The organism is Seongchinamella sediminis (assembly GCF_003457605.1).
GTDB lineage: Bacteria > Pseudomonadota > Gammaproteobacteria > Pseudomonadales > Halieaceae > Halioglobus > Halioglobus sediminis.
Genome location: NZ_QRAN01000003.1, coordinates 1 through 115,343 on the forward strand (window position 1 = coordinate 1; position 115,343 = coordinate 115,343).

Here is a 115,343-nt window from a genome sequence, read left to right on the forward strand (position 1 = left end):
TCGAACGAATTCTGGTAGCATTTTGTCACGGCGGAATTTCTTGTTGGTATGGCTTCGACACCCTTATTTTCAAGATCTTTCCGTCGTTTTACTATCCCCTTCGTGAATTTTTCAGGCTAGTCCGGTTTTCTCCAGAAGGCTTTCGCTGGACTGCGATAAAACACTCAGACCAGGCTCAGGCCGTGACTGGCAGCTCGCTGCTGCCGCGGCGGCTGCGAGCGCCTCGACCCACTGGCAAGTCCCGCGCCACCTGGCGCAGCAGTCGCTTGCGGTAGCCGGTGGCCTGGCGATAGCCCTCCAGGGAGGGGAAGCGGCACATGACAATCATCAGGTCCTGCACCAGCGCCAGCCGGGAGACCCCGCTGTAAATGCCCAGGTAGGAGCCGAGCATGGCGGCTATGCTGCGGCTCAGGTGCATGTAGTCGCTGTTGATGACGATGCCCTGGCGGCTCATGATGGCGCCGAGGCCCATGGCCAGTTCCAGGCGCCGTTTCAGCCCGTCCACGCCTTCCTGGTACAGCACCAGGGCAAAGTCCATGCCCAGCGGCGGCAGGCGGGCATCCTCAAGCGCCTCTTCCACCAGGGCGAGCATGGTGGCGCGACTGGCCTGTAACTCCTCAGGACGGGTGCCAAGGCCGATCATGGCGTCGGTAATGGCCGCGGCGTCGGCGGCGAAGATGGCCTGCAGGTAGCGCAGCGCCGGGCGCCAGATCGGGGCGAGGTCGACGCTGTTGCCCCAGTCGATAAAATACAGCCGCTGGTCAGCGTCCACCAGCAGGTTGCCCGGGTGCAGGTCGCCGTGGAACTCCTGGTAAATAAACATGTGCGACATCACGGTATGGAGGAAGGCCCGCCCTACCCGGCGCCGGCTGCGCAGGCTCTTGCGTTTGCCCATGCCCTTGAATGCCGTTCCCAGCCCCTGGGCGGCATCGACGTATTCCATTTCGATAATGCGCCGGGTGGTCTGGTACACCCGGGGCACGTGCCAGCCGCCGGTGTACTCGGCGCGTTCAGCAAAGCGCGCCTGCACTGCGGCCTCGGCCTCGAAGTCGAGCTCGGCGCGGAAGCCCTCGACAAAAACATCCACCTGGTCCAGCCAGGAAGAAAGAAAGGGCGACAGCTTGGAATGCGGCGCCCAGTACTGGCTGCTGAGGATCGCCAGCTTGATCACGGTCTTGCCGATCAGGAACTCGCGTTCCAGATTGTGACGGCCCACCTTGACCACCACCGTCTGCAGCTCCTGGCGACCGCGCCGGTTCAGGACCGGTTTCTCGGCCACGTATACGGACGCAATGGAGCCGGATTTCAGCGGCTTTGAGGCATCGAAATCGTAATAGCGCTTGCCCGGCAGCACCCCGAAACTCTCCAGGAAGGCCTGCTCCACCTCCGCCGGGGTCATGGGTTCGACGTCCTCCTGGAAAACTGCCAGCGCCTCGCTGATCTGGTCGGGGAGGAAATCGGAACCGGAGGCAGCCACCTGCGCCATCTTGATAAAGAAGGGACCGAATTCGCGCACCATTTGCGCCACGATCTCGGCCTGGGTCTTGAAGTCCTCGGGATCAGTGTCGAAAAACTGGCGGATATAGGCCAGCGCGCCGATCTGCCGGCGGAAGATATCCAGGTCAGAACGGAGCACAGCGGTCTGGCCGACAATTTCCCTGAGGTGACGATTATTACTGTCGCGCATGTGCTTGAGCTGGTTGATCACATCGACCAGCAGGGGCTCGTAGGCATTGACCACGATACGCGCCACATCCAGGCTGATCTCGCCGAGGCCCTTCAGTTCCGGTTCGCTCATCAGGTCGTTGAAGAACGACCAGAACTCCTCGGTGACCTGCTCGGGTATGGGAATCACCGAACGCGCGGTGACCTGGTCCATCAGGAAGCGCAGCAGGTTTTCGGTGCTCTCCTCATTGGGCAGGATATTGTCGTCCCGCAGCCGCCGGGTCAGCTGGGTTAACTGGGAGGTCAGGGGGTGATCCTGCAGGGAACTGAACAGGGCATCCAGGGCGCTGTGTAATTCCGGCTCGGTGATGTCGGCGCGCCGGTTGATAAGGCTGGCCAGCGGGCGCATGGCGACGTAAATCCGCGCCATGCCGGAAGCGTATTCGCCGGTGGAGCGCAATATCCGGGTTGTCTGCTGCCGAAGCGCGGGAAGCAGCTCCTCGAGATTTATCGTATTTTCAGCATCCCCGGCGGGATCGGATTGTGACAAAACTGCTTCCCCGCCGCGTTAGCGGCGACAATGACATCGTTTTCGTAGCGGGACGCGCACGGCGGGCAGTGTCGCTGCATGCCGGGTGAGCCTGGCTGACATTGTCCCCGAACGACCGCCCGCTAACAAGAGCTCAGCAGCGACATTCAGGCAATCAGGGAAGCACTTTTTTATAGGGTTTCACCTTGAGCTTCTCGGTCACCCCGCCCACGGTGTAGGGGTCGGCCTCGGCCCAGGCCTGGGCGGCTTCCAGGGAGTCAAAATCGGCGACGATCAGGCTGCCGGTAAAGCCCGCCTCGCCCGGGTCTTCGGCATCAACCGCCGGGTGTGGGCCGGCGATCAGCAGCCGCCCCTGGTCCACCAGTTCCTGCAGGCGCTCGAGATGCGCGGGGCGGTGGGCCTTGCGGCCCTCAAGGCTGTCTTTTACATCCTGGGTAATGATGGCGTACCACATGCGTCGTCCTCGTTGCGGCTGGAACTGGTTCCGGAGCCGCTATTATGGCCTGCTGCGGCTGACATTCAACAGACCGTGCTCAAACTGCCGGGTTAACAGCTCGCGCATCCACGCGTTCGCCGGGTCCTGGTCGGCGCTGCGATGCCAGTAGAGATTGAGCGCCAGCGGCTCGACCTCAAACGGCAACGCGCAAACCACCAGCCCCGGATAATCCAGCGCCGACGCCGGCGCCGTCCACAAAAGTTGACTGCCGGCGGTAATGGCCGCCGCCACCGCATAGTGCTGTACCCGCATTTTCACCGAGCGGCGCTGGCCGCGATTATGCAGCGCCAGATCGACCTGCCCCCTGCCCCGGGCCCGGCTCGACACATGCACGTGCTCGGCGCCGAGATAGTCACTCATGTCCGGGGCTTTTCCGGCCAGCGGATGCGTGGCGGACAGCGCCAGACGATAGGGGATACTGCCGAGCTGGACCTGCTCCAGCTCGCGGGCATTGAGCTGGGGCACATCGATCAGCAGGTCCAGGTCGCCGGCTTTCAACTGTTCGACCGAGAGGTCACGGCCCTGGTAGAACGCGTGGACGCTGACGCCAGGTGCCCGGTCGGCAAGCGTCCGCTGCAGACCCGGCAGCACCAGGCCCTGGGCCAGGTCATTCATGCCCACCCGGTACACCTTGGCCGACTCGGCCGGGTCAAAGCGGTGCTGGCCACCCACGCTTTTCTGCAACAGCGCCAGGGCTCGCTGGATATCGGCGCTTACCGCGTCCGCCACCGGCGTCGGCTGCATCCCCCGGGGGCCGCGCACGAACAGGGGGTCGTCAAAGGTCTGGCGCAGGCGATTGAGGGCATTGGATACCGCCGGCTGGGTGAGGTGCAGGCGCTGGGCGACCCGGGTTACCGACCGCTCCCGGTAGAGTGTGTCGAAGACCACGAACAGGTTCAGGTCGACCTTGTCCAGGCGCATGATCAGCAGGCCTCAATATAAACCACATGAATGATAGCTCATTATAGAAATAAATTTGAGTGATTTATTGGCTGGCCTTACCATCGCCGCTTTAACCCCGGAGGATTTTATGTACCAGTTCAGTCAGCAATCAGTCGAGTTACAGCAACGCCTGCAGGCCTTCATGGATGAGCATATCTATCCCAACGAGGCGGCCTACGCCGGGTATCTGCACGCCGCGGATAATCGCTGGGCGCCAGTACCACTGATGGATGAATTGAAGCAGAAAGCGCGGGATGCCGGCCTGTGGAACCTGTTTATTCCGCCGTCACTGGCCAGTTTTGCCGACCATGACGGGCTCTCAAACTTCGATTACGCCCCCCTCGCCGAGCTAATGGGCCGGGTGCTGTGGTCGCCGGAAGTGTTCAACTGTAACGCCCCGGATACCGGCAACATGGAAGTGCTGATGAAGTACGGCAATGAGGCCCAGCAGCAGGCCTGGCTGGCACCGCTGCTGGCCGGTGAAATCCGCTCTTCCTACGCCATGACCGAACCCCAGGTGGCCAGCTCCGATGCCACCAATGTGGAATTGCGCATCGAGCGCGACGGCGACGAGTGGGTGTTGAACGGCCGCAAGTGGTTCATTACCAATGCCATGTACGAACGCACCCGCATCCTCATCGTGATGGGCAAGTCCGACCCGGACAACCCCAACCGGCACCAGCAGCAAAGCCAGGTGCTGGTGCCCAAAGACACGCCCGGACTGGAACTGGTGCGGCCCCTGACCACCCTGGGTTATGACGATGCGCCGCTGGGCCACGCGGAACTGCGTTTCGACAATGTACGGGTACCGGCAGAGAATATCCTGCTGGGTGAGGGTCGCGGCTTTGAAATCGCCCAGGGACGGCTTGGCCCGGGCCGCATACACCACTGCATGCGACTGATCGGCATCGCCCAGCGCTCGCTGGAGCTGGCCTGTGCCCGCGCCGAGCAGCGCGAAACCTTCGGTCGCAAGCTGTCCCAGCACCAGTCGGTGCGCGAGGACATCTCGCGCTGTTACTCGGAAATCGAGATGGCCCGGCTGCTGGTCCTCAAGACCTGTGCCAGGATGGACGAGGTCGGCGCCAAGGGCGCCATGGACCTGATCGCGGCATCGAAGACCAGCGTGCCGCTGATGATGCAGCAGGTCATCGATCGCTGCATGCAAATGCATGGGGCCGGCGGCCTCACCGAGGACTACTGCATGGCTGAAGGGTTCAACTATGCCCGCTGGTGCCGCCAGGCGGACGGCCCGGACCAGGTGCACCAGATGGCACTGGGCAAAATGATCATCAAGCGCTTTACCGAGGAGTGATACCCAGCATGAACCCAAGCATCGAACAACGTTTCAACCTGCAGGGCAAGGTGGCCCTGGTGACCGGCGCTTCCAGCGGCCTTGGCGCCCATTTTGCCCGCACCCTGGCCGGCGCAGGTGCCACCGTGGTCGCCGCGGCCCGGCGCCGGGAAAAGCTACAGGGCCTGGTGCAGCAGATCAAGGATGCCGGCGGCAATGCCCTCGCGGTCGCCATGGACGTCACCGACGCTGCCAGCGTCACCCGGGCACTGGATGCGGCCGAGCAGGACGCCGGGGCTATCGATATCCTGGTCAATAACGCCGGGGTGGCGGGTTCCCGGACCTGCCTCAAGGAGGACGAAGCCAACTGGGATGCCGTCATGGAGACCAACTTGAAAGGCGCCTGGCGGGTTGCCCACGGGGTTGCCAGCCGCAACGTCGCCGCCGACCACCCCTGCAGTATCGTCAATATTGCCTCCATTCTCGGCATACGGGTTGGTTTTGGCGAAAGCACCTATGCCATTTCCAAGGCTGCGGTGGTGCAGATGACCAAAGCCATGGCCCTGGAACTGGCGCGGAAACAGATTCGCGTCAACGCGCTCTGTCCCGGCTACTTTGCCACCGAGATGAACGCCGGCTACCTGGAGTCCGAGCGCGGGCAGGACTACCTCAAAACCACCACCGCCGGGCGCATGGGTGAGCTGGACGAACTCAGTGGCCCGCTGCTGCTACTGGCTTCGGAAGCCGGCAGCTTCATCAACGGTGCCACTATTCCGGTGGACGGGGGCCACCTGGTAGGCTCCCTGTAAGCCGATGTAATTGAGGGCCGGGCCTCGACTCGGCGATACTTTGTGCCTGTCACAGGATTTTTCCATGGATTGACAGCACATAAGGAGCCCCCTTGATTATCAGCCTCAACATCAGCAACGCCGAACACGTCCAACACCTGTTCCGGCGTTATCCCCGGGCCGTCTACGGCCTCGCCCTGCCCTACAGCAAGGACTGCAGCTATACCGGTGTCCTCTCCCAGGGGGAGGATCTGTTCATCTCGGGACACGGATCAGCGGTGAGCATAGGCCACCAGGAAGGTGAGCCCCGCTTTACCCCGGCGCAAATGGCTGACTGGCTGGAGCAATGGGTGTTGCCCTGCAACTACTGGGGCAACATCTATATTGCCGCGCCGGGTGCGCGGGCCGATTATCTCGATAGCCTCCTCAAGGTGCTTGGTCCGGCCTTTGCCGGCCGCCTACGCGGCCAGTTCGACCTCGCCTACAGCCAGCTCAATCCACCCGAGGAGGACACCTGGATCAGGGTCGCCTGAGCCGCCGGCCTCAACTTTGCCCGAGACCGGGCGGCCTGTTCAGCAGGCATAAAAAAACCCGGCATAAGCCGGGTTTTCTGGATATGGCATCCCGTAGGGGGTTCGAACCCCTGTTACCGCCGTGAAAGGGCGGGGTCCTGGACCACTAGACGAACGGGACGCAACACTCTGGCCGTGCCAGAAGACGCGCATTATAAGGAACAAAACGGGCAATGCAACCGTTACCGCTATATTTCCGTGGCATTATTTTGCCGCCTGCGGTGTTCCTCTCTCACGCTCTCCAGCCAGGGCCGTTTTCGCTCTGAACAGGCCCTAGTACTTGAACTTGGTATCCAGCTGGATGCGATCGTAGCTGAGGGCCCCGCCGCGGTCCGCCAGGTTCTTCTCTCCCGCCTCGTTGTCCAGGAACCAGGTCAGCCCCAGGGACCACTGTTTGTTGATGCCGTAGGCGCCGCTCAGAATGTGCCCCTTGCCGTCGGTACCGCCGCCGGAGAAATCGGAGTCGCTGAGCAGGCCCAGTACCGCGTCCGCCTCCAGGTCCCGGTACTGGTAGCCTATTGCCCAGCTGCCCTTGCCGCTGGCCTTGCCGAGGCTGATACCCACAAGCCAGCCGGTGTCGTAATCGTCCGCGTCCTGGTTGTTAACCCAGTTGGCGTACACCGCCAGGGGCATATCAAACACATTCATGGCCAGGTCACCACCCACCTCGATCATCTGGTAGTCATAGCGGTAGACCTCGCCCACTGAACTGTTGCCGAAGAACTCGGGCTCGTCATCGTCACCGTAAAACGGACTGCGCCCCGCCGTCGGGAAATCGTGATAGGCAATACCCGCAGTCAGGGTCGCCTCGCCGAGGGTGAGACGGGTGCCACCCTGGAGGCTCCAGCTGAAGGTATCGTTGCCGCCGCCGCTGTCGCTTTCCAGCCAGTTGCCCATGAAGCTGGCGAACAAACGGTCCGCTGAGTAGCCGGCGCTGATGCCTTCCGGCCGCCAGTCGCTGTCCCACAACAGGCCGCTCTTCTGGGGTCGGTACAGGGGGTTGGAAAACTTGCCTGCCTGCAGGTACAGCTGTTCGCTGGCGTTCCAGCGGAAGTAGGCCTTGTCCAGGCGCACGTCCTTGGTGCTGCCGCCGCCGCCAAGGCTCTGGTTGGTCGATACCGGATCATCACCACCAGTCGCCACCCCCAGACCCACCTCGGTATTGTTGGGCAGGGCCGCCGCCAGCGCCAGGCGGGCGCGGATACGGTTGCGTTCCCGGCGGTCCCTGTTCTCCACATCGATGGACTCGTAGCGGTAGCGGAAGTCGCCTTTGAGCGCGATATTCTCCGCCCAGGAGGCCGATTCGCTGCGCGCCTGGAGGGTGCTGACATCGGCCTGCAGCTGCGACAGGTCCTCCTCCACCACACGGGAATCCCTGAGGCGGGCGTTTTCCGCCTCCAGCGCCTGCACCCGGGCGGCCATGTCAGCAAACTCGGCCTTGAACTGTTGCCACTCCGCATCGGAAACCGCTGCCTGGGCGCCCGCACTGGCGCCGGCCACCGCTGTGGCCAGTATCGCTGCGTTTATTGCTTTCATGGTGATCCCCCTGATGACATTTATATGACGCTACTGTGACGAGATGCGCGCAGAATAAGGCACTCATATGTCATTTTTATGACAGCGGTGCCACTTCTGGCAAAGAATACTGCGGAAGCAGTACCGAATACAGCCGCGATGACCGGGCCGGCTTTCCGCGTGGCGGTCTGCCCCTAACCAAAGCGGCCGGTAATGTAATTCTCGGTCAGCTCATGGGCGGGCATGGTAAAGATTTGCTTGGTGTCCCCCACCTCGATCAGCCTGCCCAGGTGGAAGTAGGCGGTGCGCTGTGACACTCGCGCCGCCTGCTGCATGGAGTGGGTGACGATGGCGATGGTGAAACGCTCCTTGAGTTCGTCGATCAGTTCCTCGATGCGGGCAGTGGCAATCGGGTCCAGGGCGGAACAGGGTTCGTCCATAAGAATCACTTCCGGGCTGACTGCGATGGCCCTGGCGATGCACAGCCGCTGCTGCTGTCCGCCGGAGAGACCGGTACCCGGCTTGTCGAGCAGGTCCTTGACCTCGTCCCACAGGCTGGCCCGACGCAGGCTCTGTTCGACGATCTCGTCCAGCTCCGCCTTGTTATGGGCCAGGCCGTGAATCCTGGGGCCATAGGCGACGTTTTCGTAGATGGACTTCGGAAAGGGGTTGGGTTTCTGGAATACCATCCCTACCCGCGCCCGCAGCAGGACGGTGTCCTGGCCGGCAGCGTAAATGTGCTCGCCATCGAGTTTGATGTCGCCCTCGACCCGGCAGATCGGGATGATGTCGTTCATCCGGTTCAGCGAGCGCAAAAAGGTGGATTTGCCGCAACCGGACGGCCCGATCATCGCGATCACCTCGTTCTCGCCGATATCCAGCGACACATCCATAATGGCGTGCTTGTCGCCGTAATAGACATTGACATTGCGGGCCGACATTTTCGGCTTGTCGATCAGGGGGGTACCCGTGGTCCGGTAGTCGCTGACATCGGTGTGCTCGTGTATATCAAGCCCCGCTGCTTCAGCGGGCACAGTGCCGTAGGTCGTTGCTTCCGATGCCTTCATTTTTAAAGAGCCCTGCATGTTTAAACCTGTATCCTATTTTAATTCAAAGCGCTTGCGCAGGTAGATGGCCAGCGCATTCATCAGAATAAGGAAACCCATCAACACCATAATGGCGGCTGAGGTCTTTTCCGTGAAACCCCGCTCCGGGCTGTCGGCCCAGAGGTAGATTTGCACCGGCAATACCGTGGAGGGGTCGGTGACGCCCGCGGGCACGTCCATGATGAAAGCCACCATGCCAATCATCAGCAATGGCGCCGATTCACCGAGAGCCTGGGCCATGCCAATAATGGAGCCGGTGAGAATACCGGGCATGGCGACCGGCAACACATGGTGAAACACCGTTTGCAGCCTGGACGCCCCTACCCCCAGCGCAGCCTGGCGAATCGAGGGTGACACGGACTGGATCGCAGCCCGCGAGGTAATGATGATGGTCGGCAGGGTCATCAGAGACAGCACGATACCGCCGACCAGTGGCGCCGAGCGCGGCAGCTCGAAAAAGTTGATGAATACTGCCAGCCCGAGCAGGCCAAACACTATCGACGGCACCGCCGCCAGATTGTTGATGTTGATTTCAATCAGGTCGGTCAGGCGGTTGCGCGGCGCAAACTCCTCGAGATAAACCGCGGCACAGACCCCGATCGGGAAGGCCAGCAGGAAGGTCACCAGCAGGGTAAAAAACGTGCCCTGCAGGGCGGCGCGAATACCCGCCAGCTCCGGCTCCCTGGAGTCACCGTACTTGAAAAACTGGGTATTGAAGGAGCCGCGGCTGCGGTCGTTCTCGCGCAGGGTATCCAGCCAGTCCATTTGCACATTCTTCAGCTTGCGCTCCACTTCCGGGATATCGCGACTGACCTGCCCTTTCAGGTAGGCCGCCGCTTCCGAGTGGGCCAGCAGCCAGATATCGCGGGTCTGCCCGATCAGGGAGGGGTCGGCCAGAACCCTGTCGCGCAACTCGAATTCGGCGCCGATACTCACTATCCGATACAGCTGGCGCTTGTCGCGACGGCTCGTCACCTCCGGGAACATCTCCCGCAGGGAGTGTTTGACGATAGCGGCAAAGTTGGCCCGGGAGATATCCTCCGCGGAGGGCGAATCACCCAGGCCCAGTGTGTCGGCATCAAACTGCACGGCGATGTTCAGGTGCTGCTGGGTAAAGGCCGGCGTCCCCTTGCTGACAATGTCGAACAGGAGGATGAACAGGAAGACAAAGCCGGCCAGGACCGCCAGCTGCCCGTACAGCTGAAACCGTCGCTCACGGGCATAACGCTTTTTCAGCGAGGCCTGGATCAGCTCGGTGTTTTTGCAGGTTTCCTTACTCATATTGCTCCCGGTACCTGCGCACTACATACAGGGCGACGACATTCAACAGCAGGGTCACAAAGAACAGCACCAGGCCGAGGGCAAAGGCCGCCAGGGTCTTGGGACTGTCAAATTCCTGGTCACCCACCAGCAGGGTAACGATTTGCACGGTAATGGTGGTCACCGCTTCCAGCGGATTGATGGTCAGTTTTGCCGATAGCCCCGCTGCCATCACTACAATCATGGTTTCGCCAATGGCCCGCGACACCGCCAGCAAAATCCCGCCGACGATGCCCGGCAGGGCTGCGGGCATCAGCACCTTGCGAATGGTTTCGCTCATGGTGGCGCCCATGCCCAATGAGGCCTCGCGCATGGAATCCGGAACGGCACTGATAATGTCGTCGGAAAGCGACATGACGAAGGGAATGATCATAATGCCCATGACCAGTCCCGCCGCCAGAGCGCTCTCGGAAGCCACCGACAGGCCCAGGCTCTCGCCCAGGTCGCGCAGGAAGGGAGCCACGGTCAGGGCCGCGAAGAAGCCGTATACCACGGTCGGTACGCCGGCGAGAATTTCCAGCACCGGTTTGGTCACGGCCCGGAATCGGCGGCTGGCGTACTCAGACAGGTAAATCGCCGACATCAGGCCGACAGGCACCGCTATCAGCATGGCCACGAAGGAAATCAACAGCGTGCCGACCAGCAGGGGCACGAAGCCGAAGGAGCCGGAGGCGCCAACCTGGTCGGCGCGAATTGCCATTTGCGGGCTCCACTGCAGGCCGAACAGGAAATGGCTGATGTCGATGACCTGGAAAAAGCGAACAGCCTCGAACAGCACCGACAGGACAATACCCAGGGTGGTCAGTACCGCAATGAAAGAGCAAATGAACAGCATCCAGGTGAAGATGCTCTCAACGTGATTGCGGGCGCGAAAGTCGGGTCGGACCCGCAGTACCGCGAGCGCACCGCCCAGTATCGCCACCACTGTGACCAGCAGCATCTTGAGCATCCTGCTGGTCGCGACAAGTTCATTGTAATAGGCAGCGCCCTGCAACTGGGCCCCGGTAAGCACACTGGCGTCGACGCTCCCCAGGGCATGCGCCACCAGCTGGTTGTAGTACAGACCCTGTTCACTGGCGGGCATGGCCTGGACTTCCGCGGGCAGGGTCGCCACCACCAGGTTCCGGAGCACGGTGGATTCCAGCACCAGCCAGGCCACGAACAGGACCAGGGCTGGCAGGCCCGCCCACAGCGCGGCCATATAGCCGTAGTGTTTGGGCAGCGAATTCAGCGTGGTGAGACCACCACCGGCCATGCCCACCAGGCGGGAACGATGGCGACCGACATAGAAGCTGACAGCGCAGAGGGCCAGCAAGGTGAGAAACACAGTTGATGTCTGCATGGTGGATTCTTCAACAAAATGTGCGCCGCCGGGAACGACGCACGGTTTAGAGCATGAAAGTCCCTGGCCGAACGGGTGCCTTACAGTGCCAGTCGTTGCAACGCAGCCACGTCGGCCTGTACCTGCGCCAGTTCCTCATCATCCAGGGGGATCAGCCCCTTCTCCGGGAGGTAACCGTCCTCACCCATGGCGCGGTCGGAGGCAAATTCAGCGGCGTACTCCTGGATACCCGGGATGCGGCCCACATGGGCGATTTTCACGTAAAAATACAGCGGACGGGACACAGGATAGTCACCATCGGCGATCGTGTCGAAGTCAGGTTCCACGCCATCGATCAGCGAGCCCTGTACCTTGTCGCCATTCTCGTCCAGGAAACTGTAACCGAATATGCCCAGGGCATCGGGATTGGCTTCCAGCTTCTGTACAATCAGATTGTCGTTCTCACCCGCTTCAATATAGGCGCCATCCTCACGCACCGAATAGGCGATGGTCTTGAAGACATCCTTGCCAGAGGGCGCCTTGCCCTTGCGCTCAGCGAGGGCGTCATACATGCCCGCAGGCAGCCCCAGCGCGGCGATTGCGGCCCTCAGCTCGGCGACCTGGCCGCTACCCAGGTCATACAGCGCCCTGAGTGCCGGGATCTGTTTGGCACCGCCCCCCAGGGCCAGTTCGGCGAAGGCGTCGCGGGTGCCGGACGTGGGCGGCGGGCCCAGAACCTCAATCGCCGTTGCCGGCAGTGCCGGGTTGATGTCCTGCCACGATTTGTAGGGGTTGGGAATCAACTTGCCATCCGCGCCGGGCAGGTCCTTCGCCAGTGCCAGGTAAATCTCTTTGAGTGAGAGCGCCATCTGTGGCGCATTGCGCGAGTTGGCGATGGCAATACCGTCGTAGCCCACCAGCACCTCGAGGATATCGGTGACCCCGTTTTGCTGACAATCATCGTACTCGCTCTGCTTGATGCGGCGGGATGAATTGGTGATATCCGGCGTATTGGCGCCGAGTCCCTTGCAGAACAGTTTGAGTCCGCCACCGGAGCCGGTTGACTCGATCTTGGGCGCCTTGAAGTCGGTGGCGCGGCCGAAGCGCTCGGCGACCACGGTTGCGAAGGGGTAGACAGTGGAAGAACCGACAATACTGACGTTGTCGCGGCCCTGTGCCTGGACATGGGTGATACTGCTGCATCCAACGGCCAGTGCGACCGCACCGAGAATCTGCTTTTTCACGTAGAAACACTCCCTGAGACTGGTTTCGGCAAGTTTTGCCCCTGCATTTGCCCGCCAGTTTATTGCGGTAATGTTACGGGAATATGACAGTCGCAAGCGTTTGTTTATACTGGGATTTACTCCTTTTCAGGAGCCAGGCCGCTCAATGATCTCCTCGATCGAATCCTGGTGGCGAATGTCCAGCCCCCGGACCAGATATACCACGTGCTCGGCAATATTGGCGGCGTGATCGCCAATGCGCTCGAGACTGCGCAGGGCCCACATTTCATTGAGAATCGCGCCGATATTGCGCTGGTCCTCCATCATGAAGGTGACCAGGGAGCGCATGGCACTGCCGTATTCCTTGTCGACATCGTCATCTTCCCTGATCACCGCGATCGCCAGGTCTATATCCAGCCGGGCAAAGGCGTCCAGGGCCTTATGCAGCATGGAAGCCACGTGGGCACCGATATGGCGGATCTCGATGTAATTGGTCGGCGACACACTCTCTTCCGCCAGGCGAATACCCTGGCGGGCGATTTTTGCCGCTTCATCGCCGATCCGCTCGATGTCGGTAATCACTTTAATAGCGGTGACCACCAGCCGCAGGTCGCTGGCGGCCGGCTGGCGGCGGGCAAGGATGGTGGCACACTCGTCGTCGATGCGCATTTCCATCTCGTTGACCTCGTGGTCGCGGTTGATAATCTCCTCCGCTTCCCCGGTATCCCTGGCAATCAGCGCGGCAAGTGCTTCAGTCAGTTGTTTTTCCACTTTGCCACCCATTTCCAGCAGGTGGTTTTTAATCTGCTCCAGCTCGTTATTGTAGTTCTCCGAGATGTGCTGCTTGTAATCTTCTTGCTTCAGCATGGTCGCGTCCTCTATTTGGCTATTCAGCTCTGTGCGGGAAAGACAAGGGAGAATGTACTGCCCTCACCGAGGCGGCTCTCAACCTTTAATTCCGCCCGGTGGCTGGCGGCCACATGTTTGACGATTGCCAGCCCCAGACCGGTGCCCCCGGTAGCAGAGGCCCGGCTGTCCTCGACCCGGTAAAACCGCTCCGTCAAGCGCGGGAAATGGGCGGGGTCGATGCCGATTCCCCGGTCGCGGACATCCAGACGGTAATCCTCCCCTTCCTTGCGCCAGGAAGCAAATACCTCTCCACCCCGGGGGCTGTATTTGAAGGCGTTGAGGACCAGGTTGGAGACTGCACTGTACAGCTCGCGGTAGTCGCCCTTTACCCGTTGCGTGCACTGGACGTCCAGCCTGAAAGGCCTGTCCGGATAGATAGTGCTGACCTCCTGCTGCAACTCTTCCAGCAGGGCAGCCATATCCACCCACTCGTTCTTCTCCCGGCGTTCCGCGGTTTCAATTCGCGACAGCCAGAGCAGGTCCTTGAGCAGTGACTCCATGCGATGGGACTGCACGGCCATCTGCTGCAGCGCGTTGCTGTAAGGGGCCGGCAGCGCACTGCTGTCGCCGAGAATGGTGTCCAGGTAACCGCTGATCACCGTGAGCGGGGTGCGTAACTCGTGGGACACATTGCTGACAAAGTCCCTGCGCATTTGTTCGGTGCGAACCCGGTCGCTGACATCGCGTATAAACAGCAGGGTGTCACCACCGGCAAAGCGGGTAACGATCAATTGCAGGAAAGACTTCGTCGACCCGCCGGCTTCAAACACCAGCGGCTCGGCGTATTCCCTGGCGTCCAGGTAGCGGATAAACGCCGGTTCGCGCACCAGGTTGGTGATGGCCTGGCCAACATCATCCGGGTAGCGCAGGCCGAGCAGCAGCTGCCCGGCCTCGTTACACCAGCGTATCGCCCCGCCACTCTCCACGATTACCACCCCGTCACGCATGGCGGCAAAGGAATCCAGCAGGTAGTCGACGGTGGATTGCAGCCGCTCCTGGGCGGCGTTGGCCTCCCGCCGCTGTTTGTGTACATGACTGACGATGGCGCCCCAGATACCGTGGAGGTCCGGTGGCGGGCGGGAGGTGTCACGCAGCCAGCGCTCGAGCAGCCAGATCTGCCGCGACCAGAACAGCAACACGGCGCCTGCGGCGACGCTGGCGCCGGCCAGCGTATTGCCGTAATACCAGCCGACGCCAGCGCCGGCCATCACTACCAGCAAAATCCGCGATATCGGCGTGAACCAGTGCATGACCGCTGTTTAACTCCTGCTAGAGTCCGCGGGAGGAGAAGCGGTAGCCGGTTCCACGCACAGTCTGTATCAGGCTGGAGTAGTCGGCGTCGGCGGTCTGCAGGGCCTTGCGCAGGCGGCGGATATGCACATCAACGGTGCGCTCCTCCACATACACGTTGGCGCCCCAGACCTGGTCCAGCAACTGGCCGCGGGTATAGGCGCGTTCGGGGTGAGACATGAAGAACTGCAGCAGGTTGAACTCGGTAGGCCCCATATCGATGGCGTTCTCCCCGGCAAAAATGCGCCGGCTCTCACCGTCGAGGACCAGTCCGTTAACTTCCATCCGGCCCTGGGCGAGACCGCTGCTGCTGCGGCGCAACAACGCGCGAATGCGGGCAATCAGTTCCCGCGGGGCAAAGGGCTTGGTGAGGTAATCATCCGCGCCCACGTCCAGGCCCTGGATGACGTTGTCTTCGGTGGTTTTGGCGGTCAGCATAATGACCGGGACTTCCCCGGTATTCCCGTCCCGCTTCAGTCGGCGCAGCAGCTCGAGGCCGCTGCCGCCGGGCAACATCCAGTCCAGCAGGATGATATCGGGGCGCTCGTCGACGATCAGCGTGTAGGCGTCCCGGATATTATCGGCCTCGATACAGCGGTACTCGGCAATTTCCAGGGCCATACGCAGCATCTCGCGAATGGCGCATTCATCATCGACAATCAGTACTGTGCTTTCAGACATGACTGCTTGGCTTCCTCATTCTGGCGAATGCAGGTATTAGATGATGAAATTGTGACAATTAGATGACAAATTGCCAGCTAATGCCCCGGCGCGTCAGCTATTTTCACGGAAATGAGCGCCAATCCACCCTCCCGAACAGAAATCCGGGAGAGTGCCGGATTCTTAACGGAGACTGGCGTTGATGTTTTTCAACATCTGGTTACCGGGGCAAAGGTCGTCTTCCGTCAGGGTATTCAAGGGCCGGCGGGTTGTTTCCATCACCTCGTGCAAATCCCTGGAGTCCTTGTTCAGGTAGATCAGACCGGTAAGGATGTCGCCCGCGGTGCGGTGTTTTTCCATGTTGATCAGCGCCGAGGTGCGGTCGAAGGGGTCCAGGTCCTCATCCATCTTGTAGAGGTGGATACTGGAGCCGTCGTGCAGGGTGACCTCGTGACTGGAACCCGCCTCGTAAGCGGTGGTAATTTCCTTCTGCATGGGAACGAAATCCACTGTCCCGGTAGCCTCCGCGTGGTCGCGCACAAACTCGTAGCTCTTGGTGGAGCCCGGGTTATTGTTGAAGGTCACGCAGGGTGACACCACGTCAATCAGGGCAAAGCCCCGGTGGGAAATGGCGGCCTTGATCAGCGGCACCAGTTGCTCCTTGTCACCGGAAAAACTGCGGGCGACAAAGGTGGCGCCCATTTGCAGGGCAGTGGCGCACAGGTCGATGGCGCTGTACATGTTGGCGTCGCCTTTCTTGCTGACCGAGCCTTCATCGGCGGTGGCGGAATCCTGCCCCTTGGTCAGCCCGTAACAGCCATTGTTCATGACGATATAGACCATGTTCAGGTTGCGGCGCGCAACGTGGGCGAACTGGCCCATGCCGATTGAGGCGGTGTCGCCGTCACCGGACACCCCGAGATAAATCAGGTCGCGGTTGGCCATTGCCGCGCCGGTGACTACCGAGGGCATGCGCCCGTGCACAGAATTAAAGCCGTGGGACTTGCCGAGGAAGTAGGTCGGGGCCTTGGATGAGCAGCCGATACCGGACAGCTTGGCGATTTTGTGCGGCTCTATGGAGAGCTCGTGACAGGCGCGCACAATCGACCCGGAGATCGAATCGTGGCCACAGCCGGCGCAGAGGGTGGAAATGGAGCCCTCGTAATCAGCCTTGGTGTAGCCCAGGTCGTTGACCGGCAGCTGGGGGTGGCGAAACTTGGGTATCTGGTAACTCATGCTGACTCTCCCGCCGAGCTGGCTATCTTGGTAAGGTGCAGGGGTTTGGGATCCCCCTCCTCCAGGTACTGCTTGATCTGCTTGCGGATATTACGCGCGCTGATCGGCGTGCCGTCGAAACAGAGCACTGACTTGAGCTTGTCCGGGCCAAACTCGAACTCCGCCATCAGCAGGGTGCGCAGCTGGGCGTCGCGGTTCTGCTCGATCACATATACCTGGCGGTGATCCTCGATAAACTGCTTCACCTCGTCGTTGAAGGGAAATGCTCGGACCCGCATGGCGTCCAGGTGCACACCGTCCTTCTCGGCGAGCTTGTCCAGGGCTTCCCGGGAGGATTCCTCACTGGTGCCGAAGTACAGCACCGCCTCGTCGGTCTCTTCCCTGGCTTTGACGACCTCGGGCTCGGGCACGTACTCCTTGATGGTGTCCCACTTGCGCATCAGCCGCAGCATATTGTTTTCGTACTCCTCGCCTTTCTCGGTATATACCGCCTGTTCGTCACGGGAGGTACCGCGGGTGAAGAAAGCACCGCGCTCCGGGTGGGTGCCCGGATAGGTCCGGTAGGTGATGGCATCGCCGTCAACATCGAGGTAGCGGCCAAACTCCACGCCCGCTTCCAGCTGTTCCGTGGTCATTACCTTGCCCCGGTCGTAACGGCGGCCCTCATCCCAGGCCAGGGGTTCGGACATGTTGTCATTCATGCCCAGGTCCAGGTCGGTCATCAGGATGATCGGGGTTTGCAGGCGTTCGGCCAGGTCAAACGACAGGGCGCCGAAGTCAAAGCACTCCTTGGGGGTCGACGGAAACAACAGCACCTGCTTGGTATCGCCGTGGGACGCATAGGCGGTGGACAGGATGTCCGACTGCTGGGTGCGCGTCGGCATGCCGGTGGAGGGCCCCGCGCGCTGGACGTCAAACAGGACGGTCGGGATCTCGGCGAAATAGGCCAGGCCCAGGAATTCACTCATCAGGGAGATTCCGGGACCGCTGGTGGCGGTAAACGCCCGGGCGCCGTTCCAGCTGGCGCCAATGACCATGCCTATGGCCGACAACTCATCCTCGGCCTGGACAATGGCGTAATTGCGGCTGCCGGTGCCCGGGTCGATGCGCACCCGGCGGGCGTACTTCTCGAAAGCGTCGACGACCGAGGTCGACGGTGTGATCGGGTACCAGGCGGCAACGGTAGCACCACCGTAGATGGCTCCCAGCCCGAGCGCGGTATTGCCGTCCAGCAGGATTTTGTCACCGACCGCGTCGGCCTTCCTGACCTGGATGCCAATGGGGCAATCGAGGTTGTTCCTGGCCCACTGGTGGCCCAGTTCCAGGGCGTGGATGTTGGGCAGGACCAGTTTCTCCTTGCCCTTGAACTGGTCTGCTACCAGGTCGGTGAGCACCTTGAAGTCCATGTCCAGCAGGGCCGCCAGTGCGCCCACGTAGATCACGTTCTTGAACAGCTGGCGCTGGCGGTGATCCTGGTACTCGTCGTTACAGATGCGGGTCAGTGGAATGCCGATGATATTGACGTCGTTGCGCACCAGCCGCAGATCCAGGGGCTTGGTGTTGTCGTAGATGAAGTAACCACCGGGCTCCACCTCCTGGATGTCCTGGGCCATGCTCTGGGGGTTGACCGACAGGGCGATGTCTATCCCGCCGCGGCGCCCCAGGTAGCCCTTCTCGCTGACCCTGACCTCATACCAGGTGGGCAGGCCCTGGATATTGGAGGGGAAGATGTTCTTCGGGCTGACCGGCAGGCCCATGCGGAACAGGGCCTTGGCGAACATATTGTTGGCGCTGGCCGAACCGGTACCATTGACGTTGGCAAACTTGATGACGAAGTCGTTGACGGACGTGATCTGTTTCATGGTTACTGGCCCGCCTTGGTGACGTTGTAAAGGAATTTCTGCATGTCCCAGGCCGAGGTCGGGCAACGCTCGGCACAGAGCCCGCAGTGCAGGCAGACATTCTCGTCCTTGACCATCACCCGCGCAGTGGGCAGGTCCTGGGACACGTACAGGTCCTGGGCAATGTTACCCGCCGGCGCCGACAGGCTGGCACGCAACTGCTCCTCTTCGGCGTTGGCGGTGAAGGTAATACAGTCAGTCGGGCAGATATCCACGCAGGCATCGCACTCGATGCAGCGCGCTTCCTCGAACACGGTCTGCACATCGCAATTGAGGCAGCGTTCCGCCTCCTTGTAGGCAGTGGCATGGTCAAAGCCCAGTTCCACTTCCATCTTGCGATCCGCCAGGGTTTTCTCCAGCGGCGCCAGCGGCACGATGTAACGCTGGTCCGCTGCCACGGCGTTGTCGTAGCTCCACTCGTGAACCCCCATCTTCTGGCTGGCCAGGGTGACACCCGGCGCGGGCCGCTCGGCAACGGACTCGCCGCGGCACAGCAGGTCTATGCTGATCGCGGCCTGGTGGCCATGAGCCACCGCGGTAATGACGTTTTCCGGGCCGAAAGCAGCGTCGCCGCCGAAGAACACTTTCTCATTGGTCGACTGGAAGGTGGTCTCGTCCACCACCGGCATGTCCCACTTGTCGAACTCTATGCCCAGGTCGCGCTCAATCCACGGGAAGGCATTCTCCTGGCCAATCGCCATCAGCACCACGTCAGCTTCCATGAACACCAGCGGTTCGCCGGTGGGCACCAGGGAACGCTTGCCGTCCGCGTCGTACCGGGCCTCCACTTTCTCGAAGTGCATACCCTTGAGTTCGCCGTCCTCGACCACAAACTCCTTGGGTACGTGGTTGTTGTAAATGGGGATACCCTCGTGCATGGCATCCTCCTTCTCCCAGGGCGAGGCTTTCATGTCCTCAAACGGGCTGCGGACCACAACCCGGACATCCTCGCCACCGAGACGTCTGGAGGTGCGGCAGCAATCCATGGCAGTGTTGCCGCCACCGAGCACCAGCACCTTTTTCTCGATCTTGTCGGTGTGTTCAAAGGCCACACTCGCCAGCCAGTCGATACCCAGGTGGACCTGGTCGGCGACGTCCTCGAGGCCCGGCAGGTTCAGGCCCTTACCGCGCGGGGCTCCAGTGCCGACAAATACCGCATCATAGCCCTTGTCGAGAATTTCCTGCAGGCTCTCGACCTCGATGTCGAAGGTGGTATTGATGCCCATATCCAGGATGTAGTTCACTTCCTCGTCAAGCACCTCGAGGGGCAGGCGGAAAGACGGAATCTGGCTGCGCATCATGCCACCGCCAGCGAACTGGTTGTCGTATACATCGATGATGTATCCCAGGGGCGCCAGGTCACGCGCCACCGTCAGCGAGGCGGGGCCGGCGCCGATCAGGGCGATGCGCTTGCCGTTTTTCTGCTTCGGGATGGCCGGCAGCTGGTCGCTGATATCCTGCTTGTTGTCCGCGGCGACCCGCTTGAGCCGGCAGATGGCTACCGGTTCCTCGTCGTCACCCTCTAGCCTGCCCCGGCGGCAGGCCGGTTCGCAGGGGCGGTCACAGGTGCGGCCCAGTATTCCCGGGAACACATTGGACTGCCAATTGATCATGTAGGCCTCGGTGTAGCGCTCTGCCGCGATCAGGCGTATGTATTCGGGAACGGGCGTGTGCGCGGGACAGGCGTACTGGCAGTCGACTACCTTGTGGAAGTACTCGGGATCTTTAATATCGGTCGGTTTCACATCAGGACTCGTTATTCAAGTTTCGGGCAGCGCCCTTGAGCGTGGGCGCAAACAGCAGAATTGTGGCACATGTGGGCGGCCAATGCATTACGGGTCCGGTACAAAAACCGTTACCTTCCCGATGCTTATGCCACTTTTATGCAGCAAGTTAGCAATGACTCGCGAACCGGACGGTCCCCGAAGTGCTCACCAGCCGAAAAACCAGCCGCCCTTGTCCAGGTCTTGTTCGCAGCTGTTCAACTGTTGCCGGTAACTGCCAGCCCGGCGCTCGACCTTGCGGGCAACGTCAGTCAGCCACTTCTTGGATTTGTAAGTGCCGCGTTGATAGCCGCCCTGACCCTCGTGATAGGCGAGATAAAGGCGATAGGTGTCACCCTTGGCAATACCGTTGCGCCGGTTGGACTGGTGGTTATACCAGCCGATGAAATCGATGGCATCGCCAAAGTCGTCGCGGTCGGCGCCATAATTGCCGGCGCTGCGCTTGTATTCCTTCCACGTGGATTTCTTGGCCTGGCTGTAACCGTAGGCGTCAGAGGGCCGGGGCCCGGGAATAAAACCGAAGATCTTCTTCCGTGGCGGTTTGGCCCTGGCCTGGTAGCGTGATTCCTGGTGCATGATGGCCATCATTACCGGAATGGGGCTGCCCCAGGTACTGCGGGCATCATCGGCGTCGCCGTACCAGCGCCTCTTCTCTTTGAAAATGTCACAGAGGTCATTGACGTTCGACGGGGGCGAGGTGGTACAGCCGACAAGGCCCGGCAAGAGTATCGCCAGCGCGAGCGGCTTCCAGCGGTTCACGCATCCACCCCGTGACTCTCCAGCAGGGCCACAAAGGTGGCTTCATCGATGACCTCGATACCCAGTTCCGTGGCCCTGGCCAGCTTGGACCCTGCCCCGGGCCCGGCAACCACACAGCTGGTTTTGGCGGACACGCTGCCGGCCACCTTTGCCCCCAGCATCTGCAGCGCCGCCTTGGCCTCGTTACGGCCCATGACTTCCAGCTTGCCGGTAACAACCCAGGTCTGGCCAGCCAACGGCAGCTCTTCCTGCTCCACCACCTCGATATCCGGCCAGGACACCCCCTGGTCCCGCAGGGACTGGGCGATAGACATGCCCGCCTCGGAATCAAAAAACTGACGCAGGTGATCCGCCACCACCGGACCCACGTCATCGACTTCCAGCAGCTTTTCTTCACTGGCCGCCACCAGCGCTTCCCAGCTGCCAAAGTGCCGGGCGAGATTCAGTGCCGTGGCCTCTCCCACCTCGCGGATACCCAGGGCGAAAATAAACCGCGGCAGGGTCGTGCTCTTGCTGTTCTCTATGGACTGTAACAGCTTACTCACTGACTTCTCGCCCATGCGCTCCAGCCCGAGCAGCTGCTCTCTCTCCAGCCGGTATAGCCCGGCGACATTCTCTACCAGTGCCCGATCCACCAGTTGCTCCACCAGCTTGTCGCCGAGGCCGTCGATATCCATGGCCCGGCGGGAGACAAAATGCTTGATCGCCGCCTTTTGCTGCGCCGCGCACACCAGTCCGCCCATGCAGCGCAGCACCGCCTCGTCGGCGGCGCGCTCGGTAACGGAACCGCACACCGGGCACCTGCCGGGAAATACCACCGGCTTCGCGTCCGGCGGTCGCCGGTCGCTAACCACCGACACCACCTGGGGGATTACATCGCCGGCCCGGCGCACGATGACCGTGTCGCCAATCATCACACCCAGGCGCTCGACCTCGTCGCTGTTGTGCAGGGTGGCGTTGCTCACTGTGACCCCACCGACAAACACCGGCTCCAGCCGCGCCACCGGCGTGATCGCCCCGGTGCGGCCGACCTGGAATTCGACGCCGACCACACGGGTCATTTCTTCCTGGGCCGGGAACTTGCGGGCGATCGCCCAGCGCGGCGCACGGGACACAAAACCGAGTTTGCGCTGCAGGTCCAGGCGATTCACCTTGTAGACGATGCCATCGATATCGTAGGGCAGTGTATCGCGGCGTCCGGCGATATCACTGTAATACGCCTCACAGGCAGCTATGCCGGTGACCACCCTGGACTCGCTGTTAATCCGCAGGCCCCAATCGTGCAGGCGGTCGAGCACCGCAAATTGCTCGCCCGGCAGCTCGCCATCCGCCACCAAACCGACGCTGTAACAGCACATCTGCAGCGGGCGCCGGGCGGTAATGCGGGCGTCGAGCTGGCGCAAACTGCCGGCGGCGGCGTTACGGGGGTTTACAAACGGCTTGCTGCCCTCTTCCCGCGCCCGCAGGTTGAGTTCCTCGAAGCCAGCGCGGGGCATGTAAATCTCGCCCCTGACCTCGAGCACCGCCGGGTAGCCCTCGCCGCGCAGCTGCAGGGGAATGGAGGGAACGGTGCGCACGTTGTGGGTAATGTCCTCGCCGGTAGTGCCATCTCCGCGGGTGGCGCCCCGCTCCAGCGCGCCATGGCGATACAGCAGGCTGACCGCGATGCCGTCGAGCTTGGGTTCACAGCAGTACTCTATCGGGGTATCGACGGCCTTGAGCCGCTCCCGCACGCGGCGGTCGAAACTTTCCAGCTCGCCGGCATCAAAGGCGTTATCCAGGGACAGCATCGGGACTTCGTGCGCCACCTGGCGGAATTGTTCCAGGGGTTGTGCGCCGATCCGCTGGGTGGGTGAATCCGCGCTTACCAGTTCCGGGTGACGGGCTTCGATCTCCTGCAACTGGCGCAGGCAGCGGTCATACTCTGCATCGGGAACGCTGGGGTCGTCCAGCACGTAGTAGCGGTAATTCCACTCCCGCAGTTGCTCGCGCAACCGCAGGACTTCGGCCTGGAGAGCAGCATCGGACATGGCTGTAGCTGGGCTTAGCGGGTTTGCGCCAGCAGGCGGCGCTCCAGGTCACGGATTTGCTGGCGGCAGTGCTCGAGGGTTTGCCTGGTCAGCACGCTGCGGGATTCGTCGAGCACGTCGCCGCCCAGGTTACGAGCCACCGCCTGGGCTGTTTCCAGCATGTAATCAAAGGCTTTCATCATGTCTTCGGGCCCGGGCAGGGTCAGGAAAAACACCAGCCCAGGGGTGTTGAAGTCGGCCATATTATCGATATCGAACACGCCAGGCTGCATCATATTGGCCACGCTGAACTGAATCGCGCCCTTGCCCGCCTCGAACTCATGGCGATGGAAAAAGTTCATATCGCCAAAGCGCAGGTCGCAGGCCAGCAGGATGTGGAGGATGTCCTCGCCCTTGAAACCCCGGGCATCCCGGGCGACCACGTTGAACATGAACACTTCCGGGTCGATATCACGGGGCAGGCGTCCGGGCGCTGCAGGATCGGGCCGGGGCTCTGTATCGCGATCGGCGCCCATGCCGTCCAGCCAGTCGAGGTTTTCCGGGCTGTCGCCCGCGGCGGACATACCGGCGGTTACCGTATCCGGGGCCACTTCGGCCTGATCGCTGTCGTCGGGGCTATCGTCTGCCAGCTCCGGGGCCGCATCGGCGGCCGCGGTCTGCTCCTTGTGACCGGCCGCGCGCAGCAGGTCGCCGCGCTTCACGGTGCGGGCGCCGCCATTGGGCAGCTCCTTGAGCCACTGCAGGTCCTCGTCGCCCTCACTGACATTGCGCTCCCCGGAGGTGGACAGTTTTACCTTGACCCGGGAGTACTTGTCACTGCGCACCCGTCGCCAGGCATCAAGCAGCACCGCCATGATCAGCAGTACCCCGATTATGACCATCCAGTCGCGTATGGTTAACTCTGCCATTGCCAGGACCTATCAGCTCGCCGCCAGTTCTGCCGCTTCTTCGACATCTACAGTTACCAGGCGCGACACGCCCGGCTCATGCATGGTTACGCCCATTAACTGATCCGCCTGTTCCATGGTGATCTTGTTGTGGGTAATGAAAATAAACTGCACCTTCTCGGACATTTCCTTCACCATCCGCGCATAGCGGCCGGTGTTGGCGTCGTCCAGCGGCGCGTCCACCTCGTCCAGCATACAGAACGGCGCCGGGTTGAGCTGGAAGATGGAGAATACCAGGGCAATCGCCGTCAAGGCCTTCTCGCCACCGGACAACAGGTGAATGGTACTGTTTTTCTTGCCCGGAGGTCGAGCCATGATGGCGATACCGGTGTCGAGCAAATCGTCGCCCGTCATTTCCAGGTAGGCGCTACCACCGCCGAACACCCGCGGAAACAGTTCCTGCAGGCCGTTATTCACCTTGTCGAAGGTTTCCTGGAAGCGGTTGCGGGTTTCCTTGTCGATCTTGCGGATGGCGCTCTCCAGGGTGTTGAGCGCCGTTTCCAGATCCTCGTTCTGGGAATCGAGGTAGTTTTTTCGTTCCGACTGGAGGTTGTATTCGTCGATGGCCGCGAGGTTGATCGGCCCCAGCCGGGCAATACGGCTGGCAATCTTTTCCAGCTGCCGTTGCCACTCGTGTTCGGAGGCTTCCTCAGGCATGGTGCCCAATACCGCCTCCAGGTCCTGCTCGCCTTCCTGCAACTGCCGCTGGACGTTCTCGCGCTGCACCTGCAGGGTCTGGTTGCTGATCCGCTGTTGTTCCAGCTCGCTGCGCACAGATTCGGCGCGGTGCTCGATGCCCGCCCGCTGCTGCTCGCATTGACGCAGCTGGTGCTCGACCTCGGCTACCGCCTGGCGGGCCTCGCTGAGTTCGCCCTCGGCCACCAGGCGCAATTCCAGCTGCTGCTCCAGTTCCTGTTGCAGGTGATCCAGCGGGTTGTCGTTATCGGCCATGCTGCGCTGCAGGTTCTCCCGGCGCTCGCGCATCTGCGCTACCTGGCTGTTGGTGCGCTCGATGGACTGGCGGATGGAGCCCAGCTGGGTTTGTAGCGACTGGTAGCGCATGGCCGCCTGGTGGGAGGCGTCCTTGTCGTGACGGGCTTTCTGCCGGCAGCTGTCCAGGGTGCCGCGGGTTTCGTCGCGCACCGACAGCAGGTCCTCGCGGCGCTGGGAGTCGGACTCCATGCCCTCGATGGCTTCGGACAGCAACTGCCTGGCCTCGGCGATGGATTCCTGTTCCTGCTGGAATTGCTCCCGGGCTTCCGCGATATCGCTGCCGAGGCGTTCACGGCGAGCGGCGATCTGCTCTACCTTGGCCTGCAGTGCCGACAGCTGGGCACTGGCGTCGGCATGCTGGCGGGTAGCGGCCTGCAGTTCGCGCTGGGCCACCTGGCGCTGTTCCTCCAGCTGGCTCAAGCGCTCCTGGCTTGCCGCCAGCTCCTCTTCCAGCTGTTGTTCCCGCTCAACACTGGACGCCAGCGCCTGCTCCAGCTGCTCCAGCTCCTGCTGGCGCTTGATCACACCGCCCTGCTGGTCCGCCAGGCGGGTAACCCGCAACCAGTTGCGCCCCAGCCAGACCCCCTCACGGGTGATAATGGATTCGCCGTCCGCCAGCGAGCTGCGCCGGGTCATGGCCTGGGTCAGGTCGTCAGCTACCCGGACGCCGTTCAACAGCACCGCGGCATGGCCCTGGCTGCGCACTTTGGCCGCCAGGAAGTCGTCCGCCAGCGGGGCTTCCGCACCGCCCTCAACCAGCGCCAGCTGGCCCTGCTCGAGGCTGCCCAGCATTTCGCCCAGCGGGCCGAGGTCATCCACACAGACCGCCTGCAGGTAGTCCCCGAGCACGGTTTCCACCGCCAGCTGCCAGCCGTCGTCGACCTGCAGCTGCTCCAGCAGGCGCGGTTTATCGGCGACCTGCTGCGCCTGCAGCCAGTCCCCCACCCCGGCGCTGCCATCGTCCATCGCGGCCTGTTGCAGGGCTTCCAGGGAGGCCTGGCGGCCACGCAGTTGCTGCAGGGTGGAGCGCACGTCATTGAGTGCCGTGGACAGCTGGCTATTGCGTTCGCGGGTGGCGGACACCTCGTCGACCAGGGATTCGGCACTGGACTCGTGCTCCGCCATGAGCAGCTCGATCTCGGCCAGTTGCTCACCCAGGGTTTCCATTTCGCCGTCATCAGGGCCTGGCGCAAGTGCCGCCTGCTCTTCCTCGAGCTGGCGGATGCGGCCCTGGCTGCGCTGCAGCACCTGCTCCAGGTGCTGGATACGGGACTGCTGTACCTCGGCCTGCTGCCGCGGCTGGGCAGCATGGTGGTTAAACTCATCCCACCGGTTCTGCCAGTCGTGCATGGCCTCCTCGGCCTGCACCAGGGCCTCGGCGGAAGCCTCTTCCACCTCCTGCAGCATCTCCAGCTCCGGGGCCAGGGTTTCCACCTCCTGCTCCCAGCTCACCAGCTTGTCCCGGTCATCGCCCAGATGGCTTTCGGCCTGCTCCAGCGATGCGAGGGTTTGCGCCAGGTCCTCGGACAGCTGCCTGCTGCGTTCCTGCTGGTGCTTGATGGTCTGCTCGATGCGGGCCACTTCCGACCCCAGGGAGTAATAGGTCGCCTGTACCTTGTTGAAACTGTCGTTGCGGTCGCTGTGCTCCACCCGGTGCTGCTCGATCGCGGTGTCCACCTGCTGGTGTTCCGCGTGCACCGACTCCAGCTTGACTTCCAGCTCGGCGATGGCCTGGCTGGCGGCCCTGACCTGCTGGTCCAGCTCGCGCCACTGCAGTGCCTGCAGCTGACCCTTGTAGCGGCGCTCTTCTGCCTTGTACTCTCTGTACTTCTCCGCAGCCTGCGCCTGACGCTGCAAATGCTGCAGCTGCCGGTCCAGCTCTTCGCGCAGGTCGGTGAGCCGCTCCAGGTTATCCAGGGTGCGGCGCATCCGGCTCTCGGTTTCCTTGCGCCGCTCCTTGTACTTGGAAATACCGGCGGCTTCCTCGATGAACACGCGCAGCTCCTCGGGCTTGGACTCGATCAGCCGGGAGATCATGCCCTGCTCGATAATGGCGTAGCTGCGGGGGCCGAGACCGGTACCGAGGAAGATATCGGTGATATCCCGGCGCCGGCACCTGGTGCCGTTGAGGAAATATTCGGATTGCCCCTCGCGGGACACCTGGCGCTTGATGGAAATTTCCGCGTAGCTGGCGTATTCACCGCCAACACCGCCATCGTGGTTATCGAATACCAGCTCGATGGCGGCCTGGCCAACAGGCTGGCGGTTCACCGAGCCGTTGAAGATCACGTCGGTCATGGACTCGCCGCGCAGGTTTTTGGCGGAACTCTCGCCCATGACCCAGCGCACGGCGTCGATGACATTGGATTTTCCGCAGCCGTTGGGGCCGACTACAGCGCACATATTGCTGGGGAAGTTGACTGTCGTCGGGTCGACGAAAGACTTGAAACCCGCCAGCTTGATTGACTTTAGTCTCATTGAACTTTAATTGCCCGCTTTATCTTGCTGTTTTTTATAGGAATTACCGGGTAAAACCCAGAAATCACCCCAACCCGGAAACACAAGATATAGTGTATAGACTTTGATCGGGTGACACTACGCCCTGAGCCAAAAAAGCGCCAACTTTAGCGCCGGGAGCCTAGCTTCCAGCGGTGGGGCTGAGGACGATCTGCACCGGCTCGACCGAGTCGCCGGGGGCCAGCGGGCCCGCCTGTCCCAGCCAGCTGCTATTGGCCTCCCCGGGCTGGCCGCCGGGCGAGACCTGCACCACGACCATGACCGAGGCTGTCTCCGACAGTTTTTGCCCGGCCATGGACTTGCTATCATCGAGGCGCAGGGTGGCCGGCAGGTCGGCACCGCGCAGACGCTGCACGGCAATTGGCATGCGGCTGTCGCTGGCGGCATTCCGCGCCAGCACGAACACCGTGTCACCGGGCGCCACCTGGCCGCCCTCGGGCAGCGCCACCGACACGGTAACCCCGGCTCCGGCCTCGTCGGCAGCCGGCCCGGCTGCGGGCTCGCTATCGCCGGCGGCCATTGCCGGCGCCTCCCCCAGCCGTTCCAGGGCGGTGGCAATAATGCCGGATATCATTTGCCGGGTTTCGGATCCCGGCGGTTCCATCGCCACCAGGCGCTGCCAGTACTCGACCGCGGCCCGGTACTGACCCTGCTCGAAGGACGCCATGCCCAGCAGGCCCAGGGCCGTGCGCTGGTGCGGGTCGATGGCCAGGGCCTGCTCCGCCCGCATGCGGGCGCTGTCATTCAGTTGTCTGCCAGCGGCGAGATACCGGGCCTGGGCGGCATAGGCCAGTGCCGCCGCATCCTCGGGCGCAGCGCTGATCAGCTCGTCGTAGGCCTCGGCGGCGCGGGCGTAATCCTGCAGGCCCATATAGTAACGCCCCAGCATGGCCACGTAGTGCAGATTGTCCGGACGTTGCCCGGCGCGTTCCTCGATCGCCAGCATCAGCGCATCCATCTCCTGGGGCGTGCTGCTATCGTCCAGGGACTGCAACTGGCGGGCAATCAACACATCCGGGGCGGCACCCAGGCGATAGTAGAGGACGATGGCGAACAGGCTGATAAGCGGGACCAGGATCCAGGCGGGGAAGCCGCTGCGGCTGGCGCCTGGCGTGTGAGCCGGCGGCACCACGCCCTCCTCGTCCTCCAGCAGGCGCAGGCGCGCATCCTCGGCCAGCGCCTCATCGCCCTCGTTGTCGAGTTCCTGCTGCCGCTGGCGATACCACTGCAGGTTGGCTTCGGCGAGGTCCTGTTCGCTGACACCGTCGTGGCGGGACAGGGGCCGGATATAAAACAGTGCACTGAACAGCAACAGCGCTGCACAGGCGATAATAAGTAGGGTCACTGGTCTTGTTTCGCCTTTTCCATCAGTGCCTGCAGGCGCTGCTGCTCCTCATCGCTCAGGGCGACTCCGGCGCTGTCTTTCCTGCGCCCACGCAGGGTCATTACCACAATGGCGAGGCCGAGGGCGAGCAACAGCAAGGGGGCCAGCCAGAGCATGGCGGTGGCGCCGGAGAACCGGGGCCGGTAGCTGACAAACTCGCCATAGCGATCGACCATATACTGGCGGATTTCATCGTCGGTAGCGCCCGCTTCCAGCTGCTCGTACAGCAGGCGCCGGAGATCCTGGGAAATAGGCGCGTTGGAGTCGGCAATGTTCTGGTTCTGGCACTTGGGGCAGCGCAACTCCTCGCTCAGCGCCTGGTAGCGCTGCTGCAGCGCCGGGTCACTGAACTGGTAGGTCTCGATCACCGCCAGCGCCGGCAGCGCCAGCAGCAACAACAGTGGCAACAAGCGTCTCATCAGTTGGCCTCTCCCTGCTGCAATTGCTGGTACAGGGGCTGCAGGATGGTGGTCCAGACCCGCTCGTCGACCACGCCCACGTGGCGGTAGCGCACCAGACCGCTGGCATCCACCAGGTAGGTCTCAGGGGCACCGTAGACCCCCAGGTCCAGCCCCAGCGTACCCTGACGGTCGGCGATACTGGCCACATAGGGGTCACCGAGGTCCCGCAACCAGCCGAGGGCAGCCGCATCGTCGTCCTTGTAATTGATACCGTAAATGGCCACGCCCTGCTCCGCCAGTTCGGTCAGGTAGGGGTGCTCTACCCGGCAGGATACGCACCAGGTCGCCCAGACATTGAACAGCGCCACCTCACCGGTTACCGCGTCCTTGTCCAGCACTTCCTCACGGCCCAGGGCCGGCAGCGTGAATGCGGGAAAGGGCCTGTCGATCAGTGCCGAGGGTAGCTCTTTCGGGTCCAGCGACAGGCCGCGCATCAGGAACAGGGCCAGGACGACGAACAGGATCAGCGGCAGGAACAGCTTCAGCCTAGCTGGCATACTGCGCACCCTTTGCCGGTACCGCCGCGCGGCGGGACTGGCTGCGATAGCGTTTGTCCATTACCGTGACAAACCCGGCCAGCCCCATGAATATCGCCCCCAGCCACATCCAGCGCACCATGGGCTTGTAATGCAGGCGGATTGCCCAGGCACCCTGCTCACCGATGGGCTCGCCCATGGCGATGTACAGGTCGCGGAACAGCCCCGGATCGATGGCGGCCTCGGTCATTATTGAACCGCCGGCGAGGTAGCGGCGCTTCTGCGGTGCCAGCTCGGCGATCTTCCGGCCCTCCCGGTACACCTCGAAGCGCGCCTCGTCGGCGACAAAATTAGGACCGCGAACCTGGGCCACTTCGATAAAGCGGTATTCGTAACCCGCCAGGGTTTCCCGGTCACCGGGGCTCATTTTCAGGTCGTGCTCTATGCTGTACTGGCTGGTGGCGACCACCCCGACCACGCAGGCGGCAAAGCCGAGGTGCCCCAGTACCATGCCCCAGTAGCTGGGGGTCAGCCGTTTGAGGCCACCACCAGCACCGCTGCGACCGCCAATCCTGAACCAGGCATCCCGGGCCATGCCCAGCACCACCCAGGCGGCCAGCAACACCGCCAGCGCCACCCACAGGTTGTACTCCGCACCGAACAGCGGCAGGGTCAGCGCGCACACCAGCGCGACGATGCCCGGCACCAGCAACTCAGCCTTCCAGCGCTGGCCGCTGTCCCGTTTCCAGCGGGAGATTGGCGCGATTCCCATGAAGGGCGCCAGCAGTGCCATCAGCGGCACAAACACGGCATTGAAGTACGGCGGTCCCACCGAGTACTTGCCCTGGCCCAGGGCATCCATGATCAGCGGGAACAGGGTGCCGAACAGCACCGTCAGGGTCGCGACCAGGAACACCACGTTATTGAGCAGCAGCAGCGATTCACGCGACAGCCAGGAGAAACTCACCCGACTGCTCACCGCCGGTGCGCGCAGGGCATACAGCGTGAGGGAGCCCCCGACCACAATGGCCAGGAAAATCAGGATGAACATACCCCGCGCCGGGTCGGTGGCGAAGGCATGCACCGACGTCAGCACGCCGGAGCGAACCATAAAGGTGCCCAGCAGGCTGAGGGAAAAGGCAAAAATCGCCAGCAGCACGGTCCAGCTCTTGAACAGGCCGCGCTTTTCGGTCACCGCCAGCGAATGCAGCAGCGCCGTGCCCGCCAGCCAGGGCATGAACGAGGCGTTCTCAACCGGGTCCCAGAACCACCAGCCGCCCCAGCCCAGTTCATAGTAGGCCCACCAGCTGCCCAGCATGATGCCGAGGCTGAGAAAGGCCCAGGCCACGTTGGTCCAGGGCCGCGACCAGCGCGCCCAGGAGGCGTCGAGCCTGCCGCCCAGCAGGGCGGCAATGGCAAAGGCGAAGGCCACGGAAAAGCCGACATAGCCCATATACAGCAGGGGGGGATGAATGATCAGCCCGGGGTCCTGCAGCAGCGGATTGAGGTCGTTGCCGTCAACCGGGACGCTCGGTAGCAGGCGGGCAAAGGGGTTGGAGGTCAACAGCGAAAACGACAGGAAACCGACGGATATGGCCCCCATCACCGACAGTACCCGGGCCAGCACCAGCAGCGGCAGCTGGGAGCTGAACAGCGCCACCGCGGCGGTCCACAGGCACAGGATCAGGCCCCACAACAGCAGGGAGCCCTCGTGGTTGCCCCACACGGCGGAAAACTTGTAAATCGGCGGCAGCAGGGAATTGCTGTTATTGGCGACCACGGTCACCGAAAAATCGTCCTGCAGGAACGCCGTACAGAGGCAGACAAAGCTGATGAATACCATCCCCAGCATGCCCAGGGAGAGGCCGGGGGCCAGGGACATGGCCGATACGTTGCGCTGCCAGGCGCCCCAGGCTGGCACGATGGTCAATACCAGGGCCAGGGCCAGGCCGAGAATGAGGGCAAAGTGACCTATCTCCGGGATCACTGTTTCACACCCTTGTGGTCATAGCCGGACTTCTCCAGGGCGTCCGCCACTTCTGGCGGCATGTAGTTCTCGTCGTGTTTGGCCAGCACTTCGGTCGCCTGCAGGATGCCATCCTCCCCCAGCTTGCCCGAGGCAACCGCACCCTGGCCCTCGTCAAACAGGTCGGGAAGAATGCCCTCGTAGACCACCGCCACGGTGGCTTCATAATCGGTGAGCTCAAAACGCACGGCCAGGCTGTTGTCGGAGCGCTCGACGCTGCCGTCGACCACCATGCCGCCAACCCGAATCGGCTGCCCCACCGGCGCCTCGCCCGCAGCCACCTCCGCGGGTGGGAAGAACAGGTTGATATTACCGCGCAGGCCATAGGTCACCAGGCCGACCGCGGCGCTGGAAAAAACAACGATGAACAGGACCAGGTAAAGCCGCTGTTTACGAACTGGATGCATTGGATTCCCCCTCGACATTTAGAGCACCGGCAGTCCGGCGAAGTTCCCCTCGCGCCTGGTTAATAAAGCGCGTCCGGCGACGTAACGGCGCCAGCAGGACCAGCAGGATCACCAGCACGGTGATCAGGTAGGCGGCCCAGACGTAGGGGCCGTGGCCGTCCATGTACAGCAGCGCCTGCAGGCTGTCGAAATACATCAGCCCCGCTCCCCCAGAACCAGTTTGCGTACCCACTTGGTGCGCCGCTCGCGCTCCAGCAGTTCGGCACGCATGTTCATCAGCAGCGCGCAGGTGAACATCAGGTAAAAGGCGGCAATCATCAACAGCAGCGGATACAGCATGCTGGGGTCGATGGTCGATTCGCCGGTAAACTTGATCGATGCCGGCTGGTGCAGGCTGTACCACCAGTCCACCGACTTGTAGATGATGGGGATATTGACCGTACCCACCAGGCTGAGCACGGCGCAGGCTTTCGCCGCCGCCTCCTTGTTGTCATAGGCCTCGTAGAGGGCGACCACACCCAGGTAGAGAAATAGCAGGATCAGCATCGAGGTGATACGGGCATCCCACACCCACCAGGTGCCCCAGGTGGGCTTGCCCCAGATGGCGCCGGTGACCAGGGCGACGAAGGTCAGCGCCGCGCCGATCGGGGCACAGGATTTCATCGCCACATCCGCCATTTTCATTTTCCAGATCAGGCTGACGGCCCCGGCAATCGCCATCACGTAATAGCCGGCCAGAGCGACCACCGCTGCCGGCACGTGGATATAAATGATGCGATAGCTGTTGCCCTGGCGGAAATCGGGGGCGGTGAACAGCACGCCCCAGACCATACCCGCCAACAAGGCCAGCAGGGTCAGCGGCAACAGGTAGCGAAGAATGGTTCCGGAGATCCCGTAAAGCCAGGGCGGGGAACCGAGTTTATGGAAGAAGGTCCACATAGCGGCGGCAATTATACAGGCGCCCGGGGGACGAACAAGCGCTTGTCCCAATCTCGCCTGACCCAGGTCAAGTTATTCTCAGGCATCAACGCTAATCCGCAGGCCGGCGGCGGTTGCCACCGGCGCCAGGGCGATCGCCAGGGACAGCATGGCGCCGAGAATCGCCAGGTAGGGCCCCGCCGACGCACCGATAACCGCCGCCTTGACCGCAGCGCTGCCAAAAATCAGTACCGGCATATAAAGCGGCAGGATCAGCAGTGAGATCAGCATGCCGCCGCGCTTGAGGCCCACGGTCAGGGCAGCGCCGATGGCGCCCACCAGGCTGAGCACCGCTGTGCCCAGCAGCAGGCTGGCCAACAGCGCACCAATACCGGCCGCCGGCAGGTTGAGCATGACGGCGAACAGCGGCGAGACCAGCGCCAGCAACACCCCGGTCACCAGCCAGTGAGCGACAACATAGGACAGCACCGACAGGTACAGCGGCTGGGGCGCCAGCAACAGCTGTTCGAGACTGCCATCATCGAAATCACTGCGAAACACCCCGTCAGAGGTCAGCAGGTTGGACAGCAGAGCAATAATCCACAGGATACCCGGGGCGAAATCGGCCAGCTTGTCGGGTTCCGGACCCAGCCCCAGGGGAAACAGGGCCACCACCATGGCAAAGAACAGCAGCGGGTTGCCGATCTCTACCGGCCGGCGGATGGCCAGCACCAGCTGGCGCCGCAGCAGGCGCAGGCAGAACTCCCCGGTCGACGGCGCGTTCACCCGACGATTCCCGTGCCAAGGTTGAGCCGGGAGATCGGGTAATCCACCGCCAGCGCCTGGTGCGAGGTGAGCAGCACCGCCCCGCCCCCGCCGGCATGGGCGGCGAACAGGGACTCCAGTTCACGCACGCCTTTCACATCGATCGCGGTGAAGGGCTCGTCCAGTAACCACAGCGGTGACTGCGACAGGTAGAGCCGGGCCAGGTTGACCCGGCGATGCTGGCCGGCGGACAGGGCGTGACTGGGCACGTCCTCGTAACCGTAAAGCCCTACCCTGGCCAGCGCCTCCTCGATCTGGCTATTGTCGAACAGCCCCTCCCCCGACACATGCCAGGCGAGGTTCTCCCGCGGGGTCAGCATGGCTTTAACCGCGCTGTGGTGCCCCAGGTAGAGCATGGCGGCGGCGCGGACAACACGGCCCTCAAAGCCATAGCGCGAGAGTCCGGCGAGAATCCGGATCAGGCTGGTTTTGCCGGCGCCGTTGGCGCCCTCGACCTGCACCAGCTGCCCGCCAAAGACCTCGAACGACAGCCCCTGGAACAGCTGCCGCCCCCCGCGCTCCAGCGAGAGGTTGTCGGCTGCCAGCAGGGGCGCGCTCTGGGATCGGTTGGTCAGAGGTTCACCACGTTGACCACGGGGATATGAAGGTCGGTATCGACCTGCTCCGCCCGCAGGCTGGTGAAATCGAACAGCTCACCATCGGCCAGTTGCGAGGGAGCCACATTGCGGATGCTGCGGAAAATAGTCTCGGTGCGACCGGGGTACTCCCGCTCCCACTGGGCCAGCATCTTTTTCACCTGCACCCGCTGCAGATTCTCCTGGGAGCCGCACAGGTTGCAGGGGATGATCGGGAAGGCCTTGTAATCCGCATAGGCCGCCAGGTCCTTTTCCTTGCAGTAAGCCAGCGGCCGGATGACCACATTCTTCCTGTCATCGGACAGCAACTTGGGCGGCATGGCCTTGAGGCTGCCATTGAAGAACATATTGAGGAACAGGGTTTCGACGATATCGTCCCGGTGGTGACCCAGGGCGATCTTGCTCGCCCCGATGTCCCGGGCGAAGCCATACAGGCTGCCGCGGCGCAGGCGCGAGCACAGGCCGCAGGTGGTCTTGCCCTCGGGCACCACTTCCTTGACGATGCTGTAAGTGTCCTTTTCCAGGATGTAATAGGGCACCGCCAGGGCGTCCAGGTAGTCCGGCAACACGTGCTCGGGAAAGCCGGGCTGCTTCTGGTCCAGGTTCACCGCCACCAGCTCGAAGTTCACCGGCGCCGAGTGCTGCAGGTTGAGCAGCACGTCCAGCATGGCGTAGGAGTCCTTGCCCCCGGACAGGCACACCATGACCTTGTCGCCTTCCTCGATCATGTTGTAATCGACGATGGCGTTACCCACGTTGCGCCGCAGCCGCTTCTGCAACTTGTTGAACTCGGTTTTTTCCTTGCGTGATAACTCGCGCACAATAATGGCCGTTAGTGCTTGATTTGGCGCGCATTTTACTCGCAGGCAGGGCTGCCCGTCCACCGCTTCCTGAGCTAATTCACTTCCTGCCCACCCGGCCCGGCCAACGAAAAAACATAGCGTCCATTCGCCAAACCCATCCCGACCATAGTCGAAGGTGCCTTGTATTTTGTGGCCAATAGAACCAAAATACGCGCCCCTGAACACCCCATCCCAACATCTGCGAGGACAGCATCCCGATGAAAACACCTGTACGCGTGACCGTGACCGGCGCCGCGGGCCAGATTGGCTACGCGCTGCTTTTCCGCATCGCCTCCGGCTCCATGCTGGGCGACGACCAGCCCGTTATTCTGCAACTGCTGGATATCACTCCTGCCATGGAAGCGCTGCAGGGCGTTAAAATGGAACTGGAAGACTGCGCCTTCCCGCTGTTGAACGACATTGTCTGCACCGATGACCCCAATGTGGGCTTCAAGGACGCCGACTACGCGCTGCTGGTTGGGGCCCGCCCCCGTGGCCCCGGCATGGAGCGCAAGGACCTGCTGGAGGCCAACGCCGCCATCTTCTCGGTCCAGGGCAAGGCCATTAATGACAACGCCAGCCGCGACATCAAGGTGCTGGTGGTGGGCAACCCGGCCAACACCAACGCGCTGATCACCCAGCGCAACGCGCCGGACATCGATCCCCGCAACTTCACTGCGATGACCCGCCTGGATCACAATCGCGCCATGACCCAGATCGCCCAGAAAACCGGCAAGACAGTCAACGATGTCAGCAACATGACCATCTGGGGCAACCACTCCGCCACCCAGTACCCCGACCTGTTCAATACCAAAGTGGCCGGCGATTCCGCCATTAGCCTGGTGGACCAGGAGTGGTACGAGGACGAGTTCATCCCCGTGGTCCAGCAGCGCGGCGCCGCTATCATCAAGGCACGCGGCGCCTCCTCCGCTGCCTCCGCAGCCAACGCCGCCATCGACCACATGCGCTCCTGGGCGCTGGGCACCGAGGGTGACGACTGGGTATCCATGGGCGTGTACTCCGACGGCTCCTACGGCATTACCGAGGGCCTGATCTACTCATTCCCCTGCCGCTGTGACAACGGCGACTGGAGCATTGTCCAGGGTGTCGAAGTTGGCGAGTTCAGCCAGGCCAAGATGAGCGCGACCGAGCAGGAGCTGGTAGAGGAGCGCGACGCGGTGCAGCACCTGCTGCCATAAACGCCACCCAGCTACAGAAAGCGCCCCGGATTCACCGCGGCGCTTTTTTTTCGCCCGGTTGGACCCGGGCGGAGATTCCTGCTGTAATGCCAAACCATGACTGATAATGCTGGCAATAAGACCTACCACCACGGCAACCTGCGTGCAGAACTGCTGGATACAGCGATTGCCGAACTGCGCGAGACCGGTGCCGAGGACCTCAGCCTGCGAGCGCTGGCCCGCGCCATCGGCGTTTCCCAGACCGCACCCTATCGCCACTTCGCCGACAAGGGCGAATTGCTGGCGGCGATGGCCACCCGCGGCTACCGGGAGCTCTACCAGGCGCTGAAGCTTGCCGGTGACAACGCCGGTGACTGCCCCACCGACCAGCTGCTGGCCTTTGCCCATGCCTACGTGGACTATGCGGCCAATAACCCGGCCATGTTCAAGCTGATGTTCGGGCCCGCGGTGCAACCGGCGGCCCGCTACCCGGAATTGCGCGAGGCCAGCCGGGAGACGCTGAGCCTGGTCCAGCAGATCCTGCAGCGGGGAATCGACCAGGGGCTGTACACTGACCAGGAAAATACCACCTACCTCACCAACGCCGGCTGGTCGGGCATCTACGGTCTGGCGACCTTGCGGGTCGATGCGCCCGAGCTGTTCGTGCGCCATATCGACCTCAAGACGCAGGTTGAACTCGGGGTGCGGACCTTCATCGCCGGTATCAGCAGCGATAACTACCGGCCGCGGCCGACCGTCAGCGTCGACGGCTAGATTTCCCGCAGCAACACCACCGGCGGGCTGGATACCACCCGCCGGCAGCTGTAAACCCCGAGACCGGCGATGAGCACGGTGCCCACCAGCAGGCCCAGGGGCCACAGCCAGGGCGACAAACTGTAATTCATATCCAGCACGAACAGCTGCAGGATGGCAACGGAGAGTTCCGCCGCCACGGTGGCCAGCACTCCGGCGAACAGTCCCAGGGTGGCAAACTCTATCAGCAGGCCACCTAAAATCAGTTGCCGGCGGGCACCCAGCGCCCGCAGGATGGAACTCTCGTGCATGCGGGCGTCGACGCTGGCCTGCACGCCCGCCACCAGCACCAGGGCGCCGGTGGCGAGGATGATTGCCAACACCAGTTCCACCGCCGCTGACACCTGGTTGACGATACTGCGAATCTGGTCGATCACCAGGTCCATTTCAATCACCGTCACGGTCGGAAAACTGCGGATGAAGCGGTTGAGGAAGACCTTGTTGTCCGCCGCCAGGTGAAAACTGGTCATGAAGGTCGCGGGATAGTCAGCCAGCAACTGCGGTGGAAACACCAGGAAGAAGTTGGGTCGCATGGATTGCCAGTCCAGCTCCCTGATACTGGCCACCGTCGCCTCCAGCGGCTGCGCCCCCACCAGGAAAGACACCCTGTCACCCACATCCAGTTCCATCCGCTCGGCGAATTCGCGCTCTACCGAAACCAGCGCCTCAGTAGTGCCCTCCGGCCACCACTGGCCCGCCACCAGTTTATTGCCCGTGGGCAGCCGGCTGGACCAGGTGAAATTGGTCTCCCGCTGCCGTGGCCCGTCTTCCACCACCTCGCGAGTGGGCAGCGGCTGGTCGTTAACGGCCATGATCCGGCCACGAATCATCGGGTACAGGGCCTCGCTGGGGACGCCCTCTTCCCGCAGCATCTGCTCTACCGACTGCAGTTCCCCGGGGCCGATGTTAATCATGAAGTGGTTGGGGGCATCCGCCGGCAGCTGGGTCTGCCACTCGTCTATCAGCGAGGTGCGCACCAGCACCAGTACCAGCAGCAGCATGATGGCCATGGCGAAAATAACCACCTGCAGGGCGTTGGCGGCCCCCCGGCGCTGCAAACCGGCCAGGGCCAGCCGCCAGATGCTGCCCGCGCTCATGCCCACCATGCGCCCGCCCTTGAGGAGGGTCAGCGCCAGCACCATGCCCAGGCCGACCGTGATAGCCAGGCCCGCGAGCACGGCAGCGGTCAACTTCCAGTCACCGGAATACCACAGCATCAGGGCGCTCACCGCCAGCAACCCCACCAGGTAGTCGCCGATGGAGCGGCGGGTTTCCAGGGGCAGATCCCGGCGCAATACCCGCAGCGGGCTGGCCAGGCTGAGCCGGCGCAGCGGCGGCCAGGCAAAACACACCAGGCAGGTCAGTGCGGTGGCGCTGCCGATCAGGTAGGGCCTGGCGCCCGCGGCGCCTGGCTGTACCGGCAACTGGTCGGCAAACACGCTGAAAAACAGCGCCTGGATGGCCCAGCCGAGCAGGCAACCGAGCACCGTGGCCACTACTCCCAGCAACAGCAGGCTGCGCCCGTAGAGCAAATTGATGGTGGCGGCGGTGGCGCCCAGGCTCTTCATGATCGCCACGTAATCATTGTGGCGTTCGCTGAAGCGGCCCGCCGCAAGGGCGATGGCCACCCCGGCGAGAACCACCCCGAGACTGCCCGCCAGCAGCAGGAAACTCTCCGCCCGCTGCAGGGCCCTGCCGATACCCGGCTGGCCCTGGTCAATATCCAGCAGCCGCTGTCCCGGCTGCAGCTGTGCTTCCAGGCGCGCCCGGTGCTGTAGCAGCACGGTCTCCTCACCCGCGTAAAGCTGTCGGAATTCGACCCTGCTTCCGGGCTGGACCACCCCGGTCGCGGTAATGTCAGCATAATTCATCAGCAGGCGCGGGCCGTAGCCGTACATGCCGGCAGCCTGGTCGGGCTCGGCGCGCACTGCGCCGCTGACCCGGAAACGGGCGTCGCCGACGGTCACCGTACTGTCCACGGCCACGTCCAGCAGCGGGAACAACCTTGAATCCAGCCAGACCTCCCCCGGACCGGGGCCGGCCGGCACCTTGCGGGGCTCGGCGAATGGCTCTCTGCTGAAGCTGAGTTCACCGCGCAGCGGATAGGCGGGCGAGACGGCCTTCACCGAAACCAGCTGCATGCTGTCTCCGGCGGCATAGACCATAGACGGAAACGCCAGGGTGGTGGCGGTGGCCAGGCCGGCGTCCTGCGCCTCCTGCAGCCACTCGGCGGGCATTTCATGACTGCTGCGCACCACCAGGTCAGCGGCGAGAAAGCGGTGGCTCTCCTGTTCCAGGGCGCTCTGCAGCCTGGTGGTGAAGGCGCTGATTCCCGAGACCACCCCCACGGCAAGCACCAGCGCCATCACCAGTATGCCCAGTTCGCCGCCGCGCCAGTCACGGGCCAGCATGCGCGTTGCAGTTACCGACACCGGTCAGCCCTCTACCAGTTCGCCGGCTTCCAGCACCAGCCGGCGCTGGCAGCGCTCTGCCAGGTTGAGGTCGTGGGTGACCAGCACCAGGGTGGTCCCCTCCTCGCGGTTGAGGCCAAACAAGAGGTCAATGATGTGGGCACCGGTGCGGGTATCGAGGTTACCGGTGGGTTCGTCGGCGAACAGGATGGCCGGACGGGCGGCAAACGCCCGGGCAATGGCCACCCGCTGCTGCTCGCCACCGGACATCTGCCGCGGGTAGTGCTGCAGGCGCTGCGCCAGTTCCACCCGCTGCAGGTACCGCTCCGCCTCCTGGCGAGGATTGTCCCGGCCCATCAGTTCCAGCGGCAGCATCACGTTCTCCAGCGCAGTCAGCGCCGGCAACAGCTGGAAAGACTGGAACACGAAACCGATCTCCCGGCCGCGGAACAATGCCCTGCCATCCTCATCCAGCTGGCCCAGGTCGGTGTCACCGATAACGACCCGGCCAGCGCTGGCCTCGTCCAGCCCCGCCAGCAGGCCCAGCAGGGTCGACTTGCCGGATCCCGAGGCGCCGACGATCGCCACCGTCTGCCCCGACTTGATTTCCAGCGTAATCCCTTTCAGTATCTCCAGCTCACTGCCGCCCATGGGCACCCGTTTCTGGAGATTTTCGGCTTTTATCATGCAGTTTTCCCTTTACCGCCTGTTACGTGCATTCACGCCGCTTGGATTGCTGTTGCTGGTCCTGGTCACCAGCAATCCGGCACGGGCGAATACGCTCCTCGTCGTCGGGGATAGTATCAGCGCGGCCTATGGTATGTCGCTGGACAAAGGCTGGGTGGCCCTGCTGGCGGGTCGAATGGCCGGGTCTTACCCCGACTACAGTGTGGTCAACGCCAGCATTTCCGGGGAAACCACTGATGGCGCCCTGCGCCGGATCGACAAGTTGCTGCAGCAATACCAGCCATCGGTCGTGCTGATCGAGCTCGGAGGCAATGACGGCCTGCGCGGTTTCCCGATCAAGCGCTTTCGCGATAACCTGCAGCAACTGGCGCAGCGCAGCCAGGTGGCGGGCGCCAGGGTGATTATCGCCGCGATGCGGATTCCCCCCAACTACGGCAGTCGCTACGCCGATAGTTTTTACGCCAGCTTTGGCCTGGTGGCGCAGGCTACCGAGAGTATTCTCGCCCCGTTCATCCTGGAAAACATTGCCACCGAGCCGGGCTTGATGCAGGCTGACGGTATCCACCCCACGCTGGAAGCCCAGCCCATACTCCTCGACAACCTTTACCCCTATATCGAAAAGGCCTTGCAATGACCACCGCTAACACGCTCTGGCAGGAACTGCAGCAAGGTGACCGCGACCACGTCTGGCACCCCTACGCCGCGTCGCCGCCCACCGGCGATGTTTACCCGGTCACCAGCGCCCGGGGCGTCAGGCTGACCCTGGCCGACGGCCGCGAGTTGATCGACGGCATGGCCTCCTGGTGGTGCGCTATTCACGGCTACAACCACCCCCTGCTCAACCGCGCCGTGCAGGAACAGCTGGGCAAGATGTCCCACGTCATGTTCGGCGGGCTGACGCATCCGGCGGCGGTAAAACTCGCCCAATCACTGGTTAGGCTGACCCCGGAACCCCTGTCACGGGTGTTCTTCAGCGACTCCGGGTCGGTCGCCGTGGAGGTCGCCCTGAAGATGGCCATCCAGTACTGGCAGGCCTGCGGCAAGTCCGAAAAACAGAAAATAGTTGCCCTGCGCAGCGGCTATCACGGTGATACCTTCGGTGCCATGTCGGTCTGCGACCCGGTGACCGGCATGCACCACCTGTTTGGCGATGTGCTCAGCAAGCAGCACTTTGTCAGTGCCCCGGATTGCTCCTTCGACGGCCCCTGCCCGGAAAGCGCGATGACCGAAATGGCCGACCTGCTGAGCCGGCGTCACCGCGAGATTGCCGCGGTCATTGTCGAACCGGTGGTCCAGGGCGCCGGCGGCATGCGCTTCTATTCACCCGACTACCTGCGCAAGTTGCGCGCCCTGTGCGATGCATTCGATGTACTGCTGATATTCGATGAAATCGCCACCGGCTTTGGCCGCACCGGCAAGCTGTTCGCCCTCGAGCATGCGAAGGTCACGCCCGACATACTCTGCCTCGGCAAGGCCCTCACCGGCGGTTACATGACCCTGGCCGCCACCCTGTGTACTACGGATATTGCTAAAATAATCAACCACAGTGAAGCCCGCGCCTTCATGCACGGCCCCACCTTCATGGCCAACCCCCTGGCCTGCGCCACCGCAAACGCCAGCATCGAGTTGCTGCTGTCGCAGCCCTGGACGCGCACCGTGCAGCGGCTGAACCTGCAACTGGAGGAGGGCCTCAGTCCGGCACGCAAACTTCCCGGGGTCAGGGATGTGCGCACCCTGGGCGCAATCGGGGTGATCGAACTCGATGCAGCGGTGGATATGGCAAAGGTGCAACCGATGTTCGTCGAGCGCGGCGTCTGGGTCCGCCCTTTCGGCAAACTGGTCTACACCATGCCGCCCTACATCATGGGCCAGCAGGATGTGGCGACCCTGACCGGTGCCATGGTTGAGGTGGTCGCGGCACTTTAGGGCCCGACTCGATGCCGCACTCAAGGTTGTACATGGCGGTTCGACCTAATATATAGTGGCCTAGCCAGATAGCGACAGGAATAATAACGCCGGGCATGTCCATCAGAGAACAAACCCCGCTGCAGCTTGCGTTCTACCGGGTCATATTCGGTACCGAAACCCCCGCCGGCAAGTGGTTCGACATCTGCCTGATCATGGTCATTCTGGCCAGCGTGCTGGTGGTAATGCTCGATTCCATTCCCCGCTACAACGAAAGCTACGCGCTGCTGTTCCTGCAGATCGAATGGGGCTTTACCCTGCTGTTTACCGCCGAATACCTGGTGCGACTGTGGTGTGCGCCAAACCGCAAAGGCTACGCCCTGAGCGTTTACGGGGTGGTGGACCTGCTGGCGCTGCTGCCCACCTATATTTCCCTGTTCGTCCCGCAAGCCGCCTCCCTGCTGATCATCAGGCTGTTGCGCATCCTGCGTATCTTCCGGGTGTTGCGCCTGCTGACCCTGCTGGACGAGGCCAACGACCTGGCCCGTGCGCTGCACAACTCGACTCGCAAGATCTTTGTTTTCTTCTCGCTGATGATGATACTCACCACCATTTTCGGCTGCCTGATTTATGTCATCGAGGGCCCGGAGCACGGCTTCAACAGCATTCCCCACAGTATCTACTGGGCTATCGTCACCATCACCACAGTAGGCTATGGTGACGTGACCCCCATGACTCCCCTGGGCCAGGCACTGGCCTCGGCCGGCATGCTGATCGGCTACGCGGTGATCGCCGTTCCCACCGGTATCGTTACCGCGGAACTGACCCTGTCACAGCGCCTGAAAAAAGAACGCCTGATTCGCTCGTCCCGCAACTGCACGACCTGTGCCCATGTGGAAACAGACCCGGGCGCGCACTACTGCCGGCACTGCGGCAGCCAGCTGCCGGCGCCCGGACACCAACCAGAAACTGAACACAAGGAAACCAGTTGATGAAAGCAAGCAACCGCAGCGCCCTTGCCGGCGCACTAGCCGCTGTTCTCGGACTGGCCGCCCCGGGCGCGCTGGCGCAGGGAGCGCTTGAAGAAGTGGTGGTCACCGCGCAGAAACGGGAGCAGAACCTGCAGGACGTCCCGGTGGCGGTGTCCGCTTTCAACGCCGCGACGCTGGAACAGTCCGGGGTCAAGGACATGTTCGACCTGCAGAACAACGCCCCCAGCCTGATCGTGTCCCAGAGCCAGACCTCGACCACCACCAGCTTCTCCATCCGCGGGATTTTCACCAGTTCCCAGAACTTCGGCCTGGAGCCCTCGGTCGGCCTGTACGTGGACGGTGTTTACCGTGCCCGTCAGGGGTCGATGATCAACAACATGGTGGACATTGCCAGTGTGGAAGTCCTGCGCGGTCCCCAGGGCACCCTGTTCGGCAGGAACACCCCCGCCGGCGCGATCACCATGAATACGGCGGCTCCCGACTTCGAGGGCTCCGGATTCCTCCAGGGCACCGCGGGTAATTACAACCTGGTCGACGTTAACGGCGCCAAATCCTTTACCCTGATCGAGGACACCCTGGCCATGCGCGCCACCGGTTTCTACATGGAGCGGGACGGCTATGTGGACATAGTCGGCGGCGGGGACGACGTTATCAACGACCGTGACCGCTGGGGCGCGCGGCTCTCCGCGCTGTACCAGCCTACTGACCAGTTGACGGTAAAAGTCATCGCCGACTATTCGGAAGTAGCGGAAATCTGCTGCGCCGCCGGCTCCTGGAAAAACAACTTTTTCGCCCAGGACCTCCCCCCCGGTTCCGCACCCAAGCCCGGAACCGACAGCAACACCGTAGCCGCGGGCGGCACGGTCGTCGACCAGCGGGACTTCTATGACTACGCGGTAAGCGTTGCCTACCCGCCGCGCTCGGAGAATGAGGACCGCGGTGTCTCGATGCAGATCGACTGGGCCACCGATACCTTCCTGGTCACCAGTATCACCGCCTATCGCGCCCACGACTCCTACGATAACAGTGACATCGCCTTCAACGACCTCGGCGGGGCCTTCCGCATCAATGACGCCAGCCAGGACCAGTTCACCCAGGAACTGCGCATCAGCGACAGCACTGAACGCCTCAATTATGTAGCGGGACTCTACTACTACGAGCAGTCGCTGGATAACGACCGGCAAACCAATGTCGGTGGCGGGCTCAGCAGTATTGTCGGCCTTCCGGCGAACGCCTTCATCGAGGGCACCGGGGCCACCGACCGCAACGAGCAGGATCACACCAGCTATGCGGTATTCGGCCAGGTGGACTACAACCTGGGCGACAGCCTGGTGTTAACCGGCGGCCTGCGCTGGACCTATGAGGACAAGGACCTGCGCAATACCTACACCCAGGACGCGCCGGAGGCACTCAATCCACTGCTGCCCAACTGGGGCTTCTACCTGTTCCCGCCGCTGTCACCCCAGCCCGATGTAAGCGAACAGTTTGACGACGACCGGGTCACCGGCACCCTCAAGCTGAGCTGGTTCATGAATGACCGCACCATGTTCTATGCTTCCTACGGCACCGGCTACAAATCGGGTGGCATTAACGGGGACCGGATCGAATCGCAATTCGAGGTGGTATTCGACGCCGAGAACTCCGAGTCCTATGAGCTGGGGATGAAAGCCGAGTTCCCGGACCAGGCCCTGCGCCTGAACGTGGCCCTGCACCTGACCGATACCGAGGACCTGCAGACCAACTCCTTCCAGGGCGGTGGCTTCACCCTGGCCAACGCCGGTACCGCGGAAACCTATGGCGCTGAGGTAGACCTGTACTGGCTGCCCACCGACAGCACCGAGCTTACCCTTGCCTATGCCTACAACCACGGTGAATACGCCGACTTCGAGGGCGGTCCCTGCTGGACCGGCACCCCCTGGCACAGCAACGCGCCCGACCCGGGCCAGTTGCCGGACGGCAGCTGTGACCGCAGCGGCGGCGACATATCCGGTAACCCGGAAAACGTGCTGGTGCTCACCGCCAACCAGGATTTCCCGCTGTCTGATGCGATTACCGCTTTCCTGTACGGCGAATATGTGTACACCGACGAGCGCATGACCGACGTCAACAACGACCCGGTGAAGTACGATGAGGCCTTCAATATTGTCAACCTGCGCGCGGGGCTGATTTTCGAGCGCTACAGCACCCAGTTGACCCTGTGGGGCCGCAATGTCACCGACGAGGACTCCACCGACACCATTTCAGACACCCCCGGACAAACCGGTCGTTTCATCGCCTACTACAAGGAACCGGCCACCTGGGGCCTGACCCTGAGAAAAGATTTTTGATGTAACTCCGGGCGCCCGCCAGGGTGCCCGAATCACCCCCTCTCCAGCGCCGGTCATACCTGCTATAATGCCCGGCCAGATTTTCCGTGTAACAGACCATGCCGACCCCTATCCATTCCTACCGCAAATACTGGGCTGAATGCTTCGGCCCGGCGCCGGAACTGCCCACCTCCAGGGCGGAGATGGATGCGCTTGGCTGGGACAGCTGCGACATTATCATCGTCACCGGCGATGCCTACGTGGACCACCCCAGCTTCGGCATGGCGGTCATCGGCCGCCTGCTGGAGGCCCAGGGTTTCCGGGTCGGGATTATCGCCCAGCCCGACTGGACCAGCGCGGAGCCGTTCAAGGTGCTCGGCAAACCCAATCTGTTCTTTGGCGTTTCGGCCGGCAACATGGACTCCATGATCAATCGCTATACGGCGGACCGCAAGCGCCGCAACGACGACGCCTACACCCCCAACAATGAGGGTGGCAAACGCCCGGATCGGGCGGTGATCGTGTACAGCCAGCGGGTGCGCGAGGCCTACCGCGATGTGCCGCTGGTCATCGGCAGCATCGAGGCCAGCCTGCGCCGTATCGCCCACTACGACTACTGGAGCGACAAGGTCCGCCGCTCGGTGCTGCTGGACAGCCGCGCCGACCTGCTGCTCTACGGCAATGCCGAGCGCGCCATTGTCGATGTCTCCCACCGCCTGGCTGCCGGCGAGTCCATCCACGACATTCGCGACCTGCGCGGCACCGCTTTCGTGCGCAAGCGCATTCCCGACGGCTGGCGGGTGATCGACTCCACCTCCATCGATCCCGTTGGGCGCATAGACAGGATCGCCAGCCCCTACCAGGACGTGCGCACCGCCGAGTGCGCCAGCGACGAGGTGGCGGTGCAACAGGGCGAGGACGTCGTGCGCATCCTCGACCGGGTGGACGACAAGCGCCCGGCCGTCATAAGGATCCCGTCCTACGAACAGGTAAAAGACGATCCGGCCCTCTACGCCCATGCCTCGCGCATCCTGCACAAGGAAACCAATCCGCACAATGCGCGACCCCTGATCCAGGCCCACGGCGACCGTGAGGTCTGGCTGAACTCGCCGCCGATTCCGCTGGAGACGGACGAACTGGACTGGCTGTTCGAGTTGCCCTACACCCGCCTGCCCCACTCCAGCTACGGCGATGCCCGGCTGCCCGCCTATGAAATGATCCGCCACTCGGTCAATATCATGCGCGGCTGCTTTGGCGGCTGTACATTCTGCTCCATTACCGAGCACGAGGGGCGCATCATCCAGAACCGCTCGGAAGAATCGATCCTGCGTGAGGTGGAAAAGATTCGCGACACCTCACCGGCATTTACCGGGGTGATCTCCGACCTCGGCGGCCCCACCGCCAACATGTGGCGGCTCGCCTGCAAGAGCAGGGATATCGAGGCCAAGTGCCGCAAGCTCAGCTGCGTATTCCCGGGCATCTGCAAAAACCTGAATACCGACCAGACACCGCTGGTAGAGCTGTACCGCAAGGCCCGGGCGCTGGAGGGGGTGAAAAAAGTGTTGATCGCCTCCGGGCTGCGCTACGACATAGCGGTGGAAACCCCCGAGTACGTCGAGGAACTGGTCAGCCATCACGTGGGCGGTTACCTTAAAATCGCCCCGGAACACACCGAGGATGGCCCGCTGGACAAGATGATGAAGCCGGGCATAGGGACCTACGATCGCTTCAAGGCCATGTTCGAGAAATACTCGAAAGCGGCAGGAAAGGAGCAGTACCTGATTCCCTATTTTATCGCTGCCCATCCGGGCACCTCGGACAGGGACATGATGAACCTCGCCCTGTGGCTCAAGCGCAACAGGTTCCGCGCCGACCAGGTCCAGACCTTCTACCCCTCGCCCATGGCCAGCGCCACGGCGATGTACCACAGCGGCAAGAATCCCCTCAAGCGCATTACCCGCGACAGCGATACCATGCCCACGGTGAAAGGCCTGTCACAGCGCCGCCTGCACAAGGCCTTCCTGCGCTATCACGACCCGAACAACTGGCCGACACTGCGCAAAGCGCTGAAAAAGCTGGGCCGCAGTGACCTGATTGGCAACGGTAAAATGCACCTGGTGCCGCCGCGGCAGCCGGGCAAGCGCCATGCAGTAGTCGAACCGGGCAGGCCCTTCGCCACCCAGCACAACGGCCTGCCACGCACACCAGGTCCACGCCGCAAGCTGAACAAGCGCCGCTAAGCGGCGGCACAGCGTCGGCCTAAAGCCAGCGCTTGCAGCGAAACACCAGCGCCAGGGCAGCGGTCAGGCCCAGGCACACGGCCACGACTATCCAGAACGCACTGCTATTTTCCACCCCCGGCATGCCGGCGACATTGATTCCCATCAGGCCGGTGAAGAATCCCAGCGGCAGGAAAATAGTCGCCACCACGGTAAAAATATAGGAGCGTTCGTTCATCTGTTCCGATACCCGGGTGAACAGCTCCTCCTGCGCCAGGGCGGCTCGGTCCCTGATCTCGTCCACGTCTTCTATGTAGCGCATCTGGCGGTCATTGGTTTCCCGCAGGCGCAGGCGGTTGATCTCGTCCAGCCAGCTCAGGTTTTCGCTGGCCAGGCGGTTCATGGCCTCCCGCTGGGGTGCCAGGTAACGCCGCAGGGAAATGGTTTTCTTGCGCAGCTGGGCGATCTGCACCCGCAGGCCGGAGGTTTCACCGCCGAGCACGCGCTCTTCCAGCGCCAGCACCTCGTCCTCGAGCTGTTCGATGGTGTCGTTCATGCGCAGCACCACCCGGTCAATCCAGGTCACCAGTAATTCGGCTGCATTGCGCGGGCCATTGCCGGCTTCCAGTTCCTCGATCACATCCTGGGTCGAAACCAGCTGTCGGCGCCGGGTACTGATCAGGCGCTGGCCGTCAGTCCACAGGCGCAGTGACACCATGTCCTCGGGGTCGTCGCCGGGGGACAGGTTTACGCCGCGCAGGGCCAGCAGTAAATTGTCTCCGCGATTCAGGGTGCGCGGCCGGGTCTCATCGGTAATCAGGGCAGCTACCGCAATGTCATTCAGGCCGCTTTCGTGCTCCAGCCAGTCCCGGGTCTCGGTCTCCTCGAAATGGAAGTGCAGCCACAGGTAGCCCTGCTCCGCTTGCCAGTTGCCCACATCCTGCCAGGGCAGGCGCAGGCAGCCGCCACTGCCATCGAGCAGGATGGCATGAAGTAGTCCTTGGGGTGCTGCGGTTTCTGTCATGAACACCTTCCTGTTGTGATAATCGGGGACGCAGATACGGCCGGCTCAGGCCTGCTCCAGACGCTTTTTGGTGTGCCGGGTCGCCACCGCCTGCAGGGGGTCGTCCGGCCACGGGTGTTTGGGGTAGCGCCCTTTCATTTCCTTTTTCACGTCCTGGTAGCTGCTGCGCCAGAAGCCGGCGAGGTCCTGGGTCACCTGCAGCGGCCGCTGGGCCGGCGACAGCAGGTGGACCTGCAGCGCCACCCTGCCGCCGGCGATCGTGGGCGTGTCCTCGCAACCGAACATTTCCTGCAGCTTGACCGCCAGCACCGGCGGCCGCTGGCTGTAATCGACGGCAACACTGGATCCGGAGGGCACACTGATGCGTTCCGGGGCCAGGCGCTCCAGCTCCAGCGGCAAGGGCCACGGCAGCAGGGCGTGGAGAATCGCTTTCAGATCCAGCTTCTGGAAGTCCTCCAGCCGGTTGACGGGGCCCAGGTAAGGCAGCAGCCACTGCTCCATGCTATCCAGCAGGGCCGCCTCGGCAAGATCGGGCCAGGGGTTTTGCGGATCGCTGCTGCAGGCCTCGTGCAGCAGCCGCACGCGGTCACGCCACTGTTGCAGGGACCTGGTCCAGGGCAGTATGGCCAGTCCGCGACGGCGTACCACACCGAGCAGTGCCTGGCTGCGGGACTCCTCGGGGACCTCCGACAGCGGCTCCACAGCAACCTGCAACTGCCCGCACAGGGTGCGGCGCTGGGCAACAAAACGTTCCAGACGGTTATCCCAGTCCACCATGTCTTCCTCGCGGACCAGCGGCGACAGGATATCGCTGAAGCGTTGCGGATTGAGGCGAACCGCACTGAAGATCCGGTCCGTGCTCTGTCCCGCCTGGCTGCCGATGTCCGCTACCGCCAGCCAGGGCTCGCGCGCCAGGGCATCCTCTGCCGGCAGATGCGCACTGCGGCCGTTACCCAACTGGTAGCCTTCGCCGCTGTCGCGGCGGCGGGCAATGCGGTCGGGATAAGCGCTGGCCAGCAGGACCCCCAAGACATCGGCGGAATCCACCGCTATGGCGAAGCGCCGCGGCTTGTGAATATCACTGGCGATGCGGGCAAAACGCCTGGCCTGCTGCCAGATGCGCCGGAACCAGCCCTGGGCCTCCTGGGGACAGCGCTGCTCCCCCAGCAGCACCGCCAGGGTGCCGGCCAGGTCAGCGCCAGTGCCGGCCAACGGATTGCGCTCGGAGAGTACCGCGGCCACCAGGCAGGCGGTTTCCGTGGCGTGGATATCGCAGCCCACCAGCAGCATATGGGCCAGCCTGGGATGCAGGGGCATTTGTGCCAGCCTGACGCCGTGGGGGGTGAGCTGGACCGTCTGCGTCTGGTTGTAGAACAGGGCGCCACAGCGCTCGAGGATGTCCAGGGCCTGCTGCCAGGGGACCGCAGGGGGCGCATCCAGCCAGGCCAGTTCGCCCGGGTCGCTGACGCCCCAGGCCAGCAACTGCAGCGCCAGCGGCGCCAGGTCTGCCTGCAGGATCTCGGGGCTGGACTGGGCCACCAGCCGGCCGTGCTGTTCCGCGGACCAGAGCCGGTAGCAGTGACCGGGACCAAGCCGGCCCGCCCTGCCCTGGCGCTGTTCCGCGGAGGCCCGGGATATGCGCCGGGTGGTCAGGCGCGTCATGCCCGTGGCCGGGTCAAACAGGGCCTCGCGAACCAGCCCGGTGTCGACCACAGCAGTGATGCCCTCGATGGTCAGGCTGGTTTCGGCGACATTGGTGGCCAGCACCACCTTGCGCTGTCCCGCCGGCGCCGGGGCGATGGCGCGCTGCTGTTTCTCCAGGCTCAGGCTGCCGTGCAGTGGCGTCAGCACCACGTCCTCGACATCGCCAGTGGCCAGGTGCTTGGCCAGTTCCCGGCCGGTGGCATTGATCTCCCGCTGGCCCGGCAGAAAGACCAGCACGCTGCCCGACTGCTCCCGCAGCGCCCGGCGTACCGCTGCTGCCGCCGCCGGGCCGATAGGGTCCTGCAGGCGATGGGTGGCGCCGAAGTGCGTCGCCACCGGGAACTGGCGACCGGTCGAGGTGATAATCGGCGCGTTATCCAGCAGTCTCGCCACCGCCTCGCCATCCAGCGTTGCCGACATGACCAGCAGGCGCAGCGGACTGGACTCGCGAAACAGCTGGCGCCCCTGCAGGCACAGGGCCAGACAGAGATCGGAGTCGAGGCTACGCTCATGGAATTCGTCGAAAATGACCAGGCCCACGTCCTCCAGCCCGGGGTCGTTTTGCAGGCGCCGGGTGAGGATGCCCTCGGTGATGACCTCGATACGGGTCCTGTCGCTGGTGCGGCTCTCCAGGCGGATGCTGTAACCGACGGTCTCCCCGACCGCCTCGCCCAACAGTTCCGCCATCCGCGCTGCGGATGCCCGGGCAGCCATACGCCGGGGCTCCAGCATCACAATCCTGCGCCCTTCCAGCCAGGGCTCACGCAACAGCGCCAGCGGCACGGCGGTGGTCTTGCCGGCGCCGGGGGGCGCCTGCAATACTGCCTGGCCCTGGGCGGCCAGTGCCGCACGCAGTTCGGGCAGGGTTTCCAGTACCGGGAGTTCATGGGATTCGCTGATCGTCATGGCCCCATCTTAGCGAAGGGCGCTGCCCCAGGCCACGAAAAACGGAGATCGCTACGCACCATAATCGCGCCCTGCGCACCACAAGGGAACAACGATCATCAAACCGACACCTGCCTGCAGCCCCCGTGTCACAGAAGCAGGCCAGAATGGGGCCGGTGGCAGGAATCTTGCTGTGTGTTTTAAGCATTTACTGACGCCAGCGCAAACACCGGAGTGAAGCACAATGACCAGCCTGGAAAGCCATCTGCAAACCGTTGCCAACAGCCCCCGGCACGGCAGCGGTCGCATCGCCTTTTTTGACCTCGACCGCACCCTGATTGCCGGCTACTCGATCCTGGCCCTGGCGGTGGAGACCGCCCGCCACGGCGCGGCCCGGGGCAAACTGCGCGAGGCTGCCGGCCTGTTGCGGGACGTGGCCCGGCAAAAAGGGGCCGGCAAGGGGCCCCAGTACCATCAACTGGTCAAGCGGGTGGCGGGCGCGCTGGCCGGGCTGCCGGAATCGACGCTGCAGGAACTCGGTGAACGGGCCTGGAATAACAGCGTGGCCCGCAGCCTCTACCGGGAGGCGATTTCCCTGGTAGAAGCGCACCGCGCGGCCGGAGATCAGCTTGTCATCGTCTCCGCGGCCAGCCGCTACCAGGTTGAGCCCGTTGCCAGGGCCCTGGGGATCAGCGAGATTTGCTGCACCCGGCTGGAAGTGCAGGACGGCCGGTTCACCGGCCAGGTTATCGCCCCGCTGTGCTATGGCGAGGGTAAAACCATGGCCGCCCGGCGCATGGCGCGCAAGTACCGCTGCGCCCTGGCCGACAGCTGGTTTTATGGCGATTCCAGCGCCGACCTGCCCCTGTTGCAAAAAGTGGGCAGGCCGGTTGCTGTCAATCCGTCGGAAAAGCTGGCGCTGCACGCGCGCAACAGGCAATGGCCGCAACTGCAGTTCGACAGCCGCGGCATGCCGCAGCTGGAGAACATCGCCCGCACCCTGCTGGTGGCAGAATCGATGATTGCCACCACTGCATTCGGCGCCGTCAGCCGTCGTATCGGGGTGAACGCCAAATGCAACGCCAATCGCATCACCCGCCTGCTCGGTGATATCGGCAGCGGCTTTGCCGGCCTGGACGTCGAGATCGAGGGGCACGACAACCTGCGCCGTGATCGACCCTGTATCTACGTATTCAACCACCAGAGTCTGCTGGACTCGCTGGTGCTGGCCCACCTGCTGCGCGAGGACGTGGTGGCCCTGTGTAAAAAGGAAATGGCCGACAAACCCGTACTGGGCCAGATGCTGCGCCTGGTGGACACCATTTTCGTCGACCGGCGGGAAACCGACCAGGCCGAGGTGCTCAGGCAATGCCTGCAGACTCTCGCCAGCGGCCGTTCACTGGTGATAGCGCCCGAGGGCACCCGCAGTACCCTGGGTGACATACAGCCCTTCAAGCACGGCGCTTTCCTGCTCGCCAAACGCGCCGGCGTGCCGATTGTTCCCATTGTGCTGCACAATGTGAAGGACGCCCTGCCCAAGGGCGGGCTGATGCTGCGGCCGACCACCATCCGGGTGACGGTGATGGCACCGATTGCCGCCGGGGAAATCGGCAGTATCAGGGCCTGCTGCCGCGAACTGGAAGAGCGCTACTGCCAGTTGCTCGGCGCTTCGGACCAGGCCGCCCTGCCCTACATCGCGACCGCCTGACTACCACTGCACACCGGCCGGCGGCTGGTAGCTGTCCAGCACGCTGACATAGTTGGCACGCAGGAAGGCCGCGGAGTCGGTGGCGTTGGCCTGGCTGACGCTGCCTTTCATCTGGCTGACGGACTCGTATTCTTTTTCTTCCAGCCAGTGGCCGAGGGCCTTGATTACGGCGGCGATATGACCGGGCCCGCGGCGCAGCAGGGCACTGCACATGTGGGTGACATCGGCACCGGCCAGCAGCGACTTGAGCACATCGCGCAGGTTGTGCACGCCACCGGTGATCGCCAGCGAACAGCGGGTCCGGCCGTGGAGTATCGCCAGCCAGCGGATGCGAAGCAGTGATTCTTCCGACGTCGACAGCTCCAGCTTCGGCGTCACTTCCAGGGTATCGAGATCGATATCGGGCTGGTAGAAGCGGTTGAATACCACCAGGCCGTTGGCGCCCGCCTCCTCCAGTCGCAGGGCGAAGTTGAACGGCGAGGAAAACTGTGGTGACAGCTTCATGGTAATGGGGATACTCACCCGCTCCCTGACCGCGGTCAGCACTTCCACATAGCGGTTCTCCACCGCGCAGCAGTCCTCCCGGGGGCCGGCGGGAATATAGTACACGTTGAGCTCCAGTGCATCTGCGCCCGCCGCCTGCAGCGCCTCGGCGTAGCTGACCCAGCCGCCAGGCGTGGTGCCGTTGAGGCTGGCTATGACCGGTATTTCCAGCGTGGCTTTCAGCGCCTCCAGCTGCGCCAGGTACTGCTCCTCGTAGCTGGTGTAGCTGTCGGGGATGGGATGGAAGCTGTCCGCCTCGCCATGACCCAGTGCCTGCTGGTGAAAAAAGCGGTCCAGGCGCGCGTCCTCCTCCTCGATCTTCTCTTCAAACAGCGAATGCATGACCAGTGCCGCGGCGCCCGCATCCTCCAGTCGGCGAGCCGAATCCAGGTGCTTGCTCAAGGGGGAGGCAGAGGGTACCAGCGGGTTCTTGAGGTCAAGGCCGAGGTACTGTGTTGTGAGATCGACCATCTTACTGGCCTCCTTGCGTGGTGGTATCGCCTTTGACATTGGCTTTGGTTGCCTTCGCTTCTGCCAGGGCCTCGCCATCGGACCAGTCAAGCTCGGACAGCTGATGGTAGAAGTGATAGCGGTGATTGACGAACTTCTGCTCCTGGGCCAGCAAGGCCTCCGCCACCTCCGGGTGGCTGTGCCAGAGCATGTTGAAACGGGTCTCGGTCTGGACGTAGTCGCGGTAGGGAATGCTCGGCGCTTTCGAGTCCATCTTCATCGGTGGCCTGCCGGCGGCGATATGTTCCGGGTTGAAGCGGAACAGTGGCCAGTGCCCGCTCTTCACCGCCAGATCCTGCTGCTGGTGGTTGCGGGACATGTCCACGCCGTGGGCGATACAGGGCGACAGGGCCAGGATCAGGCTGGGGCCGTCGTGGGCCTCCGCTTCCAGGAACGCGTTGAGTGTCTGGGTATCCTTGGCGCCATAAGCGACGCGTGCAACGTAGACATTCTCATACTCCATGGCCAGCAGGGCGAGGTCTTTCTTGCTGGTGGCCTTGCCGCCGGAGGAGAATTTTGCCACCGCGCCTCGCGGGGTCGCCTTGGAAGTCTGGCCGCCAGTGTTGGAGTACACCTCGGTGTCCAGCACCAGCACATTGACGTTCTCGCCGGAGGCCAGCACATGATCCAGGCCGCCATAACCGATGTCGTAGGCCCAGCCGTCGCCGCCGATTATCCACACACTCTTGCGGCACAGGTTCTCGCTGAGGGTCAGCAGGCGCCGGGCCTTGTCATCGTCCACTTGCGCCAGCGCCTGATCGAGGGTGGCGACCCGCTGCCGCTGCTCGTAGATCTCGGCTTCATTGCTCTCGCTGGCCTCGAGGATCTCGGTGACCAGTTGCCCGTCCAGCTGATCGCGCAATTCGGAAAGCAACTGCCGGGCCATGTCCCTGTGCTGATCCACGGCCAGGCGCATACCCAGGCCGAACTCGGCGTTGTCCTCGAACAGCGAGTTGTTCCAGGCGGGTCCCCGGCCATCCGGTGTGGTGGTCCAGGGTGTGGTTGGCAGGTTGCCACCGTAGATAGACGAGCAGCCAGTGGCGTTTGCCACCAGCATGCGGTCGCCGAACAACTGCGATGCCAGTTTGACGTAGGGTGTCTCGCCACAGCCGACGCAGGCGCCGGAGAACTCGAACAGGGGTTGCAGCACCATGGAGCCGGCGATGGTGTTGGTCTTCAGTTCGCTGCGGTCGAACTCCGGCAGGGAGACAAAGAATTCCCAGTTTTCGCGCTCGGTCGCCCGACGCTCGGGCTGGGCGGCCATATTCAGGGCCTTGCGGCTGACATTGGATTTATCCCGGATGGGGCAGATATCCACGCACAGGGTGCAGCCGGTGCAGTCCTCGGGGGCCACCTGGTAGCTGATGTGATAACCCTCGGGATAGCCCTTGGCCTTGACCGGCGCCGACTTGAATCCCGCTGGCGCGGATGCCAGTTCGGACTCGTGAAACACCTTCGAGCGGATGGCGGTGTGCGGGCATACAAACGGGCACTTGCCACACTGGGTGCAGAGTTCGGTCTCCCAGACCGGTATCTCCAGGGCCAGGTTGCGCTTTTCGTAAGCGGCGGTGCCCAGCGGGAAACTGCCGTCGCCGGGCATCTGGCTTACCGGAATAAGGTCGCCGCGACCGGCGATGATTTCGGCGGTGACTTTGCGGACAAAGTCGGGCACCGCTGCGACGGCCTGCTCGACCTTCATCTCCTCGCCTACTGCCCCCGGGGTGATCGGGTGCAGGCTGGCCAGGGTCTCGTCGATCGCCCTGAAGTTGAGCTCGATAATGCGCTTGCCCTTGCGCCCGTAAGTCTTCTCCACCGCCTGCTTGATCGAGGCGATGGCCTCCTCTGCCGGAAGAATCCCGGAAATGGCAAAAAAGCAGGTCTGCATAATGGTATTGATGCGCTTGCCCATGCCGTTGCTGGCAGCGACGCCATAGGCGTCGATACAGTAGAAGCTGATTTCCCGCTCGACAATCTGGCGCTGGTAGGATGTCGGCAGCGACTGCCAGGCCTGGTCCGCCGGCTGTGGCGTGTTGAGCAGGAACACCGCCCCGGGGCGGGCGTAGGCAAGTACGTCGTATTTTTCCAGGAAGGCCGGCTGGTGGCAGGCCACGAACTGGGCGTCGCCATGGCCCACCAGGTAACTGGAGCGGATCCGGTCGGGGCCGAAGCGCAGGTGAGAAATGGTCACCGCCCCGGACTTCTTGGAGTCGTAGACAAAATAACCCTGGGCGTGCAGGTCGGTATTCTCGCCGATAATCTTGATGCTGTTCTTGTTGGCGGAGACCGTGCCATCGCTGCCCAGGCCGTAAAACACCGCCTGGAAGGTGGCATCGTTGGCCGAGGTGCGGAAGCTGTCATCCCAGTCCAGGCTGGTATGGCTGAGATCGTCGTGAATGCCGATGGTGAAGTGGTTTTTCGGCTGCGCCCGGGTCAACTCCTCGTACACCGCCTTGATCATCCCCGGGGTAAATTCCTTGGACGACAGGCCATAGCGGCCGCCGATCACGCGCGGCATGGCAGCAAGGCGCCCCTGGCCGGAGCCACTGTCCTGGGCCAGGGCGGTGACCACGTCCTTGTACAGTGGTTCGCCGTCGGCGCCCGGTTCTTTGGTCCGGTCCAGCACTGCCACCGCCTTCACGCTGTCCGGTAGCGCGGCAATCAGCGCCTCGGCCCTGAATGGCCGGTACAGGCGGACCTTGATAGCGCCGACCTTTTCGCCCCCGGCGACCAGGTAATCCACGGTTTCCTCGACCGCCTCGGCGCCGGAGCCCATGATGATCACCACCCGCTCGGCCTGCGGGTGGCCAAGGTACTCAAACAGCCGGTACTGGCGCCCGGTAAGAGCGGCAAACTGGTCCATCACTTCCTGAACGATCCCGGGTAGCGCCTGGTAGTAGGGATTGACCGTCTCCCGCGCCTGGAAATACACGTCCGGGTTCTGTGAGCTGCCACGCAGCACCGGATGCGCCGGTGACATGGCCCGGGCACGGTGAGCCTGTACCGCCGTCTCGTCAATCATCTCGCGCACTACGGCCGCATCCACGAGTTGCAACTTGGCGACCTCGTGCGAGGTGCGGAAACCATCGAAAAAGTGCAGGAAGGGAATCCGCGACTTGAGGCTGGCGGACTGGGCCACCAGGGCCAGGTCCATGACCTCCTGCGGGCAGTTGGAGGACAGCATGGCAAAACCGGTCTGGCGGGTGGCCATGACATCGGAGTGGTCACCGAATATGGACAGTCCCTGGCAGGCCAGGGAACGGGCGGCAATATGAAATACAGTGGGCGTCAGTTCGCCGGCAATCTTGTACATATTGGGGATCATCAACAGCAATCCCTGTGACGCCGTGAACGTGGTCGCCAGTGCCCCGGCCTGCAGGGCGCCGTGAATCGCCCCCGCAGCCCCGCCCTCGCTCTGCATCTCTACCACCCGGGGTATATTTCCCCACAGGTTGGTACGGCCGTTGGCGGACCAGTCGTCAGCAAACTCCCCCATGTTCGAGGAGGGGGTTATCGGGTAGATGGCGATGACTTCACTGGTCAGGTGGGCGATTGTCGCCGCCGCCTGGTTGCCGTCGATGGTTACGGTGTTGGCTGAACTCATGACCCTGTCCCGAAAACTTTACGAACAGCAAGCATAGGCCCGATCCGGGCGTTGGGTATTGATCCGCATCAGTAAGCCGGGATTGAACGCCAGGTGGGAGCCAGCGACAGCGCCCCGGATCAGCCCGGGTCGGGGAGAGGAGGATTAGCGGAGGGTTGTGGCCCCTGCTCCGGCTGCCGCCTATAATACCCGGCTGGCCCACCTTGTACCGAGCACTACATGTCCGTTTTTGACAAAGACAACCAGCCCCTGAGTGAGAAAGCCGCTCTCGAACGCCACATCGAGATGGCCCTGGCAACCCCGCAGCCCGCCGGACTGCAACTGGAACTGGTCTACCGCGCGATCAAGAGCCTGTTCAATCCGGTGGTGATGGGCGAGGAAAACCTGCCGGACAAGCCCTGCCTGTTTGTCGGCAACCATTCGCTGTTCGCCCTCGATGGCTGGGTACTTGGCCCCGTATTCCTGCACGATCTCGGTCGTTTCCCCCGGGGCCTGGGTGACAAGTTCCTGTTTGCCAACGAAAAAATCGGCAACGCCGTTCTCCGCACCGGCGGCGTGATGGGCCATCCGCAGGTTTGCTCCGCGCTGATGAAAGCCGGCAAGGACCTGCTGGTCTTCCCCGGCGGCGCCCATGAAGCGGTGAAACCGGCCCGGGATATTTACGAATTGCAGTGGAAGGAGCGCTACGGTTTCGTCAAACTGGCGGCGAAACACGGCTACACCATCATGCCCTTCGGCATCGTGGGGCCCGACGAATTTTACGGCCACCTGATGGAGGGCGAGGACCTGCCGGACACGGCACTGGGGCAGTTACTCAGGCGCCTGGGGATGATTGACGAAAACACCCGGTCGGACATGCTGCCGCCCATACCGGTCGGCGCCCTGGGAACCCTGTTCCCCAAGCCCCAGCGCTGTTATATCGGCCTGGGCGAACCCATCGACCTGGCGCAGATGAAAGGCAAGACCCCGACCAAACGCCAGCAGGAAACAATACGCGCCCAGGTCGCGGAGCAGATCGAGATCCAACTGGCGGAGTTGCTGTTCGCCCGCGCCCAGAACCGGGGCAAGGAAGGCCTGCTGCGGCGGCTGCTGACAATTTGACGGCCCGCGCCAGCCGGCCTTATTCCTGCATCACCCGGGCGAGCCGCTCGGGTTGGCGCCAGCGGCCGCGGTACAGCCGTACCGCATAGCAGACAGCGATGCTCTGCAGCATCACCACGAATACCCACCAGGACACCAGCGGGTCCAACTGCCAGACGACGATCACGAAATACTGCGCCAGCAGCATCAGCCAGTGCAGTGAAGTCGAGGTCCACATCACCCAGCGGGTATCGCCGGCACCGCGCAGGGCACCGCCGGCGATAAGAAGCACAGCATCCGCCAGCATATAGGTGGTAAGGCCTATCATCATGGCCGAGGCCAGTTCCCTGATCTCGTTGAAATGCTGGTCCCCGGTGGCAAACACGTCCACCAGTTCCACCCGGAACATCAGGTACAGCACGGCCAGCAGGCCCGAGTAGCCCAGGGCCAGGATCAGCCCGGAAGAAATCACCTGGTTGGTCCGGGTCATGTCGCCAGCACCGACGAAGCGGCCGATAAGGCTCATCACCCCGATATTGAGCCCCATCATCGGTACGAAAGAGACCATGTCCCAGTTGAATACAATAGCCATGGAGGCGCCCTGCACCACGCCGTAACCCTGGAACAGCAACAGGAACACATTGAAGGTGCCGGTATTCATAAAGCTCTCCAGCGCCGAGGGCACACCCAGCCGCAGATAGCGGCGCATTACGCCGCGGTCGAAGGCCAGCGACTCGCCCACGGAAAACTGTTGACGATGCGCGCGACTGAGGTAAAAGCAGAGGAATAGCAGTATGGTGGCGAACTGGGCGAACACGGTACCGGCGGCAGCGCCCACAATGCCCAGTTCGGGCAGGCCGAACTGGCCGAAAATCAGCATCCAGCTGAGCGGTATGTTGATGCAGATGCCGATAACGTCCACTGCCATCACCACCCGGGTCCGGCCTATGCCGACAAAGTAAGAAGCCAGGCAAGCCTTCACCAGGTGGAAGAACCCGCCGCCCATCAGGGTGTAAAAGTACATCCGCTCCAGCGGCACCTGGCGGGGGTCATGACCCATGTGGTCAAACGCCAGGCCCATGCCGACACCCACGATTGCCAGCAGTGGCAGGGATACCACGGCGATTATGACCCCCTGGCTGACCACCCGCGGACAGCGCGGAAACATGCCGGCCCCATAATACTGGGCCACCAGGGCGTTGCCGTAGCTGATCAGGCCGATAAACAGCGACAGGCAGAAGAACGAGGCCACGCCGCCGCCCATGGCGGCGGCAATGTGCACCGAATCGATTTGCGACATGAACCAGCGGTCGGTGAATACCATGACCGCAAACGCTCCCTGGGAAATCACCATGGGCAGCGAAAGGCGGAACAGTTCCCGCAGCGTTGTCAGCGAAAGGTAGGGCACGATTACCGGAGCGGTCTGGGAGTAAACAGGAGCGGCATTATACGCCTGAACCGTGGCAAGTCAGGCGCGATGGGGCAAGCGCGGCAGGTACTATTTCACAAGGCTGTGGCGGCGCTCGCCCGCCTCAGCGATAGTCAGCGTCTGAATTCGCTGCCAGGTAAATGAACGAGGCCCAGGCCGCCACATTGTGGGCGATATCGGCGGGATCGATTTTGTCCAGGGTGTCGTTGGGCGTGTGGTGCAGGTCAAAATAGTCCCAGCCGTTCTGCTTGAGCCCGACCACCGGCACCCCGGCCTCGCGGAGGTACTTCATGTCCGGGCCACCGCTGGCGTTGTTACCGCCGGGGGCCGCCCCGAGGCTGCGGACGACACTGCCCAGGGCCTGGGCGGCCTCTATCTTGTCCTCGGCGACGTTGGTTTCAAAACGCCAGATGCGCCCCGCGCCAAAATCCGACTCCGAGGCAACTATGTGCTGGTCCAGGTCGTCGGCATGGGCCACGGCATAGGCCTGGGCGCCCACCAGCCCCACTTCCTCTGCGCCGAACAGTACCACCCGCACCGTGCGCCGGGGCCCCTCGGGCTGGGCGTCCATCACCCGCTTGGCGGCGGCCACCACGATGCCCACGCCGGCCCCGTCGTCGACGGCGCCGGTGCCCAGGTCCCAGGAATCCAGGTGGGCCCCGACCAGGACAATTTCATCGGCCGCTTCAGTGCCCGGGATTTCGGCGATGACATTGCCGGACATACCCGCCGGGCGCTGTTGCGGGGTCAATACCAGACGCAGGGTGACGCTCTCCCCCGCGGCGAGGATGCGCTGCAGCTGGTCGGCGTCCGGCGCTGACAGGGCCGCTGCCGGCACCCCGCGGTCGGCGCCGCCCTCGGTCAGGCGGCGCATCTGCCCGGTGTGGGCAAAGCGGTGTTTACTGGTGCCCACGGAACGGATCAGCACGGCTGCCGCACCCTTTTCCTCAGCGATGTAGGCCGCAGCACGGCGCTTGCCGGCGGCCACGCCATAACCGGAGCCGTCCTGGCTGCGGGTCATGACTTCATCGACGAATACTATCTTGCCCTTCAGGTTTTCCGCCGGCGCCGCGCGCAACTGCGCCAGTGAGGCAAAGGAGGCCACTTCCCCTTCGACACCGTCCGGGCCGGTCGCGGTGCTTCCCCCCAGTGCGCTGATCACCAGCGGCTGGGGATAGGGGGCAGTGATTTGCGCCCACTCTACGCCGCGCTCCCACACCGGCAGTTCAAAGGGTTCCACCCGGACCTTGCTGAACCCCAGTGCCCTGAGTTTTTCCACCGCCCATTGCCTGGCCCGCTCCTCGGCCTCGGTGCCGGCGAGGCGGGGGCCGACTTCGGTGGTCAGCGACGCTACCAGCGAGTAGCCCAGGGTGTCCTCCAGCGCGGCACTGGCCAGCGCTGCCGCGCGCTGTTCCAGGCGGGGATTGATTGACTGGGCCAGGACGAAACTGGCACTGAAGAGGAAAGTGAGGGCGAGCGGCAGACGGATGGACAAGGCGGTGATCTCCAGGGGGAAAACCGCGAGTGTACCGGGAAGTCGTGAGCAGCGACATGTACAGTTTGCAGACACTGGGCGTATACTGCCTGCAGACTGACACCGGGACACACCATGAGCGAACTCGCCCCTGCCAAATGGCCCTTCCGCTGGGATCTCCTGTTGCGCTACCGCTACATCGAGACTATCGCCCTGTGGGAAGGCCGCTTAACCACCCGCCATCTCTGCGACACCTTTGGCATCGGCCGCCAGCAGGCGAGCAAGGACATCAACACCTACCTGCGCGAGGTGGGGGTTGGCAACCTGGAGTACGACAAGTATCTCAAGGGCTACAAGCCCAGCGCCGATTTCCAGCCCCGGGTAACCCGGGGACTGGCGGACGAGTACCTGCACCTGATGGCGCGCAACAACGAACTGATGACCATGTTCGAGTCCCTGGCCCTCAATGTCAGCAACGTGGAAGTCCTGAGTCATCCGGTGCGCGATGTCCACCCCGAGGTGCTGCGCCCGATCATGCAGGCGGCCCGGCAGCAGAAGCGCCTCGACTGTGACTACGTGTCCCTCAACCACCCCGACCGGGAAGGCCGGATCATCGTCCCTCACACGCTGGTCTACACCGGCCTGCGCTGGCATGTTCGCGCCTGGTGCGAGAAAAACCGGGAATACCGCGACTTTGTCCTCAGCCGCTTCCGCGACACGCCGGAGATCATGGACGAGTCGGAGCACGGTATCGACGGCGACCGCGAATGGAACACCGAGGCGACCATTGTCATCACCCCGGACCCGAGACTCGCGCCCGAGCAGCAGGAGGTCATCGAGATCGATTACGGTATGAGCGCCGGCGCCCTGCGTATCACGACCCGCGGCAAACTGGTGCCCTATGCCCTGCGCCTGTTGCACATCAACCCGCGGGAATCCCTGGAGGATCCGATGGCCCAGCAAATCGTGGTGGCCAACCGGGACGACCTGGAACCCTGGCTGTTTGGATAAGGATATGACTGACAACAACGAGTACCAAAACGCGTTCAGTGAGCAGGGCTTCCGGGACAAGCTGAAGCGCTATGCCCGCACGGCCGGCCGCGAGGTGGTGGAAAAGGCCCTGCTGCTCTATTACGCGATGCAGGAGGAAAAGGCGCCGGCCTGGGCCAAGGCGACCATTGCCGGAGCCCTCGGATATTTCATTGTGCCGCTGGATGCCATTGCCGACCTGACCCCCGCCGTGGGTTACGCCGATGACCTCGGCGTGCTGGCCCTGGCGATTGCCGCCGTTGCCACCTACATCAACGACGATGTGCGGGCCAAAACCGCCGCCCGGCTCGACCAGTGGTTCGGCCCCCGCAGCGACAACGGGACAGGGGATGACTGAACTTGACATGCTTATGGACCTGCATCGGCGGCAGGCGCGCCAGGGTCCCGGTAGCGACTACCACAGCCTGCTCGCCCTGCAGTTGAGCGGCTTGACGCCCTCCGCCGACCTGCGGGTGGCCGATATCGGCTGCGGCACCGGCGCCAGTACCCTGGCCCTGGCCGGCGCCCTGCCCGCTAGCATCACCGCGGTGGATTTTCTTCCGGGCTTTATCGACGAGTTGCGGCTTCGGGCCGACGCCGCGGGGCTGGATCAGCGCATCCGGCCCGGCATCGCGGATATGAACGCCCTGCCTTTCGCCGATGGAAAGTTCGACCTGCTCTGGTCGGAAGGCGCCATTTACAGTATGGGGTTCAGCAGGGGCCTGGCCAGATGGCGCCGCTTCCTCAGGCCCGGGGGACTGCTGGCGGTCAGTGAAATTACCTGGCTGACGGCGCAGCGGCCAGCGGAGATCGAGGCCTTCTGGACCGCTAACTACCCGGAAATCGATACCGCCGCCGGCAAGTTCCGGGTGCTGGAACAGCAGGGCTACAGCGCGCTGGGCTACTTCACCCTGCCGCCCAGTTGCTGGCTGGAGAACTACTATCACCCCTTGGCGGCGGATTTCGAGCACTTTCTTGATCGCCACGACCACAGTGCCGCGGCCCACGACCTGGTGGCCGAACACCGGCAGGAACAGGCCCTGTACGAAAAGTACAGCGAGCACTACAGTTACGGGTTCTATATCGCCCGCCGGAGCGACTAAAGGCCCCGGTAGGCGCGGTAAGCCGCGGCGTAGTCGATGGCATCCTTGTTGTCGATAAGCGTGCCGGTGGGCAGTTCGCTGGTGCGGGCGCTGATCTCCAGCATGGCCCGACCCAGGTCGATCCCGCGGATCACCAGGTATCCCGGTTTGAGTAGCAACTCGCCGAGAACCATGCCGGCGTTGGCATTTTCTGCAGTCGGCATGATCCAGGCCGAGCGGTGAGCAAAGCTGCGCATACCGGTACCCTTCGACATTTCCGCGATCCTGCGCTCGGCTCTGCCCTTGTCCTTCGCCCACTGGGCGCTTTCATCCTCGCCGGTACCCATCCCGGTAACGTAATGAAAAGCCATCGGCCCCTCCTGACGGGCTGACAGCCACTGCCTGACAAAGGCAAGCGGGAAATCCACGTGGATGTGGCGGTAGAGTTTGGGGTCCATGCCAATGGAGGTGGTGCCCAGGCCCCACAGCACCGTATTAACCTCTGCCAGTTCGTCGGCGATGCCGCTGTAGTCGCTAAAGTCCTGGTGCAGAATAACCTCCACCCGGCCTTCCTTTTGCCCGGCTTCCAGCCGCGCCGACATTCGCCGGGCAGGGGCATAAATCTTTTTCACTTCCGGGTCGGCCATCGCCGCTTTCAGCAGCCCGTCCCCCACCGAGCCGGTGGCGCCGAACACCATCACCACCCGGTTGGCCCCAGGGTCGCGGGCCGCCGCAGGGTCCGGCCTGTGGGAGCCCAGGGTAAGCGTGCCCCAGATATTCAGGCCCAGTAGCAGCACCACAGGTGCTGCGATGAAAGTCAGCAGGAGCTTCTTCAGCATAATCGCTGACGCTCCAGCAGCGCATCGATTTTGCCAGCCAGGGCGAAGTCCTTGTCAGAGAGGCCGCCGGCGTCATGTGTGGTCAGGAAAATTTCCACGGTGTTATACACATTACTCCACTCGGGGTGATGATTCATCGCCTCCGCCACTAATGCTACCTGGCTCATGAATCCAAAGGCTGCAACGAAGTCAGGAAACTCACACTTCGAATAGAGCTTATCGTCCACCAGGCGCCACCGCGGCATCGACAGTAAGTTCTGCCTGGCCTGCTTCGGGTCAATTGTGTTCATTTCGCTTTAATCCGCTATGTTAGCCACGTCGTATTGTAGCGCAGACTTGCCGTGTACCTGAGCGGACAGTGGGGTGAGTTTGGCGCAAGGCCCCGGGTCGAAGCCTTATTGCCATTCTGTTTGAGCAACTACAGCGATTACCCGAAAATTCAAGCACCTGGGAACGAGGCGGCGCAATGAAGTCTCGTAAACGATTTAAAAGAGGCAGATTAATTTGTCCTGCTCTTGATATAGTTAGTGCCCCGACCGATTAACGCAAGGGAAAAGGGCCAGATGCATGACTGACGACACTACCGCTCCGGGCGAGCCTAACTCGGCCGCGGCTCACTCCCTGTTACGCACCGAACGCCACCTGGTCCGCCTGACATTCTGGCAGACTATCCTGTCGGTGGTCGGTATCGTGATTGCCATACTCGCACTCTATGCGGCACTGACAGAATCTGCTGCGGTTCGCCAGCAGACCGCAGCAGCCGTCTGGCCTTTTGTGCAACTGATGGTCGAAGACTACGATACCGGTGATGCAGCAGGGTTCTCTTTAGCATTTACCAATGCCGGTGTTGGTCCGGCAAAGATGCAGGATGTACGCGTTAGTATTGATGGCAAAGTCACGCGAAACTGGTCCGAGGTGGTTGCCAGTGTGGATGGAGACGCGAACGCTGCGGTCAAGCGAAACTTTATTAGCAATCGCGTCCTTCGAGCCGATGAAACCGTGGTCATGTTCAGTACCAACGATGCAGATTTGGCGCGAAAGCTCGTTGCCGCCGTCAGCAAGCCGAGAGGCGTGCTCACTTTTTGCTACTGTTCGATATTCAATGAGTGCTGGCTTGCGGATAGCCGCAAGGAACTGCAGGCAGCGGAATTGGTCGAGGTCTGCCCGGACTTCGGCGACGATACCTATCTCAACTAGCTGCAGAAAACGAAGGTGACGAGCTAAGGGTCAGTGGCAAACACTCCTGATAAAACCCGTGCTCGACTCAGACTGAGAAACAGCGCAGTCGATATTCCGGCAGACGCGAAGATCATGCACATCACCATGATCTGGTAACGGGAGGCCACCAGCGGCGACACGCCCGACAGGATCTGGCCGGTCATCATGCCCGGCAGGGACACCAGGCCCACCGCCAGCAGCGCGTTGATCACCGGGATCATCGCCGCCTGGTAGGCCTTGATGCGGGCCTCCTGCCAGGCCATGCCATGCTTCAATTCACTGTAAATGCGTTCGGCCGCCAGGCTGACCGCCGTCATCGCATTGGCGAAAACCATGCCGGCGAGGGGTATCATGTAACGCGGCAGGTACCAGGGATCGACCTGCAGCACAGCCTGGGTGATCAGCAGCAGCGTCAGCCCACCGCCCAGCAAGATCGCGATAAAAGCGGACAGCAGCAGTTGCCGGCGGTGCTCGGGCGCAGTTCCCAGGGCGATCCAGGCGGAGGCTGCCACCATAATGGCGAGTACGGCGATGATGGCCAGCCCGCTATCGGCGTTGAATATCCACACCAGGACATAGCCAACCGCCAGCAGTTGTATCACCATGCGGGCCAGGGCATAGGCCGCGTTGCCGGTGCCGTAGGACCAGCGAAACAGAATGACCAGGGTGATGGCGACGGGCAGGAAGGCCAGCGCCAGCTGCGCCAGCGACAGGGTGATTACCGGGTTGTCCATGTGTTCTTGCGCCGCGTCGCTGCAGGGAGCGATCATGCTACACCTTCGGCCAGCAACTGCCCACAGGCATCCGCACTAAAGCTATTACTAACTTTAATTATAGAATTTATCTGATTGTTTTTACTGCGCTAAATGTAGATGTGTTTGTCGAAAAACTGGCGTAAAAAGGATCCAATCGTGAGCTGCAAAACCCCTACCTGCTGAGCCGCTAGCGGGTTCCCAGGCTCCAGACCATGCTGGCGGCAAGACCCGCGGCCACCAGCTCCGGCATGTAACTGCCGAATAACAACAGGCCGCTGGCAGTTGCGGTGACCGCGATCAACTGCTCAACCAGCCGCCGGCGCCCTGTCCGGCGCCGCTGCGGTGCATGCCCGGCCAGGTGACGGTTGATTCGATACTCTATCGCGCGGCTCGAAGTCATCAGCGCTCTCCCTCATATGCTGTGAGGGCCATTGTGAACAGGTGTCGCTCGCGGGGCCATCTGTCGCCTTGCGGACCTGGTTGAAAAAGTGACAGGTCGAGGATTTACAACGGGCGGGCGGCGAAGGTATCACAATCGGCGAGACTGCCGCCCTCGAAGCCAACCCGGAACCAGCGTACCCGCTGAGCGGAACTGCCGTGGGTGAAGCTGTCCGGGACCACCTGGCGTCCGGCCTCGCGCTGCAGGCGATCATCGCCGATGGCGCTGGCCGCGGTGAGCGCCTCCTCGAGGTCACCCGGGTCAAGCAGCTTGCGATCGACATTGGCAGCATGCCCCCAGAGCCCGGCAAAGCAGTCGGCCTGCAGTTCCTGGCGCACCGACAGCGCATTGACCTCCGCCTGGCTCCGGCCAGCGCCAGCACGGCGCACCTGCCGGCTGATGCCCAGCAGGGTCTGCACATGGTGCCCCACCTCGTGGGCCACCACATAGGCCTGGGCAAAATCCCCGGGGGCACCGTGCCGCTGGCCCAGGTCGCGAAAGAAGGCCAGGTCAATATAGAGCTGCTGGTCGGCGGGACAGTAAAAGGGCCCCACGGCGGACGAGGCCATGCCGCAGGCGGAGTTGACCCTGCCGCTGAATAGCACCAGGGTGGGCTCACGATAGACTTGGCCCTGCTGCCTGAAGATCGCATGCCAGGTATCCTCGGTATCGGCCAGCACCACCGAGACAAAGCCCGCCAGGCGCTGCTCCTCTGCGCTGAAGCTCGCTGGCTGTGGCTCGCCGCCCCCGGGGGCCCCCAGGAACAGGCCCAGCACATCGACGCCAAGCAGTTTGCCGCCAAAGATCAGTAACACGCCGCCAAGCAGGAGCAGCCGCCCGATGTTGCTGCGCAGGAGCATGGGCAGGAAGCGCAGCAGTGCCGGTGCCGCCCCGGCGGCAGCGTAGGCGGGACTCTGGCCCCTGCGGTCCTCTACGTTGTCGCTTCGCCTGCCTTTTTCCCAGCGCATACACTTCTCTCCATTGGCTCAATTCAATCTAGCAGGGCTGCCAAAACTGGCAACCATGATATTCTGCAAACAAGCTTTGGGTACACAGACAGTCACGGGGACTCACCATGGGCATACTGCTAGGCGGCAATGAGGCCGGCCAGGTATTTCTCGATCCAAAATACGCCAATCGCCACGGGCTGGTCGCCGGGGCCACCGGCACCGGCAAAACCGTCACCCTCCAGTGCCTGGCCGAGGGCTTTTCCGACCTCGGGGTGCCGGTGTTCATGGCCGACGTCAAAGGCGACCTGTCCGGCATGAGCCAGCCGGGCAACGCCCACCCCAAAATTGATGAGCGGGTCCAGGCCGTCGGCATCGACAACTACCGCCCCGAAGCCTACCCGGTCGCCTTCTGGGACCTGTTCGGCAAGAAAGGCGTGCCGGTGCGGTCCACCGTCTCGGAGATGGGGCCGCAGCTGCTGTCCCGCCTGCTGGACCTGAATGAAACCCAGGAGAGCGTTGTTACCCTGGTATTCGAGTTCGCCGACGCCGAGGGTGTGCTGCTGCTGGACCTCGCGGACCTGCGTACCACCCTGGAATACCTGGCCGAGAACAGCGCCAGCCTCGGCACCGGTTACCGGGTGGCCAGGTCCTCGGTCAACGCCATCCTGCGTCGCCTGCTGATGCTGGAGCGCGAGGGCGGCAAGAAGTTCTTCGGTGAACCCGCCCTGGAACTGGAAGACTTCATGCAGACCACCCGCGACGGCCGCGGCCTGATCAACATCCTGGCGGCCGACAAGCTGGTATTGAGCCCCCGGGTCTACTCCACCTTCCTGCTGTGGCTGCTGTCGGAGCTGTTCGAGTCACTGCCCGAGCTGGGCGATCCGGACAAGCCGGTGCTGGTGTTCTTCTTCGACGAGGCCCACCTGCTGTTCAAGGATGCTCCCAAACACCTGCTGGAGAAAATCGAACAGGTGGTCAGACTGATCCGGTCCAAGGGCGTGGGGGTCTACTTCATCAGCCAGAGCCCCGGTGATATACCCGACAGCGTGCTGGCGCAACTGGGCAACCGCATCCAGCATGCGCTGCGGGCCTATACCCCCAAGGAACAGAAAGCAGTGCGCGTCGCTGCCCAGTCATTCCGCGCCAACCCGGCGGTGGACACGGTGACGGCGATAACCGAGCTGGGGGTCGGCGAGGCCCTGGTTTCCACCCTGCAGGACAAGGGTATTCCCAGCCCGGTCGAGCGCATTCTGGTACGACCACCGCAATCGCGCATAGGCAAAGCCACCGCCGCCGAACGCCAGGCCCTGCTCGACCGGGAACCCAACATGCGGCGCTATGGCGAGGGCGTTGACCGGCGCTCGGCCCACGAGGTGCTGTCAGAACGGACCCAGGCCCGCCTCAAGCAACAGGAGGAGGCGGAACTGGCAAAGCGCGCTGCTAAAGAACAGGGCAGCAAACCGCGGACCAGTTCCCGCCAGGGCGTCGGCGAGGCCTTCATGAAAAGCGTGGCCCGCAGCCTGGGTTCCGCCGCCGGTCGCCAGCTGTTTCGCGGCATACTGGGATCGCTGTTGAAGTAGCACAGCGTTGCCGCTCGGGGCTTCCCGGGATTGGAAATTTACCCTCGGCCCGTGTATAGTCCGGACCGCTGACAGCCAGTGACCCTGGCTTTACCCACGGAGACAGCCCGTCACCTGCGCCCTACCCGGGACCCGTGACGCCCTGGCTCCCACAACGACGGTAATGACATGTTTAAAGCTATCCTCGGAGCAGCCTGCGCTGCCCTGATCAGCACACCTGTGCTCGCGGTCAGCCAGAAGGCTGACCCCACCCCCCCGGCGAAGGCCACGCTGCAGACCGAAACCCAGCGCGCCAACGCCCTGTTTGATGATATTTTCGACCGCCAGGTCGCCCGCGACCCGGTGCGCCAGACCTACCTCGGCATCAAGGATGACTACGACCAGTGGAACGACCTGTCCGAGCAGGCCCAGGCCCGCGAGCTGGCCCACGACCAGGCCGATCTCGCCCTGCTGGAAGCCATCGACAGCAACAAGCTCGATGCCAGCACCCTGGTCAGCTACCAGCTGCTGGAGCAGCAGCTGCGCAACGACATCGCCGACTACCAGTGGCGGCACCACAACTACCCGGTCAACCAGATGTTTGGCGAGCACGCCGGCATCCCCGCGTTCCTCATCAACCAGCACAGCATCGCCGATCGGGAGGAAGCCGAGGCCTATATCGCCCGTCTCAACGGGGTTGAGGACCGGCTCGAGCAGGTGATTGAACAGCTCAGGATTCGCGAGAAAAAGGGCATCATCGCCCCCGACTTTGTCTTCCCTCACGTGCTCCGTGACTCCCGCAACATCCTCCAGGGTGCGCCCTTTGACGGCGGTGAGCCCAGCACCCTGATGGCGGATTTCAGCGCCAAGGTCGCCAGGCTGGAGATCAGCGATGCCGACCGGGCCACGCTGTTGCGCGAGGCCGAGCTGGCCATGCTGCACAGTGTGCAGCCGGCTTACCAGAAGCTCATCGCCTGCCTCGAGGACCTGCAGGCCAAAGCCTCTGCCGATGCCGGCGCCTGGAAACTGCCGGCGGGCGACGCTTACTATCGCAACCGTCTGCAGCGTATTACCACCACCGACCTCAGCGCCGAACAGATTCACCAGATCGGCCTCGAGGAAGTGGCGCGCATTCACGACGAGATGCGCAAAATCCAGGCGCAGGTCGGCTTCGAGGGCAGTCTGCAGGACTTCATGGCCTTCATGCGCACTGACGAGCAGTTCTACTACCCCAACACCGACGCGGGACGGCAACAGTACCTGCAGAGAGCAGACGCAGTGCTGGCGGATATGGAGGCGCGGCTGGATGAGTTGTTCCTGGTGCAGCCGAAGGCCGAGCTGGACGTGAAAGCGGTGGAGGAATTCCGCGAAAAGTCGGCCGGCAAGGCATTTTACCAGCAACCGGCCGCCGATGGTTCCCGTCCCGGGCGCTATTACGCCAACCTCTACGACATGAGCATGATGCCCACCTACCAGCTGGAGGCGCTTGCCTACCACGAGGGCCTGCCCGGTCACCACATGCAGATCGCGATCAAGCAGGAACTGGAGGACTTGCCCAAGTTCCGCCGTTTTGGCGGGGTAACCGCCTACAGCGAGGGCTGGGGCCTCTACTCCGAACTACTGCCCAAGGAGATCGGCCTCTACGAAGATCCCTACGCGGACTTCGGCCGGCTGGCGATGGAGCTGTGGCGCGCGGTTCGCCTGGTGGTCGACACCGGCATGCACGCCAAAGGCTGGACCCGGGAAGCGTCCATCGACTTCTATGTCGACAACACGCCCAATGCCCGCATCGACGCGGCGAAGATGGTGGAACGCCACGCGGTCATGCCCGGCCAGGCCACCGCCTACAAGATTGGCATGCTGAAAATCCTGGAAACCCGCAGCAAGGCGCAGCTGGCGCTGGGCAGCGACTTCGACATCCGGGAGTTCCACAACGCCGTCCTCAAGAACGGCGCGGTGCCGATGAACCTGCTGGAAGCGCAGGTGGATGACTACATCGCCCGCAAGCAGGCGCTGGCGCTGGGCGAGTCCAGCGAGGATGACGCCGGCTGATCCGGCTACCGGTTGCGGGCCTGTCAGGCCCGCAACTTCCGTATTCCCTCTACAACGGCGACCACCACCCCGCCCGCCAGCAATCCCAACAACATCCCCACCAGGGTGGGGACCATGCTCGCCATTAGCGGCTGCAGCCCGGCTGCAAATTGCCCCACTGCCTCGTGCAGGAAATGTATGTTGTGCAGCAGGATGCCGCCGCCGACCATGAACATGGCCACAGTACCGATGATGCCCAGCGCCTTCATCAGCCAGGGCGCAAAATCGATCAGCCGCAGGCCCAGCCAGCGCTGGCAGCGAACCCACATCCCCTCGCCCTTTTTCTCGTAGAGGTAGAGTCCGGCATCGTCCAGTTTGACGATCCCGGCGACCAGCCCGTACACACCTACCGTCATAATGATGGCAATACCCGCGAGCACGCCAACCCGGGTGACAAACGCTGACCCGGCCACCACCCCGAGGGTCAGCACGATGATTTCCGCCGACAGGATGAAGTCGGTGCGCACCGCGCCCTTGATCTTCTTTTTCTCCAGCGCCACCAGGTCCACCGCGGGATCTGCCAGCTTGCTCACCAGTTCCTGGTGCTCCCGGGCGTCTTCACTGCGGTGGAGGAAGCGATGGGCAATCTTTTCGAAGCCTTCAAAACAGAGATACAGGCCACCGGCCAGCAGGGCCGGGGTAATAAGCCAGGGGGCAAACAGCGAGGCCAGCAGGGCCAGCGGCACCAGGATGAGCTTGTTGATGAAGGAGCCGCGGGCCACGGCCCACACCACCGGCAGTTCGCGTTCCGCCCGCACCCCGGTGACCTTCTCGGCATTCACCGCCAGGTCATCCCCCAACACGCCGGCGGTCTTCTTCGCGGCGACCTTGGTCATCAGCGAGACATCGTCAAGCACCGTGGCGATGTCATCGATCAATAACAGCAGGCTAGTGCCAGCCATGGCCTTCTCCCCCGGAAACAGTCAGCCGAAGTTTGCCCACTTCCGCGGCAAAACACTAGCAATCCGGGCTCAACCCTTGCCGGGCTGCACCACGGGCTTGCTGCGCCGGCGGCGCGCCGGCACGTTCATCCGCGACTTGGGATAACGTGGTAACTTGCCGGTCTGCAGGTAACGATGGATGGATTCCTGGGAGCGAATACGCGCCGCCTTTTTCTTGCTGGGCACGTAGTCGTTATCCTGGTCCTGGTCCAGCACCCTCGCCTTCACGTTATCGTGCCACTGCTGGTCGAGAATGTCCTGGATGATCCGCTGGGCATCCTGGTCGAAAATGGGCACCAGTACCTCTACCCGGAAATCCAGGTTGCGGGTCATCAGGTCGGCGGAGCCGATCAGGTAGCGGGGGTTGCCCCGGTTATAAAACACATAGGCCCGGGGATGTTCCAGGTAGCGATCGACAATACTGATAGCCTCGATGTTTTCCGACAGGCCCTTGACCCCGGACAGCACCGAGCACATGCCACGCACAATCAGGTTGACCTTGACCCCCGCCTCGCTGGCCTCGTACAGCTTCTTGACCAGGTCCCGGTCGACCAGGTTATTGCACTTGAGTGTCATTTCCGCCCGATAGCCGGCGCGGGCATTGGCGATCTCCGTGTCCATGAGCTGGGTCAGCCCCGGACGGCTGCTGTGCGGCGACACCAGCAGCAGCCGGTACTCGGGGCGGCGATAGGTGTATTGCAGGAAATCGAATACGTTGAACACGTCCTTGCCGACGTTCTGGTCGTAGGTAACCAGGGTAAAATCGGTGTAGACCCGCGCGGTCTTCTCGTTGAAGTTGCCGGTACCGATATGACTGTAAAAGCGTTTGCCGCCCTTTTCCTTGCGCTCGATCAGCACCAGCTTGGAATGCACTTTCAGCCCCGGGATACCGAAGATCACGTTGATGCCGCTCTCGGTCAAGCGCTCCGCCCAGCTGATGTTGGCCGCCTCGTCGAAGCGCGCCGCCAGTTCTACCACGGCCAGCACCCGCTTGCCATTGTCTACCGCATTCACCAGGGCGTCGATCACCCGTGAGTTTTTCGCCACACGATACAGGCAGATCTTGATGTCGGTGACATCGGGATCCAGCGCCGCCGTTTTCAGCAGGTCTATCACATAGTCAAAAGGATGATAGGGATAATAGAGAAAGACATCCTTGTCGCGGACGGCATCGAATATGCTCCCGGGATTGTCCAGCCGCTCCAGGCGAACCGGTGGCAGTGGCTTGAACTCCAGGTACTTGGGCCCGACATTGGGAAAGCCCATGAAGTCCTTGGAATTGTGGTAGCGCCCTCCGGCTATCAGGCTGTCGTACTTGCCGAAACCGAAGCGGGAGCAGAGGTAGCCCAGCAGCCGCTGGGGCATCGTCGCATCGTATACCATGCGCACCGCATCTGCCTTGCGCCGCTGCTTGAGGCTCATGGCCATTTTATCAATCAGGCTTTCGGAAATGCCGGTGTCGATTTCCAGTTCCGCGTCGCGGGAAAACTTGAAGCAATAGGCCTGCGCCTCATCGATCTGCAGCACACCGCGGAACATCTGCTGTAAACAGGCCCTGATGATATTGTCCAGCACGATAAACACCTTGCCGCTCCTGCCCCTGCGCCGCGGGATTTCCACAAAGCGATCCAGCCGGTCGGTCGGTACTTCCACTACTGCGTAGTGATAGCTCTCGCCTGCCCGTATGTCCACCGCCAGGTACAGGGACTCATCATTGAGCGCGGGAATGGGCCTGCCCTCCACCACCAGGATGGGTTCCAGTTCCGGCAACACCCGCTGGGTGAAATACTTCTGCACAAAAGCCATCTGGCCCTCATCCAGTTGCTGCTCATTAATGAGATAGATCTTGCGCGCGGCGAGCTCTTCCATAATCTGGCTGTATATCCGGTCGAACTCCTTCTGCAACTGCACCACGCCCTCGAGAATAGCTGCCAGCAAGTCCTTGAAGTGTTGCCGGTTGGCGCCGCCTGACACCGATATTAAGCGCCGGACTTCCGCCACCCGTACCCGGAAAAACTCATCGGAATTATTGGAAAAAATCCCCAGGTAGCGCAGTCGCTCAATCAGGGGGACCGTCTGGTCTGCCGCCTCCTGCAATACCCGGGCATTGAATGACAGCCAGCTCAGTTCTCGCGGATAAAACAGCTCGTGCTCGCGCAAATCCGCTGCACGGGTCTTGATAGGGTTTGCCATGGTCGTCCCGCTTTGTTTGGAGCCTGGCGAGGCAGGCCCGGAATGTTTGCCAGCGTTGAACAATACTACAGGAATGTGATGAAAGGAGTCGTGAGTGAAGACAAAAAAACCCGGCCAGTGGCCGGGTAAAGCAGGGATTACCTACAGGGGGTTGGGTTCGCGACCGCGCAGTGAGGGGCTGCCAGCCACTGGCATCTAAAAAGAGCCCGGTTGGTCTCCGGTACCGCTGGAGCCGGGCCAAGGTAGGGATTCTGCCCCCCAGGCTTCAGGCAGCTGCCTGTTGGATCTCCGCGTCATAGGCGCTGGCGACGGCATCAAAGCTGTAGTCTTCCATGCCCAGTTCCTGCAGCACGGGCAGGATCTGGTCACCGCTGCGGGACTCTATGCGCTTCTGGATGGCGGCAAGCAGGCCGTAGCGGTTAACCATTTGCCAGGTACCGGTCGCCCTGGTGCGCTTACCTTTGCTGTAGCCCAGTGCTTCCTCGTAGGCGTAAATAGCCCTGGCTGCGGCGAACTCGGCGTCGGTCGCCGTTTCGTGCTGCTCTGCCCGCAGGTCCACGGCACGGCGATAGGCTTGCAGCGCCAGTTCCGGGTGCCCGCGCTTGTTGGCATTGCGAGCGAACACATAACACAGTTCGGGTTCCTTGATTCGTTGTACTAATTCGTGCATTTCATTCTCCCTGTTCAACTTGCGCTGTTGTGCAGTCGCGCTCGGTATGGGAGGCATAGTAGGCTGGTACCAGCAATTTCCACATGGCCCGGTGCGTCAAGCGCATGGCCGTGGGCGTCAGCATGCACTTAATCCTGGTTGTAGCTTCAGGTTTGGGGCATAAGCCACTGATTAAGAGCGCTTTTTCGAGAAGCAATGCGATAATTTAAGGCGCAAAAAAGCCCGCATCACAGGGTGAAGCGGGCTAACAGCCGTATGTTTCGGGGCAGAAACATCGGCCAGGGGACGTGTTAGCACGTGCAGGGAGCAACGTGCTTCTTGAAACATAGACCGCCGTGGCCAAAATGCAAACTTTTCACACAAAACAGCCCCCGGATGCAACCACCGGGGTCGTCGGGAAGGGTGCTGTCTCTAGGGCTTCAGGGCAAGAACGTCGGTTTTCAGGTGCTCCAGGACCCGCTCGGCGGTGTTGCCGAGCAATTTGGCTTTAATTCCCTTGCGCCCCACGGTGCCCATCACCACGATCTGCGCCCGCCGCTTTGCCGCCTCGCTGGCAATGACTTTTTCCACCGGGCCGCGCTTGACCACAAACGCATTCACCGGAAGCTTGAACTGCCGCGCCAGGGCCTTGATGTGGGGCTCCATCTCCGCCTTTGCCTTGCGGACATAGCTGCGGGTGTCAATGAGGTCCAGGTCGTCAAGCAGGGTCGGGATCTCCACCGCACTGATGATGTGAAGCTCTTCATCCATGGCCTCCGCGAGGGCCGCGGCGTGGGCGAGAATAGTCGCATTGAGCTTTTTCTTGGAGGCGATGCGGCTGGACAGGTCCAGCGCCGCCAGCACCGGCTGGGTGCGCCGCCATTTCTTCTCGGCGACAACCAGTATGGGCGTATTGCATTCGCGCAACAGTTGCCAGTCTGTAGACGCCCTGGCCAGGGTCTCGGAGCGATGGCCCGTCTTTACCACCATTTCATAGTCGGTTTTGCGGCAGTGGTCGGCGATCCAGTTGGCCACATCCTTTTGCCACAATACTTTCAGCCTGACCTTCTGGCCATCGCGGGCAAGCTTGTCAATCCGCGCCTGCACCTCTGCCTTGCGATCTTGCAGCAAACGCCGCTTGAGCGCGGTCCGTTCCGGGGCAGGCATCTCCAACTGGCCCAGGGGCACGTAGGTGAAAGCGTACACATCCACCGAATGGCCCAGCCTGGCAGCCAGTTCCAAACCGCGACCGGTGGCAATGGCGCTGTCCTTCTGGTCAGCGATAACCAGGATTTTACCCATTTGGCATCATTCCCTGTGATTTGAAATATTGATTATAGGGACTTGCGGAAGGGAAAAAAGTAGCCGAGGTCAATAAGCGGTAAAAAACCGGTGGGGCAACGACGACATGGCCGTCCGCGTCAGCCAGGCAAGCGCAGGCGCCGGCCTCAGCCATCCGCAGCTGATTCCCGAAAGTCAGCCGGGGCCATGCCGGTCCAGCGCTTGAACGCCCTGGAGAAGGTGCTGGGTTCGGAAAAACCGAGCAGATAGGCGGTTTCTACGACCGAGCGATTAGGGTGACGGAGATACTTGCGCGCCATTTGCAGGCGCGTGTCCTGCAGCAGGTCCATGAAGCTGGTGCCCTCTTCCTTGAGTTTGCGCTGCAGGGTGCGGTTACTGACGTGCAGGGCCTCGGCAATCTGCTGCTGGCTGGGGGGGCCATCCGGCAGGTGCTCGACAATCTTGTCCACTACCTGCCTGGCGATGGAATGCACCAGGAAGCCATCCAGGTAGGCCTGGGTCTGTTCATCGTTGGCCCGGGCCAGCGCCGGGTCGCCGGTGACCAGCGGTTCGAGAATGTCGGACCGGTACCAGGCCATGCGGGTTCGCTGGCAATCGAAGCTGACCCGGGACGCCAGCCTCGACTCCCAGCGCTCGGGGGCTTGCGGCCGGGGCCGCTCCAGTTCCACCGTCACCGGCGCCAGGAAATCCCCCAGAGCCAGCGCACACATGCGCGAGACCATGCCGATGGCGTAATCCCTGCCGGCGAAATGAAAGGCCCCGGTAACGGGGACCGCACCGAGATCGAGCAGCACCAGGTCGCCCTCTTCGACCAGCCGCATGTTGGCAGCGGTATTAACCAGTTTGCTGAACCGGGCCAGGCGCTTGAGCCCATCGTAGACTGTATCACTGGCCAGCCAGGCAAAGCCCAGGCCGCGCAGCGCCTGCGGCTGCACCTGTTCCGCCGCCAGCAGGCCAAAGGCTTCGTCGCCGGTAGCCGCAACACAGTGCGCCATCAGCGCGCTGAACTGGCGCTGGGGCAGGCGCCAGTCGGGATTGGCGATACTGGCGCCGTCTATACCCACCGCTTCCATGGTTTCCAGCGGATCCAGGCCGCGCAGGCGCAGGGCCTGGGCAATTGGTAGCAGGAAGCTACCCAGCACCGAGTGCTCAGTGGAGGGGTTGTCGCTCATACTGACTCCGGGATTACCCCGGCCAATATACCACTGCCCCCGGCCATGTCTGTAGCGGTGCTGGCTACAGCTGGGAAAACTCCTTGTTGAGGTTGTAGCGGCGCGAGGTGACGTAAGACTCCATGTCCTCCACCCGGCGCAGGGCCGCGTCGAGACGCTCCTGCGCCCGTTCCAGGCGCACACTGCCGGACTCGCTGTAGCGAAACACCTTGCGCGGCCGGTAATCGTGGTAGCGCTCGTCGTATTCCATCTCCACCTCGACATCGTCAAATTCCGGCTCATCGTAGTAGCCGCCATCGCTGCTGCGCCGCGTCGGCCGCGGCGCCAGCAGGATCCAGGCGCCGAGGTAAACCCACAGTGCCAGGGTGCCGGTAAACAGGAAACCGCCGATCCAGATCAGGCGCATCACCCAGTGGGCAATGTCCCAGTGATCGGCCAGACCGGCACAGACACCGGCAATCTTGCCCTCGCGGGTATTGCGGTACAGGCCCATGCCCCAGCCGCCGCGCTTGTTGTTGCGAAAGCGCCGGCTTTCACGGCGGTAGGTAGCGCGGTAATCCTGATGCTCCTTGTGGCGTCTTCTACTCATCATTTACTCCTCGTTCCTGCGGCTGCGGCCGGACTGGGCACGCCAGTCAGAGTGGTCTGCATCCAGCAGCGACTCCAGTGCCTCAATACGGTCGGTCAGCTTGTCCACGGTCTCCAGCATCTGCTCTACCGTCTCCCGGTCTTCCTGTGACAGGCTGCGGGAGGAGCGATGCAGGCTGCGGTAGTGCATCGTGATCCACATGGGCGCCACAATCACCATGAACAGAATGGTGGGGACGAACATGAATTTCCAGAATTCCATTAACTCTTTCCTTGGGCGGCCGGGTCAGTCGCAACCATGCTGCCATTGATCAATCCAATTACCAAACCGTTCAGGACGGGTCGGGCTTGCCCTGCATTTCAGACTTGAGCCGCTCCAGGTCGTCGCTGATGCGCTCATTCTCTGCCAGCGCATCGATTTCCGCTGCCAGGTCCGGAGGCACGTCACGACCAACGTCCATGGATTCCAGCTGGCTTTCCAGCGTATCCATACGCCGCTCGAACTGATCGAAGCGCTGGAAGGCACCATCCAGAGCCTCGCGATGCATTTGCCGCTTGACCTTGATCCGCGATTCCACGGTTTTGCTGCGCATCATCAGCGCCTTCTGCTTGGCCTTGGCATCGGACAGTTTCTGCTGCAGCTTGGCCACTTCCTCGTTGAGCTGGCCGATGTGATCGTCGGTGGCCTTGAGCTCGGCGGCTACCAGCGCCACCTCGTCCTCGATGGCGTGCTTCTCCTGCAGCGCCGCCCGGGCCAGGTCCTCGCGGCCCTTGCTGATGGCGAGCTTCGCCTTCTGCTCCCAGCTGTCGGCTTCCGCCTGCACCTGCTCGAGGCGCCTGGCCGCGGCCTTGCGATCCGCCAGCACCCGGGCGGACGATGAACGCACCTCCACCAGGGTGTCCTCCATCTCCTGAACAATCAGGCGGATCATCTTTTCCGGGTCTTCGGCCTGGTCCAACAGGGAGTTGATGTTGGAGTTGATGATATCTGTCATGCGGGAAAATATACCCATTACCGTTCTCCTGTCTGCTTACCAGCCCCGGGTTCGGGGCTTTTTATCGGGATTGGCCAACCAGAAAATAAACTCGGTCACTGCCACCACCTGGAGAAAACTCCACAGACCGGCAGCGGTGCCCACCACCGCCGCAGTCAGCGCGCAGAGCGCTGCCAGCGCGGTGTAAATCAGGCTTCGTGTCCCCAGTTTGTTCATGGTTCTGCTTCCCTACCTTGCGAAAAAACTGTTTTGCGTCCTACACGCCGGTCAATACAGAATCTGTGCCAACAACTCCAAGCTATTGTTTCCAATGATGTTATCGCAGGAGCCAGGGGCAAAAACCCGCTGCCGCCAGAATTTTGAGGCACATTTGACGCGATATGGGTAACAATCACCGGTTTTTAAGGTATATTTAACCTATGAAACGGCCCAGCGAAAGCATTATCGGTAACTCCGCCGCCCTGGCCCTGGCCCTGGACCGGATTTCCCAGCTGGCGCCGATAAACCGGCCGGTACTGGTGCTGGGGGAACGGGGCACGGGCAAGGAACTGGCCGCCGACCGCCTTCACTACCTCTCCGGGCGCTGGGACGCGCCGCTGCTGAAAACCAACTGCGCGGCCCTCGCGGAAACCCTGCTCGAATCGGAGCTGTTCGGTCATGAACAGGGGGCGTTTACCGGGGCCACCCGCGGCCACCGCGGCCGTTTCGAGCGGGCCGATGGCGGCACCCTGTTCCTGGACGAACTGGCAACGATGTCGCTGCGCCTGCAGGAGAAACTGCTGCGCCTGATCGAATACGGGGAGTTTGAGCGCCTCGGTGGCCAGCAGACCCTGCAGGTGGATGTGCGGGTAGTGGCGGCGACCAACGCCGACCTCCCCGCACTCGCCCGCGAGGGCAAATTCCGCGCCGACCTGCTGGACCGGCTGAGCTTTGACGTGGTCCACCTCCCCGCCCTGCGCCACCGCCAGGAGGACATACCCGAGCTGGCCCAGCACTTTGCCGTCCAGATGAGCGCCGAACTGGGCTGGGAGCTATTCCAGGGCTTTACCGATGAGGCCATGGCAGCCCTGTGCCAGCACCCCTGGCCGGGCAATATCCGGGAACTGAAAAACTCCGTGGAACGCTCCCTGTATCGCTGGGCGGACAGTGAATCCCCGGTGGGAGACGTGGTGCTGGATCCCTTCGCCAGCCCCTACATCACGGCGCCCGAGGCGACGCCTGCCGGGGCCCCGGCCAGCACGGAAGCGGCAGCGGAAATCACTGACTTCACAGCCCACATGGACTGCCTGGAAAAGCGGCTGCTGCAGGAGTCGCTGGCTCGCCACGGCCATCACCAGCGGCACACCGCCGAGGCCCTGGGACTGAGCTATGACCAGATGCGCGGCCTGGTGCGTAAACACGGCCTGTCGCGACGGCAGCGCCGCGGCGGAGACTGATGTTCGCTCTAGCTGTAAAGTGACTCCGCCCGCGCCTTCAGCTTGCGGGCGCAAAGATTGAAGCCCTGGCGCACCCGTTCCACTGCGGATAACTGGCAAAATCGACGATCACCTGCCACACCAGTTCTGCCGGCGCATCGATTTCCACCGTATCGGAACTGATCCTGATGGTTTCGCTCATGCTTGCCTCCTAGGTGCTGATCGGCCAGCGTTTATCGCCGGTGTAGAACGCGAACCGCCGGTCGATCAGTTCGCGGGTGAGGCCGTACTCCTCGAGCCGGTACTCGTGGCGGCCGTGCTTGCCCTTGGGATTGGCGTCGATATGAGCCCTGAACGCCGCCCGGGCATCGTCGTCCAGCGGCATGCTGAACTGCCGGTACACCCGCTCCACGACCGCCATGGGATCATCCACCAGTTGCTGTTGTGAGCAATCCACGAACAGCGCCGGGTCCAGCCGCTCCCGGGCCGCCAGCCCGCGTTCCAGACTCAGGGCATCCCATTCCATCAGCGCCCTGCCGATCTCGCCGGCATCGAGGTGGCTGCAGTCACCGGCGTACATGCCCATGACCACCTTGTTCATACTGTTGATGGAGGGCACCACCGCTTGCGGGTCCCGGTGGCACCAGACGAAACGGGCGTCGGGGAACACGGCCAATATCGCGTCGATAGCCAGCATGTGGGCCGGGGCCTTGAGCATCCATTGCTTACCGGGCATGCGCCAGTTGAGCAGTTGCATGATCTTTTTCTGGTAGCGGTAAAGCGGCCCTCCAGGTCCCGCAGGTGCCGGTCATAGGTTGCCAGCAGCATGTCCAGCCCCTGGCGATAGGGCAGCTCACCGAAATCGCTGAACCCGGTCTGTTCGATCGCCTCCCTGATCAGTTCCTCGGCGATAAACGTGACCTGCCCCTCGCTCATTTCAGGTCCGCCAGCTTCATAACCCGGGTCTTCAGCAGCGGGTGCCGCTCAGCGCCGATCCAGCGCCAGCACATGGTGCCCATATTATGGCCCGCGGTTTCGATCCAGTTGGGCACACCGGGATCGGTGTGGGACACCACCACCCGGACGCTGCCGTCCGCTTCGTAGTGCGCGCTGTGCTTGTTGACGTGAATCTGGTGATGGCGATAGTCCAGCGATTCCATCCACCAGTTGTCGAGCTGGAAGTTCCAGGTCTGGCACTCGGGTATCTCCGGCGCCTCGATCACCAGCACCTCGTCGTCCGCCAGTTGCCAGGCACTGTGAAAGTAAAAAATATTGGGGTCACCACCGATCGACTGGCAGTAGTCCTGGTCCGCCGGGGGCAGTTCATTCAGCGTCGGCAAAAAGCTCTCGGACCAGTTCTCGAACAGGGTGGCGGAGCCCAGCAAGAACATGGCGGCGCCCTGCAGCCCGCGCTGCAGGTTTTCCGGGGTCAGCGGTTGCGGTCGGTCGTCGCTGGCGCCGACACGCTCGATCCTGAGCTCGGCGGCTTTTTCGTTAACCCGATCCTGGAAGGTCTGGCGCACGGTGATGGAATTGCTCTCCTCCCCTATGGGCAGCCAGTTACCGGGCTGTTTGTTGCGGCTGATGATGATGTCGATCTCACCGTTGGGGCCCAGGGTCATCTCCCGGTGGTCTATATGCCCGGTGACTTCCATGGTGCCGCCGGAGGCGTACTTGTTGATTACCGTGCTGATGCCCAGGTAGTCGACGGTGCCGCGGGTGCCGTAAATCCGATAGTCGTGGGCCGGGTTGATGCTGGCGCTTTCGTAGCGGTTGTCCGGGTTGTCGGCACCGAGCTTGATGGTCTCGTGGGCACCGCAGCGCAACTGCGGAAACAGCGGGTCGCGGAACTCCAGGAAACTTTCCAGGCCGCCGCGCAACAGGCGTGACAGGTAACGGTAGCCCTCCGCCTGGTTGAAGGCGTCGCCCGGGGCTTGCTCGCTGCGAATGATTTTGCCAGCCTCCTTGAGGGCATCACAGAATTCATCCCAGACCCGGCCATCGAGTACTTTTTGTTCAGCTTCGGTTGTCATTATTGTCTCCCGCTCTGCTGTCAATGCTATCATCCAGCACTTGTTATAGCGGCTCCCGCGGCACAATTCAGCTAAAAACCCGCCCGGGGGACGGCCGGCCGCCGGGCACTCCAGCAGGGTCCGATCTAGTGAACCGATGGCCCGGCTCTGGTCCCGAAAACTCAGAAATTTCAGAGGGATACCCACAATAATTTCGAGCCTTTAAACCCTTTAAATTTGAACTTTGCACCCTTATCATCTGTCCTAACGATACCCGCACATCCCGTGCGACGCTTTACGGAGTAAACGATGCAAGACAAGACTTTGTACAATATGAACACCGCCGGCATGGACAGTGTCATCAGTACCAACAAGGTGCTGAAAAACACCTACATGCTACTGGGAATGACCCTGGCGTTCAGTGCAGTGTGCGCCGGGATCTCCATGGCTATGGGCCTGCCCCATGGCGCGGCCCTTATACTGAGCCTGGTCGGTTTCGGCCTGCTGTTCGTCGTGCACAAGATGGCTGACACCAGCAAGGGCCTGCTGGCCATCTTCGCCTTCACCGGTGTGATGGGCGCCTCCATCGGCCCGATGCTCAACTACTACCTGTCCATGCCCGGCGGCCCGGCCCTGGTCATGCAGGCGCTGGGCGGCACGGCGCTGGTGTTTTTCGGCCTGTCCGCCTACGCGCTGACCACCCGCAAGGATTTTTCCTATATGGGCGGTTTCCTGATGGTGGGCCTGCTGGTCGCCGTGGTGGCAATGATCGCCAATATCTTCCTGGCGATTCCGGCACTGTCCCTGACCATTTCCGCGGCCGTTGTTATGATCATGTCCGGTCTCATCCTGTTTGACACCAGTCGCATCATCAACGGCGGCGAGACCAACTACATCCGCGCCACCGTGTCGCTGTACCTGAGCATCTACAACCTGTTCATTCACATGCTGTCCCTGCTCACTGCCCTGGGCGGTGATGACTGACCGACAGCGCGACTGCAGCAGACCCCGGCATATCGCCGGGGTTTTTTGTTTCTGCCGCGGTTAACATGAACTACGCCCTGCTGGTCATGTCCTCCCCCGCCTCCGGTCACGGCGCGCGCACGGCCGCCCGGTTCGCCGCTGGCGCCATCGCCCGTGGCCACACCATCGAGCGGGTGTTCTTCCTCGATGAGGGGGTCGGCACCGGCTCGGGGGTCGCGGTTTTTCCCCAGGACGAGGACGACCGCCTGGCACCGTGGATCGAACTGGCTGAACAGCACGAGGTTGAGCTGGTCCTGTGCATCTCCTCGGCCCTGAAGCGCGGCATGCTGGACGCAGCGGAGGCCCGGCGCCACGGCAGGGCCGGCCCCACGGCCCACCCCGCCTTCGTCGTATCCGGCCTCGGGCAGCTGATTGATGCGGCAGCGAGCGCTGACCGCCTGCTGACCTTTGGCGGCTGAATGAGCACAGTGGAGAAAAAACGCAGCCTGCTGGTCATGCGCCACTCCCCCTATGGCAGCAGCCTGGCCCGGGCCACGATTGACCTGGCGCTGGCCATGGGAGCCTTCGACCAGGACTTCGACCTGCTGTTCATGGGCCCGGGAGTGTTACAGCTGGTGAAGGACCAGCACAGCGAACAGCTAGGCCTGAAGAACGCGGGCAAGATCCTCAGCTCCCTGCCCCTGTATGACATGGAAGCGGTATACGTTGATGCCACCTCGCTGCAGCGCTACGGTCTGGCGGAGCAGGACCTGGTACTGCCGGTTAACGTGCTCGATTCAACCCGCTTGCCGCTGTTCCTGAACGACTGCAACCACGTGCTGAGCTGCTGATATGTTGCTCCATACACTCAACTGCGCGGCCGACAGCGAGGCCTTCCATGACTGCCTGCGAACGGCCGGCCCGGAGGATACCATTGTCCTGCTCGGTGAAGGCGTGTACCGGGCCCTGCCGGGGACAGCCTCGCGCCGCGACCTGGACGCCAGCCCGGCCCGTGTCGTGGTCCTGGACACCGATGCCGACGCGGCGGGTGTGACCCCGCGCCTGGGAGGACTGGCGCTGGTCGACATGGATGCGCTGGTGGCACTGAGCGAAACCTACCCCCGGCAGATTGCCTGGTACTGAGCCATGCTGGAACCCGGAGCTTTTGACAAGGAGGGATTTTTACTCAACCTGGAGGCCTGGAGCCCCGAGGTCGCACAACAGATCGCCTCCGCGGAAGGCATCGAGTTAAGCCCAGAACACTGGGAAATACTCGAACTCCTGCGCAGCTACTACCGGGAGTTTGACGCCTCCCCCGCCATGCGCCCGCTGGTAAAATACTGTTCACTGAAACTGGGCGCGGACAAGGGCAGGAGTATTTACCTGCTGCGCCTGTTCCCCGGCTCACCGGCCAAGATCGGCAGCAAGATCGCCGGCCTGCCGAAACCAGACAACTGCCTGTAAGCGAGACTCCGTGAACCAGACCCCCTTCCAGGCTCCCGCCGATGAGCACCCCTTCGCCCCCTATGTACGCATCCTCGGCAAGGGCAGGACCGGCAGCCGCTCGCTGGATCGCGAGGAGGCCGCCGCTGCGCTGGCAATGATACTGCGGGATGAAGTCCAGCCCCTGCAGCTGGGCGCCTTCCTCATGCTGCTGCGGGTCAAGGAGGAAACCGGTGAGGAACTGGCGGGCTTCGTCGACGCCTGCCGGCAGGAAATGCTGGCGCCGCCAGATGGTCTGGCGGCCGCCCTGGACTGGTCCAGTTACGCCGGCAAGAAACACCAGCATCCCTGGTACCTGCTGAGCATGCTGCTGCTCGCCGGCGCCGGTTACCGCGTGTTTGTGCACGGCGGCGACGGTCACACCGCGGGCCGGCTGTATACCGAACAGGCCATGCGGGAACTGGGATTGCCGGTTGCCGACAGCTGGGAGAGCGTGTCCCGGCAGCTGGATGAGCAGCAGCTGAGCTATCTCCCGCTGCGGCACTTCTGCCCCCGGCTGCACGACATCATGCAACTGCGCCCGCTACTGGGCCTGCGTTCGCCGGTCAATACCCTGGTGCGCATGCTCAACCCGCTGCGCGCGGCGGCCAGTATCCAGAGTGTTTTTCACCCGGCCTACGGCGGCCTCCACCGGCAGGCGGACCGCCTGTTGCAGCAGCCCCGCTCGCTGGTATTCAAGGGTGACAGTGGCGAGGTTGAGGTCAAACCGCAGGCCGATACCCGGCTGCTGTTGCTGGACAATGGCAGCGAACGGGAACTGCCCCTGCCGCGAACCCTGCCGACCAGAGTGGCGCCGGTGGCGCAGCCCGCGACCGCCCCGCTGCGCGCCCTGTGGGCAGACAGTGCCGCGGACCGCTACGGCAGCGACAGCGTGATCGCCACCACCGCTGCCGCCCTGCTGGTGCTGGAGCCCGATTGGGACCTGGATCACTGCCGGCAGCGGGCTGACCAGCTGTGGCACAAGCGCGACCGGGGGCGCCTCGCCTGATGCCCCTGTCCGCCGTAAAACCTGAGCAGTACGAGGAACTGCTGGCCGCCAAGGTGACCAGGGTGAGTAAACTGCTGGCGCCCTTCGATGCCCCGCCGGCGGCGGTGTACCCCTCTCCGGTCACCGGCTTTCGCATGCGCGCCGAGTTTCGCCTGTGGCACGACGGTGACAACCTGGATTACGTCATGTTCCGCCGCGAGGACCCGAAAACCCCGGTACCCATTCGCGACTTTCCCATCGCCTGCGAGACCATTCAGCGGCTGATGCCGGCCCTGCTCGATGCAGTAAAACCGAACCAGCAGCTGCGCCGCAAGCTGTTCCAGGTGGAGTTTCTTGCCACCCTGGCCGGGGAATCGCTGCTGACCCTGGTCTATCACCGCAAGCTCGACGAGGACTGGGACGCGGCGGCGGAACAGCTGCGCTGCGCGCTTGCGCCACTGTGCAGCGGAGTCTCCATCATTGGCCGCAGCCGCAGGCAGAAGCGCATCCTGGGCAGGGACTGGGTGTGGGAGGAACTGGACATCGATGGCCGCTCGTACCGCTACCAGCAGTATGAGCAGGCCTTCACCCAGCCCAACGCCAGGGTCAACATCGACATGATCCGCTGGGCCTGCAGGCAGGCTGCGGCACTGGATGGTGACCTGCTGGAACTCTACTGCGGCAACGGCAATTTCACCCTGCCCCTGGCGGCTGAATTCACCCGGGTGGTAGCCACCGAGCTGGCCAAGGTATCGGTGCGGGCGGCACGGGAAAATATGCGCGAGAACGGTGTCGACAACATCCAGATCATTCGCCTGGCGGCAGAGGAAGTGACCCAGGCAATGAACCGCGAGCGGGAGTTCCGGCGCCTGGCGGACCTGCCCAAACCGCTGCACGAGTACGACCTCAGGACCGTGTTCGTCGACCCGCCCCGGGCCGGCCTCGATGCGCACACCGTGCAGATGGTCAAGCGCTTCGACAGCATCATTTACATCTCATGCAATCCAGACACCCTGGCGGAAAACCTGGCGGTGCTTGACGCCACCCACCGGGTCGAGCAGTTTGCCCTGTTTGACCAGTTCCCCTATACCGATCATATGGAGTGCGGCGTGCTGCTGCGCCGCCGCACGGGTTAGCAACGGATGCCCAGGGCGAGCAGGCCCCTGCCCAGCACCTCGTCCAGCCGGTCGGCGTCGCCGGCGTTGACTTCCAGCGCGTTGAGGCCCAGCTCGCGGTAAACCTCGCGCTTGTTGAGCCGCTCCCGCAGGTCGCTCGCCGAGTCGTCCTCCTCCCAGCAGTCAATGTAGACATTGCCCGCGGGCAGGTAGAAATCCGCGTGTAAAGACGCCTCCACCGGCAGCGCCCGGCGATAGGCGTGGGCCAGCTGGGCGAGGTACAGCCAGTTGCACACCCGCATCTGCAGCGGGGTCTTGAGCACGTGGCCGTCTATGCCCTCGCAGCTGAGGCTCTGCTCCGCATTGGCAAAGAGGTCGGGCTCGGCGCCGGAGTCATCCGGTTCAGCAGTGGGGATCTGGTCCGACTGGCGACGCAGCTCTCGGTGGACAACCGGGTGATCGATGACCTCGTGGGGCCAGGTGACGTAAAACGCGCCGGAAGACTCGCTTTCCTCCTGCTGCCCGCCCATCGAGCGGCCCAGGTCAGTGAGCTCCCAGCCGAGAATACTGTGATGCTGCAGGCCCATTTCCGCCAGCGCCCGGTTGATTTGCCGGGCGTGCAGCCGCGGGTAGTAACGGCGCATGGATGCGGCGGTAATGCGCTTGTTGGACTCGATGGCCGCCAGCAGCGGATGATGGTCCAGGGCTTGCGGCCAGACGATGTAACGGCCGAAGCGACGGCTGTTCTGGTAACTGCCGCCCTCGTACTCACCTTTGGGTAACAGGACCCAGCTGTCGCCGGAACGGCGGATCCAGCCATAGTCCCGCAGGGTCGCAAACAGCTGTTGCACCGGGATATCCAGCTTCTTCGCCAGCGCGGTGGTGGATAGTTTGCCGTCTTCCTGGGACACCCGGGGCCTCGTGGCGCTTCAGTCGAGTACGGTTTCGCGATAGCGCTTTTCCAGCGCCGCGTAGACGTGCTCGGCAAACTGGGGGTCGCTGGATTCCAGCGGCGCCAGTAACTCGACCAGGTGCTCGTTGTCTTCCCTGCCGTCCCAGTTCTTGACGTAGCTGCCTGCCTTGTAGCCGTGGTCCTGGCGAAAAAAGTTGAGCACATTCTTGCCCACGTAGGCGCGGTACAGGCCGTCAAAATCCAGCCCCGAGGCGAGCATCAGGTCCCGGAACAGGGCGGGCGAGAAACTATGGGTCTGCAGACAGTGCAGGGCCAGGGCCTCGGTGGCCCCGCGCACGTCCAGTCCCGAGGGCTGGTGATCTGCAAGCTCCGCGGCAATGTCGGCGGCAATGTCCTCAATGGCCTTGCCGGGCTGAAACAGCGCCGACATGCCAAAGTGCCAGATATCGATGGCCTCCATTCGCACCTGGTCCAGGTCCGGGTGCTGCTTTTTCCACCACTTGAAACCGTAGTGGTCGATCAGTTCACCGCACTCGATCCAGGCCGCGCGGTACCATTCAAAATTCTGCTCCACCCAGTTTTCATGCACCCGGGTGTTCATTTTGTCCTGCATGGTCAGCATGTTGATCAGGGCCTGTTCCAAGGTAAACCTCGCGATTTTCGTGATTGAAAAAGTGGCACAGAGCATAGCAGCGCCGGGGGATGAAGGCCATGGCAGGCCGGTTCAGGGCAACAGCACCGCAGCACCCGTGAAACGCCCGGCGCGCAGGTCATCCAGGGCCTCGTTGGCCCGCTCCAGGGGATACTCGTGAACCGTGGTGTGCACCGGGATCTCCGCCGCCAGCGGCAGGAATTCTTCCCCGTCGCGGCGGGTCAGGTTGGCCACCGAGACAATCTCGCGCTCTCCCCACAGGATTTCGTAGGGGAAGGAGGGGATGTCGGACATGTGTATACCGGCGCAGACCACCCTGCCGCCGCGCCGCACGGCGCGCAGAGCCTGCGGCACGAGCTCTCCCGCCGGGGCGAAAATGATCGCGCCCTCCAGGGGCTGCGGGGTATCCAGGGTCGAGTCCCCGGCCCACTCGGCACCCAGTTCAAGCGCGAACTGCTGCGCTTGCGTATCCCCCTCGCGAGTAAAAGCCAAGATACGCTGCCCGCGGTGCCGGGCGACCTGGATAATAATGTGGGCAGCGGCACCAAAACCATAGAGGCCGATGGTTTCGCAATCCTCCACCAGTCGGTAGGAGCGATAGCCGATGAGCCCCGCGCACAGCAGCGGCGCCGCCTGGGTATCACTGTAATTGCCGGGTATGGGAAAGCAGTAACGGGCCCTGGCAACGGTGTATTCGGCAAAGCCGCCGTTGATCTGGTAGCCGGTATAGCGGGCCTCGTCACACAGGTTTTCCCTGCCCCGCCGGCAGTACCAGCAGTGACTGCAGCTGCCACCCAGCCAGGGCACGCCAACGCGCTGGCCCACGCTGAAGTCTGTTACGCCCTCACCCAGGGCCGTGACCCGGCCGACAATCTGGTGGCCGGGCACCAGGGGCAGCTTCGGCTCGGTAAGATCTCCGTCCACCACGTGCAGGTCAGTGCGGCAGATACCGCAGGCGGTGATCTCGATCTGCAACTCCCCCGCAATGGGCTGTGGTACTGGAATATCGCGCAATTCCAGCGGCATGCCTGTTTGCTCAAACACCATGGCGCGCATGGCCGGGCCCTCCGTACTCACCCGCCCAGGGAGCGGGCGGCGGTCTCCACCTCAAGTGTACCCGGCTGGTAACTGCAGTGCAGCACGGTTCGGTACTCGGTGCGCGACCGGCTCACCTTCCACTGCCCCGCCTCGCGGCGGTACTCGTCGTGATAGAGCGCAGACATCAGGGTGAGGGTCTGGTCCCGGGTATTGATATTGCGATAGTTCAGCGACCACACGCCGCGGGCGCTATCCTCGCTGAGAATGTCGATCTCCGGGTTGGCGCAGTGATGCATATCCAGCACGTAATCGTGGCAGCCCCGCGGCACAAAAATGCCATCGACAAACTCGTCGCGATTGCTGCACTGACCGAAATAGGCCATATCAATAATGACTTCACCGGCGACAAAACAGTCGCGCACCGCTTCCGGGTCCTGGCGGTCGCAGGCGTTGAGGTAACGGGCCTTCAGCTGGCGAATAGCCTCGATATCACTCAGTCGCTGCAGTTCCGCCTCCAGGCGTTGTAGTCGTTGTTCTACAGACATGGCTCTCCGTTCATTGCTCTTGTCAGGGTTAATTGAAGGTAGAGTGATCGCCCGCCAGATACGTTACAAGGCGCAAGCGGGCCGAGATCATTCTGCGAACCTTCGCATTGGGATGGCTGGATTCGGCTTCCAGCAGGATACTTCTGGCCTTGTCGCTACCCAGTCCGAGCAGGGCAGATACGGCGGCGTAGTTCAGGCGCTGGCCAGGCGCGTCGAGCAGCGCTGCCAGCGCATCTTCTGCACCGGCGTAAACCGGATGGCCAAGGGCCCGGGCAGCGGCTTCCGCGGTGATGGCCGAAGGATTCTTCAGCAGGGCTATGAGGTAGGGCATGAAAGCGGGACTCTCATAACCCTCGGTAGACCTGATAACCAGCGGGAGATTATCGGCGCTTTCATGCTGCAACAGGTAGACCCAGGCTTTATCGTCGGCCAGTTGCTTGCGGTCCATGGTGCGCAGAATGGCAAGTCGCAGGTTGATCGGCCGGGCGGGGTCGCGGATGAGCGCCAGCAGGTCCGCACGCTCATCCCGGGTCAGCTGCATCGTGGCGCCCGCATGCTCCCAGTCCAGTAAGCCTGATTCCACCAGCTCCGCGGAATTTGAGCCCAGCATACGCAGGAGAATCGCCTTGAGCTGGCCAGTGCGCTGCTCGTCCGTGATGGCGGTCGAATTACCAAAGCCGGCATAGGCCGCGAGTATCCACTGGTAGTCGGGCAAGGCATCGGCTTCAATGCGGTGTTCGGTATTCCTGACCTGGCTGGAGACAAATGCAACTCCGGCGGCGGGCCCCAGTTCGGCGAATTCGGCCCTGTTACTGACCGCGTCGAGGAACAGCAGCGCGGTATCACCGGGTACATAGTGCGCATGGCCATGGCCGTCCTGGAAAAAATCTACCTCTGCCGGCGCGCTGCCCTTGTAGCTTTGCTGCACCTGAGCCCGCACCACCTGGCTGGATGTGGCCTGCTCGTCGAGCAGGAAGCGCCGCTCGCTTATCCCGTCGATCAACGCTATCGCCACCACATCGGCATTGAGAAACAATTGCGACAGGGAAACCCGCTGCGCATCCAGATGTGCAAAAGCGCTGCCGGCGGACAGCAGCGCTAACAGCACCCCGATAATTGCCCGGAGGCAGGCCTTACCACCCATGCAATCAGGGTCTGGTCTGGTTTATCTGCTCGATAAGAGGCATCAGCGCGCCGCTGATCGCCGGATCGAGTCCGGGCCCAACGTTATTCTGGAACACGGTGCTGCAGTCAATATCCGGGTATAGCGGACAGAACTGGGGCACCCCACCGAGAACAAAGGGTGCACATATGCTGCAACTCTGGTCAAACTTGCTTTCCAGTACCTGGTAGCCGATGTGGTCGTTGCCGAGCCCCACGATCAGCTTGTCGCGGACTCCCGTCATGGCGGCGCGGTACTTCATGCCAATCTGCGGGTCGAGTTCGGTGGGTACCACAATCAGGCCGGCATCACCGATACGGGCGGCGCCAACCTCGGTTTGCAGATCCTCGCCCAGTGCCTGCGGGATCACGTCAAAGGGCGCGGGGAAAGGAAAACCGACCGAGGTATCCTGGGCGCCATTGGTATACAGGGTCCTGCCATTGCCGAGCACGCCGATGGCGAAAAAGAAGCGGAAGAAACTGTTGTCCAGTTTGACCGGCACCGGGTTTTCGCGGGCAAAGGCCACCACCGGTGCGGGATGTCCCGGCTTGTTGTCCAGCGCGGAAATGGCCCGTTCTGCCAACTGTTTCCCGTGTACCTCTGCGAACTGGAATGACCTGCGGGGCAACACCGGGTTTACGCCGTCTTCGGTGATGTCGATTCTATCCGGCCCCTGCAGTACTCCCAGGGCGCCACTGACCCATATCGCCGTGCCTCCGTATTCCTGTTCCAGGCGTTCCCGCACGTAGTGGGGAAAATCAGATGTCAGGACTGTATTCTGCGACCACAGCACTTCCGGGTGGCTGCCGAAGTTGACGATGGTGGCCAGCACCTCCCTGTCCCGTTTGCGTTCGGTGAACTGCAGCACCACCAGGTTGGGATCAACGATTCTGCCGTTGGTCTCCGGCGACAGGATGTCGTCGCCCTCCAGAACTGTCTGGTCAGCCACGCCATAGCCGTCGTCATTCGCGCGCATACCGGTACTCAGCCCGGCGCTGCTGGTCGTTACCGACTTGACCCGCGCGGGGCGCATGTTAGCGCTGGCATCCGCGACACAGTCGGCAATCGCGTCATTGACGAAATCGAGATAGCCCGCGTCCACGCCGGTGGTCAACTGGTCCGGCCCCCATATACCCAGAGTGTCGGGGCCCTCGTGGGAGTGGGAGCTCTGGACGATGAGGTAATCCACATCATCGCCAACCATCTCCCGGGCAATCTCGATCTGGTTATTGAAGTAACCGATCAGGTCCAGGGCCACCAGGGCGATACGACCACCCCGGCCGTCGATGACGACACCGCGGGCCCACAGGCGATCGTTGTAACCGGTGGCCTGGCGCCCGTTACCAAAACCCGCCATGTAAATGGGATCGGAATGGTTGACGGGCATGGCCTCGCCGAAGCGGTCCCGGTAAGCCTGGGCCAGGGACGCGCTGACCGGAGTAATTTCCTGCTTGCAGACCCCCACACTCAGGTCGCCGGGTGCAGCGCTGGCCGTATTGAACCAGCCACAGGCCAGCAGCAGAAGCAGCATGCGCCGCAGTGCCAGAGAGTCGCTAATTGATCGGATTATTAGCATGTCTTTTCCCTCGAGAGTGCTCGATGACAGAGGTAAACGTAGTCCAAGGACCTGCGGCTCGCAAGAAATCGGTCGAGCAATAGCTAATGCTGGTTTGCAGAAGTCGCCCGTAGCAGCGGTAGCTGGCCTGCCCGGCGTTTACCGTAAACACCGTTTCCTGCTAGTGTTCGCAGCTGACTCAACAAACCCGATAAGGATTTCCCCATGCGATTGATGGTGCTGGCGACCGGCCTGCTGTTTATTTCCCAGACTGCCTTTGCCCACGAGGCCAGCGGCCTGGCTGGCGGGTTTGCCAGCGGCCTCATGCATCCCGTTCTCGGCTGGGACCACGTGGCGGCGATGGTTGCCGTCGGGCTGTGGGGAGCGGTTCTGGGGCAACCGGCAATATGGGTGCTGCCAGTGACATTCCCCCTGGTCATGGCCATTGGTGGAGCGCTGGGCGTCGCCGGCGTGGCGCTGCCCGGGGTGGAAATCGGCATTGCGGCCTCGGCCCTGGTGCTGGGTGTGATGGTGCTGGCGGCGGCGCGGCCGCCCCTGTGGCTGGCGGCCCTGATCGTCGCTGCTTTCGCCGTGTTTCACGGCCACGCCCACGGTACGGAGTTGCCCGGCGCGGCCAGCCCCCTCGCCTACAGCCTGGGTTTTGTACTGTCGACCGGTTTACTGCACATGCTGGGCATCGCCTTCGGCCTGTTGACACGCTGGCGCTCGGGGGTTGTGCTGGTCCGCGCCGGCGGTGCGGTGATAGCCATGGCTGGAGCCCTGTTTCTTAGCCGGGCGATCTGAGTGCGCCAGCGTTTCCTGGCGCCGCTGTTGCTGCTGGCGCCGGGCACGGTGCTCGCCCACAGCCCCATGCCGGGCATTGGCCAGTTTTACGGCGGCTTGTTGCATCCGCTGCTGGTCCCCGCGCACTTGCTGCCCCTGGTTGCCCTGGGCCTGCTGGTCGGCCAGCGCGGCCTGGCCGCCATGCGGGTTGCCTACAGCGGGTTCGCCCTGGCCCTGCTGGTCGGCCTGATCATCGCAGGATTGAAACCCACAGCACCCGCGGGAGCTGAAACCGCCCTACTGCTGCTGGCGGCCTGCTGCGGACTGGCGACGGCACTGCGCATACCGCTCCCGCGTATCCTGCTCGCCGCAGTCGCCGCACTGACCGCCCTGGTCATCGGCGCCGACTCCGGGGTGGCAGACCTCAACCGGCAGCAAACCTTTTTCGCCATGTTCGGCGCCGGCATCGGCGCCTGCCTGCTGCTCCTGGTAGTCGCCGGGCTTGCCGAACTGCCGCGCCGCCACTGGCAGCAAATTCTGGTCCGCGTCCTGGGTTCCTGGTGCGCCGCAAGCGCAGTGATCGTGCTGGCACTGGCATTGCGTTAAATGTGGCCAATGGAGTTGTGGTGCCCGGAGCGAGAATCGAACTCGCACGCCTGCAATAGGCGGGAGATTTTAAGTCTCCTGTGTCTACCAATTTCACCATCCGGGCGGTGACGCGAGCGCAAAAAGCGCTGGTGGAAGGCGGCGGCATCATAGCATACTGGCCGCGGCCGGGGGCAAGGACTGGACAGCTTTTCGTGGCGGTCCGCCATGCTACACTCTTACGCTCTCCCTACCCGGAATTCGCAGTGGATGCGTAAGGTAATCATTCTGCTGATCCTGCTCGCGGTACTGCTGCTGTCACCGCTGCTGCTAATGCGCTCCGAACGCGCTCTGCTGTATATCGCCCACTGGGCCGTCGATACCTTCACTGACCTGCGGCTGGAGCTGCAGCAACCGCTGCTGCGCCCCCTCAAGGGCCGGGTTGCGGCCAGCGAAATCCACCTCTACCCCAAGGCCGACGACGGCCCTCCCTTTGTCAGCGTACTGGGCTTCGAGGGTGACCTAAGCGCCGGTGATATCTACCGCGGCGACCTGGCCGGGAGTCGGCTCGCAGCCCGCCAGGTTACCATCTATGTCTCATCCCGGGATGCCACCGCCGATCCGGCGCCGCTGGACTGGCTGCAGTACCTGCGCTGGCTGCCCGATGCGCTGTCGGTACAGCAACTGCACGTGGTCACTGCCAGCGAGGACACGCTGGTCGTTCCCCTGGAGGACCTGCAGGGCAGCCGAACCGGCAATAAACGCTTTGTCGCCAGCGCCAGTGCCCGCTACGAGGGAGAGCCCCTGCAGGTTGGCCTGGATCTGCAGGCGCTGTTTGAGCACGAGCAGGCCACTGGCATAGCAGTTGCGGCCAGTTTCACCGCCCCTGAAAGCGGTAGCCGGATCAATCTCGACGGTGAGCTGCGCGGCACGCCGGAAGACTTCAACTACGACTTCAAGCTGGTTGCAGACTACCGCGAGGTGGCCAGGCTACTGACGGGGCTGGACTCCCACCATGCCCTCGCGGGCGAGCTCACGGTAAAGGCACTCATGACTGGCAATACCGACGGCTTCAGCCTCTCCAATGCCCTGTTCATTCTCGACAACATGCCCGACTACGGCATCGAGGCCCATGGCAAAATGGACTACCGATTCAGCGGCGAAAACCAGCTGTTGCTCACCATTGCCGGGGAAATGACCACCATGGAGGCGGTATTGCAGTGGCTGGACGTGGACCTGCGCCCTCTGGGCCGGGCCCAGGGCAGCGCCACGGTCAGCGGCAGCCTGTCCCACCCGGTAGTCGAGGACTTTATTCTGCGCAGCGAAAACGCTAATGGACTCACGGTCAACCTGCAGGGAAGAATAGACCCGCAGCGGGGTGACAGTGAGGAAAACCAGGTGCGGCTTGATATCAGCGCGCCCTCACTTGCAACCCTGGAACACTGGATCGGCGCCCTGCCCCATGAGCCTGGCGAATTCAGCGCCAGTGGCCTTATCGTCGCCGGCAGTACCGGCCTGCGTCTGGAGGACTTTATTGCCGAGACCGGTTCCAGGGAGACTGTCTTGCTGCGGGCGGAGGGTGCGGCACAAACCGGCGACCTGAGCCACCAGCAGGGCCTGGCGGCCATCGAGTCGCTGGCGCTCAAGCTGTCAGTGTTCGCCCCGGACTCAGAGCAACTCGGCCCCTACCTGCCGGCCGGCGTACCCGCAGGCTTTGCAGTCAATGGCTCGGTATCCCTGGCCGGAAATGGCGAGGAAATTTTTGTCAAGGAGGGGCAGATAACAGCCGAATCCAGCGATATCGTGGCGACACTGCTAACCCGCAGCGGCAGCCTGCGCCCACTCAACGAGCAGTTGCTGAACGATTTTGCGGGCGATCTCACTGTGCACCTCAGCGATACCAGCGCCCTGTCCCAGTTTGTCAGCAAGCCGGTGCCCGTGCTCGGTGAGGTCCGCGGCAGCGGCCGGCTGATACAGCAGCAGGACCGATTCAGCCTGGAGAACCTCTGGCTGCGCCTGGACAATGAGGAAGCAAAGTTGAATGCGACAGGACGGCTGGCTGATGTCGCCCGGCTGCAGGGCTTCAGTCTGCGTGGCCAGTTCAGCGGGGTAAAAAGTCGCAACCTGCTGAACACCACGTTCCAGGATTTCCATTACGCCGGTGAACTGGCGGAACTGGGCGGCAGCTTCGGGCTCGAGCGCAGCGGCAACGACTGGTCGCTAACGGAATTTACGGTGGCCTCCGCCGGCCGCCAGTCGCCCTTGCAGCTCGATGCGCGGGGCAAGTTGCTCAACTTTACCGGCACGCCCCAGGGGGAACTGGCCCTTGACTTCCAGCTCCGCGACCCGGCCCTGATCGAGGCAGCGAGCGGCCTGCGCACCCGACCAAGCCGCGGCAGCTTGCGCCTGTCTGCCGGCGCGGGCACCACCGATGCCAGCGGGCACCTAAGCTTCGACCAGTCGGATTTCAGGTTCAAGGCACAGGTCAGGCACGACAAGGGCAAGATCGACGCCCTGCAGCTGGTTGTGGATAGTCCCAGCATGCGCCTGGAAGACGTCGGTCTGCAGGCCCAGAAACAGACCGAAGGCAGTTACAACCCGGCCGAGCAGCTGGACGACATCAAGCCGGGCGAGCGTTTCCAGAAAGCGCTGCAACAGGCGCCAAAATTCAACACCGATATCGCCATCAGGCTCAACGAGGTCAGCGGGGACAACACCAGCATAGACGGTTTCAACCTGCATTTCACCGGCGCCGAGCAGCGCTACACCCTGCGTGATTTCACCCTCGGCTATGACCAGTCACTGACCGAGATTCGCGGCATCATAGATCTCAACGCCTCCCCTCCCTTCGTCAGCCTGGCGGTGGATGCGGTGGCGGTACCGCTCCACACTCTCACCAGGGACCTGGGTATCGACTTCAATATCACCGGCATAGGCAACCTGCGCGGCGGCCTGGCCGGCGAGGGAATCACGCCCGAACAACTGGTCGCAAGCCTCGACGGCAACCTGGGTGTTGCCTTGCAGGACGCCGTTATCGACGGCGCCGCCTACGATGTGCTGGCTACCGACCTGCTGTCATGGTTTTACTCCGGCGCCGCGCTGGAGGAGTCCACCGAGGTGGACTGCACCATGGCCCAGTTCGTGCTCGATGATGGGGTAGCGTTCAGCGATAGTCTGTATATCGAGACACGCAGAATGGTCGCCACCGGTTCCGCCAGGCTGGACCTGGGCCGGCACACCATGGACGTCAAGTTCACGCCACGCTCGCGCAGTCGCAAATTGCAGGTACCCTCGTCTATCCGCATCAGGGGCCAGTTCGATGACCCCAGGGTCACCCTTTCCCCGGTCGCCGCCGCCTTTGACGCCTATGCCGAAGTACTGTCACTGGTGCCGCAAATCGCGCGGCGCATATTCGGCGGTGACCGGCGCCGCCGGACCCGGAGCCCCTGCGAACCCGGCGCTGTCTGAGGCGCTTCTGCTGACGGCCGGGCGTGCTACAATTCGCCGCCTATAACAATGATCTGGGTGAAACATGGCATCTGCTCGGGGTGAATTCTCCTCCCGTTTCGGGTTCGTAATGGCTGCGGCCGGCTCCGCGGTTGGGCTGGGTAATATCTGGGGGTTTCCCACCCAGGCTGCCAGTAACGGCGGCGCGGCCTTTTTACTGGTGTACCTGGTACTGGCCTTCACCCTCGCTTACCCGGCGCTGATGGCGGAGCTGATCATCGGCCGTCACGCCCACGCCAATGCCGTCAGCGCGCTGCGGCTGATATCCCCTAATGCGCTGCTGCGCAGGGTCGGCGCGACCACCGGCGTTGTCGGTTTTATCGTCGCCAGCCTGATCCTCAGCTTTTACGCTATCGTCGCTGGCTGGATGATCGCATTTTGCCTGGCCTCGCTGGCAAGCCTGGTGGGTATGACTGAGCTTGCCGAGTGGCTCACGTCCTTCGGCCTGGGTCGTAACCTGCTATTCATGCTGCTGTTCATGGGCCTTACCACCAGTATTATCTCGGCGGGCGTTCGCTCCGGCATCGAACGCTGGTCGGAGCGCCTGATGCCCGCCATGCTGCTTACCCTGCTGGTGCTGGTAGCTTACGTACTCACGCTCGACGGGGCCATGGAAGGCCTCAAGGTATACCTGCTGCCCGATTTCGAGCGGGCGCTGACGCCGAGCCTCATCATCGCCGCCCTCGGGGCCGCCTTCTTCTCCCTCTCCCTGGGCGTCGGCACCATGCTGATTTACGGCTCCTACATCTCCGACCGGGAAAACCTGCCGCTGCTCGGCGGCATGGTTACCATGGTCGACATCGCTATCGCCGTGTTGGCCGGCTTCCTGGTGCTGCCGGCCATGTACGTGGCCCTGCATAATGGCGTGGAGATCTACAGCGCCACCGGGGCACTGCTGTCCGAGGACACGCTGATATTCACCGTCCTGCCAGAGCTGTTCCGCAGCATGGGGCTCACCGGCATCGTGGTCAGTATCACCTTCTTCTTCCTGATGAGCATTGCCGCCCTCACCTCCTCCATATCCATGCTGGAGGTACCCGTGGCCTATACCATCGAGGAACACGGGGTCGACCGGCACAAGGCGGTGTGGATACTGGGCGGCGCCATCGCCATCATCAGCACCATTATCCTGCTCAACTTTGGCAACCTGTTTGGTTTCGTGGTTACCCTCACAACCCGCTACAGCCAGCCGCTGCTGGGTTTCATGCTGTGCGTGTTTGCCGGCTGGGTCATGCACCGGCATACGCTGCTGGAAGAATTGCGCAAGGGCAGCCCGAATGTGGCCCAGGGATGGTTCTGGAAGATCTGGCCGTGGTATGTGAAGCTGGTGTGCCCGCTTATCATCCTGGCGATTTTCGCCCAGTCACTGCTGGGCTGAACACTACTTGAGGGTGAAGCTGCCGGTTTCCTCTACCCGTTGGGTAGGCACAAAACCCTTGAAGTCGATTTTTGCCTTGAACCGGTAGTCCAGACTGTCGGAGGGCGCCATGCCCAGGCTGCTCAACAGGCGCAACAGCTGTAACAGCTGCAGCCCTGCTTCCAGGGTCACCACTTCTTCTGAATACGGCGCCAGCACGGGCACATCACTGGTAAGCCCGCTGATCAGTTCCTCGCCCTGTATCTCCACCCCGTAGCTGATACCGGCGACATCAAAGGACTGCTTGTTGGGGTTGGCAATACGCAGCCTGATCTCGAAACGGGGCGCCCCGCCCGTACCCGGCAGGGGCCTGAAGCTTTCCAGGGTGACTTTCGGCGGATCGATGTCCGGTCGCAGGGACGCGCAACCGGCAATGAGGAGCAACAGCGATAAATACAGACTGAGGCTGAGCAGCTGCTTCATCACGATATATCCTGGTTGAAGAAGAACAGCGCGTAGGCGAGACTGCCGATGGCAAAGACCGCGGCCACCCAGTCGCCGGTCTGCAGGTACATCCAGGTGCTGAAGGCAAACATGGCGGCAGTCGCCACCAGGCCCACGGTTTTACCGGTTCGGGTCACAGCCAATTCTCCACAAACAACCCGCGAGCCGGGTTCATCCCGGACGATTCTAGCGGGAAGCGGCGCGACTGTAACCCTCGGATCAGGCGCTCTTCAATACCGGTGCCGCCATTTCTTCCTGCTCCTGCTCGTGGCTCTGCAGTACCAGATCCAGCGCTTTCTCCATCAACCAGCGCGACTGGCTGGTATAGGCGTAGATGCAGGAGTGCACCGCGGCGTCGTGCCAGTTATCCACCGAGCACTCAGCCGAGTAAGCTTCGAACTCGGCCAGCTGGGCAATCAACGACGCCAGGTGCTGCGGACATTCACAGGCCACGCCCGTGGTGAGGGTCGCGGCCTTGTCCAACTGCCCGGCAGAATGCAGGCGCGGCCTGGAGGCGACCAGCTCGGCGAGGCTGTTGATGCCGTCCCGCGTCGCCCGCTCTGCACTGCTGCGGGTCAGGTGAAACGCGAGCTCGGCGCGATCCGGGGGAAATTCCATGGTGGCAATGCCCTCTGAGGCCAGCTCCTCGAGCCAGTTGTCGCTCATGCCGGCCTGCAGAACGAGGGTCGATGCCGGTTGCAGCAGCTGGCGCAGCTCGCTCAGCTGGCGAAACTGGTTGCCACCCATGCGGTCGCAGCCCACCACCAGCAGGTCGATCTCGCCCAGTTCCTCGAACACCTGCAGCTCGAGGGCTTCCAGGCGGCTGGCTGCCAGATGAGCACTGACGCCGGAGAGACAGCCCTGGTGCTCCTCCAGCCAGTTACAGATAGCCTCGCCGACAAATACCACCTGGGGCTTGTCCACAGCCGGACTACGGGACCCGTCGGTACAGGCCTCCACCAGCCGCTCCAGGGTTTTGCGCTCGCTGGCGGCTATCTCGCCAATGCGTGCGCCGGACCGCACCAGTGCGGCCACCAGCTGCAGGTGCTCCAGATCGGCCTGGGTATACTGGCGGCGCCCGGTGTCGGATTTCTGGCTGGCGCCCAGGTCATAGCGGCGCTCCCAGACGCGCAGCGTGTCTGGCTTGAGGCCGGTGAGTCTGGCCACGGTGCCTATGCCGTAGAGGGGCCTGGATTGTAACTGTTGTTCTGCCATCTTTCGGTACCCGGTTGCACGTTTAACTGAGTGTACGCAGCATATGTCCGTCCGGATGACGGGTAATCCCGATCGCCCAAGGCAGCGTATGAAGCCCTGGAACTTGTCGCCTGTTCAGGCTTGGAGTATGTTGATTCGATGACAGAATACGATCCCACAGAAGCGCCCAGGCCTGTCATGGGCATTGGCGCCTGCCTGGCCGGCAGGGAAGTCCGCTACAACGGGCAGACCAAGGCCGCCAATATCCATGTAAAGCGCATCGCGGAGATTTTCGAGATGCGCCCGTTCTGCCCGGAAATGGCCGCCGGCCTCGGCGTACCCCGCCCTCCCATACACCTGGTTGGGGATGAGGACAATATCCGCGTACTCGATGTGGACACCCACCAGCACGATCACACTGACGCCATAGCCGGCCATGCCCGCGAGGTACTGGCACTGGCCCCCGAACTGGCCGGGTACGTGCTGGTGAAAGCCAGCCCCAGCTGTGGATTCGAGCGGGTGAAGCGCTTCAACCAAAAGGGTAATATTGTCGCCCACGACCAGCAGGGGATTTTCGCCCGCGCGCTGGCCGGGGCTGATCCGCTGCTGCCCCTGGAAGACGATGGCCGCTTGAACGACCCCGGGCTGCGGGAAAGCTTTGTTACCCGGGCGCTGGTTTACCACCAGTGGAAACAACTGCGCGCGGCCGGCCTGAGCGCCGCGGCCCTGATCGACTTTTACAGCCGCCACAAGTACCTGGTCATGGCGCACCACGTGCCCAGTTACAAGCAACTGGGCCCCCTGCTCGCCGATGCGGGCAACAGGGACCTGGATGCCCTAGCCGAGGAGTTTATCGCCACCCTGATGTACGCCCTGACCCAGCGTGCGTCCCGGCGCAGCCACAGCAACGTGCTATTCCACCTGTCCGGTTACCTGAAAAAGAAAATCAGCGCCGACGAGCGACAGCGGCTGAAGGGGCTCATCGACCAGTATCGCCTGGGGCAAGTCCCGCTGGTGGTGCCGGTGACCATGCTCAAGCACCACTTCGCCAACAACCCCAATGCCTACATCGACCAGCAGGTGTTTCTGGAGCCCTATCCGGACCAGTTACAGCTGCGCAACGTGGTCTAGGCGGCGAGGATGTCCCTCAGTGCTGCGTCGAGCGACGGATAGCGGAACTCTAACCCCGCCTGCCGCAGCCTGGCGGGCACGACGCGCTGGCCGTTGATCAGCAGCTCCTCGGCCATCTCCCCCAGCAGCAGCCGCATCGCCGCGGCAGGCACCGGCGCATTGATGATCGTGCGGCGTTGTTTTTGCATCGCCTCGCAGAAGCCGCGACTGGTTACCGGCTCTGGCGCGGTCAGGTTGAAGGGGCCTGACAGACTGTCTTCCGCCAGCAGGAACAGCATGGCGCTCACCACGTCGGCCCGATGAATCCAGCTGAGCCACTGGTGGCCGTCGCCAATCCAGTTGCCTATGCCGAAGCGGAAGGGACGGGCCATTTGCAGAAAGGCCCCACCGCCACTGTCCAGCACCACGCCGAGACGTAGCAGGCAGGTGCGGACACCAAGTCCGGAGGCCTCGCCGGCTTTTGCCTCCCACTGCTGGCACAGCGCCTGGGCGAAACACGGGTTAGTGCTGCCGTTTTCGTCCAGGCGCTCATCACCATGGTGCCCGTAATAGCCGATGGCACTACCGCTGAGCAACACCTCCGGCCTCTGCTCGCGCCCGGCCAGCCAGTTGACCAGCGCCGCGGTGGTATCCAGCCTGCTGTTGACGATTTCCCGCTTGTAAGAGCCGCTCCAGCGCCGATCCGCCAGCGAGGCGCCGGCGAGATTAATCACCGCGTGTACGGTTTGTTCCCTCGGGATGTCATCGAGGGCCTTGATGTAGTCGACACCGTCGCCGCCTGCCCGTGACTGCCGGGTCAGGATTCTGAGCGTATGCTGTTGCTGACGCAGTGCCGGCACCAGGGCCTCGCCGATGAAGCCGGTACCACCGGTGATGAGTATATGCATGATGAGCCTCCCGTGAATGTATACGTCGCTACAGGCGAGCAGATCAAAGATCCATGCAACCCCGGGCCAGCGTATACTGCCGCGATGAATAGCGCTATTACCCTCGCTGACCAGCTGGCGGCCTTTCTGCGCCGTTACCCCCGGGTCGTTATCCTCACCGGGGCCGGCATCAGCGCCGCCTCCGGTATCCCCACCTACCGCGATGGCGATGGCAAATGGCTCCACCACAAGCCGATCCAGCATGGCGATTTTGTCAGCGACGAGTTCACCCGCAGGCGCTACTGGGCCCGCTCCCTGCGCGGCTGGCCCCATGTCAGGGACGCAGCTCCCAACCCGGCCCACCGCGCATTGGCGCAACTGGAGGAGAATGAGCGGGTAGAGTTGCTCATTACCCAGAACGTTGATCGCCTGCACCAGCGGGCGGGTCACAGGAAAGTTATCGACCTGCACGGCAGGCTGGACCGGGTGCGGTGCTTGCAGTGCAACAATCTCGAGGAGCGGGAAACCATCCAGCAGTGGTTGCTGGCGCACAATAACGCCCCCGGGACCACGGGCCAGCAAATCAAACCCGATGGCGACAGCGATGTGGCCGACGCGCAGCTGGAGCGTTTCAGGGTGCCCCCCTGCCCCGCCTGCGACGCAGTGCTTATCCCGGACGTGGTATTTTTCGGCGGCTCGGTGCCCGCCGCACGGGTGGAGTCCTGCCGCACGGCCCTGGAGCGGGCTGATGCCTTGCTGGTTATCGGCAGTTCCCTGCAGGTGTACTCGGGATACCGCTTCTGCCGCCAGGCAAAAGAGGCGGGCAAGCCCATCGCCCTCATCAATCCCGGTGTGACCCGGGCAGACCCCATAGCGGCACTGAAAATCGACGCCGACGCAGTTAGCGTACTCAGCAGGCTGGCGTCCCGTCTCAGGGCTGCTTAACGGGCTCCATGCGATCGCGGTAGTCCCAGGTGAAAAACCGCTGCGGCGCTACCCGGATCACTACTTCCTCGTCTTCCCGCGACAGCAGCCATTCCGCCAGGCTGCTATTACTGCTGCCTAGATAACGGCTGATCACTGCCCGCAGTACCTCTCCCGCGCCCTCGCTTGCCAGGCTCGCGGTTCCCTGGCCGCGCACACCGTGATATGGGGGTTCGTTGGGAGAGACCTCGAAACCCACCTGCGGCGAAGACTGCAGCAACTTCACCAGTGAAGAATCGCGGTGGGAGACGCTGAGAAACTCCCCCTCCCGATACAGGAACCAGACGGAGACCACCCGGGGAAAACCGTCCTCACCGGTACAGGCCAGACGAATGGGCATCGCACATTGACCAAGCCACTGCTCCGCGGCCGCTAAATCCCAGGGACCTTTAACTTCCATCTTACTTCTCACCTCGTTGCCGACATTGCTGTGTTAGGCTGCAAGCATAGCAGACAACAGATACACCTTCGGAGCCGCTGCCGATGACCACAACCACCGAGCGTCATAAGCCACTGGCGCTGGTAGCCCTGATCATCGCTGGCGAGGCGGTCTTCTCCCTGCCCTTTCACATCGTCCGCTTCTTCCGCCCCACCTTTCTCGACGTATTCCAGGTCAGCAACCTGGAAATCGGCCAGGCCCAGGGCACCTACGGCGTTATCGCCATGGCCTGTTATTTTCTCGGCGGGCCCCTGGCGGACCGCTTTGACGCCCGCCACCTGTTGCTGGCCAGCCTGCTAGCCACCGCGGCGGGCGGCCTGGTGCTGGCGCAGATACCCGGCCCGGGCAGCCTGCAACTGCTGTACGGCTTCTGGGGCTGCTCAACCATCCTGCTGTTCTGGAGTGCCCTGATCAAGGCCACCCGGGTCTGGGGCGGCCAGACCGAACAGGGCCGGGCCTTCGGCCTGCTGGAAGCCGGTCGCGGCGCTTTCGCGGCCCTGCTGGCCTCCACTGCCGCATTCGGGCTCGGCGTGCTGCTGCCAGATGATCCGGCGGCGCTGGACCCAGCGCACCAGCGCGCGGCCCTGCAGGGCATTATCTACCTCTATACCGGGGCCACCGCAATCGCCGCCGTGCTGGTTTGGCTCTGGGTTCCCACGACCCGCGGCAGTGGGCCCATGGCCATCACTGCGACACCTGCCAGCGGGCGCATTCGCGCCGTGCTGGGGAACCGCATGATCTGGCCCCAGGTGGTCATTGTGGTCAGCGCCTACGTCTCCTACAAGGGGGTGGACAACTATGTACTGTACGCGGTGCAGGGCTACGGCCTGAGCGAGGCGGAAGGCGCCGGCATCGCCGCCAGCAGCGCCTGGCTGCGCCCCTTGAGCGCCATCGCCGCGGGGTTCCTGGCCGACCGCATCAGGCCCTCGCGGGTGGTACTCGGTTCATTCGGCATACTGCTGGCGGGCTACGCCCTGTTTGCGGTGCTGGTGCCCGGGCCGGACCTGTACTGGGTACTGGTGGCCAATATCGTGTTCACCAGCGTGGCCGTCTACGCCCTGCGCGCCATCTACTTCGCCCTGCTCGCCGAGTCGCGCATGCTCCTGGGCATCACCGGCACCGCCATCGGTATCATCTCGGTGATCGGCTTTACCCCGGACATCTTCTTCGCCCCGGCCATGGGCTGGGCGCTGGAGAACCACGACCCGGTGACAGGACATCAATTTGTATTTTCGGGCTTGCTGGCGTTGGCGTGTCTGGGCTTTGCCAGTAGCCTGTTCTTCATCTACGGTTTGAGGGAGCGAGGACAGGATTGTCGGCATCGGCGATCACAGGTATGAGGGAGGATATATGCACGATCATCACCGCGCGTGTTCCCATCACGGGACACAGGAGCAACTGCAGGACCCGGTCTGCGGCATGTCCGTCACCCGCGACGCCGACCACCAGCGTCAACATCAAGGACAGCGCTACTACTTTTGCAGCGCCCACTGTGCCGACCACTTTGCCGCTGATCCTGAGCGCTTCCTGGCGCCAGCCGAGGAGACAGGTGAAACCGTCGACCCCCGAGCCTGGTACACCTGCCCCATGCACCCTGAGGTGCGACAGCAGGGTCCGGGAACCTGCCCGAAGTGCGGCATGGCCCTGGAGCCGGAAGCGCCGTCTCTGGACGAGGAGGAGAACCCCGAGCTGGTGGATTTCACCCGCCGTTTCCGGGTCAGCCTGCCCCTGTCCTTCACCGTGTTCGTGCTCGCCATGTTCGGCCACGACTGGCTACCCCCAACCTGGCACAACTGGGTCGAGTTAGCCCTGGCGACCCCGGTGGTGTTGTGGTGCGGTCTGCCGTTTTTCGTCCGCGGCGTACAGTCGGTGATCAATCGCAGTCCCAATATGTGGACCCTCATCGGACTCGGTACCGCAGCGGCCTACAGCTACAGCGTGATAGCCACGCTGGCGCCCCAGCTTTTCCCGGCCTCCTTTGCCATGGGCAGCCGGATCAGCGTTTACTTCGAGGCTGCCGCTGTGATCGTCACCCTGACACTGCTGGGGCAGGTCTTCGAATTGCGGGCGCGCTCGAAGACCTCCGAGGCAATAAAGGCCCTGCTCCGCCTGGCCCCGGATACCGCCCGGCGTCTCAACGACGATGGCAGCGAGGAAGACGTGCCACTGACCCAGGTGAACGCGGGCGATCGTCTGCGCGTGCGCCCCGGGGAAAAAGTGCCCGTTGACGGGGAAGTGCTGGAAGGCAGCAGCGCGGTCGATGAAGCCATGCTCACCGGCGAGCCGGTGCCGGTATCCAAGCGTCAGGGCGACAAGGTCATAGGCGCCACCATGAATACCAGCGGCGGCCTGGTGATCCGCGCCGAGCTCGTTGGCCAGGATACCACCCTGTCACAGATCGTACAGATGGTCGCCCAGGCCCAGCGCTCGCGGGCGCCCATGCAGCGTCTGGCGGACAACGTCGCCGGTTATTTTGTCCTGATCGTGGTTGTCATCGCGATTCTCACGTTCTTTACCTGGGGCATGGTTGGGCCCGAGCCCAGCTGGGTCTATGGCCTGATCAACGCGGTGGCGGTATTGATCATCGCCTGCCCCTGCGCGCTGGGACTGGCCACACCCATGTCCATCATGGTCGCCACTGGCAAGGGCGCAACCCAGGGCGTGCTGTTTCATGACGCCGCGGCGATAGAGGCACTGCGCAAAGTCGATACGTTGGTGGTGGACAAGACCGGCACCCTGACCGAGGGGCGACCGGCCTTCCGCGAGGCGCTCGCCACCGAGGGCTTCGATAAACAGGAGGTGCTGCGGCTGGCGGCCAGCCTCGACCAGGCCAGTGAACACCCGCTCGCCATGGCGATAGTCGCGGCGGCCCGGGAGCAGGGACTGGAACTGGTAACGGCAACGGATTTTGACTCCGACTCAGGCATCGGCGTGACCGGAACGGTGGAGGCTCTTGCACTGACCCTGGGCAATACCGCGCTGATGCGGGAACACGGCATTGACCTCGCGGGCCTGGAAGAAAAAACCAGCAAACTGCGGGACGAGGGTGCCAGCGTCATCTATCTCGGGGTCAACGGCACCCTGGCGGGCGTGCTGTCAGTGGCCGACCCGGTAAAGGAATCCAGCCATGAGGCCGTCCAGCTGATTCACGAGGCCGGCATCAGAATCATCATGGCAACCGGCGATGGTGAGAGAACCGCGCGGGCCGTGGGACGAGAACTGGGTATTGATGATGTGTACGGTGAGATCACCCCGGACGGCAAGCTGGCCCTGGTCAGCGAACTCCAGGCGGAGGGCGCGGTGGTCGCCATGGCCGGCGACGGCATAAACGACGCGCCGGCGCTGGCAAAGGCCAACGTGGGCATCGCCATGGGGACCGGAACCGACGTTGCCATGAGAAGTGCCCAGGTCACGCTGGTCAGGGGTGACCTGCGCGGAATCAGAGAGGCGATCCACCTGTCCGAACTCACAGTGAGCAACATGCGCCAGAACCTTGGCTTCGCCTTTCTCTATAACAGTATCGGCGTGCCCATCGCCGCGGGGGTCGCCTATCCCCTAACCGGCCTGCTGTTGTCGCCGATGATTGCCGCCCTGGCCATGAGCTTCAGTTCCGTGTCGGTAGTCAGCAACGCCCTACGCCTGCGCTACAAGTAACGGCCATACCGCACCAGGGCTTTGGGCTTGGCCTTGTGGTCGCTGAATAGATGAGGGGCCGGGACGACCCGGCCCTCTCGCTATTTCCGCTTCTAACGACTTATTTCACGGGCAACAACGGACACTGGAAATAACTGTGGTCACCCTCGACAATGATCAATTCACCTGCGTCGACGTAGTACATGATGTCGGCGTAGGACGTCAATAACTGCGGAGTACTGCCCATCTTCCAGACAATGGTATAGGTGGCCCAACGCCCCCCGTTGTAATCAGGGTTGCCCGGCGCGGCCTCCGATACCGGAAGCTGTCCAGACGCTGTTTCTGCCCCGTCGGGGAAGACGAACAACTTGTCAAATGACTGTATGTTGTGCCCGTTGGGAGCCGGTAATGACGTGGTGCCCTTGGTGCCCCACATTTCCCCATCGCCGTAGATGGCGGGCGAGAAATTCGGGATTCCGGGCCTTGCCTGGACAGCGCCAGCGACCAATAGCCCCATGATTAAACTGATCAAAAAACCTGCTGTGTTTGACTTCATAGTCTCCTCCTAAACGTGAGTAATGGCGCGTCTTTCCTGGACGCGGGAGGAAAGAATCCCATGGAATTATCCTGTGGTGATCACACAGTTATCACGAAAAAGTCACGTCGAACAATTTATCGCACAATGGCCATTCGCGAGTGAATGGCGCTGGTGACAACTCACTCAATGGGATAGTTTTGTGATAGTTGTAATCTAAACTCCAGAACTACCGGAGCAATAGAGTATCCGCCGTGGCACAGCGCAACATCCTGGTGGTCGAAGACGAGCCCGATATCGCCGAGCTCGTGGCCCTGCACCTGCGGGACGAAAACTTCCAGGTAACAATAGTGGCCGACGGCCACGAGGGCATGCGCCAGGCGTTTGCGCGGCCGTGGGACCTGATCGTGCTGGATCTGCGACTGCCAGGACCCGATGGCCTGGCCATATGCCGTGCCCTGCGGGCCGACGGTCGCTACGTACCCATCCTTATGCTGACCTCCAAGTCGTCCGAGCTGGACCGGGTGCTGGGACTGGAACTCGGCGCCGACGACTACGTGACCAAACCGTTCAGCGTTTCTGAACTCGTGGCGCGGGTGAAAGCCCTGTTCCGACGCATCGACGCCGTGAGTTCACCCTCCGGGAGCGAGACGGCGTCACTGTCGATCGGGGATATCCGAATCGACTCGTCCCGCCACGAGGTGACGGTGGATCACCGGCACGTGGAGCTCACCGCGCGCGAATTCGACCTGTTGTTGCATTTCGCCATGCATCCGGGCCAGGTTTTCAGCCGCGCACAGCTTTTGGACTCCGTGTGGGGCTTCGGCCACGAGGGCTACGAACACACGGTGAATTCCCATATCAACCGCCTGCGGAGGAAAATCGAGCCGGACAGTGACCACCCCCGCTATATCGTTACGGTCTGGGGTGTGGGTTACAAAATGCAGTCACCCCCCGCAGTGGCAGCATCATGAGGTCCCTCTACACCAAGCTGTCCGTCGCGCTGCTGCTGATCATGCTAACGGTTGGCGGCGGATTCTACGCAGTAGAAAAATGGAGCACCCGCCAGTACCACGAGGAGCTGACGCAACGCCTCAACGCCTCCATCGCCATGTACGTCACCGATCAGACGACACTAATTGAGAACGGCGAGGTCAACCGGGCCGAGTTGGCGCGCCTGGCCGATCGGGCCATGGTGATCAATCCCTCCGTAGAGGTCTACCTCCTCGATCCAGAGGGTCGTATTCTCGGGCACGCACTGCCTCCCGAATCAATTCTCACCGATCGAGTCGACCTCGCACCCGTGCTCCGGCTGATTGGCGGCGCGGGAGAACCGCCGCTGTATGGGGCCGATCCGCGCAATCCCCATCGGGAAAAAGTATTTTCGGCCTCCCCCGTGACCAACGGAGACAGCGTGGAGGGCTATCTCTACGTTGTGCTGGGCGGGCAGCAATACGACCAGTTGGCGGGCAGAATCCGGGGCAGCTACGCCAGAAAAACGAGCTTGGGAGCGATCGCAGCGCTGGTGGTCGGGGGAGTGATCGCGGGGCTCCTGGTGTTTTCACTCTTGACCCGTCGACTGAGCCACCTTACCCAGGCGGTGCAAACTTTCTCCGATTCGGGCTTCGATACCACCCTCGAGCCGCGCCAGTTCCCGGAGTCAGGCGGTGAAGACCGAGGCGGTGACGAAATAAGCCGTCTGAACCAGGCCTTTGCGGCCATGGCCCACAAGATCCACGAACAATTCAACGCACTGCAGGAAACCGACCGCCTGCGGCGGGAGCTGATCAGCAACGTTTCCCACGACCTGCGAACGCCGCTGGCCACCATGCACGGTTACGTGGATACACTGCTGCTTAAGAACGACGAGTTGGATGCCACCGAGCGCGAGCACTATCTGCAGATCACCCGCAAACATACCCAGCGACTCGGTGCACTGATCGGTGACCTGTTCGAACTCTCGAAACTGGAATCCGGCAGTATGCCCCTGTCACTCGAGACCTTTTCCCTGGCCGAATTATTAAATGACGTTGTACAGGACTTCGAGTTGGAGGCCAGGCGGAGGCATGTCGAGCTGAAACTGCAGGGAGAACCAGGATCGGCGCTGGTCCACGCCGATATCGCCCTGGTGCAGCGGGTACTGGAGAACCTGATCCGTAACGCCCTGGACTCTACCCCCGCTGGGGGCAGTATCACGCTGGGTATCAGCACTCTTCCAGAAAGTGTCGCTGTGGCGGTATCGGATACCGGTTGCGGGATACCGGAGGACCGGATCGACAGCATATTCAATCGCTTCTACTCCAGCCGGCACGGACAAACTTCCGGCGGCGACTCCACGGGTCTGGGCCTCGCCATCGTCAAGCGTATCCTGGACCTGCATGGCAGCCGCATCACGGTATCCAGCACCATGAACGTGGGGACGCGTTTTGAGTTCAGCCTTCCGATCCCGAGGGCCGCGTAAGCTGGAGTGGCCCTTTTACTTGCTGAATATTCCGGTGGGATGGGTAACGCCCCGTGGTGCCATATTCGGTGCCACGCGGCACCATGGACCTGTCTGATTGTGTGACCTCAGAAGACTAACTTTGACGAAAATACTGGTATACAAGCGTCAAATTATTGGAGGCTCGGGTCGGAATCGAACCGGCGTACACGGAGTTGCAGTCCGCTGCATAACCACTCTGCCACCGAGCCATCGCGACTGAGAACCAGTCTGGGAAGTTGGAGCGGGTAATGGCCGGGGTGGCGCACCACTTCGAACTCCAAAACCCTCAACGCATTGAACTACCGCGCTGGGGAAGTTGGAGCGGGAAACCGGGTTCGAACCGGCGACCTCAACCTTGGCAAGGTTGCGCTCTACCAACTGAGCTATTCCCGCTTCAAGCCGCACCCCGCCAAGCGGTGTACGTTCAAGAGGCGCCTATTGTATGCACCCGGCGCCCGGTGTCAACAAGAAAACTGAAATAATCTCGCAAGCACCTGAATTAAAACGAATTATCGCGCTCCTTCATCACTGCCCAGGCGGCCTTGAGGTAAATGAACATGGACCACAGGGTGAGCACGGCGGCCACGTACAACACCACGTAACACAGGGCCAGTAGCCAGCTCTCGTTGGTGGCCGGGTCTATCGCCAGCAGCAGGGCTATGGCGACCATCTGGAAAGCGGTCTTGACCTTGCCCACGTAGGACACCGCCACCGAGGTACGCGCGCCCAGCTCCGCCATCCATTCGCGCAGGGCGGAGATGACGATTTCCCGCCCGATAATCACGCAGGCCGCCAGGGTAAACAGGGGCGTGCCGTGGCGCTCCACCAGCAGCACCAGGGCCACCGCCACCATCAGTTTGTCGGCCACCGGGTCGAGGAAGGCGCCGAAGGCGGTCATCTGCCCCAGTTTGCGTGCCAGGTAGCCGTCGACCCAGTCGGTAATCGCGGCGATGCCGAAAATACCAGCGGCCACCAGCAGGTGGTTCTCGAAGGGGGTATAAAACACGATGGCCAGCACCGGGATCAGGCAGATCCGCAGCAGGGTCAGCGTGTTGGGAATGTTTATTTGCACTTAATTCCTTTCCCCGTCATCACTCACGTCATGCAAGTGGTCGTATATTTGTGTCGCCATTGTGGCACTTATTCCGGAAATTTTCTTCAACTCTTCCACGCTGGCGTTGACCACCCCCTGGGCGCTGCCGAAATGGCGCAGCAGCTCCCGGCGGCGTTTGGCGCCGACCCCGGGGATGTCCTCCAGCAGGGAGCGCTGGCGGGCCTTGTCGCGGCGGGCCCGGTGGCCGGTAATCGCGAAGCGGTGGGCCTCGTCGCGGATCTGCTGGATCAGGTGCAGGGCCGGGCTGTCCCCCGGCAGTTGCGATTCGCGGCCGCTGGCGCCGTCTATGAGGGTCTCGAAGCCGGCCTTGCGGGTCACCCCCTTGGCGACGCCGATAACCAGCACATCGTTGATCTGTAGTTCCTCCAGCACCGACATGGCCTGGCTTACCTGGCCCTTGCCGCCGTCAATAAACAGGATGTCCGGCTGCCTGCCCTCCCCCGACTTGAGCCGCCGGTAGCGCCGCTCCAGCGCCTGCTGCATGGCCGCGTAGTCGTCGCCGCCGGTAATGCCCTCAATGTTAAACTTGCGATAATCGCTCTTGCGGGGGCCGTTCTGGTCGAATACCACGCAGGAGGCAACCGTGGCCTCGCCGGAGCTGTGGCTGATATCGAAGCATTCCATGCTCTCGGGCAGTTCCGGCAGCGACAGCAATGCCTGCAGAGCCTGGAAGCGCGCCTGCACGGTCTGTTTGCCGGCCAGGTGGGCCTGCAGGTTGGTTTCCGCAGTCTGCACCGCCAGCCGCAGCCAGCGCGCCCGGGCGTCCCGCACCCGGCTGCGCAGTTTTACGTTGCGCTCCGCCTGCGCCGTCAGGGCCTCGGCCAGCGCCGCTGCGCTGTCGGGTTCCTGGTTGACGATGATCTCGCCGGGTATCGCCCGGCTGCCGTCCAGGTAGTACTGGGGAATAAAGGCTGCCAGTACTTCCCCGGGCGATTCCTGCAGCTTCAACGGCGGGTAGTAGGTCTTGCTGCCGAGGACCCGCGCACCGCGCACAAACAGCACCTGTACACAGGCGCGGCCGGCGTCCACCGCGGCGGCGAGGATATCGAGGTCGCCTGTTACTCCCTCTATGCCCTGGCTGGCCTGCACATGCTGTAACTGGCTGATCTGGTCCCGGTACACCGCCGCTTGCTCGTATTCCAGTTCCGCCGCGGCCTGCTCCATGTCGTCTGCCAGGCGCACCAGCAACTGCTGCGACTTGCCGGACAGGAACAGGCAGGTGTTATCCACCTGCTGCGCGTACTCCTCTTCGCTCACCAGGTCGACACAGGGCGCGGTGCAGCGGTCGATCTGGTGTTGCAGACAGGGCCGGGACCGATTGCGGAAATAGCTGTTTTCACACTGCCTGACCTTGAACACTTTCTGCAGGAAGTGCAGCGACTCACGCACTGCCGCGGCACTGGGATAGGGCCCGAAGTAGCGTCCCTTGCCCTTCTGGGCGCCACGGTGCAGGGACAGCCGCGGGAACTTGTCAGCCGACACGTAGATATAGGGATAGGACTTGTCGTCCCTGAGCAGGATATTGTAGGGCGGACGATGGCTCTTGATCAGGTTGTGTTCCAGCAACAGTGCATCGACCTCGGTAGAGGTCACGGTTACCTGGATGTCATGGATACGGCTGACCAGGGCCAGGGTCTTGTCGGTGAGGCCACGGGCGCGGAAGTAACTTCCCACCCGGTTTTTCAGGTTCTTGGCCTTGCCCACATATAGCAGTTTGCCGTCCTCGGCGTACATCTGGTACACGCCCGGCCGCGAGGTCAGGGTCTTGAGAAAGGCCTTGTGGTCAAACTGGCTCAAGCCTGGTCACCGTATATTCGCGGCTCGGGCTCCAGGGCAATGGTAAACCGGCTCGCCACCGCGGCCCTGATCTCTTCCGCCAGGGCGAGTATGTCGGCGCCGGCGTCACTCCCGTAGTTGACCAGCACCAGGGCGTGGCCGGGGTGCACCCCTACCCCGCCGCGCCGGCGGCCCTTCCAGCCGGCGCGCTCAATCAGCCAGGCGGCCGGGACCTTGGCGCCGCCATCGGCCTGGGGGTACAGCGGCATGTCCGGGTACTGCTCCTGTAGCGCCGCGGCGACCGCAGCCGCCACCACCGGGTTCTTGAAAAAACTGCCGACGTTGGGCTCGCGGGCCGGGTCCGGCAGTCGCCTGCTGCGCACAGCGACCACTGCCCGGAACACATCCTCGGGCCCCGGATCGCGGATACCGGCCCGTTCCAGTTCACTGCGCAGGGCCGGGTAAGCCAGCTCCGGCGCCGGCCGCCGCGACAGGCGCAGGTCCACCGCGGTAATCACCAGCTTGTCGCGCAATTCCCGCTTGAATACGCTGTCGCGGTAAGCAAACCCGCAGTCGCCGGCAGACAGGGTCA

105 protein-coding genes and 4 tRNA genes (1 of these 109 running past the window's edge) are annotated in these 115,343 nt (G+C 62.7%); 36 read left to right on the forward strand and 73 right to left on the reverse strand.

The genetic code is table 11. The features are described 5' to 3' along the window. Positions 1-175 precede the first annotated feature (175 nt). From DWB85_RS03150 to DWB85_RS03160, 3 genes are all read right to left on the reverse strand, one after another. Complete coding sequence (locus tag DWB85_RS03150; RefSeq protein ID WP_133300554.1) at positions 176-2,215, reverse strand: AarF/UbiB family protein; 2,040 nt, start codon at positions 2,213-2,215, stop codon at positions 176-178. Positions 2,216-2,369: 154 nt separating this feature from the next. Then, the gene (locus tag DWB85_RS03155; RefSeq protein WP_117952760.1) at positions 2,370-2,669 is read right to left on the reverse strand and encodes a YciI family protein; all 300 of its coding nucleotides are present in this window, start codon (positions 2,667-2,669) and stop codon (positions 2,370-2,372) included. Positions 2,670-2,711: 42 nt separating this feature from the next. Next, positions 2,712-3,632 (reverse strand): LysR family transcriptional regulator, encoded by a 921-nt coding sequence (locus DWB85_RS03160; RefSeq protein ID WP_117952761.1) that lies wholly within the window; start codon positions 3,630-3,632, stop codon positions 2,712-2,714. Positions 3,633-3,741: 109 nt separating this feature from the next. On the opposite strand from DWB85_RS03160, the gene DWB85_RS03165 reads away from it, so the two are divergent. From DWB85_RS03165 to DWB85_RS03175, 3 genes are all read left to right on the forward strand, one after another. Then, complete coding sequence (locus DWB85_RS03165; RefSeq protein WP_117952762.1) at positions 3,742-4,965, forward strand: acyl-CoA dehydrogenase family protein; 1,224 nt, start codon at positions 3,742-3,744, stop codon at positions 4,963-4,965. An 8-nt stretch (positions 4,966-4,973) separates the two neighbouring features. Next, positions 4,974-5,753, forward strand: coding sequence for an SDR family NAD(P)-dependent oxidoreductase (locus DWB85_RS03170; protein ID WP_117952763.1), 780 nt, complete (start codon positions 4,974-4,976; stop codon positions 5,751-5,753). 92 nt (positions 5,754-5,845) lie between these two features. Continuing rightward, on the forward strand, positions 5,846-6,265 hold the full coding sequence (locus tag DWB85_RS03175) for a hypothetical protein (RefSeq protein ID WP_117952764.1): 420 nt from the start codon (positions 5,846-5,848) through the stop codon (positions 6,263-6,265). A gap of 84 nt (positions 6,266-6,349) precedes the next feature. Here DWB85_RS03175 and DWB85_RS03180 read toward each other — a convergent pair. The 26 genes from DWB85_RS03180 to ttcA form a co-directional block, all read right to left on the reverse strand. Next, a tRNA-Glu gene (locus DWB85_RS03180) sits at positions 6,350-6,425 on the reverse strand. Positions 6,426-6,577: 152 nt separating this feature from the next. Further along, positions 6,578-7,840 carry a putative porin gene (locus DWB85_RS03185; protein WP_117952765.1) on the reverse strand — a complete coding sequence of 421 codons (1,263 nt, stop codon included), beginning with the start codon at positions 7,838-7,840 and terminating at the stop codon, positions 6,578-6,580. Between the two features lie 173 nt (positions 7,841-8,013). Next, positions 8,014-8,760 carry a phosphate ABC transporter ATP-binding protein PstB gene (pstB, locus tag DWB85_RS03190; RefSeq protein WP_239017216.1) on the reverse strand — a complete coding sequence of 249 codons (747 nt, stop codon included), beginning with the start codon at positions 8,758-8,760 and terminating at the stop codon, positions 8,014-8,016. 159 nt (positions 8,761-8,919) lie between these two features. Further along, on the reverse strand, positions 8,920-10,206 hold the full coding sequence (gene pstA, locus DWB85_RS03195; protein WP_117952767.1) for a phosphate ABC transporter permease PstA: 1,287 nt from the start codon (positions 10,204-10,206) through the stop codon (positions 8,920-8,922). Beyond that, positions 10,199-11,587: a phosphate ABC transporter permease subunit PstC gene (pstC, locus tag DWB85_RS03200; protein WP_117952768.1), complete on the reverse strand. Its 1,389-nt coding sequence runs from the start codon at positions 11,585-11,587 to the stop codon at positions 10,199-10,201. The genes pstA and pstC overlap by 8 nt, the downstream gene beginning before the upstream one ends. Before the next feature lie 80 nt (positions 11,588-11,667). Beyond that, the gene (locus DWB85_RS03205; protein WP_117952769.1) at positions 11,668-12,810 is read right to left on the reverse strand and encodes a substrate-binding domain-containing protein; all 1,143 of its coding nucleotides are present in this window, start codon (positions 12,808-12,810) and stop codon (positions 11,668-11,670) included. A 126-nt stretch (positions 12,811-12,936) separates the two neighbouring features. Continuing rightward, positions 12,937-13,656, reverse strand: a complete 720-nt coding sequence (gene phoU, locus DWB85_RS03210) for a phosphate signaling complex protein PhoU (RefSeq protein ID WP_117952770.1) — start codon at positions 13,654-13,656, stop codon at positions 12,937-12,939. A gap of 23 nt (positions 13,657-13,679) precedes the next feature. After that, positions 13,680-14,948, reverse strand: coding sequence for a phosphate regulon sensor histidine kinase PhoR (gene phoR / locus DWB85_RS03215; RefSeq protein ID WP_117952771.1), 1,269 nt, complete (start codon positions 14,946-14,948; stop codon positions 13,680-13,682). A 19-nt stretch (positions 14,949-14,967) separates the two neighbouring features. Further along, positions 14,968-15,669, reverse strand: a complete 702-nt coding sequence (phoB, locus tag DWB85_RS03220; protein WP_117952772.1) for a phosphate regulon transcriptional regulator PhoB — start codon at positions 15,667-15,669, stop codon at positions 14,968-14,970. 162 nt (positions 15,670-15,831) lie between these two features. Next, complete coding sequence (locus tag DWB85_RS03225) at positions 15,832-16,884, reverse strand: 2-oxoacid:ferredoxin oxidoreductase subunit beta (protein WP_117952773.1); 1,053 nt, start codon at positions 16,882-16,884, stop codon at positions 15,832-15,834. Next, entirely contained in the window at positions 16,881-18,746 is a 1,866-nt protein-coding gene (locus DWB85_RS03230; protein ID WP_117952774.1) for a 2-oxoacid:acceptor oxidoreductase subunit alpha, read from the reverse strand. Before DWB85_RS03230 ends, DWB85_RS03225 begins: the two co-directional genes overlap by 4 nt. 2 nt (positions 18,747-18,748) lie before the next feature. Then, entirely contained in the window at positions 18,749-20,530 is a 1,782-nt protein-coding gene (locus tag DWB85_RS03235) for an FAD-dependent oxidoreductase (RefSeq protein WP_117952775.1), read from the reverse strand. Between the two features lie 186 nt (positions 20,531-20,716). Beyond that, positions 20,717-21,328 carry a transglycosylase SLT domain-containing protein gene (locus DWB85_RS03240; RefSeq protein WP_162845987.1) on the reverse strand — a complete coding sequence of 204 codons (612 nt, stop codon included), beginning with the start codon at positions 21,326-21,328 and terminating at the stop codon, positions 20,717-20,719. After that, on the reverse strand, positions 21,325-23,358 hold the full coding sequence (ligA, locus tag DWB85_RS03245; protein WP_117952776.1) for an NAD-dependent DNA ligase LigA: 2,034 nt from the start codon (positions 23,356-23,358) through the stop codon (positions 21,325-21,327). The genes DWB85_RS03240 and ligA overlap by 4 nt, the downstream gene beginning before the upstream one ends. Before the next feature lie 14 nt (positions 23,359-23,372). Continuing rightward, positions 23,373-24,266 carry a cell division protein ZipA gene (gene zipA, locus DWB85_RS03250; protein ID WP_117952777.1) on the reverse strand — a complete coding sequence of 298 codons (894 nt, stop codon included), beginning with the start codon at positions 24,264-24,266 and terminating at the stop codon, positions 23,373-23,375. Between the two features lie 12 nt (positions 24,267-24,278). Continuing rightward, positions 24,279-27,776: a chromosome segregation protein SMC gene (gene smc / locus DWB85_RS03255; protein ID WP_117952778.1), complete on the reverse strand. Its 3,498-nt coding sequence runs from the start codon at positions 27,774-27,776 to the stop codon at positions 24,279-24,281. Positions 27,777-27,936: 160 nt separating this feature from the next. Then, entirely contained in the window at positions 27,937-29,160 is a 1,224-nt protein-coding gene (gene ccmI / locus DWB85_RS03260) for a c-type cytochrome biogenesis protein CcmI (protein WP_117952779.1), read from the reverse strand. After that, positions 29,157-29,618 (reverse strand): cytochrome c-type biogenesis protein, encoded by a 462-nt coding sequence (locus DWB85_RS03265; RefSeq protein ID WP_117952780.1) that lies wholly within the window; start codon positions 29,616-29,618, stop codon positions 29,157-29,159. The genes ccmI and DWB85_RS03265 overlap by 4 nt, the downstream gene beginning before the upstream one ends. Continuing rightward, complete coding sequence (locus DWB85_RS03270) at positions 29,618-30,157, reverse strand: DsbE family thiol:disulfide interchange protein (protein ID WP_117952781.1); 540 nt, start codon at positions 30,155-30,157, stop codon at positions 29,618-29,620. Before DWB85_RS03270 ends, DWB85_RS03265 begins: the two co-directional genes overlap by 1 nt. Continuing rightward, a complete protein-coding gene (locus DWB85_RS03275; RefSeq protein WP_117952782.1) occupies positions 30,147-32,123 on the reverse strand; it encodes a heme lyase CcmF/NrfE family subunit in 1,977 nt (658 codons plus the stop codon). Before DWB85_RS03275 ends, DWB85_RS03270 begins: the two co-directional genes overlap by 11 nt. Beyond that, the gene (gene ccmE, locus DWB85_RS03280; protein WP_117952783.1) at positions 32,120-32,569 is read right to left on the reverse strand and encodes a cytochrome c maturation protein CcmE; all 450 of its coding nucleotides are present in this window, start codon (positions 32,567-32,569) and stop codon (positions 32,120-32,122) included. Before ccmE ends, DWB85_RS03275 begins: the two co-directional genes overlap by 4 nt. After that, positions 32,553-32,765, reverse strand: a complete 213-nt coding sequence (ccmD, locus tag DWB85_RS03285; protein WP_117952784.1) for a heme exporter protein CcmD — start codon at positions 32,763-32,765, stop codon at positions 32,553-32,555. The genes ccmE and ccmD overlap by 17 nt, the downstream gene beginning before the upstream one ends. Then, entirely contained in the window at positions 32,765-33,508 is a 744-nt protein-coding gene (locus DWB85_RS03290; RefSeq protein WP_117952785.1) for a heme ABC transporter permease, read from the reverse strand. Before DWB85_RS03290 ends, ccmD begins: the two co-directional genes overlap by 1 nt. Before the next feature lie 78 nt (positions 33,509-33,586). Next, positions 33,587-34,273, reverse strand: a complete 687-nt coding sequence (gene ccmB, locus DWB85_RS03295) for a heme exporter protein CcmB (RefSeq protein WP_117952786.1) — start codon at positions 34,271-34,273, stop codon at positions 33,587-33,589. Further along, entirely contained in the window at positions 34,270-34,860 is a 591-nt protein-coding gene (ccmA, locus tag DWB85_RS03300; protein ID WP_117952787.1) for a cytochrome c biogenesis heme-transporting ATPase CcmA, read from the reverse strand. The genes ccmB and ccmA overlap by 4 nt, the downstream gene beginning before the upstream one ends. 23 nt (positions 34,861-34,883) lie before the next feature. Beyond that, entirely contained in the window at positions 34,884-35,729 is an 846-nt protein-coding gene (gene ttcA / locus DWB85_RS03305) for a tRNA 2-thiocytidine(32) synthetase TtcA (RefSeq protein ID WP_117952788.1), read from the reverse strand. Positions 35,730-35,968: 239 nt separating this feature from the next. Here ttcA and DWB85_RS03310 point away from each other — a divergent pair, with 239 nt between their 5' ends. Both DWB85_RS03310 and DWB85_RS03315 read left to right on the forward strand, forming a co-directional pair. After that, a complete protein-coding gene (locus DWB85_RS03310) occupies positions 35,969-36,949 on the forward strand; it encodes a malate dehydrogenase (protein ID WP_117952789.1) in 981 nt (326 codons plus the stop codon). Positions 36,950-37,045: 96 nt separating this feature from the next. After that, a complete protein-coding gene (locus DWB85_RS03315; protein WP_117952790.1) occupies positions 37,046-37,702 on the forward strand; it encodes a TetR/AcrR family transcriptional regulator in 657 nt (218 codons plus the stop codon). On the opposite strand, the gene DWB85_RS03320 is transcribed toward DWB85_RS03315, so the two are convergent. Together DWB85_RS03320 and DWB85_RS03325 are read right to left on the reverse strand one after the other, a co-directional pair. Next, positions 37,699-40,173 (reverse strand): ABC transporter permease, encoded by a 2,475-nt coding sequence (locus DWB85_RS03320; protein WP_338055629.1) that lies wholly within the window; start codon positions 40,171-40,173, stop codon positions 37,699-37,701. The two genes, DWB85_RS03315 and DWB85_RS03320, sit on opposite strands and share 4 nt — an antisense overlap. Before the next feature lie 3 nt (positions 40,174-40,176). Beyond that, positions 40,177-40,839, reverse strand: coding sequence for an ABC transporter ATP-binding protein (locus DWB85_RS03325; RefSeq protein ID WP_117952792.1), 663 nt, complete (start codon positions 40,837-40,839; stop codon positions 40,177-40,179). Between DWB85_RS03325 and DWB85_RS03330 the strand changes: the two genes are divergently transcribed. The 5 genes from DWB85_RS03330 (at position 40,838) to DWB85_RS03350 (ending at position 48,282) form a co-directional block, all read left to right on the forward strand. Further along, positions 40,838-41,473: an arylesterase gene (locus DWB85_RS03330; protein WP_117952793.1), complete on the forward strand. Its 636-nt coding sequence runs from the start codon at positions 40,838-40,840 to the stop codon at positions 41,471-41,473. The genes DWB85_RS03325 and DWB85_RS03330 overlap by 2 nt on opposite strands. Further along, a complete protein-coding gene (gene bioA, locus DWB85_RS03335; RefSeq protein WP_117952794.1) occupies positions 41,470-42,765 on the forward strand; it encodes an adenosylmethionine--8-amino-7-oxononanoate transaminase in 1,296 nt (431 codons plus the stop codon). The genes DWB85_RS03330 and bioA overlap by 4 nt, the downstream gene beginning before the upstream one ends. 95 nt (positions 42,766-42,860) lie before the next feature. Next, positions 42,861-43,736 (forward strand): ion transporter, encoded by an 876-nt coding sequence (locus DWB85_RS03340; protein WP_162845988.1) that lies wholly within the window; start codon positions 42,861-42,863, stop codon positions 43,734-43,736. Continuing rightward, positions 43,736-46,063: a TonB-dependent receptor gene (locus DWB85_RS03345; protein ID WP_117952796.1), complete on the forward strand. Its 2,328-nt coding sequence runs from the start codon at positions 43,736-43,738 to the stop codon at positions 46,061-46,063. Before DWB85_RS03340 ends, DWB85_RS03345 begins: the two co-directional genes overlap by 1 nt. Positions 46,064-46,161: 98 nt before the next feature. After that, positions 46,162-48,282, forward strand: coding sequence for a YgiQ family radical SAM protein (locus DWB85_RS03350; protein ID WP_117952797.1), 2,121 nt, complete (start codon positions 46,162-46,164; stop codon positions 48,280-48,282). 19 nt (positions 48,283-48,301) lie between these two features. On the opposite strand, the gene DWB85_RS03355 is transcribed toward DWB85_RS03350, so the two are convergent. Together DWB85_RS03355 and hrpB are read right to left on the reverse strand one after the other, a co-directional pair. Continuing rightward, a complete protein-coding gene (locus DWB85_RS03355; protein WP_117952798.1) occupies positions 48,302-49,285 on the reverse strand; it encodes a zinc transporter ZntB in 984 nt (327 codons plus the stop codon). A gap of 45 nt (positions 49,286-49,330) precedes the next feature. Next, complete coding sequence (hrpB, locus tag DWB85_RS03360; RefSeq protein WP_117952799.1) at positions 49,331-51,895, reverse strand: ATP-dependent helicase HrpB; 2,565 nt, start codon at positions 51,893-51,895, stop codon at positions 49,331-49,333. A 223-nt stretch (positions 51,896-52,118) separates the two neighbouring features. Here hrpB and DWB85_RS03365 point away from each other — a divergent pair, with 223 nt between their 5' ends. Beyond that, a complete protein-coding gene (locus DWB85_RS03365; RefSeq protein WP_117952800.1) occupies positions 52,119-53,582 on the forward strand; it encodes an HAD-IB family hydrolase in 1,464 nt (487 codons plus the stop codon). Here DWB85_RS03365 and DWB85_RS03370 read toward each other — a convergent pair whose 3' ends face one another. Both DWB85_RS03370 and nifJ read right to left on the reverse strand, forming a co-directional pair. Next, on the reverse strand, positions 53,583-54,596 hold the full coding sequence (locus tag DWB85_RS03370) for a dihydroorotate dehydrogenase-like protein (RefSeq protein ID WP_117952801.1): 1,014 nt from the start codon (positions 54,594-54,596) through the stop codon (positions 53,583-53,585). A 1-nt stretch (position 54,597) separates the two neighbouring features. Next, positions 54,598-58,236, reverse strand: coding sequence for a pyruvate:ferredoxin (flavodoxin) oxidoreductase (nifJ, locus tag DWB85_RS03375; protein WP_117952802.1), 3,639 nt, complete (start codon positions 58,234-58,236; stop codon positions 54,598-54,600). Positions 58,237-58,455: 219 nt separating this feature from the next. On the opposite strand from nifJ, the gene DWB85_RS03380 reads away from it, so the two are divergent. Next, the gene (locus DWB85_RS03380; RefSeq protein WP_117952803.1) at positions 58,456-59,337 is read left to right on the forward strand and encodes a lysophospholipid acyltransferase family protein; all 882 of its coding nucleotides are present in this window, start codon (positions 58,456-58,458) and stop codon (positions 59,335-59,337) included. Positions 59,338-59,356: 19 nt separating this feature from the next. Here the strand turns inward: DWB85_RS03380 and DWB85_RS03385 are convergent, their stop codons facing one another. Both DWB85_RS03385 and DWB85_RS03390 read right to left on the reverse strand, forming a co-directional pair. After that, on the reverse strand, positions 59,357-60,724 hold the full coding sequence (locus tag DWB85_RS03385) for an MATE family efflux transporter (RefSeq protein ID WP_239017202.1): 1,368 nt from the start codon (positions 60,722-60,724) through the stop codon (positions 59,357-59,359). Between the two features lie 124 nt (positions 60,725-60,848). Next, on the reverse strand, positions 60,849-62,240 hold the full coding sequence (locus tag DWB85_RS03390) for a M20/M25/M40 family metallo-hydrolase (protein WP_239017203.1): 1,392 nt from the start codon (positions 62,238-62,240) through the stop codon (positions 60,849-60,851). Between the two features lie 114 nt (positions 62,241-62,354). On the opposite strand from DWB85_RS03390, the gene DWB85_RS03395 reads away from it, so the two are divergent. Genes DWB85_RS03395 through DWB85_RS03405 form a run of 3 tightly spaced genes read left to right on the forward strand, consistent with a single transcriptional unit; the run spans position 62,355 to position 64,351 of the window. Beyond that, positions 62,355-63,230, forward strand: a complete 876-nt coding sequence (locus DWB85_RS03395) for a helix-turn-helix transcriptional regulator (RefSeq protein WP_117952804.1) — start codon at positions 62,355-62,357, stop codon at positions 63,228-63,230. 4 nt (positions 63,231-63,234) lie between these two features. After that, positions 63,235-63,606: a YkvA family protein gene (locus DWB85_RS03400; RefSeq protein ID WP_162845989.1), complete on the forward strand. Its 372-nt coding sequence runs from the start codon at positions 63,235-63,237 to the stop codon at positions 63,604-63,606. After that, positions 63,599-64,351, forward strand: a complete 753-nt coding sequence (locus DWB85_RS03405; protein WP_117952806.1) for a class I SAM-dependent methyltransferase — start codon at positions 63,599-63,601, stop codon at positions 64,349-64,351. The genes DWB85_RS03400 and DWB85_RS03405 overlap by 8 nt, the downstream gene beginning before the upstream one ends. On the opposite strand, the gene DWB85_RS03410 is transcribed toward DWB85_RS03405, so the two are convergent. Further along, positions 64,348-65,169 (reverse strand): Rossmann-fold NAD(P)-binding domain-containing protein, encoded by an 822-nt coding sequence (locus tag DWB85_RS03410; RefSeq protein WP_117952807.1) that lies wholly within the window; start codon positions 65,167-65,169, stop codon positions 64,348-64,350. The two genes, DWB85_RS03405 and DWB85_RS03410, sit on opposite strands and share 4 nt — an antisense overlap. Then, positions 65,163-65,459, reverse strand: coding sequence for a 4a-hydroxytetrahydrobiopterin dehydratase (locus DWB85_RS03415; protein WP_117952808.1), 297 nt, complete (start codon positions 65,457-65,459; stop codon positions 65,163-65,165). The genes DWB85_RS03410 and DWB85_RS03415 overlap by 7 nt, the downstream gene beginning before the upstream one ends. Before the next feature lie 277 nt (positions 65,460-65,736). Between DWB85_RS03415 and DWB85_RS03420 the strand changes: the two genes are divergently transcribed. Next, positions 65,737-66,366, forward strand: coding sequence for a hypothetical protein (locus DWB85_RS03420; protein ID WP_117952809.1), 630 nt, complete (start codon positions 65,737-65,739; stop codon positions 66,364-66,366). 23 nt (positions 66,367-66,389) lie between these two features. Here DWB85_RS03420 and DWB85_RS03425 read toward each other — a convergent pair whose 3' ends face one another. From DWB85_RS03425 to ypfJ, 3 genes are all read right to left on the reverse strand, one after another. Beyond that, positions 66,390-67,157: an ABC transporter permease gene (locus DWB85_RS03425; RefSeq protein ID WP_239017204.1), complete on the reverse strand. Its 768-nt coding sequence runs from the start codon at positions 67,155-67,157 to the stop codon at positions 66,390-66,392. A gap of 172 nt (positions 67,158-67,329) precedes the next feature. Continuing rightward, positions 67,330-67,542: a hypothetical protein gene (locus DWB85_RS03430; protein ID WP_117952810.1), complete on the reverse strand. Its 213-nt coding sequence runs from the start codon at positions 67,540-67,542 to the stop codon at positions 67,330-67,332. 104 nt (positions 67,543-67,646) lie between these two features. Next, the gene (ypfJ, locus tag DWB85_RS03435) at positions 67,647-68,549 is read right to left on the reverse strand and encodes a KPN_02809 family neutral zinc metallopeptidase (protein WP_117952811.1); all 903 of its coding nucleotides are present in this window, start codon (positions 68,547-68,549) and stop codon (positions 67,647-67,649) included. Positions 68,550-68,656: 107 nt separating this feature from the next. Between ypfJ and DWB85_RS03440 the strand changes: the two genes are divergently transcribed. Both DWB85_RS03440 and DWB85_RS03445 read left to right on the forward strand, forming a co-directional pair. Continuing rightward, on the forward strand, positions 68,657-70,111 hold the full coding sequence (locus DWB85_RS03440; protein WP_117952812.1) for a helicase HerA-like domain-containing protein: 1,455 nt from the start codon (positions 68,657-68,659) through the stop codon (positions 70,109-70,111). A gap of 168 nt (positions 70,112-70,279) precedes the next feature. Next, on the forward strand, positions 70,280-72,142 hold the full coding sequence (locus tag DWB85_RS03445) for a DUF885 domain-containing protein (RefSeq protein ID WP_117952813.1): 1,863 nt from the start codon (positions 70,280-70,282) through the stop codon (positions 72,140-72,142). Positions 72,143-72,165: 23 nt separating this feature from the next. Here DWB85_RS03445 and DWB85_RS03450 read toward each other — a convergent pair whose 3' ends face one another. The 10 genes from DWB85_RS03450 to DWB85_RS03490 form a co-directional block, all read right to left on the reverse strand. Beyond that, positions 72,166-73,083 carry a DUF808 domain-containing protein gene (locus DWB85_RS03450; protein ID WP_117952814.1) on the reverse strand — a complete coding sequence of 306 codons (918 nt, stop codon included), beginning with the start codon at positions 73,081-73,083 and terminating at the stop codon, positions 72,166-72,168. A 69-nt stretch (positions 73,084-73,152) separates the two neighbouring features. Beyond that, positions 73,153-75,315 carry a polyphosphate kinase 1 gene (ppk1, locus tag DWB85_RS03455; RefSeq protein ID WP_117952815.1) on the reverse strand — a complete coding sequence of 721 codons (2,163 nt, stop codon included), beginning with the start codon at positions 75,313-75,315 and terminating at the stop codon, positions 73,153-73,155. Positions 75,316-75,580: 265 nt separating this feature from the next. After that, the gene (locus tag DWB85_RS03460; protein WP_117952816.1) at positions 75,581-75,985 is read right to left on the reverse strand and encodes a hypothetical protein; all 405 of its coding nucleotides are present in this window, start codon (positions 75,983-75,985) and stop codon (positions 75,581-75,583) included. Position 75,986: 1 nt separating this feature from the next. Continuing rightward, on the reverse strand, positions 75,987-76,109 hold the full coding sequence (locus DWB85_RS19825; protein ID WP_275399556.1) for a hypothetical protein: 123 nt from the start codon (positions 76,107-76,109) through the stop codon (positions 75,987-75,989). 287 nt (positions 76,110-76,396) lie between these two features. Continuing rightward, positions 76,397-77,266: a universal stress protein gene (locus DWB85_RS03465; RefSeq protein WP_117952817.1), complete on the reverse strand. Its 870-nt coding sequence runs from the start codon at positions 77,264-77,266 to the stop codon at positions 76,397-76,399. 146 nt (positions 77,267-77,412) lie between these two features. Continuing rightward, a complete protein-coding gene (locus DWB85_RS03470) occupies positions 77,413-78,438 on the reverse strand; it encodes an AraC family transcriptional regulator (RefSeq protein ID WP_117952818.1) in 1,026 nt (341 codons plus the stop codon). A gap of 64 nt (positions 78,439-78,502) precedes the next feature. After that, a complete protein-coding gene (locus DWB85_RS03475; RefSeq protein ID WP_162845990.1) occupies positions 78,503-79,027 on the reverse strand; it encodes a PspC domain-containing protein in 525 nt (174 codons plus the stop codon). A 3-nt stretch (positions 79,028-79,030) separates the two neighbouring features. Then, positions 79,031-79,288: an envelope stress response membrane protein PspB gene (gene pspB / locus DWB85_RS03480; RefSeq protein WP_117952820.1), complete on the reverse strand. Its 258-nt coding sequence runs from the start codon at positions 79,286-79,288 to the stop codon at positions 79,031-79,033. A gap of 70 nt (positions 79,289-79,358) precedes the next feature. Further along, positions 79,359-80,039 carry a phage shock protein PspA gene (pspA, locus tag DWB85_RS03485; protein ID WP_117952821.1) on the reverse strand — a complete coding sequence of 227 codons (681 nt, stop codon included), beginning with the start codon at positions 80,037-80,039 and terminating at the stop codon, positions 79,359-79,361. Between the two features lie 18 nt (positions 80,040-80,057). After that, positions 80,058-80,237 (reverse strand): hypothetical protein, encoded by a 180-nt coding sequence (locus DWB85_RS03490; protein WP_117952822.1) that lies wholly within the window; start codon positions 80,235-80,237, stop codon positions 80,058-80,060. Between the two features lie 203 nt (positions 80,238-80,440). On the opposite strand from DWB85_RS03490, the gene pspF reads away from it, so the two are divergent. Next, entirely contained in the window at positions 80,441-81,457 is a 1,017-nt protein-coding gene (gene pspF, locus DWB85_RS03495; RefSeq protein ID WP_117952823.1) for a phage shock protein operon transcriptional activator, read from the forward strand. 37 nt (positions 81,458-81,494) lie between these two features. Here pspF and DWB85_RS03500 read toward each other — a convergent pair whose 3' ends face one another. The 3 genes from DWB85_RS03500 to DWB85_RS03510 form a co-directional block, all read right to left on the reverse strand. Continuing rightward, complete coding sequence (locus DWB85_RS03500; RefSeq protein ID WP_117952824.1) at positions 81,495-81,638, reverse strand: hypothetical protein; 144 nt, start codon at positions 81,636-81,638, stop codon at positions 81,495-81,497. Positions 81,639-81,647: 9 nt separating this feature from the next. Continuing rightward, the gene (locus tag DWB85_RS03505; protein ID WP_117952825.1) at positions 81,648-82,193 is read right to left on the reverse strand and encodes a sulfotransferase family protein; all 546 of its coding nucleotides are present in this window, start codon (positions 82,191-82,193) and stop codon (positions 81,648-81,650) included. 175 nt (positions 82,194-82,368) lie between these two features. After that, positions 82,369-83,469, reverse strand: coding sequence for a DUF1214 domain-containing protein (locus DWB85_RS03510; protein WP_117952826.1), 1,101 nt, complete (start codon positions 83,467-83,469; stop codon positions 82,369-82,371). Between the two features lie 288 nt (positions 83,470-83,757). Here DWB85_RS03510 and DWB85_RS03515 point away from each other — a divergent pair, with 288 nt between their 5' ends. The 7 genes from DWB85_RS03515 (at position 83,758) to trmA (ending at position 88,017) form a co-directional block, all read left to right on the forward strand. Then, positions 83,758-84,432, forward strand: coding sequence for a Bax inhibitor-1/YccA family protein (locus tag DWB85_RS03515; protein WP_205422651.1), 675 nt, complete (start codon positions 83,758-83,760; stop codon positions 84,430-84,432). Between the two features lie 65 nt (positions 84,433-84,497). Continuing rightward, complete coding sequence (gene tusD / locus DWB85_RS03520) at positions 84,498-84,890, forward strand: sulfurtransferase complex subunit TusD (protein WP_117952827.1); 393 nt, start codon at positions 84,498-84,500, stop codon at positions 84,888-84,890. Next, entirely contained in the window at positions 84,891-85,262 is a 372-nt protein-coding gene (gene tusC / locus DWB85_RS03525) for a sulfurtransferase complex subunit TusC (protein WP_117952828.1), read from the forward strand. It begins immediately after the preceding gene. 1 nt (position 85,263) lies between these two features. Further along, positions 85,264-85,554, forward strand: coding sequence for a sulfurtransferase complex subunit TusB (gene tusB / locus DWB85_RS03530; RefSeq protein ID WP_117952829.1), 291 nt, complete (start codon positions 85,264-85,266; stop codon positions 85,552-85,554). 3 nt (positions 85,555-85,557) lie between these two features. Further along, entirely contained in the window at positions 85,558-85,875 is a 318-nt protein-coding gene (locus DWB85_RS03535; protein ID WP_117952830.1) for a TusE/DsrC/DsvC family sulfur relay protein, read from the forward strand. Between the two features lie 10 nt (positions 85,876-85,885). After that, positions 85,886-86,902 carry a glycosyl transferase family protein gene (locus tag DWB85_RS03540; protein ID WP_117952831.1) on the forward strand — a complete coding sequence of 339 codons (1,017 nt, stop codon included), beginning with the start codon at positions 85,886-85,888 and terminating at the stop codon, positions 86,900-86,902. After that, entirely contained in the window at positions 86,902-88,017 is a 1,116-nt protein-coding gene (gene trmA / locus DWB85_RS03545) for a tRNA (uridine(54)-C5)-methyltransferase TrmA (protein WP_117952832.1), read from the forward strand. Before DWB85_RS03540 ends, trmA begins: the two co-directional genes overlap by 1 nt. On the opposite strand, the gene DWB85_RS03550 is transcribed toward trmA, so the two are convergent. From DWB85_RS03550 to DWB85_RS03575, 6 genes are all read right to left on the reverse strand, one after another. Continuing rightward, complete coding sequence (locus DWB85_RS03550; RefSeq protein ID WP_117952833.1) at positions 88,014-88,907, reverse strand: hypothetical protein; 894 nt, start codon at positions 88,905-88,907, stop codon at positions 88,014-88,016. The two genes, trmA and DWB85_RS03550, sit on opposite strands and share 4 nt — an antisense overlap. Before the next feature lie 18 nt (positions 88,908-88,925). Beyond that, positions 88,926-89,552, reverse strand: coding sequence for a dUTP diphosphatase (locus tag DWB85_RS03555; RefSeq protein WP_239017205.1), 627 nt, complete (start codon positions 89,550-89,552; stop codon positions 88,926-88,928). 81 nt (positions 89,553-89,633) lie between these two features. Next, positions 89,634-90,617, reverse strand: coding sequence for a zinc-dependent alcohol dehydrogenase family protein (locus DWB85_RS03560; RefSeq protein ID WP_117952834.1), 984 nt, complete (start codon positions 90,615-90,617; stop codon positions 89,634-89,636). 17 nt (positions 90,618-90,634) lie between these two features. Further along, positions 90,635-91,144: a nuclear transport factor 2 family protein gene (locus DWB85_RS03565; protein ID WP_117952835.1), complete on the reverse strand. Its 510-nt coding sequence runs from the start codon at positions 91,142-91,144 to the stop codon at positions 90,635-90,637. 28 nt (positions 91,145-91,172) lie between these two features. Beyond that, positions 91,173-92,288 carry a HEAT repeat domain-containing protein gene (locus tag DWB85_RS03570; RefSeq protein ID WP_117952836.1) on the reverse strand — a complete coding sequence of 372 codons (1,116 nt, stop codon included), beginning with the start codon at positions 92,286-92,288 and terminating at the stop codon, positions 91,173-91,175. Between the two features lie 4 nt (positions 92,289-92,292). After that, a complete protein-coding gene (locus DWB85_RS03575) occupies positions 92,293-93,882 on the reverse strand; it encodes a hypothetical protein (RefSeq protein ID WP_133300555.1) in 1,590 nt (529 codons plus the stop codon). A 204-nt stretch (positions 93,883-94,086) separates the two neighbouring features. Between DWB85_RS03575 and DWB85_RS03580 the strand changes: the two genes are divergently transcribed. Then, complete coding sequence (locus tag DWB85_RS03580) at positions 94,087-94,665, forward strand: HupE/UreJ family protein (protein WP_117952838.1); 579 nt, start codon at positions 94,087-94,089, stop codon at positions 94,663-94,665. After that, positions 94,666-95,250 (forward strand): HupE/UreJ family protein, encoded by a 585-nt coding sequence (locus DWB85_RS03585; protein ID WP_117952839.1) that lies wholly within the window; start codon positions 94,666-94,668, stop codon positions 95,248-95,250. 18 nt (positions 95,251-95,268) lie between these two features. On the opposite strand, the gene DWB85_RS03590 is transcribed toward DWB85_RS03585, so the two are convergent. Then, a tRNA-Leu gene (locus DWB85_RS03590) sits at positions 95,269-95,356 on the reverse strand. Positions 95,357-95,499: 143 nt separating this feature from the next. Between DWB85_RS03590 and DWB85_RS03595 the strand changes: the two genes are divergently transcribed. Both DWB85_RS03595 and DWB85_RS03600 read left to right on the forward strand, forming a co-directional pair. Then, positions 95,500-98,697 (forward strand): AsmA family protein, encoded by a 3,198-nt coding sequence (locus DWB85_RS03595; protein ID WP_162845991.1) that lies wholly within the window; start codon positions 95,500-95,502, stop codon positions 98,695-98,697. 64 nt (positions 98,698-98,761) lie between these two features. Beyond that, a complete protein-coding gene (locus DWB85_RS03600) occupies positions 98,762-100,114 on the forward strand; it encodes a sodium-dependent transporter (RefSeq protein ID WP_117952841.1) in 1,353 nt (450 codons plus the stop codon). Between the two features lie 3 nt (positions 100,115-100,117). Here DWB85_RS03600 and DWB85_RS03605 read toward each other — a convergent pair whose 3' ends face one another. From DWB85_RS03605 to DWB85_RS03610, 3 genes are all read right to left on the reverse strand, one after another. Then, complete coding sequence (locus DWB85_RS03605; RefSeq protein ID WP_117952842.1) at positions 100,118-100,576, reverse strand: LEA/WHy family protein; 459 nt, start codon at positions 100,574-100,576, stop codon at positions 100,118-100,120. Further along, positions 100,576-100,734, reverse strand: coding sequence for a hypothetical protein (locus DWB85_RS19480; RefSeq protein WP_162845992.1), 159 nt, complete (start codon positions 100,732-100,734; stop codon positions 100,576-100,578). The genes DWB85_RS03605 and DWB85_RS19480 overlap by 1 nt, the downstream gene beginning before the upstream one ends. An 82-nt stretch (positions 100,735-100,816) precedes the next feature. Further along, positions 100,817-101,812, reverse strand: coding sequence for a MerR family transcriptional regulator (locus DWB85_RS03610; protein WP_117952843.1), 996 nt, complete (start codon positions 101,810-101,812; stop codon positions 100,817-100,819). A 138-nt stretch (positions 101,813-101,950) separates the two neighbouring features. On the opposite strand from DWB85_RS03610, the gene DWB85_RS03615 reads away from it, so the two are divergent. After that, complete coding sequence (locus DWB85_RS03615) at positions 101,951-102,922, forward strand: YbgA family protein (protein ID WP_117953027.1); 972 nt, start codon at positions 101,951-101,953, stop codon at positions 102,920-102,922. Here the strand turns inward: DWB85_RS03615 and DWB85_RS03620 are convergent. Further along, a complete protein-coding gene (locus DWB85_RS03620; RefSeq protein ID WP_117952844.1) occupies positions 102,919-103,809 on the reverse strand; it encodes a TIGR01777 family oxidoreductase in 891 nt (296 codons plus the stop codon). The two genes, DWB85_RS03615 and DWB85_RS03620, sit on opposite strands and share 4 nt — an antisense overlap. Positions 103,810-103,893: 84 nt before the next feature. On the opposite strand from DWB85_RS03620, the gene DWB85_RS03625 reads away from it, so the two are divergent. Beyond that, positions 103,894-104,733, forward strand: coding sequence for an NAD-dependent protein deacetylase (locus DWB85_RS03625; RefSeq protein WP_117952845.1), 840 nt, complete (start codon positions 103,894-103,896; stop codon positions 104,731-104,733). On the opposite strand, the gene DWB85_RS03630 is transcribed toward DWB85_RS03625, so the two are convergent. Beyond that, positions 104,720-105,172, reverse strand: a complete 453-nt coding sequence (locus DWB85_RS03630) for a pyridoxamine 5'-phosphate oxidase family protein (protein ID WP_117952846.1) — start codon at positions 105,170-105,172, stop codon at positions 104,720-104,722. The genes DWB85_RS03625 and DWB85_RS03630 overlap by 14 nt on opposite strands. A gap of 83 nt (positions 105,173-105,255) precedes the next feature. Here DWB85_RS03630 and DWB85_RS03635 point away from each other — a divergent pair, with 83 nt between their 5' ends. After that, entirely contained in the window at positions 105,256-106,551 is a 1,296-nt protein-coding gene (locus DWB85_RS03635; protein WP_117952847.1) for an MFS transporter, read from the forward strand. Between the two features lie 10 nt (positions 106,552-106,561). Next, a complete protein-coding gene (locus DWB85_RS03640) occupies positions 106,562-108,865 on the forward strand; it encodes a heavy metal translocating P-type ATPase (protein ID WP_117952848.1) in 2,304 nt (767 codons plus the stop codon). A 100-nt stretch (positions 108,866-108,965) separates the two neighbouring features. Here DWB85_RS03640 and DWB85_RS03645 read toward each other — a convergent pair whose 3' ends face one another. Next, positions 108,966-109,400, reverse strand: a complete 435-nt coding sequence (locus tag DWB85_RS03645; protein WP_117952849.1) for a hypothetical protein — start codon at positions 109,398-109,400, stop codon at positions 108,966-108,968. Between the two features lie 233 nt (positions 109,401-109,633). On the opposite strand from DWB85_RS03645, the gene DWB85_RS03650 reads away from it, so the two are divergent. Further along, entirely contained in the window at positions 109,634-110,353 is a 720-nt protein-coding gene (locus DWB85_RS03650; protein WP_205422652.1) for a response regulator transcription factor, read from the forward strand. Further along, on the forward strand, positions 110,350-111,840 hold the full coding sequence (locus DWB85_RS03655; RefSeq protein WP_117952850.1) for a sensor histidine kinase: 1,491 nt from the start codon (positions 110,350-110,352) through the stop codon (positions 111,838-111,840). Before DWB85_RS03650 ends, DWB85_RS03655 begins: the two co-directional genes overlap by 4 nt. 156 nt (positions 111,841-111,996) lie before the next feature. Here the strand turns inward: DWB85_RS03655 and DWB85_RS03660 are convergent. The 5 genes from DWB85_RS03660 to murB form a co-directional block, all read right to left on the reverse strand. Then, positions 111,997-112,070, reverse strand: a tRNA-Cys gene (locus DWB85_RS03660). 108 nt (positions 112,071-112,178) lie between these two features. Further along, positions 112,179-112,254: transfer RNA gene (locus DWB85_RS03665), tRNA-Gly, on the reverse strand. Between the two features lie 106 nt (positions 112,255-112,360). Further along, entirely contained in the window at positions 112,361-112,927 is a 567-nt protein-coding gene (gene pgsA, locus DWB85_RS03670) for a CDP-diacylglycerol--glycerol-3-phosphate 3-phosphatidyltransferase (protein WP_117953029.1), read from the reverse strand. A 6-nt stretch (positions 112,928-112,933) separates the two neighbouring features. Next, positions 112,934-114,772 (reverse strand): excinuclease ABC subunit UvrC, encoded by a 1,839-nt coding sequence (gene uvrC, locus DWB85_RS03675; protein ID WP_117952851.1) that lies wholly within the window; start codon positions 114,770-114,772, stop codon positions 112,934-112,936. Further along, positions 114,769-115,343 carry the 3' portion of a UDP-N-acetylmuramate dehydrogenase gene (gene murB, locus DWB85_RS03680; RefSeq protein WP_117952852.1) on the reverse strand. The gene runs 454 nt beyond the window's last position, so only the last 575 of its 1,029 coding nucleotides appear in the window; its start codon lies off the right edge, out of view; it ends in the stop codon at positions 114,769-114,771. Before murB ends, uvrC begins: the two co-directional genes overlap by 4 nt.

Coding starts and splice junctions, on each gene's coding strand:
- DWB85_RS03155 (WP_117952760.1), bottom strand. CDS start 2,669: ATGTGGTACGCCATCATTACCCAGGATGTAAAAGACAGCCTTGAGGGC.
- DWB85_RS03160 (WP_117952761.1), bottom strand. CDS start 3,632: ATGCGCCTGGACAAGGTCGACCTGAACCTGTTCGTGGTCTTCGACACA.
- DWB85_RS03165 (WP_117952762.1), top strand. CDS start 3,742: ATGTACCAGTTCAGTCAGCAATCAGTCGAGTTACAGCAACGCCTGCAG.
- DWB85_RS03170 (WP_117952763.1), top strand. CDS start 4,974: ATGAACCCAAGCATCGAACAACGTTTCAACCTGCAGGGCAAGGTGGCC.
- DWB85_RS03185 (WP_117952765.1), bottom strand. CDS start 7,840: ATGAAAGCAATAAACGCAGCGATACTGGCCACAGCGGTGGCCGGCGCC.
- pstB (WP_239017216.1), bottom strand. CDS start 8,760: ATGTCGGCCCGCAATGTCAATGTCTATTACGGCGACAAGCACGCCATT.
- pstA (WP_117952767.1), bottom strand. CDS start 10,206: ATGAGTAAGGAAACCTGCAAAAACACCGAGCTGATCCAGGCCTCGCTG.
- pstC (WP_117952768.1), bottom strand. CDS start 11,587: ATGCAGACATCAACTGTGTTTCTCACCTTGCTGGCCCTCTGCGCTGTC.
- phoU (WP_117952770.1), bottom strand. CDS start 13,656: ATGCTGAAGCAAGAAGATTACAAGCAGCACATCTCGGAGAACTACAAT.
- phoR (WP_117952771.1), bottom strand. CDS start 14,948: ATGCACTGGTTCACGCCGATATCGCGGATTTTGCTGGTAGTGATGGCC.
- phoB (WP_117952772.1), bottom strand. CDS start 15,669: ATGTCTGAAAGCACAGTACTGATTGTCGATGATGAATGCGCCATTCGC.
- DWB85_RS03225 (WP_117952773.1), bottom strand. CDS start 16,884: ATGAGTTACCAGATACCCAAGTTTCGCCACCCCCAGCTGCCGGTCAAC.
- DWB85_RS03230 (WP_117952774.1), bottom strand. CDS start 18,746: ATGAAACAGATCACGTCCGTCAACGACTTCGTCATCAAGTTTGCCAAC.
- ligA (WP_117952776.1), bottom strand. CDS start 23,358: ATGTCCGATGCTGCTCTCCAGGCCGAAGTCCTGCGGTTGCGCGAGCAA.
- zipA (WP_117952777.1), bottom strand. CDS start 24,266: ATGGCAGAGTTAACCATACGCGACTGGATGGTCATAATCGGGGTACTG.
- smc (WP_117952778.1), bottom strand. CDS start 27,776: ATGAGACTAAAGTCAATCAAGCTGGCGGGTTTCAAGTCTTTCGTCGAC.
- DWB85_RS03265 (WP_117952780.1), bottom strand. CDS start 29,618: ATGAGACGCTTGTTGCCACTGTTGTTGCTGCTGGCGCTGCCGGCGCTG.
- DWB85_RS03270 (WP_117952781.1), bottom strand. CDS start 30,157: ATGCCAGCTAGGCTGAAGCTGTTCCTGCCGCTGATCCTGTTCGTCGTC.
- ccmE (WP_117952783.1), bottom strand. CDS start 32,569: ATGCATCCAGTTCGTAAACAGCGGCTTTACCTGGTCCTGTTCATCGTT.
- ccmD (WP_117952784.1), bottom strand. CDS start 32,765: ATGTATTTCGACAGCCTGCAGGCGCTGCTGTACATGGACGGCCACGGC.
- DWB85_RS03290 (WP_117952785.1), bottom strand. CDS start 33,508: ATGTGGACCTTCTTCCATAAACTCGGTTCCCCGCCCTGGCTTTACGGG.
- DWB85_RS03310 (WP_117952789.1), top strand. CDS start 35,969: ATGAAAACACCTGTACGCGTGACCGTGACCGGCGCCGCGGGCCAGATT.
- DWB85_RS03315 (WP_117952790.1), top strand. CDS start 37,046: ATGACTGATAATGCTGGCAATAAGACCTACCACCACGGCAACCTGCGT.
- DWB85_RS03330 (WP_117952793.1), top strand. CDS start 40,838: ATGCAGTTTTCCCTTTACCGCCTGTTACGTGCATTCACGCCGCTTGGA.
- DWB85_RS03325 (WP_117952792.1), bottom strand. CDS start 40,839: ATGATAAAAGCCGAAAATCTCCAGAAACGGGTGCCCATGGGCGGCAGT.
- bioA (WP_117952794.1), top strand. CDS start 41,470: ATGACCACCGCTAACACGCTCTGGCAGGAACTGCAGCAAGGTGACCGC.
- DWB85_RS03340 (WP_162845988.1), top strand. CDS start 42,861: ATGTCCATCAGAGAACAAACCCCGCTGCAGCTTGCGTTCTACCGGGTC.
- DWB85_RS03345 (WP_117952796.1), top strand. CDS start 43,736: ATGAAAGCAAGCAACCGCAGCGCCCTTGCCGGCGCACTAGCCGCTGTT.
- DWB85_RS03350 (WP_117952797.1), top strand. CDS start 46,162: ATGCCGACCCCTATCCATTCCTACCGCAAATACTGGGCTGAATGCTTC.
- DWB85_RS03355 (WP_117952798.1), bottom strand. CDS start 49,285: ATGACAGAAACCGCAGCACCCCAAGGACTACTTCATGCCATCCTGCTC.
- hrpB (WP_117952799.1), bottom strand. CDS start 51,895: ATGACGATCAGCGAATCCCATGAACTCCCGGTACTGGAAACCCTGCCC.
- DWB85_RS03365 (WP_117952800.1), top strand. CDS start 52,119: ATGACCAGCCTGGAAAGCCATCTGCAAACCGTTGCCAACAGCCCCCGG.
- DWB85_RS03370 (WP_117952801.1), bottom strand. CDS start 54,596: ATGGTCGATCTCACAACACAGTACCTCGGCCTTGACCTCAAGAACCCG.
- nifJ (WP_117952802.1), bottom strand. CDS start 58,236: ATGAGTTCAGCCAACACCGTAACCATCGACGGCAACCAGGCGGCGGCG.
- DWB85_RS03380 (WP_117952803.1), top strand. CDS start 58,456: ATGTCCGTTTTTGACAAAGACAACCAGCCCCTGAGTGAGAAAGCCGCT.
- DWB85_RS03395 (WP_117952804.1), top strand. CDS start 62,355: ATGAGCGAACTCGCCCCTGCCAAATGGCCCTTCCGCTGGGATCTCCTG.
- DWB85_RS03400 (WP_162845989.1), top strand. CDS start 63,235: ATGACTGACAACAACGAGTACCAAAACGCGTTCAGTGAGCAGGGCTTC.
- DWB85_RS03405 (WP_117952806.1), top strand. CDS start 63,599: ATGACTGAACTTGACATGCTTATGGACCTGCATCGGCGGCAGGCGCGC.
- DWB85_RS03410 (WP_117952807.1), bottom strand. CDS start 65,169: ATGCTGAAGAAGCTCCTGCTGACTTTCATCGCAGCACCTGTGGTGCTG.
- DWB85_RS03415 (WP_117952808.1), bottom strand. CDS start 65,459: ATGAACACAATTGACCCGAAGCAGGCCAGGCAGAACTTACTGTCGATG.
- DWB85_RS03420 (WP_117952809.1), top strand. CDS start 65,737: ATGACTGACGACACTACCGCTCCGGGCGAGCCTAACTCGGCCGCGGCT.
- DWB85_RS03425 (WP_239017204.1), bottom strand. CDS start 67,157: ATGATCGCTCCCTGCAGCGACGCGGCGCAAGAACACATGGACAACCCG.
- DWB85_RS03430 (WP_117952810.1), bottom strand. CDS start 67,542: ATGACTTCGAGCCGCGCGATAGAGTATCGAATCAACCGTCACCTGGCC.
- ypfJ (WP_117952811.1), bottom strand. CDS start 68,549: ATGCGCTGGGAAAAAGGCAGGCGAAGCGACAACGTAGAGGACCGCAGG.
- DWB85_RS03440 (WP_117952812.1), top strand. CDS start 68,657: ATGGGCATACTGCTAGGCGGCAATGAGGCCGGCCAGGTATTTCTCGAT.
- DWB85_RS03445 (WP_117952813.1), top strand. CDS start 70,280: ATGTTTAAAGCTATCCTCGGAGCAGCCTGCGCTGCCCTGATCAGCACA.
- DWB85_RS03450 (WP_117952814.1), bottom strand. CDS start 73,083: ATGGCTGGCACTAGCCTGCTGTTATTGATCGATGACATCGCCACGGTG.
- ppk1 (WP_117952815.1), bottom strand. CDS start 75,315: ATGGCAAACCCTATCAAGACCCGTGCAGCGGATTTGCGCGAGCACGAG.
- DWB85_RS03460 (WP_117952816.1), bottom strand. CDS start 75,985: ATGCACGAATTAGTACAACGAATCAAGGAACCCGAACTGTGTTATGTG.
- DWB85_RS19825 (WP_275399556.1), bottom strand. CDS start 76,109: ATGCTGACGCCCACGGCCATGCGCTTGACGCACCGGGCCATGTGGAAA.
- DWB85_RS03465 (WP_117952817.1), bottom strand. CDS start 77,266: ATGGGTAAAATCCTGGTTATCGCTGACCAGAAGGACAGCGCCATTGCC.
- DWB85_RS03470 (WP_117952818.1), bottom strand. CDS start 78,438: ATGAGCGACAACCCCTCCACTGAGCACTCGGTGCTGGGTAGCTTCCTG.
- DWB85_RS03475 (WP_162845990.1), bottom strand. CDS start 79,027: ATGAGTAGAAGACGCCACAAGGAGCATCAGGATTACCGCGCTACCTAC.
- pspB (WP_117952820.1), bottom strand. CDS start 79,288: ATGGAATTCTGGAAATTCATGTTCGTCCCCACCATTCTGTTCATGGTG.
- pspA (WP_117952821.1), bottom strand. CDS start 80,039: ATGGGTATATTTTCCCGCATGACAGATATCATCAACTCCAACATCAAC.
- DWB85_RS03490 (WP_117952822.1), bottom strand. CDS start 80,237: ATGAACAAACTGGGGACACGAAGCCTGATTTACACCGCGCTGGCAGCG.
- pspF (WP_117952823.1), top strand. CDS start 80,441: ATGAAACGGCCCAGCGAAAGCATTATCGGTAACTCCGCCGCCCTGGCC.
- DWB85_RS03500 (WP_117952824.1), bottom strand. CDS start 81,638: ATGAGCGAAACCATCAGGATCAGTTCCGATACGGTGGAAATCGATGCG.
- DWB85_RS03505 (WP_117952825.1), bottom strand. CDS start 82,193: ATGCAACTGCTCAACTGGCGCATGCCCGGTAAGCAATGGATGCTCAAG.
- DWB85_RS03510 (WP_117952826.1), bottom strand. CDS start 83,469: ATGACAACCGAAGCTGAACAAAAAGTACTCGATGGCCGGGTCTGGGAT.
- DWB85_RS03515 (WP_205422651.1), top strand. CDS start 83,758: ATGCAAGACAAGACTTTGTACAATATGAACACCGCCGGCATGGACAGT.
- tusD (WP_117952827.1), top strand. CDS start 84,498: ATGAACTACGCCCTGCTGGTCATGTCCTCCCCCGCCTCCGGTCACGGC.
- tusC (WP_117952828.1), top strand. CDS start 84,891: ATGAGCACAGTGGAGAAAAAACGCAGCCTGCTGGTCATGCGCCACTCC.
- tusB (WP_117952829.1), top strand. CDS start 85,264: ATGTTGCTCCATACACTCAACTGCGCGGCCGACAGCGAGGCCTTCCAT.
- DWB85_RS03535 (WP_117952830.1), top strand. CDS start 85,558: ATGCTGGAACCCGGAGCTTTTGACAAGGAGGGATTTTTACTCAACCTG.
- trmA (WP_117952832.1), top strand. CDS start 86,902: ATGCCCCTGTCCGCCGTAAAACCTGAGCAGTACGAGGAACTGCTGGCC.
- DWB85_RS03560 (WP_117952834.1), bottom strand. CDS start 90,617: ATGCGCGCCATGGTGTTTGAGCAAACAGGCATGCCGCTGGAATTGCGC.
- DWB85_RS03565 (WP_117952835.1), bottom strand. CDS start 91,144: ATGTCTGTAGAACAACGACTACAACGCCTGGAGGCGGAACTGCAGCGA.
- DWB85_RS03570 (WP_117952836.1), bottom strand. CDS start 92,288: ATGGGTGGTAAGGCCTGCCTCCGGGCAATTATCGGGGTGCTGTTAGCG.
- DWB85_RS03575 (WP_133300555.1), bottom strand. CDS start 93,882: ATGCTAATAATCCGATCAATTAGCGACTCTCTGGCACTGCGGCGCATG.
- DWB85_RS03580 (WP_117952838.1), top strand. CDS start 94,087: ATGCGATTGATGGTGCTGGCGACCGGCCTGCTGTTTATTTCCCAGACT.
- DWB85_RS03595 (WP_162845991.1), top strand. CDS start 95,500: ATGCGTAAGGTAATCATTCTGCTGATCCTGCTCGCGGTACTGCTGCTG.
- DWB85_RS03600 (WP_117952841.1), top strand. CDS start 98,762: ATGGCATCTGCTCGGGGTGAATTCTCCTCCCGTTTCGGGTTCGTAATG.
- DWB85_RS03605 (WP_117952842.1), bottom strand. CDS start 100,576: ATGAAGCAGCTGCTCAGCCTCAGTCTGTATTTATCGCTGTTGCTCCTC.
- DWB85_RS03610 (WP_117952843.1), bottom strand. CDS start 101,812: ATGGCAGAACAACAGTTACAATCCAGGCCCCTCTACGGCATAGGCACC.
- DWB85_RS03615 (WP_117953027.1), top strand. CDS start 101,951: ATGACAGAATACGATCCCACAGAAGCGCCCAGGCCTGTCATGGGCATT.
- DWB85_RS03620 (WP_117952844.1), bottom strand. CDS start 103,809: ATGCATATACTCATCACCGGTGGTACCGGCTTCATCGGCGAGGCCCTG.
- DWB85_RS03625 (WP_117952845.1), top strand. CDS start 103,894: ATGAATAGCGCTATTACCCTCGCTGACCAGCTGGCGGCCTTTCTGCGC.
- DWB85_RS03630 (WP_117952846.1), bottom strand. CDS start 105,172: ATGGAAGTTAAAGGTCCCTGGGATTTAGCGGCCGCGGAGCAGTGGCTT.
- DWB85_RS03635 (WP_117952847.1), top strand. CDS start 105,256: ATGACCACAACCACCGAGCGTCATAAGCCACTGGCGCTGGTAGCCCTG.
- DWB85_RS03640 (WP_117952848.1), top strand. CDS start 106,562: ATGCACGATCATCACCGCGCGTGTTCCCATCACGGGACACAGGAGCAA.
- DWB85_RS03645 (WP_117952849.1), bottom strand. CDS start 109,400: ATGAAGTCAAACACAGCAGGTTTTTTGATCAGTTTAATCATGGGGCTA.
- DWB85_RS03655 (WP_117952850.1), top strand. CDS start 110,350: ATGAGGTCCCTCTACACCAAGCTGTCCGTCGCGCTGCTGCTGATCATG.